The 113,616-nt window shown below is 53.6% G+C and carries 112 protein-coding genes, 3 tRNA genes, 1 pseudogene and 1 riboswitch (1 of these 117 only partly in view); of the genes and pseudogenes, 65 read left to right on the forward strand and 51 right to left on the reverse strand.

Going from position 1 to position 113,616, the window contains the following annotated elements; translation table 11 throughout:
- Positions 1–132 precede the first annotated feature (132 nt).
- From BM258_RS19220 to BM258_RS19270, 11 genes are all read right to left on the reverse strand, one after another.
- Positions 133–687 (reverse strand): RBBP9/YdeN family alpha/beta hydrolase, encoded by a 555-nt coding sequence (locus BM258_RS19220; protein WP_090074866.1) that lies wholly within the window; start codon positions 685–687, stop codon positions 133–135.
- A 38-nt stretch (positions 688–725) separates the two neighbouring features.
- The gene (purB, locus tag BM258_RS19225; protein ID WP_090074867.1) at positions 726–2,048 is read right to left on the reverse strand and encodes an adenylosuccinate lyase; all 1,323 of its coding nucleotides are present in this window, start codon (positions 2,046–2,048) and stop codon (positions 726–728) included.
- A gap of 59 nt (positions 2,049–2,107) precedes the next feature.
- Positions 2,108–2,785, reverse strand: a complete 678-nt coding sequence (gene rpe / locus BM258_RS19230) for a ribulose-phosphate 3-epimerase (RefSeq protein WP_090074868.1) — start codon at positions 2,783–2,785, stop codon at positions 2,108–2,110.
- 212 nt (positions 2,786–2,997) lie between these two features.
- The gene (locus tag BM258_RS19235; RefSeq protein ID WP_090074869.1) at positions 2,998–3,471 is read right to left on the reverse strand and encodes an Lrp/AsnC family transcriptional regulator; all 474 of its coding nucleotides are present in this window, start codon (positions 3,469–3,471) and stop codon (positions 2,998–3,000) included.
- 194 nt (positions 3,472–3,665) lie between these two features.
- The gene (locus tag BM258_RS19240; protein ID WP_090074870.1) at positions 3,666–4,673 is read right to left on the reverse strand and encodes a P1 family peptidase; all 1,008 of its coding nucleotides are present in this window, start codon (positions 4,671–4,673) and stop codon (positions 3,666–3,668) included.
- Positions 4,674–4,879: 206 nt separating this feature from the next.
- Entirely contained in the window at positions 4,880–5,986 is a 1,107-nt protein-coding gene (locus tag BM258_RS19245) for a branched-chain amino acid ABC transporter substrate-binding protein (RefSeq protein WP_090074871.1), read from the reverse strand.
- 242 nt (positions 5,987–6,228) lie between these two features.
- Complete coding sequence (locus BM258_RS19250; protein ID WP_090074872.1) at positions 6,229–6,567, reverse strand: DUF6867 family protein; 339 nt, start codon at positions 6,565–6,567, stop codon at positions 6,229–6,231.
- A gap of 14 nt (positions 6,568–6,581) precedes the next feature.
- Positions 6,582–7,307: an ABC transporter ATP-binding protein gene (locus BM258_RS19255; RefSeq protein WP_090074873.1), complete on the reverse strand. Its 726-nt coding sequence runs from the start codon at positions 7,305–7,307 to the stop codon at positions 6,582–6,584.
- Complete coding sequence (locus BM258_RS19260) at positions 7,304–8,173, reverse strand: ABC transporter ATP-binding protein (protein WP_090074874.1); 870 nt, start codon at positions 8,171–8,173, stop codon at positions 7,304–7,306. Before BM258_RS19260 ends, BM258_RS19255 begins: the two co-directional genes overlap by 4 nt.
- The gene (gene livM, locus BM258_RS19265; RefSeq protein WP_090074875.1) at positions 8,170–9,462 is read right to left on the reverse strand and encodes a high-affinity branched-chain amino acid ABC transporter permease LivM; all 1,293 of its coding nucleotides are present in this window, start codon (positions 9,460–9,462) and stop codon (positions 8,170–8,172) included. Before livM ends, BM258_RS19260 begins: the two co-directional genes overlap by 4 nt.
- A gap of 1 nt (position 9,463) precedes the next feature.
- Positions 9,464–10,378 carry an ABC transporter permease subunit gene (locus BM258_RS19270; RefSeq protein ID WP_090074876.1) on the reverse strand — a complete coding sequence of 305 codons (915 nt, stop codon included), beginning with the start codon at positions 10,376–10,378 and terminating at the stop codon, positions 9,464–9,466.
- A 473-nt stretch (positions 10,379–10,851) separates the two neighbouring features.
- On the opposite strand from BM258_RS19270, the gene cueR reads away from it, so the two are divergent.
- The gene (cueR, locus tag BM258_RS19275) at positions 10,852–11,241 is read left to right on the forward strand and encodes a Cu(I)-responsive transcriptional regulator (protein WP_090074877.1); all 390 of its coding nucleotides are present in this window, start codon (positions 10,852–10,854) and stop codon (positions 11,239–11,241) included.
- A gap of 58 nt (positions 11,242–11,299) precedes the next feature.
- Here cueR and radC read toward each other — a convergent pair whose 3' ends face one another.
- The 3 genes from radC to sfsA all read right to left on the reverse strand — a co-directional run bounded on the left by radC (position 11,300) and on the right by sfsA (position 13,701).
- Positions 11,300–12,001, reverse strand: a complete 702-nt coding sequence (radC, locus tag BM258_RS19280; RefSeq protein WP_090074878.1) for a RadC family protein — start codon at positions 11,999–12,001, stop codon at positions 11,300–11,302.
- Between the two features lie 13 nt (positions 12,002–12,014).
- Entirely contained in the window at positions 12,015–12,845 is an 831-nt protein-coding gene (gene map / locus BM258_RS19285; RefSeq protein WP_090074879.1) for a type I methionyl aminopeptidase, read from the reverse strand.
- A gap of 136 nt (positions 12,846–12,981) precedes the next feature.
- Positions 12,982–13,701 (reverse strand): DNA/RNA nuclease SfsA, encoded by a 720-nt coding sequence (gene sfsA, locus BM258_RS19290; protein WP_090074880.1) that lies wholly within the window; start codon positions 13,699–13,701, stop codon positions 12,982–12,984.
- 205 nt (positions 13,702–13,906) lie between these two features.
- Here sfsA and BM258_RS19295 point away from each other — a divergent pair, with 205 nt between their 5' ends.
- From BM258_RS19295 to BM258_RS19330, 8 genes are all read left to right on the forward strand, one after another.
- Positions 13,907–14,665 carry a competence/damage-inducible protein A gene (locus tag BM258_RS19295; protein ID WP_090074996.1) on the forward strand — a complete coding sequence of 253 codons (759 nt, stop codon included), beginning with the start codon at positions 13,907–13,909 and terminating at the stop codon, positions 14,663–14,665.
- A gap of 60 nt (positions 14,666–14,725) precedes the next feature.
- The gene (gpt, locus tag BM258_RS19300) at positions 14,726–15,220 is read left to right on the forward strand and encodes a xanthine phosphoribosyltransferase (RefSeq protein ID WP_090074881.1); all 495 of its coding nucleotides are present in this window, start codon (positions 14,726–14,728) and stop codon (positions 15,218–15,220) included.
- Positions 15,221–15,432: 212 nt separating this feature from the next.
- Positions 15,433–15,518, forward strand: a tRNA-Leu gene (locus BM258_RS19305).
- A gap of 167 nt (positions 15,519–15,685) precedes the next feature.
- Entirely contained in the window at positions 15,686–17,101 is a 1,416-nt protein-coding gene (locus BM258_RS19310; RefSeq protein ID WP_139229327.1) for a hypothetical protein, read from the forward strand.
- A 215-nt stretch (positions 17,102–17,316) separates the two neighbouring features.
- Positions 17,317–18,441, forward strand: a complete 1,125-nt coding sequence (gene glf, locus BM258_RS19315; RefSeq protein WP_090074883.1) for a UDP-galactopyranose mutase — start codon at positions 17,317–17,319, stop codon at positions 18,439–18,441.
- 88 nt (positions 18,442–18,529) lie between these two features.
- On the forward strand, positions 18,530–20,350 hold the full coding sequence (locus tag BM258_RS19320; protein ID WP_175528167.1) for a glycosyltransferase family 2 protein: 1,821 nt from the start codon (positions 18,530–18,532) through the stop codon (positions 20,348–20,350).
- Positions 20,351–20,472: 122 nt separating this feature from the next.
- A complete protein-coding gene (locus BM258_RS19325) occupies positions 20,473–21,471 on the forward strand; it encodes a hypothetical protein (protein WP_139229328.1) in 999 nt (332 codons plus the stop codon).
- Positions 21,472–21,649: 178 nt separating this feature from the next.
- Positions 21,650–22,807 (forward strand): hypothetical protein, encoded by a 1,158-nt coding sequence (locus tag BM258_RS19330; RefSeq protein WP_090074886.1) that lies wholly within the window; start codon positions 21,650–21,652, stop codon positions 22,805–22,807.
- Positions 22,808–22,826: 19 nt separating this feature from the next.
- On the opposite strand, the gene BM258_RS19335 is transcribed toward BM258_RS19330, so the two are convergent.
- The 4 genes from BM258_RS19335 to BM258_RS19350 form a co-directional block, all read right to left on the reverse strand.
- Positions 22,827–23,102, reverse strand: coding sequence for a hypothetical protein (locus BM258_RS19335; RefSeq protein ID WP_090074887.1), 276 nt, complete (start codon positions 23,100–23,102; stop codon positions 22,827–22,829).
- Positions 23,103–23,368: 266 nt separating this feature from the next.
- Positions 23,369–23,788 carry a BA14K family protein gene (locus BM258_RS19340; protein WP_244544776.1) on the reverse strand — a complete coding sequence of 140 codons (420 nt, stop codon included), beginning with the start codon at positions 23,786–23,788 and terminating at the stop codon, positions 23,369–23,371.
- 249 nt (positions 23,789–24,037) lie between these two features.
- Entirely contained in the window at positions 24,038–24,370 is a 333-nt protein-coding gene (locus BM258_RS19345; protein WP_175528168.1) for a BA14K family protein, read from the reverse strand.
- Positions 24,371–24,701: 331 nt separating this feature from the next.
- Entirely contained in the window at positions 24,702–25,094 is a 393-nt protein-coding gene (locus BM258_RS19350) for a hypothetical protein (RefSeq protein WP_090074888.1), read from the reverse strand.
- Between the two features lie 631 nt (positions 25,095–25,725).
- Between BM258_RS19350 and BM258_RS19360 the strand changes: the two genes are divergently transcribed.
- Both BM258_RS19360 and BM258_RS19365 read left to right on the forward strand, forming a co-directional pair.
- A complete protein-coding gene (locus BM258_RS19360; RefSeq protein ID WP_090074890.1) occupies positions 25,726–26,295 on the forward strand; it encodes a sigma-70 family RNA polymerase sigma factor in 570 nt (189 codons plus the stop codon).
- Between the two features lie 5 nt (positions 26,296–26,300).
- On the forward strand, positions 26,301–27,041 hold the full coding sequence (locus BM258_RS19365; RefSeq protein WP_090074891.1) for a hypothetical protein: 741 nt from the start codon (positions 26,301–26,303) through the stop codon (positions 27,039–27,041).
- A gap of 264 nt (positions 27,042–27,305) precedes the next feature.
- On the opposite strand, the gene BM258_RS24545 is transcribed toward BM258_RS19365, so the two are convergent.
- Positions 27,306–27,455 carry a hypothetical protein gene (locus tag BM258_RS24545; RefSeq protein WP_175528170.1) on the reverse strand — a complete coding sequence of 50 codons (150 nt, stop codon included), beginning with the start codon at positions 27,453–27,455 and terminating at the stop codon, positions 27,306–27,308.
- Here BM258_RS24545 and BM258_RS19370 point away from each other — a divergent pair.
- A complete protein-coding gene (locus tag BM258_RS19370; RefSeq protein ID WP_175528171.1) occupies positions 27,449–28,654 on the forward strand; it encodes a S8 family peptidase in 1,206 nt (401 codons plus the stop codon). The two genes, BM258_RS24545 and BM258_RS19370, sit on opposite strands and share 7 nt — an antisense overlap.
- Before the next feature lie 119 nt (positions 28,655–28,773).
- Here the strand turns inward: BM258_RS19370 and BM258_RS19375 are convergent, their stop codons facing one another.
- Both BM258_RS19375 and BM258_RS19380 read right to left on the reverse strand, forming a co-directional pair.
- Positions 28,774–29,979, reverse strand: a complete 1,206-nt coding sequence (locus BM258_RS19375) for an FAD-dependent monooxygenase (RefSeq protein WP_090074893.1) — start codon at positions 29,977–29,979, stop codon at positions 28,774–28,776.
- A gap of 277 nt (positions 29,980–30,256) precedes the next feature.
- Positions 30,257–30,493, reverse strand: a complete 237-nt coding sequence (locus BM258_RS19380; RefSeq protein ID WP_090074894.1) for a zinc-finger domain-containing protein — start codon at positions 30,491–30,493, stop codon at positions 30,257–30,259.
- Between the two features lie 248 nt (positions 30,494–30,741).
- Here BM258_RS19380 and BM258_RS19385 point away from each other — a divergent pair, with 248 nt between their 5' ends.
- Positions 30,742–31,491 carry an alpha/beta fold hydrolase gene (locus BM258_RS19385; protein WP_090074895.1) on the forward strand — a complete coding sequence of 250 codons (750 nt, stop codon included), beginning with the start codon at positions 30,742–30,744 and terminating at the stop codon, positions 31,489–31,491.
- Between the two features lie 62 nt (positions 31,492–31,553).
- On the opposite strand, the gene BM258_RS19390 is transcribed toward BM258_RS19385, so the two are convergent.
- Positions 31,554–32,369 (reverse strand): enoyl-CoA hydratase, encoded by an 816-nt coding sequence (locus BM258_RS19390; RefSeq protein WP_090074896.1) that lies wholly within the window; start codon positions 32,367–32,369, stop codon positions 31,554–31,556.
- A 240-nt stretch (positions 32,370–32,609) separates the two neighbouring features.
- Here BM258_RS19390 and cysE point away from each other — a divergent pair, with 240 nt between their 5' ends.
- Together cysE and BM258_RS19400 are read left to right on the forward strand one after the other, a co-directional pair.
- Positions 32,610–33,437: a serine O-acetyltransferase gene (cysE, locus tag BM258_RS19395; RefSeq protein WP_090074897.1), complete on the forward strand. Its 828-nt coding sequence runs from the start codon at positions 32,610–32,612 to the stop codon at positions 33,435–33,437.
- A 192-nt stretch (positions 33,438–33,629) separates the two neighbouring features.
- Complete coding sequence (locus tag BM258_RS19400; RefSeq protein WP_090074898.1) at positions 33,630–33,845, forward strand: DUF3126 family protein; 216 nt, start codon at positions 33,630–33,632, stop codon at positions 33,843–33,845.
- Between the two features lie 138 nt (positions 33,846–33,983).
- On the opposite strand, the gene BM258_RS19405 is transcribed toward BM258_RS19400, so the two are convergent.
- Complete coding sequence (locus BM258_RS19405; RefSeq protein WP_090074899.1) at positions 33,984–34,688, reverse strand: hypothetical protein; 705 nt, start codon at positions 34,686–34,688, stop codon at positions 33,984–33,986.
- 304 nt (positions 34,689–34,992) lie between these two features.
- Between BM258_RS19405 and BM258_RS25115 the strand changes: the two genes are divergently transcribed.
- Positions 34,993–35,322 (forward strand): DUF6949 family protein, encoded by a 330-nt coding sequence (locus BM258_RS25115; RefSeq protein ID WP_090074900.1) that lies wholly within the window; start codon positions 34,993–34,995, stop codon positions 35,320–35,322.
- Positions 35,323–35,464: 142 nt separating this feature from the next.
- Positions 35,465–35,992 carry a gamma carbonic anhydrase family protein gene (locus BM258_RS19415; protein WP_090074901.1) on the forward strand — a complete coding sequence of 176 codons (528 nt, stop codon included), beginning with the start codon at positions 35,465–35,467 and terminating at the stop codon, positions 35,990–35,992.
- 169 nt (positions 35,993–36,161) lie between these two features.
- Here the strand turns inward: BM258_RS19415 and BM258_RS19420 are convergent, their stop codons facing one another.
- From BM258_RS19420 to BM258_RS19430, 3 genes are all read right to left on the reverse strand, one after another.
- Positions 36,162–36,743: a transglutaminase-like cysteine peptidase gene (locus BM258_RS19420; RefSeq protein WP_244544777.1), complete on the reverse strand. Its 582-nt coding sequence runs from the start codon at positions 36,741–36,743 to the stop codon at positions 36,162–36,164.
- A 570-nt stretch (positions 36,744–37,313) separates the two neighbouring features.
- Positions 37,314–37,922: a PilZ domain-containing protein gene (locus BM258_RS19425; protein ID WP_090074902.1), complete on the reverse strand. Its 609-nt coding sequence runs from the start codon at positions 37,920–37,922 to the stop codon at positions 37,314–37,316.
- A gap of 157 nt (positions 37,923–38,079) precedes the next feature.
- Positions 38,080–38,739 (reverse strand): PAS domain-containing protein, encoded by a 660-nt coding sequence (locus BM258_RS19430; protein ID WP_090074903.1) that lies wholly within the window; start codon positions 38,737–38,739, stop codon positions 38,080–38,082.
- Between the two features lie 547 nt (positions 38,740–39,286).
- Between BM258_RS19430 and BM258_RS19440 the strand changes: the two genes are divergently transcribed.
- Both BM258_RS19440 and BM258_RS19445 read left to right on the forward strand, forming a co-directional pair.
- Positions 39,287–40,039: a rhomboid family intramembrane serine protease gene (locus BM258_RS19440; RefSeq protein ID WP_210186817.1), complete on the forward strand. Its 753-nt coding sequence runs from the start codon at positions 39,287–39,289 to the stop codon at positions 40,037–40,039.
- Positions 40,040–40,310: 271 nt separating this feature from the next.
- Entirely contained in the window at positions 40,311–40,739 is a 429-nt protein-coding gene (locus BM258_RS19445) for a CBS domain-containing protein (RefSeq protein ID WP_090074906.1), read from the forward strand.
- A gap of 94 nt (positions 40,740–40,833) precedes the next feature.
- Here the strand turns inward: BM258_RS19445 and hisI are convergent, their stop codons facing one another.
- Both hisI and folE read right to left on the reverse strand, forming a co-directional pair.
- The gene (gene hisI / locus BM258_RS19450) at positions 40,834–41,283 is read right to left on the reverse strand and encodes a phosphoribosyl-AMP cyclohydrolase (RefSeq protein WP_090074907.1); all 450 of its coding nucleotides are present in this window, start codon (positions 41,281–41,283) and stop codon (positions 40,834–40,836) included.
- Positions 41,284–41,457: 174 nt separating this feature from the next.
- A complete protein-coding gene (gene folE, locus BM258_RS19460) occupies positions 41,458–42,174 on the reverse strand; it encodes a GTP cyclohydrolase I FolE (RefSeq protein WP_407062737.1) in 717 nt (238 codons plus the stop codon).
- A 269-nt stretch (positions 42,175–42,443) separates the two neighbouring features.
- Between folE and BM258_RS19465 the strand changes: the two genes are divergently transcribed.
- The 3 genes from BM258_RS19465 (at position 42,444) to thrS (ending at position 45,250) form a co-directional block, all read left to right on the forward strand.
- Positions 42,444–42,875 carry an iron-sulfur cluster assembly scaffold protein gene (locus BM258_RS19465; protein ID WP_090074909.1) on the forward strand — a complete coding sequence of 144 codons (432 nt, stop codon included), beginning with the start codon at positions 42,444–42,446 and terminating at the stop codon, positions 42,873–42,875.
- On the forward strand, positions 42,872–43,180 hold the full coding sequence (gene yidD / locus BM258_RS19470) for a membrane protein insertion efficiency factor YidD (RefSeq protein ID WP_090074910.1): 309 nt from the start codon (positions 42,872–42,874) through the stop codon (positions 43,178–43,180). Before BM258_RS19465 ends, yidD begins: the two co-directional genes overlap by 4 nt.
- Positions 43,181–43,294: 114 nt before the next feature.
- Complete coding sequence (gene thrS / locus BM258_RS19475) at positions 43,295–45,250, forward strand: threonine--tRNA ligase (protein ID WP_090074911.1); 1,956 nt, start codon at positions 43,295–43,297, stop codon at positions 45,248–45,250.
- Between the two features lie 159 nt (positions 45,251–45,409).
- Here thrS and BM258_RS19480 read toward each other — a convergent pair whose 3' ends face one another.
- Both BM258_RS19480 and BM258_RS19485 read right to left on the reverse strand, forming a co-directional pair.
- On the reverse strand, positions 45,410–45,868 hold the full coding sequence (locus BM258_RS19480; RefSeq protein ID WP_090074912.1) for a hypothetical protein: 459 nt from the start codon (positions 45,866–45,868) through the stop codon (positions 45,410–45,412).
- A 92-nt stretch (positions 45,869–45,960) separates the two neighbouring features.
- Positions 45,961–47,175, reverse strand: coding sequence for a hypothetical protein (locus BM258_RS19485; RefSeq protein ID WP_139229329.1), 1,215 nt, complete (start codon positions 47,173–47,175; stop codon positions 45,961–45,963).
- Between the two features lie 709 nt (positions 47,176–47,884).
- Here BM258_RS19485 and BM258_RS19490 point away from each other — a divergent pair.
- Together BM258_RS19490 and BM258_RS19495 are read left to right on the forward strand one after the other, a co-directional pair.
- Complete coding sequence (locus BM258_RS19490; protein ID WP_139229330.1) at positions 47,885–49,228, forward strand: hypothetical protein; 1,344 nt, start codon at positions 47,885–47,887, stop codon at positions 49,226–49,228.
- 185 nt (positions 49,229–49,413) lie between these two features.
- Positions 49,414–50,568 carry a DUF2336 domain-containing protein gene (locus BM258_RS19495; protein WP_090074915.1) on the forward strand — a complete coding sequence of 385 codons (1,155 nt, stop codon included), beginning with the start codon at positions 49,414–49,416 and terminating at the stop codon, positions 50,566–50,568.
- Positions 50,569–50,628: 60 nt separating this feature from the next.
- Here the strand turns inward: BM258_RS19495 and BM258_RS19500 are convergent, their stop codons facing one another.
- From BM258_RS19500 to BM258_RS19510, 3 genes are all read right to left on the reverse strand, one after another.
- The gene (locus tag BM258_RS19500) at positions 50,629–51,138 is read right to left on the reverse strand and encodes an Hpt domain-containing protein (RefSeq protein ID WP_090074916.1); all 510 of its coding nucleotides are present in this window, start codon (positions 51,136–51,138) and stop codon (positions 50,629–50,631) included.
- A 60-nt stretch (positions 51,139–51,198) separates the two neighbouring features.
- Positions 51,199–51,717, reverse strand: coding sequence for a response regulator (locus BM258_RS19505; protein WP_090074917.1), 519 nt, complete (start codon positions 51,715–51,717; stop codon positions 51,199–51,201).
- A gap of 188 nt (positions 51,718–51,905) precedes the next feature.
- Entirely contained in the window at positions 51,906–52,679 is a 774-nt protein-coding gene (locus BM258_RS19510) for an NAD kinase (RefSeq protein WP_090074918.1), read from the reverse strand.
- A gap of 205 nt (positions 52,680–52,884) precedes the next feature.
- Here BM258_RS19510 and cutA point away from each other — a divergent pair, with 205 nt between their 5' ends.
- From cutA to BM258_RS19550, 8 genes are all read left to right on the forward strand, one after another.
- A complete protein-coding gene (gene cutA, locus BM258_RS19515) occupies positions 52,885–53,220 on the forward strand; it encodes a divalent-cation tolerance protein CutA (protein ID WP_175528173.1) in 336 nt (111 codons plus the stop codon).
- 109 nt (positions 53,221–53,329) lie between these two features.
- Positions 53,330–53,914, forward strand: a complete 585-nt coding sequence (locus BM258_RS19520; RefSeq protein WP_090074920.1) for an NUDIX domain-containing protein — start codon at positions 53,330–53,332, stop codon at positions 53,912–53,914.
- 335 nt (positions 53,915–54,249) lie between these two features.
- Positions 54,250–55,842: an ABC transporter substrate-binding protein gene (locus tag BM258_RS19525; RefSeq protein ID WP_090074921.1), complete on the forward strand. Its 1,593-nt coding sequence runs from the start codon at positions 54,250–54,252 to the stop codon at positions 55,840–55,842.
- 222 nt (positions 55,843–56,064) lie between these two features.
- Positions 56,065–57,072 carry an ABC transporter permease subunit gene (locus BM258_RS19530; RefSeq protein WP_090074922.1) on the forward strand — a complete coding sequence of 336 codons (1,008 nt, stop codon included), beginning with the start codon at positions 56,065–56,067 and terminating at the stop codon, positions 57,070–57,072.
- 10 nt (positions 57,073–57,082) lie between these two features.
- Positions 57,083–57,991: an ABC transporter permease subunit gene (locus BM258_RS19535; protein ID WP_090074923.1), complete on the forward strand. Its 909-nt coding sequence runs from the start codon at positions 57,083–57,085 to the stop codon at positions 57,989–57,991.
- Positions 57,992–58,004: 13 nt separating this feature from the next.
- Positions 58,005–58,859 carry an ABC transporter ATP-binding protein gene (locus tag BM258_RS19540; RefSeq protein WP_090074924.1) on the forward strand — a complete coding sequence of 285 codons (855 nt, stop codon included), beginning with the start codon at positions 58,005–58,007 and terminating at the stop codon, positions 58,857–58,859.
- A complete protein-coding gene (locus BM258_RS19545; RefSeq protein ID WP_090074925.1) occupies positions 58,856–59,701 on the forward strand; it encodes an ABC transporter ATP-binding protein in 846 nt (281 codons plus the stop codon). The genes BM258_RS19540 and BM258_RS19545 overlap by 4 nt, the downstream gene beginning before the upstream one ends.
- 179 nt (positions 59,702–59,880) lie before the next feature.
- Positions 59,881–60,210 (forward strand): heme-degrading protein HmuQ, encoded by a 330-nt coding sequence (locus tag BM258_RS19550; protein WP_090074926.1) that lies wholly within the window; start codon positions 59,881–59,883, stop codon positions 60,208–60,210.
- 60 nt (positions 60,211–60,270) lie between these two features.
- Here BM258_RS19550 and thiQ read toward each other — a convergent pair whose 3' ends face one another.
- From thiQ to BM258_RS19575, 5 genes are all read right to left on the reverse strand, one after another.
- On the reverse strand, positions 60,271–60,963 hold the full coding sequence (thiQ, locus tag BM258_RS19555) for a thiamine ABC transporter ATP-binding protein (RefSeq protein WP_244544779.1): 693 nt from the start codon (positions 60,961–60,963) through the stop codon (positions 60,271–60,273).
- Positions 60,950–62,572: a thiamine/thiamine pyrophosphate ABC transporter permease ThiP gene (locus BM258_RS19560; protein ID WP_090074927.1), complete on the reverse strand. Its 1,623-nt coding sequence runs from the start codon at positions 62,570–62,572 to the stop codon at positions 60,950–60,952. The genes thiQ and BM258_RS19560 overlap by 14 nt, the downstream gene beginning before the upstream one ends.
- Before the next feature lie 32 nt (positions 62,573–62,604).
- Positions 62,605–63,627 (reverse strand): thiamine ABC transporter substrate binding subunit, encoded by a 1,023-nt coding sequence (gene thiB / locus BM258_RS19565; RefSeq protein WP_090074928.1) that lies wholly within the window; start codon positions 63,625–63,627, stop codon positions 62,605–62,607.
- Positions 63,628–63,772: 145 nt separating this feature from the next.
- Positions 63,773–63,877, reverse strand: a riboswitch (TPP riboswitch).
- An 87-nt stretch (positions 63,878–63,964) separates the two neighbouring features.
- Positions 63,965–65,002, reverse strand: coding sequence for an alpha/beta fold hydrolase (locus tag BM258_RS19570; RefSeq protein ID WP_175528174.1), 1,038 nt, complete (start codon positions 65,000–65,002; stop codon positions 63,965–63,967).
- Positions 65,003–65,117: 115 nt separating this feature from the next.
- The gene (locus tag BM258_RS19575) at positions 65,118–67,265 is read right to left on the reverse strand and encodes a lytic transglycosylase domain-containing protein (RefSeq protein ID WP_175528175.1); all 2,148 of its coding nucleotides are present in this window, start codon (positions 67,263–67,265) and stop codon (positions 65,118–65,120) included.
- Here BM258_RS19575 and BM258_RS24555 point away from each other — a divergent pair.
- The 7 genes from BM258_RS24555 to BM258_RS19605 all read left to right on the forward strand — a co-directional run bounded on the left by BM258_RS24555 (position 67,264) and on the right by BM258_RS19605 (position 70,646).
- Complete coding sequence (locus tag BM258_RS24555; RefSeq protein WP_175528176.1) at positions 67,264–67,482, forward strand: hypothetical protein; 219 nt, start codon at positions 67,264–67,266, stop codon at positions 67,480–67,482. The genes BM258_RS19575 and BM258_RS24555 overlap by 2 nt on opposite strands.
- Before the next feature lie 270 nt (positions 67,483–67,752).
- Positions 67,753–68,628, forward strand: a complete 876-nt coding sequence (dapA, locus tag BM258_RS19580; RefSeq protein ID WP_090074931.1) for a 4-hydroxy-tetrahydrodipicolinate synthase — start codon at positions 67,753–67,755, stop codon at positions 68,626–68,628.
- Positions 68,629–68,646: 18 nt separating this feature from the next.
- Positions 68,647–69,132: an SsrA-binding protein SmpB gene (smpB, locus tag BM258_RS19585; protein WP_090074932.1), complete on the forward strand. Its 486-nt coding sequence runs from the start codon at positions 68,647–68,649 to the stop codon at positions 69,130–69,132.
- A gap of 265 nt (positions 69,133–69,397) precedes the next feature.
- Positions 69,398–69,474, forward strand: a tRNA-Met gene (locus BM258_RS19590).
- 88 nt (positions 69,475–69,562) lie between these two features.
- Positions 69,563–69,639, forward strand: a tRNA-Met gene (locus tag BM258_RS19595).
- 429 nt (positions 69,640–70,068) lie between these two features.
- Entirely contained in the window at positions 70,069–70,419 is a 351-nt protein-coding gene (locus tag BM258_RS25120) for an allophanate hydrolase-related protein (RefSeq protein WP_407062738.1), read from the forward strand.
- The gene (locus tag BM258_RS19605; protein WP_139229331.1) at positions 70,356–70,646 is read left to right on the forward strand and encodes an allophanate hydrolase-related protein; all 291 of its coding nucleotides are present in this window, start codon (positions 70,356–70,358) and stop codon (positions 70,644–70,646) included. The genes BM258_RS25120 and BM258_RS19605 overlap by 64 nt, the downstream gene beginning before the upstream one ends.
- A gap of 109 nt (positions 70,647–70,755) precedes the next feature.
- On the opposite strand, the gene BM258_RS19610 is transcribed toward BM258_RS19605, so the two are convergent.
- From BM258_RS19610 to BM258_RS19630, 5 genes are all read right to left on the reverse strand, one after another.
- Complete coding sequence (locus BM258_RS19610) at positions 70,756–71,526, reverse strand: formate/nitrite transporter family protein (RefSeq protein WP_210186818.1); 771 nt, start codon at positions 71,524–71,526, stop codon at positions 70,756–70,758.
- Between the two features lie 247 nt (positions 71,527–71,773).
- Complete coding sequence (locus tag BM258_RS19615; protein ID WP_090074936.1) at positions 71,774–73,168, reverse strand: FAD/NAD(P)-dependent oxidoreductase; 1,395 nt, start codon at positions 73,166–73,168, stop codon at positions 71,774–71,776.
- Positions 73,161–73,493, reverse strand: coding sequence for a (2Fe-2S)-binding protein (locus BM258_RS19620; protein WP_244544780.1), 333 nt, complete (start codon positions 73,491–73,493; stop codon positions 73,161–73,163). Before BM258_RS19620 ends, BM258_RS19615 begins: the two co-directional genes overlap by 8 nt.
- Positions 73,471–74,568, reverse strand: a complete 1,098-nt coding sequence (locus BM258_RS19625; RefSeq protein ID WP_090074938.1) for an NAD(P)/FAD-dependent oxidoreductase — start codon at positions 74,566–74,568, stop codon at positions 73,471–73,473. Before BM258_RS19625 ends, BM258_RS19620 begins: the two co-directional genes overlap by 23 nt.
- 155 nt (positions 74,569–74,723) lie before the next feature.
- Positions 74,724–75,347, reverse strand: a complete 624-nt coding sequence (locus BM258_RS19630) for a GntR family transcriptional regulator (protein WP_244544781.1) — start codon at positions 75,345–75,347, stop codon at positions 74,724–74,726.
- 218 nt (positions 75,348–75,565) lie between these two features.
- Between BM258_RS19630 and BM258_RS19635 the strand changes: the two genes are divergently transcribed.
- The 5 genes from BM258_RS19635 (at position 75,566) to BM258_RS19655 (ending at position 80,209) form a co-directional block, all read left to right on the forward strand.
- A complete protein-coding gene (locus BM258_RS19635) occupies positions 75,566–76,987 on the forward strand; it encodes a M20 family metallopeptidase (RefSeq protein ID WP_090074939.1) in 1,422 nt (473 codons plus the stop codon).
- A 96-nt stretch (positions 76,988–77,083) separates the two neighbouring features.
- Positions 77,084–77,776: an ABC transporter permease gene (locus BM258_RS19640; protein WP_090074940.1), complete on the forward strand. Its 693-nt coding sequence runs from the start codon at positions 77,084–77,086 to the stop codon at positions 77,774–77,776.
- Positions 77,776–78,513, forward strand: coding sequence for an ABC transporter permease (locus BM258_RS19645; RefSeq protein ID WP_090074941.1), 738 nt, complete (start codon positions 77,776–77,778; stop codon positions 78,511–78,513). The genes BM258_RS19640 and BM258_RS19645 overlap by 1 nt, the downstream gene beginning before the upstream one ends.
- On the forward strand, positions 78,510–79,292 hold the full coding sequence (locus BM258_RS19650) for an ABC transporter ATP-binding protein (protein ID WP_090074942.1): 783 nt from the start codon (positions 78,510–78,512) through the stop codon (positions 79,290–79,292). Before BM258_RS19645 ends, BM258_RS19650 begins: the two co-directional genes overlap by 4 nt.
- Before the next feature lie 68 nt (positions 79,293–79,360).
- Positions 79,361–80,209: a transporter substrate-binding domain-containing protein gene (locus BM258_RS19655; protein ID WP_090074943.1), complete on the forward strand. Its 849-nt coding sequence runs from the start codon at positions 79,361–79,363 to the stop codon at positions 80,207–80,209.
- Positions 80,210–80,300: 91 nt separating this feature from the next.
- Here the strand turns inward: BM258_RS19655 and BM258_RS19660 are convergent, their stop codons facing one another.
- The 4 genes from BM258_RS19660 to BM258_RS19675 form a co-directional block, all read right to left on the reverse strand.
- Positions 80,301–81,011 carry a hypothetical protein gene (locus BM258_RS19660; RefSeq protein WP_090074944.1) on the reverse strand — a complete coding sequence of 237 codons (711 nt, stop codon included), beginning with the start codon at positions 81,009–81,011 and terminating at the stop codon, positions 80,301–80,303.
- An 89-nt stretch (positions 81,012–81,100) separates the two neighbouring features.
- A complete protein-coding gene (locus BM258_RS19665) occupies positions 81,101–81,964 on the reverse strand; it encodes a sulfotransferase family 2 domain-containing protein (RefSeq protein WP_139229333.1) in 864 nt (287 codons plus the stop codon).
- 350 nt (positions 81,965–82,314) lie between these two features.
- The gene (locus BM258_RS19670; RefSeq protein WP_090074946.1) at positions 82,315–82,869 is read right to left on the reverse strand and encodes a BMC domain-containing protein; all 555 of its coding nucleotides are present in this window, start codon (positions 82,867–82,869) and stop codon (positions 82,315–82,317) included.
- A 61-nt stretch (positions 82,870–82,930) separates the two neighbouring features.
- The gene (locus tag BM258_RS19675) at positions 82,931–84,286 is read right to left on the reverse strand and encodes a 4Fe-4S dicluster domain-containing protein (protein ID WP_090074947.1); all 1,356 of its coding nucleotides are present in this window, start codon (positions 84,284–84,286) and stop codon (positions 82,931–82,933) included.
- A gap of 955 nt (positions 84,287–85,241) precedes the next feature.
- Here BM258_RS19675 and BM258_RS19680 point away from each other — a divergent pair.
- The 15 genes and pseudogenes from BM258_RS19680 to paaZ all read left to right on the forward strand — a co-directional run bounded on the left by BM258_RS19680 (position 85,242) and on the right by paaZ (position 103,926).
- Positions 85,242–86,591, forward strand: a complete 1,350-nt coding sequence (locus BM258_RS19680; RefSeq protein WP_090074948.1) for a substrate-binding protein — start codon at positions 85,242–85,244, stop codon at positions 86,589–86,591.
- A 108-nt stretch (positions 86,592–86,699) separates the two neighbouring features.
- Entirely contained in the window at positions 86,700–87,731 is a 1,032-nt protein-coding gene (locus tag BM258_RS19685; protein ID WP_090074949.1) for a branched-chain amino acid ABC transporter permease, read from the forward strand.
- 3 nt (positions 87,732–87,734) lie between these two features.
- Complete coding sequence (locus tag BM258_RS19690) at positions 87,735–88,943, forward strand: branched-chain amino acid ABC transporter permease (protein WP_090074950.1); 1,209 nt, start codon at positions 87,735–87,737, stop codon at positions 88,941–88,943.
- Between the two features lie 116 nt (positions 88,944–89,059).
- Positions 89,060–89,713: pseudogene (locus BM258_RS19695) on the forward strand (ABC transporter ATP-binding protein); the annotation flags it as partial.
- Positions 89,710–90,501, forward strand: coding sequence for an ABC transporter ATP-binding protein (locus tag BM258_RS19700; protein WP_090074952.1), 792 nt, complete (start codon positions 89,710–89,712; stop codon positions 90,499–90,501). The pseudogene BM258_RS19695 and the gene BM258_RS19700, both read left to right, overlap by 4 nt.
- Positions 90,502–90,994: 493 nt before the next feature.
- Positions 90,995–92,824 carry a M14 family metallopeptidase gene (locus BM258_RS19705; RefSeq protein WP_090074953.1) on the forward strand — a complete coding sequence of 610 codons (1,830 nt, stop codon included), beginning with the start codon at positions 90,995–90,997 and terminating at the stop codon, positions 92,822–92,824.
- Between the two features lie 366 nt (positions 92,825–93,190).
- Positions 93,191–95,635, forward strand: a complete 2,445-nt coding sequence (locus BM258_RS19710; protein WP_090074954.1) for a glycoside hydrolase family 94 protein — start codon at positions 93,191–93,193, stop codon at positions 95,633–95,635.
- A gap of 412 nt (positions 95,636–96,047) precedes the next feature.
- Positions 96,048–97,253, forward strand: coding sequence for a 3-oxoadipyl-CoA thiolase (gene pcaF / locus BM258_RS19715; RefSeq protein ID WP_090074955.1), 1,206 nt, complete (start codon positions 96,048–96,050; stop codon positions 97,251–97,253).
- A gap of 14 nt (positions 97,254–97,267) precedes the next feature.
- Positions 97,268–98,266: a 1,2-phenylacetyl-CoA epoxidase subunit PaaA gene (gene paaA, locus BM258_RS19720; RefSeq protein WP_090074956.1), complete on the forward strand. Its 999-nt coding sequence runs from the start codon at positions 97,268–97,270 to the stop codon at positions 98,264–98,266.
- A gap of 29 nt (positions 98,267–98,295) precedes the next feature.
- A complete protein-coding gene (gene paaB, locus BM258_RS19725) occupies positions 98,296–98,583 on the forward strand; it encodes a 1,2-phenylacetyl-CoA epoxidase subunit PaaB (protein WP_090074957.1) in 288 nt (95 codons plus the stop codon).
- On the forward strand, positions 98,583–99,419 hold the full coding sequence (paaC, locus tag BM258_RS19730) for a 1,2-phenylacetyl-CoA epoxidase subunit PaaC (protein ID WP_090074958.1): 837 nt from the start codon (positions 98,583–98,585) through the stop codon (positions 99,417–99,419). The genes paaB and paaC overlap by 1 nt, the downstream gene beginning before the upstream one ends.
- Before the next feature lie 4 nt (positions 99,420–99,423).
- Positions 99,424–99,969: a 1,2-phenylacetyl-CoA epoxidase subunit PaaD gene (gene paaD / locus BM258_RS19735; protein WP_090074959.1), complete on the forward strand. Its 546-nt coding sequence runs from the start codon at positions 99,424–99,426 to the stop codon at positions 99,967–99,969.
- A 21-nt stretch (positions 99,970–99,990) separates the two neighbouring features.
- On the forward strand, positions 99,991–101,067 hold the full coding sequence (gene paaE / locus BM258_RS19740) for a 1,2-phenylacetyl-CoA epoxidase subunit PaaE (protein WP_090074960.1): 1,077 nt from the start codon (positions 99,991–99,993) through the stop codon (positions 101,065–101,067).
- Complete coding sequence (locus BM258_RS19745) at positions 101,057–101,821, forward strand: Phenylacetic acid catabolic protein (protein WP_090074961.1); 765 nt, start codon at positions 101,057–101,059, stop codon at positions 101,819–101,821. The genes paaE and BM258_RS19745 overlap by 11 nt, the downstream gene beginning before the upstream one ends.
- A 26-nt stretch (positions 101,822–101,847) precedes the next feature.
- On the forward strand, positions 101,848–103,926 hold the full coding sequence (gene paaZ / locus BM258_RS19750; protein ID WP_090074962.1) for a phenylacetic acid degradation bifunctional protein PaaZ: 2,079 nt from the start codon (positions 101,848–101,850) through the stop codon (positions 103,924–103,926).
- A 173-nt stretch (positions 103,927–104,099) separates the two neighbouring features.
- Here paaZ and BM258_RS19755 read toward each other — a convergent pair whose 3' ends face one another.
- The 4 genes from BM258_RS19755 to paaG form a co-directional block, all read right to left on the reverse strand.
- A complete protein-coding gene (locus BM258_RS19755; RefSeq protein WP_090074963.1) occupies positions 104,100–104,699 on the reverse strand; it encodes a TetR/AcrR family transcriptional regulator in 600 nt (199 codons plus the stop codon).
- A 90-nt stretch (positions 104,700–104,789) separates the two neighbouring features.
- The gene (gene paaK / locus BM258_RS19760; RefSeq protein WP_090074964.1) at positions 104,790–106,100 is read right to left on the reverse strand and encodes a phenylacetate--CoA ligase PaaK; all 1,311 of its coding nucleotides are present in this window, start codon (positions 106,098–106,100) and stop codon (positions 104,790–104,792) included.
- A 16-nt stretch (positions 106,101–106,116) separates the two neighbouring features.
- Positions 106,117–106,587 (reverse strand): hydroxyphenylacetyl-CoA thioesterase PaaI, encoded by a 471-nt coding sequence (paaI, locus tag BM258_RS19765; protein WP_210186819.1) that lies wholly within the window; start codon positions 106,585–106,587, stop codon positions 106,117–106,119.
- 1 nt (position 106,588) lies between these two features.
- Positions 106,589–107,383: a 2-(1,2-epoxy-1,2-dihydrophenyl)acetyl-CoA isomerase PaaG gene (paaG, locus tag BM258_RS19770; protein ID WP_175528178.1), complete on the reverse strand. Its 795-nt coding sequence runs from the start codon at positions 107,381–107,383 to the stop codon at positions 106,589–106,591.
- A gap of 135 nt (positions 107,384–107,518) precedes the next feature.
- Here paaG and paaN point away from each other — a divergent pair, with 135 nt between their 5' ends.
- From paaN to BM258_RS19800, 6 genes are all read left to right on the forward strand, one after another.
- A complete protein-coding gene (gene paaN / locus BM258_RS19775) occupies positions 107,519–109,171 on the forward strand; it encodes a phenylacetic acid degradation protein PaaN (protein WP_090074965.1) in 1,653 nt (550 codons plus the stop codon).
- 48 nt (positions 109,172–109,219) lie between these two features.
- Positions 109,220–110,368: an ABC transporter substrate-binding protein gene (locus BM258_RS19780; protein ID WP_090074966.1), complete on the forward strand. Its 1,149-nt coding sequence runs from the start codon at positions 109,220–109,222 to the stop codon at positions 110,366–110,368.
- Positions 110,369–110,431: 63 nt separating this feature from the next.
- Entirely contained in the window at positions 110,432–111,304 is an 873-nt protein-coding gene (locus BM258_RS19785; protein WP_090074967.1) for a branched-chain amino acid ABC transporter permease, read from the forward strand.
- 3 nt (positions 111,305–111,307) lie between these two features.
- On the forward strand, positions 111,308–112,264 hold the full coding sequence (locus BM258_RS19790; RefSeq protein WP_090074968.1) for a branched-chain amino acid ABC transporter permease: 957 nt from the start codon (positions 111,308–111,310) through the stop codon (positions 112,262–112,264).
- Positions 112,261–113,070, forward strand: a complete 810-nt coding sequence (locus BM258_RS19795; protein ID WP_090074969.1) for an ABC transporter ATP-binding protein — start codon at positions 112,261–112,263, stop codon at positions 113,068–113,070. The genes BM258_RS19790 and BM258_RS19795 overlap by 4 nt, the downstream gene beginning before the upstream one ends.
- Positions 113,057–113,616, forward strand: the 5' portion of a protein-coding gene (locus BM258_RS19800; RefSeq protein ID WP_090074970.1) for an ABC transporter ATP-binding protein. The gene runs 142 nt beyond the window's last position; 560 of the gene's 702 nt are visible here — the first part of the coding sequence; its start codon is at positions 113,057–113,059; its stop codon lies off the right edge, out of view. The genes BM258_RS19795 and BM258_RS19800 overlap by 14 nt, the downstream gene beginning before the upstream one ends.

Raw genomic sequence — 113,616 nt, forward strand, 5'->3', positions numbered from 1 at the left:
CCTGTTCAAGCCTAATTATTAAAGCGTAACAAAACCACTTCCAGTGGTTCAAGCGTAGCGTTTCAAACCTCCCCCTCTGGGGGAGGTCATGACTTCCATGTAACAGATAGCGGTTGGCTTGGCACGGCCAAGTCAGGCGAGTTGGCTCATGAAATTGGCGAAGGTCATCAGGCCTTCGGGCCACGGACCTTGTCCGCTATGCTCGTTGATATGGCCGGTTTCGCCAGCGTCAACGAATGTCGAGCCCCATTTGCGTCCGAAATGCTCCGCCGTTTCAAACGCGCAGTATGGGTCACTGCGCGAAGCGACAAGAATGGACGGGAAGGGCAGGGGCTCTTCCGGGATGGGCGCAAAGTGGCGAATATGGCCGGGAACATGATCGTCGCTCTCGACATTGGGCATGCCGACCAGAAAGGCACCCTTGACGATACCCGGAGCAATGGCGGCTGCGGCCTTCACGGTTGCCACGACCCCAAGCGAATGGGCCACGAGCACAGCAGGGCGCTTTGCCTGCTCCACATCGGCAATGATCCGGCTGACCCAGCTTTCCATTTGCGGGTTGGCCCAATCTTCCTGCTCAATGCGTCGGGCAGACTTGATCTTGTCTTCCCAGCGGGATTGCCAATGGTCCGGGCCGGAATTGTCCAGCCCGGGAATAATGAAAATGTCTGCTTCAGACGCCTTCATTGGATTGCCTTTCTTTCGCGCTTGCGATCGCGTCCGTCTTAACCGAATACGCGTTTGAAGATCACATCGACATTCTTGGTGTGATATCCCAGATCGAAGCGGTTCTTGATTTCATCTTCAGAGAGATATTGGCGCACATCTGCGTCATTCAAGAGCTCGGTGAGGAAATCGACTTCGGCAGCGCCAGCGTGGTGGTAGCTTTCCCAGACCTTCATGGCGTTGCGCTGAACGAGACGGTAGGCATCTTCGCGCGAAGAGCCTGCCTGCGTCAGGGCAAGCAGAATACGCTGGGAGTGAACGAGGCCACCAAGGCGATCCATGTTGCCAACCATGCGTTCTGGATAGACCAGAAGCTTGTCGATGACATTGGTCAGGCGCACCAGAGCAAAGTCCAGTGTGACTGTGGCATCTGGGCCGATCATGCGTTCAACGGAGGAGTGAGAGATGTCACGCTCATGCCAGAGAGCGACATTTTCCAGTGCAGGCGTTACCGATGAGCGGACAATGCGCGCCAGACCTGTGAGGTTTTCCGTAAGGATCGGGTTGCGCTTGTGCGGCATGGCGGAAGAGCCCTTCTGGCCTTTGGAGAAGAACTCCTCGGCTTCCAGAACTTCCGTGCGCTGCAGGTGGCGGATTTCGGTTGCGACACGCTCAACGGAAGACGCGACGACGCCCAGCGTTGCAAAGAACATGGCGTGACGGTCACGCGGGATGACCTGGGTGGAAACAGGCTCGGCAGACAGGCCCATGGCTTCTGCCACATGTTCTTCCACGCTCGGGTCGATGTTGGCGAAGGTGCCCACAGCGCCGGAAATGGCGCAGGTGGCGATTTCTTCACGTGCAGCGATCAGGCGCTTTTTGCAGCGATCAAATTCGGCATAGGCTTCAGCCATTTTGAGGCCAAAGGTAACCGGCTCAGCGTGGATACCATGAGACCGACCGATGCAGACGGTATCCTTGTGCTCCATTGCGCGGCGTTTGATTGCTTCGAGCAGCTTGTCGATGTCTGCCAACAGCAGATCTGAGGCGCGGGTCAGCTGTACGTTGAAGCAGGTGTCCAGCACGTCCGATGAGGTCATGCCCTGATGCACGAAACGGGAATCCGGTCCGATGAATTCTGCCAGATGCGTGAGGAATGCGATCACATCATGCTTGGTCTCGCGCTCGATCTCGTCGATGCGGTCAATATCGAATTTGGCAGCGCCACCCTTTTCCCAAATGGTCTTTGCTGCGCTTTCCGGGATAACTCCGAGCTTTGCCAGCGCATCGCATGCATGAGCTTCGATTTCGAACCAGATGCGGAATTTGGTTTCCGGAGACCAGATATCGGTCATCTCGGAACGGGAGTAACGTGGGATCATGTCGTTGGCCTGTTCTTGATAGGTGAAGCGCGCTTTCGGGAGCAGCGCGTGATTGAAAACTACTTTTGTGCCTTTTCCGCGGCTTCGCGAATGCGGTCGATATTTTCGCGATAGCCTTCGACGCCTTCGCCCTTGAAGACGGCAGAGCCTGCAACCAGAATGTTGGCGCCTGCCGCTGCGATGAGCGGGGCTGTTTCGGGCGTTACGCCGCCATCGATCTGAATGTCAATATCGCGATCGCCGATCAGCGCGCGGACCTTCTTGATCTTATCGATGGTGGAGGGAATGAAGGACTGGCCGCCAAAGCCCGGGTTGACGCTCATGATGAGCACCATATCCAGCTTGTCGAGAACATATTCGATGGCGCTTTCATGGGTGCCCGGATTGAGCGAGACGCCTGCCTTCTTGCCCATGGCCTTGATGGCCTGCAGCGAGCGGTCCAGATGGGGGCCTGCTTCAGCATGCACGGTTATCATGTCTGATCCTGCGTCGGCAAAATCTTGCAGATAGGGATCGGCTGGCGCGATCATCAGGTGGGTGTCAATGGTCTTGTCGGTATGAGGCCGGATGGCGCGAACGACTTGAGGGCCAAAGGTGATGTTGGGAACGAAATGGCCGTCCATGACGTCGACATGAATCCAGTCACAACCAGCTTCGTCGATTGCCCGAACCTCTTCGCCAAACCGCGCAAAATCGGAGGCGAGAATGGACGGGGCGATTTTGATTGGTCGCACCATGATGTCTGCTGTCCTTGAATAATCTGAATGATGCCCACGCGGTAGCACATTGTGCTCATATGGGCAAGCAGAGAGCCGGAGATGTTGGCTATGCCTACAAGAGATTCCCGGCTTTGCGGGAAAGGAGGGGCATTCAGAAGACGCACAGTCCCTACAATGAGGAACGCAGTCTCAAGACCGATTGTCATCCCCGGAAGGAGGGCCGCAGGTCTTTATTCAGATAAAGGCAGAGAGGCTGTATCCTTGACGGTGGAAACGACAATGCGCGACTGCACATCAGACACCAGCTCGGAATTCAGCAGCTTGTTACGCAGGAAATTGTCGTAGGATTTGATGTCTTCGGTCACAACCTTAACCATGTAATCCACAGCGCCGGTTATGCGCTCGCAAATGACCACTTCCGGCCAGGTTTTGGTGAGACGATCGAACTCTTCCATATTTGTGCGGCTGGGCACTGTCAGCTTGACGAAAGCATAGGACACAAATCCAAGCCCGACGGCTTCTCGGTCGACGATCGCGGTAATCTGCTTGAGTACGCCGCTTTCTTTGAGTTTTTTGATCCTGCGCCAGCAGGGGGTCTGGGACATGCCTGACTGCTTCGCAATTTCGGCAATGGAAAGCGATGCGTCGTCTTGCAGAACTTTCAGAATCCGGATGTCTCCGGAATCGAGTGTCAATTTTTCCATTTTTCGCTCACTTGAGAAGAAATTCTTCCAAAAACTACCCATAAAATAAGGGTTTGTATATATCAATTTTGGTTGAACTGTCAAAAAGGGGAAAAATCTGTTTTGACAGATGTGCGTGAAGCCATGATGGAGGGTGCGCTTTGAGTGGCTTGGAAATGGTATTGAATTTCAATAAGCTAAGAGGCGCGTTCTGCTTACTTTCCGAATTTCTGTTGCCAAGTCGGAAAGATGTCATTGGCTCTGGGCTGCGCTTCATAGATGCCGCGGGCTATGGCGCGGGCCATTGTTGCGGCTGCGTAAGCACCAAGTTCTATGAATGCCCGATCATTGTCGGGCAAATCCTTGGCTCCTGTGGACAGGGCGAAGATCAGGTCGCCATCCATCGGTGTATGTGAGGGCCAGAGCGCTCGGGCAAATCCATCATGGGCCATGATGGCGAGTCGCCTTGCCGCTGCCTTGGTGAGGCAGGCATCTGTGGCGATGATACCAATTGTTGTATTGCTGCTTTGGCCTCGCGCCTCTTGCATGGCGTCCATCTTGGTTTTGGGGAGCGCTATATCGGGTGGCATTGAGGCTGGTAGGCCCAGCCCGCCAAATTCCCTATTCTGCTCGAAGGGAGCTGCCCAGAAATTGGGGCTTTCGCCCATGGTGGCCTGTCCGAGAGCATTGACCGCAACCAATGCGCCAATGGTGATACCGGAGGCGGTGCGCATGGATGCCGAGCCTAAGCCGCCTTTAAGTCCTGCAATCAGGGCGCCAGAGCCAGCGCCATGGCTACCAAGGGCAAAGTCGCTTGCTGCCTGTTTGGCCGCTTGCCAGCCCAAATCCCAGTAGGGGCTTTTCTGTCCCCAGTTCTTGTCGCCACCATTGGCCAGATCGAACAGAATCGCCGCTGGAACGATAGGAACGCTCACAGGGCCAACGGCGAAGCCGCGTCCTTGTTCCTTCAGCCAGCCTTGCACGCCGCCGGCAGCATCCAGCCCGAAGGCTGAACCGCCAGAAAGGGTAAGCGCATCAATGCGCTCCACCGTCTGGTCGGGCGCCAACAGGTCCGTGTCGCGGGTGCCCGGTGCGCCCCCCAGAACCGCATAGGAGGCGACCATCGGCTCTGCGCAGATCAGCGTCGTTGTGCCTGATTTCAGGGTTTCATCAGTGGCGTTGCCAACCAGAATGCCGTCGATGTCTGTGATGAGGTTCTTCATGGAGCCGTCCGGGGTTTTTGTTTGGAGCGGGTAAGGGAAGGGCGTGCAAGCCACTATAGGCGCACGGGCTTGAGCATGGAAAGGGCGCAAAAGGGATGCCCGGAAGAAAGGTCAGGAAAAAGATCAAAAAGAAAGCCCCTCGCTGAGGGGCTTTCTCGTGTGTCTCAAGCGTGCAAGCTCAGACTTCGCTTATGCGAAAGCCGGGCTTATTTGTAGCCATACTTGCCGTCGCTCCACTTGTACCAGACATAGCCTGGCAGGGTGACGTCGCCTTTGTCGTCGAAGGACAGGTTGCCCAGAACGGTCGGGAACTCACCAGCATTCAGTGCTTCGTTGACAGCATCATAGTCGGTGGAACCGGCAGCCTTGACAGCGTCGACATACGCCTGGATTGCAGCATAGGTGTAGAGAACATAGCCTTCAGTGGTCAGGCCCTTTTTCTTGAATTCTTCAACAACCGGAGCAGCTTCTGGGTTGAGAGCCGGGTCCGGAGAGAAGGTCATCAGGGTGCCTTCGCCAGCATCACCGGTGATGGACCAGTATTCGTCGGTCACCAGAGCATCACCAGAGATCAGCACGGTATCCATGCCCTGGTTGCGCATCTGGCGCACGATGAGGCCAGCTTCGGTGTGGTAACCACCAACATACAGAGCGTCGATTTTCGCCTGCTTCAGCTTGGAAACCAGCGCGGTGTAGTCTTTTTCACCTGCGGTGTAGGCTTCATACATGATGACTTTGCCACCAAGAGCTTCGAAAGCAGCTTTGGTCTGGTCAGCCAGGCCTTTACCATAGGCGGTCTTATCCTGAATGATGGCAACATTCTTGTCTTTGAACTCATCCCAAAGTAGTTTGCCGGCTACTTCACCCTGCTGGTCATCACGACCGCAAACACGATAGGTGCCGCCGTCCGGATTTGGACGCTCGTCGGTGAATTTCGGGTTGGTGGATGCCGGAGAAATCTGGACAATGCCTTCCTCAGCATAAACGGATGATGCCGGAATAGAAGAGCCTGAGCAGAAGTGGCCAGCCATGAAGGTTACGCCTTTACCGACCATCTGGTTGGCAACGGCAACAGCCTGTTTCGGGTCACATGCGTCATCGCCGATTTCAAGCTTGAGCATTTCACCATTCACGCCGCCAGCAGCGTTAATGTCTTCAACAGCCTGTTCTGCACCGATCTTCATCTGCTGACCGAAGGAAGCATACTGACCGGTCATCGGACCTGCGGTGGCGATGATGATTTCAGCGAATGCCCCACTGGTCATTGCGATGGAGCCTGCGAGTGCGACGCCTGCCAAAAGTAGTTTTTTCATTAAAACTCTCCCATTGAGATGTTTGCAGTGTTCCGCTGTGCCTTTGTTTTTTGGCGGCACAGCTATTCTGGTGCGATTTTTATTGAACCTTACGGTCATGTGAGTTTGGCTATTTCTCCTGACAATGGAATAAAATGGCCCCCCTCATTTGGCCCGACAGCAATGCAAGACAAATACCCCCACGATTTGCTGCGGTAGGACAGTGGCGCTGACCGCCACCATCAATCTTGATGAAAATTGGCTTAGCCTTTGCGCTCTTTCCATGTGAGCGGGCTGACTTTTTCATAGAGCCAATGATACTGCCTCACCATCTGGTTGGTGCGGGTGAACCGGAAGCCAAGCCAACAAATGATCAAAAGAATGATCAAGTCGACAATATAGTAGTGAAGCGAAAGCAACGTGCCTTCAAATAGGGCAAAATGCAGGAACCTGACGCCGGCGGCCAGCAGGATCATGTAGCTAATGATCTGCGAGGTTGGCTTCCAGGTGTTTGCAATGGCGCGCCCAGCCATCCATGCGGCGCCGCCGCCAAGGCAAATCGTAACCAGCAGAAGGGTTCCAAAAGAAACTTCCCAAAGCATTGAACTTTCCTCTCTTAATGCCGTCCGCCTTCAAGGTAGGCTGCCTGGACTTCTGGATTGGAGAGAAGTTCCTTGCCGCCACCCGACATGGTAATCTGGCCGTTGATCATGACATAGCCACGATGTGCAAGCCGTAGAGCGTGATAGGCGTTCTGTTCGACGAGGAAAACGGTCAAACCCTGTTTCTCGTTCAGTTCCTTGACCACCTCGAAAATCTGCTTGACCACGAGGGGGGCAAGCCCCAGAGACGGCTCATCCAGCATGAGAAGCTTCGGGCGGGCCATGAGCGCGCGACCGATTGCGAGCATCTGCTGTTCGCCACCCGAGAGGGTGCCGCCACGTTGGCTCTGGCGTTTTTCAAGGATGGGAAAGAGGTCATAGACCATGCGCAAATCTTCTTCGAAATGCGCGTAGTCGATCACAGCCGCTCCCATCTGCAGATTTTCCAGCACCGTCATGCGGCCAAAAATGCGGCGTCCTTCTGGGGACTGAGCGATGGCCTTTTTGACGATCTGGTGGGTTGGCAGAGTGGTGATATTCTCACCGTCATAGATGATCTGACCCTCGCGAGCGCGCGTAACGCCACAGATGGTCATCATTGTGGTGGATTTGCCAGCGCCGTTTGCGCCAATGACCGTTACGATTTCACCGCGGTGAACGTCCAGATCAATACCGCGCAGGGCAACAATTTTGCCATAGTAGGTTTTTACGCCCTTTAGGCTGAGGAGGATATCGCTCATGACGTGGCTCCCTCTTTCTGCCCGACTTTGGCTTCGGCTTCAGCAACTTCGACTTCATCGTCATCAACGCCCAGATAGGCGGCGATGACGCGCGGATCATTCTGGACGAAATCTGCGTCGCCGTCGGAAATCTTGACGCCATAGTCAAGAACCACGACGTGATCGGAAATTTCCATCACCATGGACATGTCATGCTCGATGAGCAGAACGGCTGTCTTGTCGATATCCCGAATGGAATGAAGCAGGCCGTTGAGTTCGCTGGTCTCTCGCGGGTTGAGGCCGGCAGCCGGTTCGTCAAGGCACAATAGCTCGGGATTGGTGCACATGGCACGGGCAATCTCGAGGCGACGCTGGTCGCCATAAGGCAGGTCAGCTGCCGGATCATCAGCACGATCAATCAGATTGATACGCTCAAGCCACTCGGTCGCTTTCTTGACCGAGGCATTCTCGGACTTGCGGAAGGACTTGATGCCGAAGATGCCGCCGATCGAAAAGACCGAGTCTTTCATCAGCTTGTTGTGCTGCGCGATCATGAGGTTTTCCAGTACGGTCATACCACCGAACAGTCGAATATTCTGGAAGGTCCGGGCAACGCGAGCGTGATGGGCGATCTCGAAATCAGGGATGCGTTCCAGCAGAAACTCCTGCCCGTTCTCCCGTTTCATCGTGATGCGCCCTTCGGTTGGCTTGTAGAAGCCGGTGACGCAGTTAAAGACGGTTGTCTTGCCAGCGCCATTCGGGCCGATCAGGGCCGTGATGTCACCGCGCCCAACCTCGAAGGAGAGGTCGTCGACCGCGACCAGACCGCCAAAGCGCATGGTGAGATGCTCAACGGTCAGGATTGGATTGTCTTGCCAAGTGGTCATCCTTCACCCTCCGCAACGAGATCACCGGATACGGATTTCTTCTCCTTGAGGAACACTGAAGGTGCCCTGCTGGAGACAATGCCGCGTGGTTTCCAGATCATGATACCGACCATCAGCAGGCCGAAGACGAGCATGCGCAGATCTTCCAGATCACGGAAGACCTCGAAACCGCCAATCATGACGAGCGAGGCGATAACGACACCCAACTGGCTGCCCAGACCGCCCAGAACCACGATGGCCAAAATGATCGCCGATTCCATGAAGGTGAAACTTTCCGGAGAAATGAAGCCCTGTCTGGTAGCGAAGAAGGCTCCGGCGAAACCGCCGAACATGGCGCCCAATGCGAAGGCCGTCAGCTTGGTGTTGGTGGTGTTGATGCCCAGAGACCGGCAGGCAATCTCGTCTTCACGCAAGGCTTCCCAAGCGCGCCCGATTGGCAACTTGCGCAAACGCATGGTCACGAAGTTGGTTATCAGCGCGAGGATCAAAATGAGATAGAAGAGGAAGATGATCCGGTGCATGGAAGAATAGTCGAGCCCGAAGAAATCCGCAAAGCCGTTCTTGCGGGTAAATTCCAACCCGAAGAAGGAGGGGCGTGGAATACGGGAGATGCCATCCGGGCCGCCGGTAAATTCATACCAGTTCAGCAGGACGACACGAATGATTTCCCCGAATGCCAGGGTCACGATTGCCAGATAGTCGCCGCGCAGGCGAAGGACAGGGAAGCCAAGGATCATGCCCCAGAAGGCTGCCAGAATGCCGGCGAGCGGCAGACAGACCCAGAAGGACAGGTCGAAATACTGCGCGAAGAGGGCGTATGAATAGGCGCCCACCGCATAGAAGGCGACATATCCAAGGTCAAGCAGACCAGCCAGACCCACCACGATATTGAGACCCCAGCCGAGCATGATGTAGGTGAGCACCAGAATGCCCATGTCGATGACATAGCGGTTGCCATAAAAGGGCAGGGTGACGGCGAAGAGCAGCAACAGGGGACCGACAAGCTTGCCGATCTTGCTGACCGTATCCTGCTTGGGCAGCATGGCGTTCATGGCATTGGCAACCGGATTGTTACCGCGCCAGATGAGCAGGCTCATGGCAAGGCGACCGACGAAAACGACGCCCACCATCCATGCGACGAGGCCCCATTGGCCCACAATGACAAGGCCGCCTTGTTCGGTCTTGGTGCGCAGGCCAACCATGATGGAGGCGAGCAGAAGGGTAATCACCGCGGCGAGGGCTGCATCTTTCAACGCAGCGCCAACGCGCGTTTGCAAGAAGTCTGACATATTATACCTTCTCCACTTCTGGCTTGCCGAGCAGGCCGGACGGCATAAAGATCAGCACAATGGCAAGGATCGAGAAGGCTGCTACGTCTTTATACTCAACGGAGAAATAGCCGGACCAGAATGTCTCGATCAAGCCGATCAGCAAGCCACCAAGCATGGCGCCTGGCAACGAGCCGATGCCTCCGAGCACCGCAGCAGTGAAGGCCTTCACCCCGGCAAGGAAGCCGATATAGAAGTCTATCACACCGTAATAGAGCAGGAACATGACGCCTGCGACAGAAGCCAGTGCCGCGCCCATGACAAAGGTCAGGGAAATGGTGCGGTCAACATTGACGCCGAGCAGGGAGGCCATCTTCTGGTCCTGTTCGCAAGCGCGCTGGGCGCGCCCAAGCGAGGTCTTGTTGATCAGAAGCGTGAAGCCTGCCATCAGCAAGACGGTCGTGACGATGATCAGGATCTGCATGTATGACAGCTGAACCAGAAAGCCGTCTTTTTCCATAATGGTGATGCCACCGGTGATTTGTGGTGGAAGTGGCTTGACGCGTGCGCCCTGAACGACCTGAACGAAGTTCTGCAACACGATGGACATGCCAATCGCCGTGATCAACGGAGCGAGGCGGAAGGATCCGCGCAAAGGACGATATGCAAGGCGCTCGACGCCCCAGCCCCAAACCGATGTCATGAGCATGGAAATGATAAGGACGATCAGCAATGCTACCGGAAGAAAAGTGATCCCCATAGCAGTAACCGCCAACAGTGTAATCAATGCAATGAATGCACCAACCATGAAGATGTCACCATGGGCAAAGTTGATCATGCCAATAATGCCATATACCATGGTATAGCCGATGGCGATCAGGCCGTAAATCGACCCTAATGTGACGCCATTAATCAGCTGCTGAATAAAATATTCCATTTGACTCGCTGTTCCCAATTTCCCTGCGGCTTTGTTACCGCTTATTAGGTAGGAAGATGTTGTTGTTTGTTCTTATATGAGATTTCCTCTCATTAAATTTCTAGCAAGAACTCGGATTGGATACAATTGCCTCCTTCCAAAAATTGGTCAATATTGAGCGAAGGTCGACGAAATGATGAAATTATGATCAAAAATGCCCTTTTTGATTTAATTTTAAGCGCGAAAACTACGGTCTATGGGGTGAATGGTCGCACAATAATCGTTGGTTGTGGGATAATCTTGTCTTCTTGATTTGTTTTTGGGCAGTTTTCTGTAAAACCATAGGAGTATGTCGTGTTTTTGGTTGAAAAATGAGCATGCACTTTTTTGTTTCTCAGTATGCATTATGTAGATGTGGGGACTAGGGCTCAAATACCTGTCAGTATTGACGAGGGCGCAGAAGACGGGTCGCATGGGCCGGTCAGGAGTTGGTTATGAATATCAGTCAAGCAGCCGGAATCGCAGATCTGCCAGTCAAGACTTTGCGTTATTACGAGGATATCGGGCTGGTGGTTCCCGCGCGTCGGGAAAATGGCTATCGGGACTATGCGAATGAGGATCTTGCCCGCCTGCGCCTGATCGGGCGAGCGCGCAAATTGGGGTTCAGTATAGAGGAATGCCGAAATCTGCTCGCGCTTCAGGCTGACAAGAGCAGAGCGAGCGCTGACGTGAAGCGCATTGCTCAGGCTCACTTAAGAGAAATTGATGAAAAGATCGAGGAATTGCAGGCGCTGCGATCAGATCTTGCGCCGCTGGTTGCTGCTTGCAAGGGCGATGATAGCGCAGAATGCGCAATCCTGAAGGATCTTGAGCAACCACATTGAGTGGTTTTTAAAGGTTCTGTGTTCCAAATGGGAAAGAGGGAAGTGTAGCGCCGCTGACTTAAATCAGTCCCAGGCCCTTGAAGCTTGTATGACCATTGCGTGCAACGATGATGTGGTCATGCAAGGTGATACTGAGACGCTCGCAGGCGTCAGAGACCTGTTGGGTCATGTCGATGTCAGCCCGCGACGGGGTCGGGTCGCCACTGGGATGGTTGTGGACCATGATGATGGCAGTGGCAGACAGCTCCAACGCCCGCTTGACGACTTCTCGCGTATAGACGGGGGTGTGATCAACGGTGCCGGTTTGCTGTACTTCATCGGTGATAAGAGCGTTCTTCTTATCCAGAAACAGAATGCGGAACTGCTCTATATCGTTGAAGGCCATCGAGGTGCGGCAATAGTCGATCACCGAGTTCCAGGATGAGAGGACCGGACGATCCTTGACGCGATCCTCTGCAAATTTGGCGGCCGCAGCATGGATGAGCTTTAACTCGGTCACGACGGCCTGCTTGACGCCGGGGAATTCCATCAAGAGATGATCTGGAGCTGCGATGACCTCGGCAAAAGAGCCAAAACGGGCAAGTAGATCCTTCGCGAGCGGCTTTGTATCCCTGCGGGGAATGGCGCGAAAGAGAATCAATTCAAGCAGCTCGTAATCATGCAGAGCATCAGGGCCGGATTCGCGGAATTTCTGCCGCAACCGTTCCCTGTGTCCCACATAATGGGGCTTGCCTGCCGTTGCTTCTTTCAGCTCACCCATTGATTGCCCCTCGTCAGGCTACGTTATAGGGGGGCTTGTCCAGCCCTTCTGGCGACAGGGTGAAAATCTCACAGCCTGTTTCCGTGATGCCAAGGGAATGTTCGAACTGGGCTGACAGGCTTTTGTCACGCGTGACCGCCGTCCAGCCATCCTTGAGCACCTTGACGTGCGGTTTGCCCAGATTGATCATCGGCTCGATGGTGAAGATCATGCCCGGCTTCAGTTCGATGCCTTCACCCCAGTTGCCATAATGAAGGATATTGGGCGCGTCATGGAAGAGGCGTCCGACCCCATGGCCACAGAAGTCGCGCACAACGCCGCAGCGTTCCCCTTCGGCATATTCCTGAATGGCAGCGCCGATGTCGCCAGTGGTCTTGCCAGGCTTGGCCTGCTCTATGCCGATCATGAGGGCATTATAGGTGACTTCGATCAGACGTTCCGGTGCGCGCTTGATCTCTCCCACCGGATACATGCGCGAGCTGTCGCCATACCAACCATCCAGAATGTAGGTGACGTCGACATTGACGATGTCGCCTTCCTTGAGTGGTTTTTCATTGGGAATGCCATGGCAAACCACATGGTTGATGGATGTGCAGGTGTAGTTTCTATAGCCGCGATAATTCAGCGTGGCGGGAAGGGCGTTGTTTTCTTCCCCGAAGTCCCGGATAAAATCGTCGATCACCTTGGTTGGAACACCCGGCTTGACGAGTTTTGCGACACCATCCAGAGCCCGTGCTGCCAGTTGCCCGGCGCGACGCATACCTTCGAAATCCTCTTGGCTGTAAAGGCGGATATCTCCGGTGTTGCGCAAAGGGGCGCTATTGGCATCAATGTAATTTACCATCTCAGGTCTTTCCGAAATCAGTTGTTTCTCTATGGATATCCCCCCATGAGCAATTGTGCAAACCGGAATCAACAATTTTTGGAGGGATTGGTCACTTGTCGCGTCCTAGCGATGTGGCCAGCGCACGCTGGAGCTCTTAATTCGTTGCCTGCACCTCTTTAGCAAAGGGGATGGAGTGGGTCAGATTGATCTCTTGGTGTGAAATGTCACACTGATAGACGATGGCTTCCACGCCCGCGCCCGTTGCCTCTTGGAAGGCTTCCGCATAGGCCGGATCGATGTCGCTTGCCAGAGCGAAGCGATTAGCGTCCGTTCTCTGGACCAAATAGAGCATCACGGCGCGATGCCCCTGTTCGACCATGTCGGCCAATTCGCTCAGATGCTTGGCACCGCGCTTGGTCACCGAATCGGGAAATTCCGCCAACCCCTGTTCGCGCAACAGATGCACATTCTTGACCTCGACATAGCAATCGGGTTTGCCCTCATCCTGCAACAAAATATCGATGCGGCTGTTCTTGCCATATTTCACCTCGCGCCTCAGGGTTTCGTAGCCAGTAAGCTCTGCGACATGTCTTGCCCGAATTGCCTCTTCGACGATGCGGTTGGGATGGCTGGTATTGATGCCGATCATGGCATCATCCAATTCGCTGAGTTCCCAGCTATAGGCCAGCTTGCGCTTGGGATTGTCGGATTTTGACAGCCAGACGCGGGTGCCGGGGTCTTTGAGGCCCAGCATGGAGCCGGGGTTGGCGCAATGGGCTGTTATGATTGTTCCATCGTCCAGCTCGATATCGGCAAGAAAGCGCTTGTAGCGCTGGATGAGTCGGCCCGGAATGAGTGGCTTTTCAAATTTCATGTTATGGCTTTGCTTTTGGCTTTCGGTCACTATCAGTTCGCACTATAAGCATGCATGGCGTTTTTGCTATCTTGCTGTGTGCAGAGAGAGTGGCAAAATTGCGCCTCTTGAATGGAAAAGCTCCAAAGGGGCCTTCGGGTGGTCCATTTTCTCATTGGGAGTGGTTCGGTTCGAGATTGAACGCAATAATGAAAGAGATAGAGCAATGACTAAAGAGTTGATCACGGCAGCCGTTCTGATAATCGGTGACGAAATCCTTTCCGGCCGCACCAAGGACAAGAATATCGGATTCATTGCGGACTATCTCACCCAGTTGGGCATCGATCTCAAGGAAGTGCGTGTCGTGGCCGACGATCAGGATGCGATCGTCGAAGCGGTCAACGCCTTGCGGGCCCGCTGGACCTATGTGTTCACCAGCGGCGGCATCGGGCCGACCCATGACGATATCACCGCAGATGCCATGGCGGCGGCCTTCGGCGTGGGCATTGATCATGATCCGCGCGCCATGGCTATACTGGAAGCGCATTATGCAAAATCGCCAAATATGGAATTCAACGAAGCGCGCAAGCGGATGGCGCGCATTCCCTTTGGTGCAGATCTGATTGAAAACAGAGTTTCCAGCGCGCCGGGATTTCGGCTGGAAAATGTGCATGTCATGGCCGGGGTACCCTCTGTCATGCAAGCCATGATGGATGCAATCGCCCCAACGCTGAAGACCAATGCGCAAGTGCTGAGCGAGACCATTGATAGCGGCCTGGGAGAAGGCCTTGTTGCCGGTCCTCTGGCGGATCTGGCAAAGGATCACCCCAACGTTGTGATCGGGTCTTACCCCTATATGCGCGAAGATCTGTTCGCAACGAACATCGTTATGCGCTCTCGCTCGCGGGAAGATCTGGACAACGCGGTCAAGGCAGTGCATGACATGCTTCAAACATTAAAAGGGCAGAAACAGACGCAGGTCTAACGTTGCCCGACCTCAATGAGTTGAAACGCACTCGTAAAGGAAAGAAAAAGGAACACCACCATGTCCGAACCATCCTCCAACGCTTTCCCGGTGTATTGGGAACAATTCCATCGGGACTGCCGTGCGCTGGCTTGGCGTCTGAAAGGCGTTTCCGAATGGAAGGCGATTGTTTGCATAACACGTGGCGGTCTTGTGCCTGCGGCCATCATTGCCCGTGAGCTGGAAGTTCGGATGATCGATACCGTCTGCGTCGCCTCCTACCATGATTATGAAAATCAGGGTGAGATGCAGGTTCTCAAGCCGATTGATGCGTCTGTCATCGATGTGGAAGGGGGAGAAGGCGAGGGTGTCCTGATTATCGACGATCTGGTCGACACCGGCAAAACCGCCAAAGTGGTGCGGGCCATGCTGCCGAAGGCCCATTTCGCAACGGTCTATGCCAAGCCGAAGGGGCGTCCGCTGGTGGATACCTTTGTTACCGAGGTTTCGCAGGATACGTGGATTTATTTCCCTTGGGATATGGGCCTGCAATTCCAGGCGCCAATCGCGAAATAGGCTTTGAATGGCTTTTGCTCTGGCCTCGGTGTGGCCTGAGTGTTGTGAACTCCTATGCTTTTAAGCAGCCCCTTATAGGGCTGCTTTTTTGTTGCGGCGATGCCTGCGCTGTGGCGATGTATCTCGCCTTGGATCTATGGCTTGTGGATTGCATAAAAGCCATTGCTTGCAATTGGCGGAGATGCACATTAGCAATGAGCGGACCAACCTTCGCGGGCGTGATGGAATTGGTAGACATACAGGACTTAAAATCCTGAGGCCCTAGGCCGTGCGGGTTCGATTCCCGCCGCCCGTACCAAAATTTCCATTTCCTTCATGCGATGTATGTGTTTTCCTGACGATCAAAAAGGAAGCCATGCCATATTCTGGGTGTATAGAAAGAGGTGGGGCTTCCAAGCTGACTAGAAAGAGAGCTGGTCTTTTGGTGTTGAAGCTTCTTGTTGGCAACGAGAGTTGGATTCGGTCATGGTTTTAAAGTCATATATTTCATCATTTATTGTTTCCTGTCTTTTCTTGATGCTATCAAACACAGGATTTGCAGCGTCTCCCGGTAGCTGCTCTGTTGGCCCCCAAGTCATGCGGGATGGCGAAAGCGCGATTTTCTTCAAGGTGCCTAGCTTGCATGAAGGTGGTTCTTGCTCTCAATATGCGTTGGAACGCACATGCCGAAATGGGCGTATGTCTCCGGGGCGAGAATATCGCTATGGAAGCTGTACTGTTCTTGAGCGTTTCACTGGTGTCAATCTCAATGAATTTCCCAGACAAATGGAAAATCGTGCCACGAAGCGATTTGATGCCCCTCTCTTCCGTCGCGCTGGGGTGGAAACCTATCGAGGGACGATGGAGGTGCTTAGATATCGTAAGCTCTTTCTTTCAGGCGAGATGAAGCCGAGGCAGAGGATAGAGAATAAGTGGGCATCCTTTATTGCGGCATCCAGAGAACATGGGAAAAGAGCCATTCTGAGCCTTGAGTGGAGTTTTAAGCACGCCGATATGGCTCCTCCTTTGCCCGGATCTCAAGAAGAAAGGGATCTGTTTGCGTTTCTTGATACCCATGTTCTTGATATTCTTGCTCCATCAGCGAGCATTATTACAAGTGGCAATGAACCTTTTGTCGATACCAAAAAAGAAGACTGGCGGTTTAATCCACGCTATGGCGGGATACCCATGGTCGAGTTTTACAAAAGGGTCACCCAACATGTTCACGCCTATCTGGTTCGCAAAGGATTGCGAGATCAGGTGGCGCTGTATATGGGATCATTTACGCAGCTTTATTCTCGTAAAATGCAGGATCAGTCTGCCACGCGTGCTTTGTTCGCTTATGCCGATGCCGCCCCTTTTGTGGATGGGGTGGACTTGCATACGCATGTAACGCGGCTTGAGCAAATTGAAAGTGCTTTGGCATATGCGCGCTACCAAACGGCAAAACCCATTATCGTGACCGAATATACCTATGTTTGGAAAAAGAGACGGGCGATTGAAAGCGATGATCGACTGGGTGCGGCTTTTGCTGGGCGTTGGGGCTATGATCCATTTTTGCCGATCCACGACTATCTGGTCTGCTATGTATTTCAGCGCGGGAATGGCTGCCAGTTTGACACCAAGATTTCCAAAGCAGAATGGGATGATTTCTTGGCATCACGCCCCTGGTTCATTGACCATTTCTTGCTTAAGGCTGACGATATTTTCCGAAAGTATGACGTACATGGAGCGACTTATGGTTTTATGCAGAGGCGGCCTAGAACACGTCAATTACAGAGAAATAAAGCTCCCTGGTATCTCGGTTTCCTCTTTTCACCAGCTTCTCTGGGATATGAACGTGATGGTTTTCCGCTACCGAACTATCAGGTGCTGGATGATTTTATAAGTTTGCAGCGTTGACCATAGTTTGGGCACAAATTGGCTTTTACAACTCGTTTGCATGCGTCGGTTGCATTTGTCTTCAAGAAAATGGCGGATCAATCGGTTTTGCAGCTTCAACGATGTACTAATCAAAAACACGGTGATCCAAAGCTTGCATTTCGGGACTAAAATTTGTAGCAGTTTGCGCAATGGTTTTTGATAATTTTGATAAATTTTTTTGAAAGGTAGTTTGGATGGGATCTGACCTTAGAATTTGCATTGTCGGGGCCGGCTTTTCCGGAGCTGTGATTGCGCGCGAGCTGGCAGATAAAGGCTATCGCACCCTTGTGATTGATGAACGCAGCCATTCGGCAGGCAATTGCCATACTGAACGTGATGCAGAAACAGGTGTGATGGTTCATAAATATGGCCCGCATATCTTCCATACTGCAGATGAAAAAGTCTGGGCCTATATCAATCGTTTCGGCGAAATGATGCCATATGTCAATCGGGTGAAGGCCACCGTGAAGGGCAAGGTTTATTCGCTGCCAATCAACCTGCACACCATCAACCAGTTTTTCGGCAAGGCTATGTCGCCGGATGAGGCCAAGGCCTTTATCGTTAGTCAGGCCCGATCAGACATCGAAGAGCCGCAAAGCTTTGAAGAGCAGGGTATGAAATTTGTCGGAGAGGACCTCTATAAGGCCTTTTTCGATGGCTACACCCGCAAACAGTGGGGTGTTGAGCCAAGCACCTTGCCGGCATCGATCCTCAAACGCTTGCCCCTGCGCTTCAACTATGATGACAACTATTTCAACCACCCCTATCAGGGCATGCCCAAGGATGGTTACAGCAAAATCGTAGACGGTATTCTGGCGCACGACAATATCGAGGTTCGGCTTGATTGTTCCTACGAGAGCCTTGAAGAAGACTTTGATCACGTCTTCTACACCGGTCCTCTCGATCGCTACTTCGGCTATGATATCGGACGCCTGAGCTATCGTACTCTGGACTTTGAGCCGATCCGCGCAGAAGGCGATTTTCAAGGCACAGCCGTGATGAACTATCCCGATCCGGAAGTGCCTTTCACGCGTATTTCCGAGCATAAGCACTTTGCGCCATGGGAAGCGGAGACGTTTGAAAAGACGATTGCGTTCAAGGAATTCAGCCGTAACTGCGGTGAAAATGATATCCCATATTATCCAATTCGTCGGCTTGATGACAAACAATTGCTCGAAGCTTACGAGGAACGCGCAGCCAATGAAGACGGTGTGACATTTGTTGGGCGCCTGGGCACCTATCAGTATCTCGATATGGATGTCACTATCGGCCGGGCATTGACTGTTGCCGAGGAATTCCTGGCTTCCCGGAAGGCCTAAAGCTGTTTGTCCAGCTATCGCCTAAATAATATATTGTATGTCGGTCATGACAAGGAGCATGCCGTCATTTCTGGAGCATATTGAATCAATGGATACTTCACCAGAGACTTCCAAGGCACCATCCGGTTCGGAAACTGGCTCAACCGAGTTTGTTGCGCAACAATTGTTGGCACCAGATCCCAAGATCAACTCCGAAGTCGATCTGTTTTATCATATCGATGGTCAGGCCGGATACGATACCGAATTGGGAACTTATTATTGTTTCAAAGAGAGTTCCCTGCTCTTTGACGGTTTCTTCAATGCCTTTCCTCTGCATTGCTATGATTTGGGTCCTGATCACAAACTGAAGATCCGGATCAAGATCAAGGGTGAAGGCATCTTGCGCATGTATATGGCCAAGAATGAAGCCAGCTGGGAACAATTGATCCATACCCTCTTTGACTATGATGAACTCGAAACAGTTGAGTTTGATCTTCCCCTTCTGGATGGCGCAGGCATCCTCTTCTTGCAAGTCTATGCCAAAACCGAAGTTACGGTTGTTTCTGCAGACTATATCATCGAAGGGCCAGTTTTGAATGACGCGACAATTACGGGCGTCATTACCACCTTCAAACGCGACGACGCCGTTCAGAGTACTTCGGACAGGCTGGGTGCCTATTTTCAGGAAAATGAAGATATCGCAGACCTGTTCCAGCTATTGGTGATTGATAACGGCGGCGATACAGACGAAATCAGCTTCTCCCGCGGTCGTGTTATCAAAAACAAGAATTATGGTGGTGCAGGTGGCTTTTCTCGTGGGCTTCTGGAAACGATGGAAGGAGATCTGTCGAGCCATGTCCTGTTCATGGATGATGATGCCACCATTTTCCCTGAAAGCCTGAGGCGGACATTGGCTGCTCTGCGCTATTGTAATGATCCGAAACGCGCGATCAGTGGTTCCATGATCACCGAAAAAAACAAATGGATGATGTGGGAGAACTCCGCTCTCTTTAACAAGCGCTGTATTCCGCTGCATTGTGGCGTTGATCTGAGGAAATTTGAAAAGGTTCTGTTCTGTGCGTTTGACAGCCAGCGCCATCAGAATAATCGCTACGGTGGCTGGTGGTATTTCTGTTTTCCTGTTGCAGAAGTCAAGAACTGGACTTTCCCTTTCTTTGTTCGCGGGGATGACATTTATTTTTCATTGGCGAATGATTTCCATATCACCACAATTCCAGGTGTGGTTTCCATGCAGGAAGATTTCTCTGCCAAGCAATCCCCACAGACGATCTATCTGGATATGAGGAACCATCTCGTTCAGCATCTGACATTCCCTATGCTGCGTCACTCTTTCTGGAGTGATTTTTCGATGCTCTGGCGCTTCTTTGATCGCTACAACGCTTCCTACCATTATGATTCAGCAGAAGCCATCAATGTCGCCATCGAGGATGTGCTAAAGGGGCCAGACTTCTGGACCAATGACATGGACATGTCTGAGAAACGAGCCCAGATCAAGGCATTGACCAAAAACGAAGCTATCTCAAGAGATGTCGATGTTGGCAAAATCCAGTTGATCAAAAATGGTGTTGGCCGTTTCAGGAAAGCGCATATTCTGCGCAAGCTCACTTTGTGTGGTCATATTCTCCCTTCCTTCTTCTTCTTTGAAAATGGACGGAGGATGCCGATTTCGCAGCGTGCGGTGCCTTCAGAAACCTTTTTGCGGTCCGTTGTTGCAACTATGGATAGTTCTGATAAATCAGGGTATGTCTGTAAGATCGACCGGTCCCGCTATTTCAGAAACCTCAAGCGCTTCATCAAGAATGTGCGCGCCTATGCCAAAGCACGCAACAAGCTGATTGCGGACTATGAGCGCATGAAAGACAAGGATCTGAACAAGGGGTTCTGGCAGAAAGTGCTTCTGGAAGACTAGGTTTTTGTGTGATGTATTTCGCTCACGACATTGATGATCTCAAGGTTCAAAAGTGTTTGTGACTATATCGCTCGGTTTTCGCTCTTGGCTATTTGCCGGACTGCTATTGCTGGTGACGCATAATGACAAAAAAAATAATCATTCATATCGGTACATACAAAACCGGTACTTCAAGCATTCAATATGCCATGGCTCAGAGTCGTGATGAGCTTAAACAGCAGAAAATTCACTATTTGGACACGGGACTTCACCCGACGTTGAACAAGCATCTGGGCTTTTACAATCTCAGCTTTTTGTCCCGGCATGGCAAAAGTCTGAGCCCTATGTGGCAAGGGGTCGACATAGAAGGCCTCGCCCGACAAGAAATCGCAGAGTCAAAGTGTTCTACTTTTGTAATATCTGAAGAAGAGCTCAGTGTTCCTGATCCGATCATTCCGCAAAAGCTTTCTTTTCTAAAAGAGTTGGGGCAGGTTCAGGTCGTTTTATGTGTTCGTAGGCAGGATAAATTTCTGGAATCTCTATATTTGCAATTTATGAAAGAGCCAGGTCGTCGATTGAGAAAAACGTTCGGAGATTTTCTGAACGATCCTGAAATTGTAAAGCGTGCCGAGTTTGATAGAATTGCCGATCTATGGTCTGACATCTATGGTCGAGATAATGTAACGGTCCTTGATTTTGAAGTTGTGAAAGCAGAAAACAAACTGGTGAAGAATTTTTCACAATTGTTTGGAGTTGATGCAACATTTGAGTTCCCTGATGTGAGGCGAAACACAACTATTTCTCATGAAATGGCGGAGATTATTCGACGCTTTTCGATTGTTTATCCAAAGATGCGGCGAGCGAATTTAACTCGAGCATTGAATCAATTGGATATCGCTCCTGCTAAAGAAAAATATGTACCCGAGCCGATGGCTGGCATCTTGCCCCGCTATCAAAACTCCAATGCTCGTTTGAAAGAACGGTATGGTGTTGATCTGTTGAAGTATTCTTCTTCCGTAGAGACTATTCCTCATGCGGAAAGGCTTGCACGTAACTTGCGTTTTGAGAAGCGCATGAATCGTATTTTCATGCAGATGGTCAAAAAGGCTCATAAAGAACAGAGTTGGGACTTCATCAAATAAAGCAATCTGAGAGAACCTTCTCTTCAAAAGAAAATCTTAAGTCTTTTCCTAGAGCGGAACCTTAAGCAATTGATCCTTATTATTTGTGCCCTTGTTGTGCATATAGCTGATTATGAGGCTCAGATCTGGAATAGCGACTGAATGATGAACCATTAAACTAGTTCAGTAAGAGAATACAATGGCAGGACGTAAGCTATATCTCCATATCGGTTCACACAAGACCGGAACCACATCTATCCAATTTGCCTTGATGCACAATGCAGAAGCATTGGTAGCCAATGGGCTTCAGTTTTTTTTTCAAAAACAGAATGGATCATGGGATGGATTCCCGGATCTGCACGATTGGATTGAATATGTTGAGGCGGATCGTGTGGTTCCAAAAGGCGCGAGGCTGTCCAATCTGGCAGGGCTGGTTTCAAGTCTCTCTCAATATGAACAGGACATCGTTGTTTCTTCGGAGAATTTCTCTTTTTTCTTTGAAAAGAAACATATTGAGGAACTGCATAAGGCATTGTCGAAGATTTTTGATGAAATCGAAGTGATCTGCTATTTGCGACGACAGGACCAACATATCATTTCTCATGCCCAGGAAGGGTCTAAAACATCACGACACGCGGAATATGACCTGTGGGGTAACGACATAGCTTCGTTGCCTGCCTATGACAAGCGGTTTGATTATTATCTTGATTATAATAAGCGCATTGGCATGTGGATGGATGTTATGGGTGATGATGCGGTCACTGTACGCTGTTTTGATCAATCCCGCCTTTTGAAAGGTGACACAATTGCGGACTTCTTTGCGCTTTTAGGGATTGAAAACTACCAACCCGGGGCATGGCGCAATGTGGGCAAGACCAGCACTCAAGCCAAGCTAGGCCATCTTCTCATTGGATCTGGCGCAGATAACCAGGCCAAACTATTTTCTTTGATAGATTCTCTTGAGTTGCCGAAGCGCAAAATGGAACCGAGCAGAGCAGAGGCTGAAGATTTCTACAATCACTATAGAGAAGGCAATGCCGCTCTAGCCACTCGTCTAAAAGAATGCGAATTCCCTGAGTTCTTTTCGTCTGACTTTTCCGAGTATCCAGAACAGTCGACAGATGTCTGGAATAAAGACGAAATCGGCGAAATTTTCGCGGCCGTTTTCAGAGTGTTAGGAAGCAATTTTTTTGACTTCACTCCTAGGGATCTATTGCAAGCAGCCGCGCATAGTCAAAGAAAAGGCGATATAGATGCTGGTATCCGTTTTCTGAAGATGGCTCAAAAAATCAGACCTGATGGTCCACATATTGCTAAGCGGCTTAAGGAGCTTAGAGATTTGAAGCAGCGTGATTGAGCTATGAGGATGCTTAAATCTACTTCTTCCGTCTGATTTTTTCGCCGAGGGTAAAGGCTAAATGGGCGGTGAGCATCATTGCGGCGACTGTGCAGACGACGATGACCACATACTGACTGACCGGGATCTGCGAAAGCAGCTTGTTGTTCATGAAAATCATGGCGGCGGAGGCGATCAGGGCTGCGGCCGTTGCGTGAAGACGTTTTTTCAGCAATGTTGAAATAACGAAGTTCGCAATTCCCGGCGGGCTGAACATTGCTGTAATAAAAATTCGAAAGATCGTGTCAATGTCCATGGTCGGTCCGTTTTTCTCAAATGGCTATCAATGCTCACGCCTGCAGTTTTTGCCTTTTGATGTCGTGGAAACAAAGCTGCAAGGATATTGGCAATTGTATAAAGCGCAGGCGCCTAAATTGAAAGACAGACCTTTATTCAATCTGTCTCAATTGTCCAGATTTGCTGATTTGTGTGGTGGATTTCGGCTGTGTAGATGAAAAGAGGCCAGAAACCAAAAAGCCCTCATGCCAGAACACGAGGGCCTTATAGAGTCAGCAAGGTGCGTTATCTGCAGAACCGTTTATAGCCGCTATAGGTCGTGTAGTAGCCTGTTCTTGAATCAAAAGAGCGATATTTGGAATGGCAATAGGCATACCAAGCGCTCGTCCAAGGGGCCGGACGGCCATAATATCGCGGCGGTGGCGGCGGACGATAATAGCGTCGCGGTGCCGGACGATAGTAACGGGGTGGTGCAGGCCGATAATAGCGTGGCGGTGGCGGGCCTGGGCGATAATAGCGGCGTGGCGGAGCATTTCTGCTGCTGGATACAATTGCAGCCCCTCCGATAGCGCCGACAGCAAGGCCCGCAGCGAACGCACCGTTACGACCGTCTTTGGCGTGAGCTTTGGGGATGGATAATGTCATTGCCAATGCAGGCATGATCGCCGCAACCAGCAGGTAGATATAGATTTTCCTTTTAATCATCGAATGCTCCTAAAAGGGGTCGATTTCGACCAAGTTTCCACTCATTAGTATGCAGCCAATAATGGCAGAATTATTGTTGCTCTATGACTACTTTTTGAAACAAAAGGTCATTTAGAGTGACTACAGTGTAACAAGAGTTCAATATTGATGCCATACAAGGCTGCGTGATTGAGAGCGTGAAGGTGAAATGCTCTTGTTACGAGAAAAAGGTCGCCGTGGGCGACCTTTGTTTTTCAGGAAAGGCTTCGTTTAGCGGCAGAAGCGATGACGCCCAGAATAGGTGACATAGTAGCCGGTGTGCGGGTCAAACGAACGGTAGCGAGCGCCGCAATATCTGTACCAAGCGCGTGTCCATGGGGCCGGGCGGCCATAATGACGATGTGCTGAACGGCGTGGCGCGTAGTGGCGCCCATGATGGGCACTTGCGGCGATGGCGCCAAAGGTCAGGCCGGTGATAGCGCCAACCGCAAAGGCTGCATTTCTGCCACCGGCAGCTTCTGCCTGATTGCTTGGCAAGGCAAGGGAGGTGGCGGCGGCGATGCTTGCGATCATTGCGAAAGTTGCGATGGATTTCTTGAACATGGTCTCTCTCCGTATATGTGTTGCTGACTTGAGTCTTGCTTCTTATGTGTGTACTGGGGGCGACTGTTTTTGCCGCCTATACATGTCTGTCGCTACGGCGAGAGAGTTGGTTCAAAATTAATCGGATTTTTTTACAGAAATTCTTTCGTTGAGGGAAAGTCTTCGTCTTTTCAGATGTTTATATATGGAAACAAAAAAAGGACCGCCCGTGGCGATCCTTTGTGATTTCATATGGGCCATAAAGGCTCATACGAAAGAAGACGCAATTTTCCCCTGCCAACCAGGGAGGAAGGGCGGCAGGGGGAATGGCTATCTTGAATTGTCTGAAAACTTATGAGTTTTCGTTGCCGAGCACGTAATCAACAATGTTGGTGCTTTCGTCATCGCTGGCTACGCCCAGATTCTTGACAACAGCTTTCTCTGTGGAAACTGGCTGGTTTTTGCCGGCTTTCTGAGAAGCGAGCACGTAGTCAACAATGTTGGTGCTTTCGTCATCGCTAGCTACGCCAAGGTTTTTGACAACAGCTTTCTCGGTGGAAACCGGAGCGTTTTTGCCGTCTTTCTGGGAGGCCAGAACATAGTCGACAATGAAGATGCTGTCGTCAGCCTGACGAACGATCTGGTCGGCTGCGGACTGGTTTGCCTGAGCTGCCAGAGGGGCTGCGAGGGAAACACCAGCTACGAGGGCTGCGAATACTGCTGATTTTGCATATGCGTTTTTCATTTTTCTTGTCCTTAGTTTTGTTCTGCTCTCGTCTGTTTTTAAGAGAGCATTTTTATAGTTGGCTTCTTCTGTTTTGTTCCGTCGTCGTTGCGACTACCCTGATTTGGGGATGGGGATATTTGTTTTCAAGCTTATTAAACATTTGTAATTCGATCACTTTTTGGTTTTTCTGTCTTGAAAACTATTGTCCAAATAATTATCGCCCTACCTAATTGACCTAGGAAATTTCGGTAGAAATTGCGGATAAAATCTCCTTTAAGTTGTGGTTGGGTCGGCCTAAGTTATTGATAATATTGACGGTGAAACAGGTTTTGTAAGGCTGTCAAATCTGCTTAAACTGGCGTTCCGGCAAAAGTCAGAAATTTTTCAAAATCGAGTTGGAGGCATCAAACTTTTTTTTAAAAAAAATTTGTCGGTCCGCTTGTTTGGGTCTTTTTTCTCTCCAATCGCTCTTTTTGGCGCCTCTGATAGGCTCTTTTGGTGCTGAAAAAGAGCCGCCGAGAGAGTGGCATTGGCGTGGAATGGAAGCTGTGTCAGAATGTGTCTGCGCTTTTGCAGTTCTTTTATTCTCTTTTTTGAACCCGAATGCGTTCTGAAGCGACAAAGGAATGACAGTAAGATTGAGGATTGCATGTCAGGAGCAGAGGAAACACGTGATCTTGCCCTTCTTGAGCAGATTGCGCGAAATGATCGCAAGGCCATTGCTCTGCTTTATCAGCGGCATCATCTTCGGCTTTACCGTTTTCTGCTGCGCTTTGTTAAGAATGAGGCGCAGGCAGAGGAGCTTGTAAACGAGACCTTCATTGATGTGTGGCGTGGTGCCGGAAAATTCGAAGGTCGCTCTCAGGTTTCTTCCTGGATTCTATCGATCGGGCGCAACAAGGCTCTTTCCCTGCTGCGCAAACGATCTGACGCCGAGCTGGATGATGAATATGCATCGGGTCTGGAAGATGAGAGCGACACGCCAGAAGTGATGACCCTTAAACAGGATAAGGCGGCTGCGATGCGGCTTTGTATCAATCGGCTCAGCGATGAGCATAGGGAAGTCATCGATCTCGTTTATTATCAGGAGAAAGCGATCAAGGAGATTGCTGTTATTCTGTCGGTTCCGGAAAACACGGTAAAAACGCGGGTGTTTCATGCACGCAAAAATCTGTCTGATCTTTTGGCGAAATCCGGCATTGATCGTGGATGGCCGTAAGGGAAATGAACAGCAGCGTCGAGGACTATGAAATGACCTATGATCCGGAAATTGAAAAACTCCTGCCCTGGTATGCAAAGGGGCTGCTGGAAGCCAAAGACCAGCAAAGCGTGGAATCTTATCTGGCAAACCATCCGGACATGCGTATGCAGCTAGGCCTGATTGAAGAGGAGGCTTTGGCGGTTGAGCAACAGCACGCAGCGCTTGGCGCCCCGGCGCCGGGTGGGCTGGATCGGCTGCTGGCTGATATCGATGGTTTGCAAGCGCAAGAAGAGGGGGCCCGTGGGAACACAATAGGGTTTTTTGAAAGCTTCCGAGAGGGCATCAAGCGTTTTCTGGGCAATTTCTCAAGCCCGGCCATGCAACTGACTGGTGCGGCAGCTGCGGTGGTGATTGTCGCGCAAGCGGTCATCATTGGTGGTCTGATGGATCGCGGAACTGAAAAAGAGGCCGCGCAAGTGTCCGCCTTTACCACGGCCGCCGGTCCGGAAGGCGCTGCCCCCAATGCTCTGGCGGCGCAAGATGTCGCTATCTTTCTTGTGGCATTCAATAAGGATGCGCGCATGGAAGAGATCAACGCGCTACTGAAATCGCTTTCAGCCATTATCGTTGCTGGTCCCAAGGCGGGTGGTTTTTACCAGATACAAATCAAAAAAGACCTTTTGCCGGAGGGTGGGGACGTCGCCGTTCAGGAAAGGCTGAAGGCCAATACGGATCTGGTTCAGTTCGTTTCCATAAGTCAATAACATTGGGCCGCTCATAGGGAGAGAGCATGATGAAACATGTAATCAGACAAAAAACGGGTGTTGCATTTATCTTTGGCGCTCTCATGGCCCTGCCGGTGGCGTTCGCTCCGACCTTTTCTGTTGCTCAGACCTATGATCGGTACGAACAAAAGCCTCCCTATATAAGAAAGCCGACGAGGGACCGGAGACCACAGCGTCCTTCACGCTCCAGAGACAACGCGACTGGGGCAGCCATCGGGTTCGGTATTGGCTTGGGTCTCTCTATTATAGATGGGGCACGCCGGCAGAATGAGATGCAGCAACCGCCCGCAAACTATCGCCCGCCAGCGGCTCCCCCTCCCAGACAGGGCTATCGACCGGCACCTCGTAAACCGCATCAAGGGGCTCGCCAGCCAAGGCCACCGAGAGTGACAAGCCGTATTCAACTGCCCGAAACCTTGCGCGTGGCGCGGGCAAAACCTCGTATCTATTCTATTGGAGACAAGCCATGGGCGAGTGATACCGAGTTTGTGGTTGCGCTCTATCCGGGGCTGCCAGACGGCGCCATTGATGCTTTTATCGCTGATTATGGTCTCGATCTGATCGAGCGTACAAGAATAAAGCTGCTCGATCAGGTGGTGCTCAAGCTGCGCTATCCTGAAGACATGTCGCCGCGGGATGTGCTGGACATGGCGACGGACATACGGGTGTTCCGTGCACAGCCAGACTATTTCTATTATCCATCCAGCGGTGAACAAAGTCGGGCGTCCGTTCCCTATGCTGGCTTGCAATATGCCTTTGACCGTTTGGGGCTAGAACAAAGCGGGGCTCAGGCGAATAGGCTGGAGGCCAGCGGGGAAGGGGTTCGGCTTGCCGTGATTGATAGCGGCATCCGGTCCGATCACCCCGCTTTGACGGGCGCTGTCTCCTCGCGCTTTACGGCCTTTGTGCCGACTGGGGAAGCGCAATTGGTGCCTGAGCATGGCACGGCTGTCGCGTCCATCATTGCAGCCCAGTCTGGAATGCGAGGCATGGCCCGGAATGTCTCTTTATTGTCGGCGCAGGTGTTTCAGGCCAATGCGCAGGGCAATATGGTTGCCGATAGTTTTGATATCGTGAGGGGGATCGACTGGGCCGTTCAGCAAGGCGCGGACATCCTCAACCTTTCCTTTGCCGGTGGGCGTGACGATCTCTTGGAAATGGCGTTACTCAAGGCCAGTGAGAAGGGGGTCGTTTTGGTTGCTGCTGCTGGCAATGAAGGAGCAGACGCGCCCGTTGCATTCCCCGCCGCTTATGCGCCTGTGATTGCGGTTACCGCCACGGATGAAGAGGATGCACTATATGTCTTTGCCAATCAGGGCGACGATGTGGAGCTGGCCGCTCCGGGCGTTGATATTCTGGTGGCAGTCGGAACGAACGGTTTTGCCTTGCAATCGGGCACGTCGATGGCGACGGCCTATATTTCGGGAGCTGTGGCTCTGCTGTTGCAGAAGGAGCCAGAGCTATCTGTTGAAGAAATCAAACAGCGGCTGTCCGGTTCCGCTCTGGATCTGGGGCCGCAGGGCAAAGACCCACTGTTTGGCTATGGCAGGCTTGATGTGTCCAGAGCGCTTGCCGGTGGTGAACCGGACTAGGTGGACCAGATGATATGGAGTGTAAAGTGTCGCGGCGATTGAAGCTGAAGTGGCGCTTTCCTGAGTAAGAGAGCGCCGCATCGGGCTGTCCCCATAAAGCGCTATCAGAATGAAGGCTATCAGAGCGTGAAGGACACCTGCTCGGGGGTCCAGCCGTAGATCCAGTCAAATTGTTTGACGAGCTGATTGGCTGGCATCATTTGCATGGTAACATTGCGCGCCATGGCCAGAGGGCCTCTCATGTGATAGATCCGTCCGTTTTGACGGGCGCGGCCGACAACGCGGACAACTCGTTTCTTGCGCGCTTTCTCATAGGCTTGAAGGCGCGTTTCCATTGGGCCTTCCACCTCGTCGATAGCGCGGGCGAGAATGGCGGCGTCTTCAATCGACATAACCGCCCCTTGCGCCATGAATGGCAACATGGCATGGGCTGAATCTCCCAACAGGGCGACTTTGCCTTTTACCCAAGGCTGGTTCGGGTCTTGCGCGCATAACGCCCATTTGAGCCAGTCTTCCCGTTCTGCCAAAAGATCCCGGATCTCGCGTGGCCAGCGGGAGAAGCGTTTGTTGAGCCATGCTGCATCGCCTACGCTGTTCCAGCCTTCTTCCGACCAGTCCTCATCAACGATCGCAACGATATTCATCATGTGTCCGGAAACAATCGGGTAGTGCACGAGATGGGCCTTGGGCGAAAGCCAGAGGCCGACATTTTCGCTGTCGATGCTGGGGGGGACCATCTGAATGGGCAAGGTCGCGCGCCAGGCGGTTTTGCCGCTATATGCCGCCGGACTGTTGCCGAAATAGTCCGTCCGGATTCGTGACCAGACGCCGTCAGCTGCAATCAGCGCTGCGCCGCGATAAAAGGCATGCTCTCCATTGGCCATCTTGCAGCGCAGTTCAACGCCGTCATCCGTTTCGGTGACTTCGCGCACCTCTCGCTCATCCAACATCTCGATGAGGTCGGATTGGCTGGCGCGGTGATAGAGCGCCTGCTGCAAGTCTGCGCGATGGATGACCATATAGGGGGAGCCGAACCGCTCGGAAATGTCGCTGGTCGATATTTCAGAGAGGCGAGCACCAGTGACGCCCGAGTTGATGCAGATCCTGTCCGGTGTTACCGCGAGCTTGGAAATATAGGGCCACACGCCCCATTGCTTGAGGCTGCTTGTTGCATTGGGGGAAATTTGAATGCCTGCGCCGACTTCTGTGGGGATCGTGTTTCGTTCCAGCAACAAAACTGGAAACCCTTTACAGGCAATCGCCAGGGCTGCGGACAATCCGCCCGGGCCAGCCCCTGCTACAATGATCGGCAATCGTTCGGTCATGACAGGATCTTTCGAACTGGTCGTGTCTTTCCAAATTGCGCTAGGCAATTCAGGGGCTTCTTATGAGGACCGCATGGCAAGGATGGATAAGCCCAATCTAGCGGATCGTAAAGTCGATTCTGAGAAAAAAACTCAAGCCACATTAGTCGCGCCCAGACTGAACGAAATTGATTAAAAGCAAAAGAGCCTTCTACACATGAATGTCATATTTGTTCGTCCCCAGTTCTCGGCCCCTTCCGCAAAACGGGAAACAGACTGAAATAAACGACGTGCGGTATCAATCTTCGTAGAAGCAGCCTGTGGGACGGGTGGTCTGGGGGCCGAGGTCTTCATCAAACTTGTAAAGAGTGGAACAATAAGGGCAGAGGATTTCGTTTTCTTCGCCCATGTCGAGATAGATATGGGGGTGATCCTGCGGCGGGTTTGCCCCTATGCATTGGAATTCCTTTGCGCCGATGTGGATCACCGGGACGCCCTGATCATTCTTGAAATGCGGAATCTTGGAGCCGGCCATTGTAAATTGCCTTCTTTTCAATGAATTTCGTGCGTAAGACACCATAGCGATTTGTTGGTGAGCTGCCTACTATTCGTCTGTTTATACCTTGCCCCTATCCAAAGATCTACGTATATTCCATGCGGTTTTTGCAAAGACAGCTGTGTCCGGCTTCTCTTGCGGTTTGCGCTTTTCGGGCAAACTGATATGAATGCCTGCAGATACGCGTTGCGTCTTGTTCCCCTTTTCAAAGTGAATTCAAAGTCGATATGCCTTATTTCAAATCTGATGATTATACGATCTCCTATCTCGATGAAGGAGAAGGAGAGCCGGTTCTGCTTATTCACGGTTTTGCCTCCAACAAAATGGTCAACTGGGTCAATCCCGGATGGGTGCAGACCCTGACGAAAGCTGGCTATCGCGTGATCGCAGTGGACAATCGCGGCCATGGGGAAAGCGAGAAGCTTTATGATTCCGCGCTCTATTCTTCGCCTATCATGGCTGAAGATGCCCGTGCGCTGCTTGACCATCTCGGGCTCCAGAAAGCCTTCGTGATGGGCTATTCGATGGGCGCGCGCATTTCTGCCTTTCTGGCGCTCAAATATCCCGAACGGGTCAAGAAGGTTGTTTTCGGTGGCCTGGGGGGCGGCATGATCAATGGCACCGGCGATCCGCAGCCCATCATCGACGCGCTCAAAGCGGAAGACGGAGCAAAATCCACCAGTGCCGTGGGGCGGGCCTTTCGCCAATTTGCCGATCAAACCAAGAGCGACCGTCTGGCGCTGGCTGCCTGCATGGGCTCGTCGCGACAGAAAATATCAGTCGAGGAATTGTCCAAGCTGAGTGTGCCTGCGCTTGTTGCTGTTGGCACACGGGACACCATCGCCGGTACGGCGCAAGAGCTGGCCGATGTGCTGCCTGATGCGCAGGTGTGCGACATTCCGGGGCGGGATCATATGGTCGCGGTCGGGGACAAGGTTTTCAAAAAGGCGGTGCTGGAATTCTTTGCAGACGCCTGATTTTTCAAGAATGAGAGAATGAATGAGGGCCACATTCTGTGTGGCCCTTTTTGCGTTCTTTGCTATCTGCCGACAAAGTCCGGCTTTCGCTTTTCGCTGAAAGCCCTGCGGCCCTCTTTGTAATCCTCGCTGTCCAGGCAATCACAGGCCATGCTTTTCAGGTGGTCAAAGGGCAGGCTGTCGCCCTGGCCAATGGCGCTGTTGATGGCGGCTTTGTGATATTTGTGGCTCAAGGGGGCCAGCGTTGCGACAGACTGGCAATAGGCCTCGGCTTCCACGTCAAAGGTCTCGTCGCTGTATATGGCGTGAAGAAAGCCTAGTTTCTGGGCCTCATCCGCTCCATAGACCTTGGCAGTGAGATAGATTTCTCTGGCATTGGCCGAGCCCACGATATTGACGATGTCAGCAATCGCGTCGGTCGGGTAGCTGATGCCCAGCTTCGCTGCGGGAATGCCAAATTTACCGCTCTGGTTCGAGAGCCTCAAATCGCAGGCCGCAGCAAGACCAAAGCCACCACCCATGCAAAAGCCCTTGATGAGGGCAATGGTCGGCTTTTTTGCGTTGCGGACGGCGCGATAACAGTCTGCATTGATGTCGTCATAGTGAGAAGCGGAAGCGGTGTCCTTGCGCACCCCGTCAAATTCGCTGATGTCTGCTCCCGAAACGAAGGCCTTGTTGCCTGCACCGACTATGGCAATGACGTGGATATCGAAATCAGCTTCGAGAGCTGCGATGGCATCTGGAATGGCGCGCCACATTGCCAGCGTCATGGCGTTGCGCTTGGCTTCGTTGTTGATGATGATGCGGCCGATCGGGCCGTCTCGTTCGATGAGAATTGTGTCTTGCAAGGTGGTGTCCGGGTTTTGGTTATCAGTCATTTATGTGCTAACTTTGTAGGATAATTTTTGCCTTGGATGAAAAAGATTGGGTTTTTGTTCTTGCAGCGTAGGGATTGGCAGCCTATTTGTATCGAGATTGTATGCCAGACAAAAGGCATGCGAAGGAACTAGACGGGTCGACAACTTGGCATTCGCTCAAGGCCACGTCGGCGTCAAAGCCTGTTGCGAATGAAATAGCCCAGTTAGTCGTCTCGCGTTTTCGCGGGAGTAGGAGAAAAAATGGTAGAGGCAAGCCTTAGCCGCAGCGTATACGATCAGCCGAATGTGATCGATCCTGTTTGGGAGCGCGTAAGGGCCGAAGCAGAAAGCATCGTGCGGGCAGAGCCTGCATTGAGCAGCTTCATCTATGCGACCATTCTAAGCCACAAGCGGCTGGAAAATGCTGTCATCCATCGTATTGTGGATCGTCTGCACAATCCGGCAATGGATTCTGAGGCCATTCGTCAGGCCTATAGGGATGCTTGTGCGTCAGACCCCTACATTCCGGAGGCCATGCGGGCCGATATCAGGGCTGTGGCTGATCGGGATCCGGCATGCGAGCGCTTTGTCGATCCTATCCTCTATTTCAAGGGATTTCATGCCATCCAGACCCATCGTCTGGCCAACTGGCTATGGAAAAACGGGCGCAAGGATTTTGCGCTTTATCTGCAAAGCGTTAGCTCGCAGGTCTATCAGGTGGATATTCATCCTCGTGTATCCTTCGGCAAGGGCATCTTCTTTGACCATGCGACGGGAATCGTTGTTGGTGAAACAGCTATGCTCGAAGATGATGTATCCATTCTGCAGGGCGTCACGCTGGGCGGCACCGGCAAGGAGGAAGGCGATCGCCATCCCAAGATACGCCATGGGGTACTGATCGGAGCCGGCGCCAAAGTGCTCGGCAATATTGAAATCGGCAATTGCTCGCGCGTTGCTTCCGGATCGGTGGTGCTAAAGGATGTGCCTTGCAAAACCACAGTTGCTGGCGTTCCGGCCAAGGTTGTCGGGCAGGCCGGATGTGCGGAACCTGCTATCAGCATGGATCAGATTCTGAGGGATGCCAATTAGACGGCAATGGCTGTCCTGTGGCTATTTGTCCGTATATCTCTGCAGAAAAACTTGAAATCATGTGGAAAGCGGCTTTACTCTTTATGTGTGCTATGCCACTCAGCCGGTCATACATTCGGGCAGGGTGATGACATCACCCGTCTCGAAAATTGAAAAATCAATTGTGATCAGCAAAACCTGCAGGAGGCAATTTTGGACAAGACCGAACTGGCAAAACTTCAATCATTCATGCGGAAGACACTTCAGTCGCCCAATCTCGAGGTGCGCGCACGTCCGCGCAAGGATGATTCCGCAGAAGTCTATGTTGGAGATGAGTTTGTCGGCGTGCTATTCCGCGATGATGAAGATGAAGATCTGTCCTACAATTTCTCCATGGCAATTCTCGATTATGATCTGGAAGAAGAGTAAGTCAGCGTTCGCGTTCTTCTCTTATTCCTGATGGAATGACCTAGTGGCCATTCTCTTATCAAAGGCTGCTGCCCTTCATGGGCGGTAGCCTTTTTACGTGGCAAGGCGCTTGGCCGAGCATGTGGACGGCGGGCCCTATCAGGGCAGGAGAAATCCGCCCAGCCTCTCAAGGATGCGATTATCCAACTGCTGCCACTGTGCGAGCAGGTGGGGACGAAAGCGGTAGGTGATCTGAATGGACGCGCCCAAGCCGATTTCGCGCATGCAAAAGGGAGGCTCCTTGTTTTCCGGAGTGATGCAGCGGGCGACAAAGGGCTCGGTGGATTCGGGCTTGAAATAGACGGTTTCGCCGCCAAAGCCCGAGCTATCATCCATCGCAAAGCCGATGAGGCTGGCAGGGCCGCGCACCGGATCGCCGGAAAAGAACTGGCTGTAGACGCTATACAGCCGCTCCGAGCTGAGCAAAACCCTGTCTGGCCTGCTGATGGAGACGAAGATCAGGTTCGACTTCCTGCTCGCATCACTGAAGGCAACCTGCTGCTCCCGACTGTATCCAGCCATGCTTGGCCAGAGAAAGACAAGATCAAGTTGGGTGACTGAAGTAGCGTCTCTTTGCTCCTGGTGCCGGATTGTGTTTGGAGGCACCATGAAATCCATGTCTCCAACCAGAATATGCTTGGGGCTTGTCTCGGCGCTGTAGGGATTGTGGAGCAGTGAAGGGCCGGAATACTCAAAGATCCGGCTGATCAGAAACAAAAAGGTAATCGCTATGAGACCGGCGATGAGAAGGAAAAAGATCCATCTCTGGGTCGACCCTTGTTCTTCCGGTGTCTGATGCTTCATGTCTGTGTTTGTCCTTCAGGGCGCGGCAGCTGGCCGTGACTCGTGGCGATGTTAGGAAATCCCTGCGGGTGCTTCAATCACTCAAATAGCCTTCTCACACTCATCCCTTGGTGGCAGCTTGGCTATGGCGGCACAATGCTTGCAAGATTCTTAACAGGCATGTTTGTTCTGTTTCATTTTGAGACGGAAAGCTCAGTGGATTTGTCGCTTAGCGCAGGAATGACCCTTTTTCGAACAGGGTCGAGCCAAAGCGACATGTGTGGCCGGTGATCCATCCGGTTTCGGCTACAGGAAAGGAAGCGTTGTGGGTCCTGAATTGATTGCTCTTTTTTACGTCACAGCTGTCGGCTTCGTCTGTGCTGGTATTTTGGCCAGCCTCTATCAGGTCATGGCGCGAAAACCGGCCGGGTTTCGTGTGTCGATCAACAGTTGGCCGGGGATTTTTGCATCGATTTTTATTTGCACCTTTGCTGGTCCCTTCATCATCATGCGCAATGCGGTGAGGGGGCGCCGCATTGAGCATCGGCCGATTGGTTGGTTGTTTGGCTCTTCGGCCATAGCCAGCGTCTGGAGCGCCTGCTCGGGGGTTTTTTTGCTGAACGTCTTTTCCGTTGCAGCCAATGCCATGAGCTGATGCCTGTTTCTGACTGGGGCCGGGTCAGCCTTGTTACTAACTGGAACTGGAGCGCAAAATTCGCGATATATAGGCTTTCATTCCGTCCTCTGGCTTCATTGCCTTGGAGGCGGCAGGAAGGTTTTGTCAGAAAGGGATATGCGTGACTCTATATCAATTGGGAGATTTCAAACCCACTGTTCCCGAAGAGGGGGGCTATTGGGTGGCTCCGAATGCAAGTCTCATCGGCAAGGTGATTCTGGGGCAGGATGCGAGCGTCTGGTTTGGGGCTGTTCTGCGTGGAGACAATGAGCCTTTGACGATTGGTGAGCGCAGCAATATTCAGGAAGGCAGCACCCTGCACACGGATATGGGCGCGCCGCTGACCATCGGGGCGGATTGTACCGTCGGACACAATGTGATTCTGCATGGTTGCACGATCGGCGAAAACTCCCTGATCGGAATGGGCGCTGTGGTGCTCAACCATGCCAAAATCGGGCGGAACTGCCTGATTGGCGCCAAGGCCCTGATCCCGGAAGGGAAAGTCATTCCGGACAATTCACTTGTGATGGGCATGCCGGGCAAGGTGGTTCGAGAACTGGACGAGGAAGCGATCAACAAACTGCGTCGTTCTGCTGCTAATTATGTTGCAAACTGGAAGCGATTTGCTTCCGAATTAAAGGCCCTCTAGGCCTCTTTTGCTTGCGTGGGTTTTTCTTTCGCAATGGACGGGAAAGAAAAAGGGCCAGCCGTGGGGACGACTGGCCCGTCCTGATCGCAATGGACGGGATGTGGGGACGCGATCAGGGCTTGCAAAGCAAAGTTTGGAGCAAGAAAGAACCTTCGAGAGCTCTTTCTCGTTAGCGAGTGTCAGCAATGGCAGTCCATTGTGATGGATGAAGCGCAGCCTGACGCTTGATATAGTGATAAGGGGTCTTGTCCCAAGGCAGGATTCGCGGATCCTGATTATCGAGAATGAGATCACCCCTATCCGTACGTACGGTCAGAACAGCATGGCCATTGCCGTTCCTTTCCTTCACGACCGTAATCAGAAGTGCCGTAGCTGGCCAACCTTCATTGATCAGCATGCGCCTTTTCAAGAGCGCGAAATCTTCGCAGTCTCCGGCTGATCTTGGATATGTCCATAGCTCTTCGGTGCGATACAGTTCTTCGTCGCTCACCGGCTTGATGGACTGGTTGACATAGCCGTTTACGCTGATGAGCTTTTTCCAGCTTTCTTCAGAGAGTTTCACGGCTTGATCGGAGTTGAATGTAATATTGCACTCCGATGGGTTCTGTCGGCAAAAATTAACATGACCAATCGGAGCAGAGGTTGTCCCCTGTACGGTCATGAATGGTGAGTATCTGGCAGCCGCTGCCTCAAATGGTACTGCAAGGCAAGCAAGGCTGAAAAAAGCAAATCCCCAAATGCGTTTCTTCATTTTTATCTCCCGTCGTTATAGGGAGATTATTAGAAGTGTTCATTTGATATTTTTCGAATATTTGCTGGGAAATTTAAGTAAAAAATCCCGTAAAATCGATTTTACTTTGTTTTATATTTGAATGTATTTTGATTTTAATTTAGATCAAATCAGTATAAATTTTAAATTGAATTGAAATCGAGTTTGAAACGAATGTGAATCAATTTTCAATAAAATTATAATTGATTGAAAGCCCAATTATTTCAATGTTTTGCCGTGGGGCTCTGGCGTTTTGTTTGGCGCTGCAGCGTATGGTCTTGGTGAAAGTAAAAGAGGGAAACACTAAGCTGGAATGACTGGACGCTGCGCGAGGGTGCGTGAAGGGCTTGCCATTGACCTCATTGAGAGCCCGTTTTAGAGTCCAAAAAAGCAGGAAAAAAATCTTATTTTTATTGTTTGTAATTGCTGACTTGCTTCATCGCAGGGGGTGGTAGAGGCGATGTCTTGTAAAAAATCTGGCACAATGAGCCGTTTGCGGCGAGCAGGAGGCGCAGCTGTGCCGTACTGTGGTTAGCAGAACAGGTGAGGAATTTAACGCAGGTTTTTGTCGATTTCGGTGCTATCTTGTACAGCGGAGAATTCCACAGCCAGCCCGTCTTCGAGATGACGAACGATGCGGGCGCGGATCTTGCCGATGCTGACTTCCTTGCCGACTGCCGGGCGGGCACTGGTTTTGAGCGCAGCGCCTGAAAGAGAAAGGTCGAGTACGCGGCAGATATGTTCGGTGCCGTCTGGCAGGATCAGTTTGGTGATTGGCTGCTTTGGTTGCCGACGCTCATGGCGCCGATCTTCAGGCAAGTCGAGCAAATGCCGGTTTGCCACCCATGTCAGCTGTGAGGCGAGTTTATCGCGTTTGCGCTCGGTGGCATCGACCGTTATGGCAAAACCGCCTTCAATCTTTCTGACAATTCTACCCTCGATCCGTCCAATATGATCAATATAGGCGATGACGCGTTCACCTATTTCGCCGCGTATTGGCGTGATCATGGCCATTCCGCCTGGTGACATATTGATCACCTGACACGGATACTCCGTCTTGTTCTCAAGCATAAAGCGACCAAGAAGGTTCACTTTCACGCGTTGATGACGACGGCGCTCGGTAATGCGCGGTAGCTCAGATTTTTTAGCGACTGCCGACATAGAGAATGGCTTTCCTCGCCATGACTGGACAGGATGAACGAATACATCGCCATCCTATTCCCTCTATAGTTAACAAAGCCTTTTGCCAGTTGGCTTCTTGCAGTGCTATGGAAAATATTCTGATACCAAGCGTTGTGCCTCTTTCGTGTGACGCGTTTTAGTCGCGTCTCCCCCCTTCAATGACAGTCAAATGACCGATGCGGCGCTCGGCCGCGATGTGATTTTGTCCGATGGCGGGAGGCAAAATCGTCGTTGTCGGAGTGAGGCCGAATTTATGCTGCTGCGTGGGAGCTTGCTCCTGATTGCGCATGAAGGCGGGGCGCTCATCAGGCCAGATCAGGCGCATGGAACTGATAGACAGTTCCTGAATTGGCCAGATGCCGATCCAATATGGCATATCAGCCGGGCTTGCTGCGCCCAGAAGGCGGCTTTTGGGCTGTCCATAGTGTCTGAGGGGCAGCAGAATCGACTCAAATTCCAGTTCCTGGTTCCGTTCCGTCTTACCCTTGAAGCCAATAACGGCAGCGGCTTCGTCTTCCACCACAGCAGTCAGCAGCAGTTTCATGCTGGAGAGGTCGTCGGAGTCCCAAAGGTCAAAGAAATTGCGCCCCTTCAACTCGCGGCAGAAGGAGCCACAAAGGCGCGTGCCTGCCAACCGGAAGGTCAGACTGGATTCACTGTCATATTCAAGGATGAAAGTGTCTCCGAGAATTTGATGGATTTCTGCCGGGTCGATGTCACTGCGCTCTGGGGCTGTCCGTCCGCCTCTCAGGCCATCCCAATAAGTAAACAGTTCGCGCGTCACCTGGTGTTTCATTTTGCGTCTCTATCTGGGGCAGTTCCGCTTCCAAAGTGTTTCAACTTGAAGCAGAACGGGATCTCTTTTTGTTTTGTACTCATAGTAAAGCAGGGGACATGCCAGTCGCAGGGGTAACGCTTCTTTAATCAAACTTTCACCACGGTTCGCTTCTGTTAAGGTTAACAATAGGTTTTCGTTGAGCTCTGAGAGGGAAAATGTAAAGATGATGTTAACAGATCCACCGCATCAGACCGGACTCCTATAGTCTGGTGCCTCGGCTCTTTGATGACTTCCCGAATCTTCGGGAACCCCGGCCATCCTCGTGATCGCAAGATCGGCGGATGGCTTTTTTTTGTCCAAATGATTGCCACCTTGCGCAGCTATTAAGATTCTTTGGCTAAAAAGGTGGATGCAGATCACTTCCCAAGCGCCCATGCCTTGATGGGGCGTCTATCTGCCTTATTTTTATGGGAACAGTTTTGGAAAGAGAAAAGGAACCCCTATGGCCCTGCAACCGCGCGGCTCATGGCAAATGCCTCCAGGTATGACGCCCCCAAAAGAGCCCATGTTCAATTTGCCCACATCCGTCATGGTGCTGGCCGGTATCATGCTTGCCATTCAGGCGGCGCAGTCCTTCTTTCTTTCTTTTGATCAAAGAGAGTGGCTGATTCTGAGCTTTTCCTTTTTGCCGGTCCGTTATGGTGCTGCGGCTCAGGTCTTTTCTTTTCCCGGCGGGGTTTTGGGGGATATATGGACCTTTGTCACCTATGCCTTCCTGCATGGTGGCTGGATGCATGTCATCCTCAATGTTGTCTGGATGATGATCTTTGCGACGGTAATTGTTCGGCGCATCGGCAATTTTAATTTCGCCATCTTCTTTGTAATCACTGCGGCGGCGGGTGCCCTTGTCCATTTGGTCATTCATTTTGGCAGCCAAGCGCCATTGGTCGGGGTTTCAGCCGTCTTGTCGGGTGCCATGGCTGCTTCAGCGCGCTTTGCGTTTAATGGCGGCATGGGGGGATTTTCCGGTTTGCAAGGCGTCAACCGCTATCCATGCCTGAGCCTTAAGGGGCTGCGGCGTAACCCACAGGCTATGGGGTTTCTTGGCATCTGGCTGGTGCTCAATCTGGTGTTCGGGATGTTTTCGATTCTGGGCGGTGGGGCGACTATCGCGTGGGAAGCGCATCTGGGGGGATTTATCGCCGGGCTGCTGATATTCCCCTATCTCGATCCCTATTCGCGGCCTCCGCGCAAGCCAAAACCGCCGAAAAAGGATCCGCCAAAGAAGCGACCCGATCACCTTAAAGTGATCAAGTGACGCTTTGTGAAAAGGGTAGCATTGAACAAAAGGGCAGGATTCTTCGCAGAATTCTGCCCTTGTTCTTAATAATCGGGTGGTCTGCGCTGCTTGCACCGCCATACCGGGAAGAGTTCGTTATGCTTAAGTCTGGGGGCTTGTGATCTTGCCATGAACGACAACATAACGGAGAATTTAGGGTCCAGAGACATGAACATGCTTGTGGTTTGCATGAAACATCACGGGCAAGTCATGCAATTGAGCAACCTTTTAGAGAAGGGAGACCCGATTTATGACGATTGCCACGATTCTCAACCAAAAGGGACGTGCTGTATTCAAGGCCGAACCGGATACCACTTTGATGAACGCGGTCAAGTTACTGCGCGACAATGGCGTGGGGGCAATCCTGATTGCCAAGGAAGACACGCTGTGCGGCATCCTATCTGAGCGCGATATTGTGCGGGCTCTGAGCCATCATGGCGGATCCGCCCTGTTGCGGCCTGCCAGCGAATTCATGACTTCAGATGTGATAAGTTGTTCGGAAGAGGAAACCATTGCCTCTGTCATGTCGCGCATGACGACTGGACGGTTCCGTCATATGCCGGTTTTGAATGGCGACAAGATTGCCGGACTGGTGTCCATTGGTGACGTGGTCAAATTCCGCATCGAAGAAACCGAACGCGAAGCGGAAGACATGCGCGCCTATATTGCTGCCGGCTAGGGAACAATGGGGATAGGCCGAAGTGTCGGCCTGTCCGGAATGGGCGGTTTCTTGTGCATTATCAATCGGGAAACTGACGTCAAGTGCTGCCCTATTACTTATAGACGTCCTTTGGATCGAAGAGGGGCTTGTCTTCTTTGAAGGTCAGATGTGGAGCGCCATTTTTTAGCTCTGCTGAACGATAGAAGCAGGATTTGTAGCCCTGATGGCAATTGGCCGTTGCTCCGCGCGTACGTACCATGATCCAGATCGCATCCTGATCACAATCTGTTCTCAATTCGATAACGTCCTGAACGTTGCCGCTGGTGGCCCCCTTGTGCCAGAGTTCCTGACGCGACCGGCTCCAGTAATGCGCTTCCTTCGTTTCCAGCGTCAGCTGCAAACTCTCCGCATTCATATAGGCAAACATCACCACGTCACCGCTATCACTATCGGTTACGATGCAGGCGATCAGGCCTTTCTCGTCGAATTTGGGAGCAAAGTCGGTTCCAAGCTCGATCTCGTCGTTGCTTTTTCCCGTGCGCGTGGCAAAAGGAGACGTCATGGTACACCTCTATTCATATCAAATGCGGCAGGGCCTTGCGCTAAATGAAGCGAAAGCCCGAATGAATCAAAAGAATAACTTAAAAGAAAAGGGGCTGAGATGGCCCCTTTCTTGCGAACTGTCTGCATACTGGCTCTTGTTCATTCCCTCCCGTTCAGGAGGTACTACAAGGCTTTAGCCCCGGCATTCTCCGGTAAGGCTCATGAAGCGGTTCTGTTTGTCAACATCTTCAGCGAACACGCCGGTGAAGCGGGTTGTCACGGTGGAAGCGCCCCGTTTGCGTACGCCGCGCATGGTCATGCACATATGTTCTGCTTCGATGAGCAGGGCGATGCCGCGCGGTGCCAGCGTCGTTTCTATGGTTTCGATGATCTGCTCGGTCAGGCTTTCCTGTGTCTGCAAGCGACGTGCGAAAGCGTCGATGAGGCGGGCAAGTTTGGAAAGACCAACAACCCCTTTTGAGGGATAATAGGCGATATGGGCCTTGCCGACGAAGGGCACCATGTGATGCTCACAGGCCGAGAAGAATTCCACATCGCGCAAGAGAACCATGTCTTCGTAGCCGTTCACTTCTTCGAAGGTGCGACCGAGAGGTTCTGCAGGGTCTTCCCTGTAACCACGGTAAAGCTCTTCATAGGCCTTGACGACTCGCTTTGGCGTATCGATCAGGCCTTCGCGTTCGGGGTCGTCTCCGATCCATTTGATCAGGGTGCGCACGGCCTCTTCGGCTTCCTGGCGGGAGGGACGTTCTGTCAATGCCCAGTCGTCCGCTTTTTCTTCCAGGGTGGCCAGTGCTTGTAGCTGTTTTTGCTTGTTGTTTTTCAAGGCGTTATCTTGCCCCTCTTCAGCCTTATCGCCAGCGGGGTTGCTGGTGTCGACAATCATATCCATCACAGATGTGTCCGCCTTTTCTCAATGGAGCACAATCGCCCGCGAACCTATCTCCCGGTTGCGCCATCATGCACTTTTTTTCCAATTTGTCAGTAGGAAATCCTATTCTGGTGGGAATGTTATATTATAACCTAAACTTTCACCAATTCCTACATCTTTCACCAATTCCGATTTGGGGGTCTGCTTTTCTTGTTTTCATACCTATATAGGCGTTATAGGGAGGAATGCGAGTTTTGGATCGCTATTCAGCAGCAGAAGAGAGAATTCCTATGCTTGACGATGTCTATAATCACAAAATTCTCGAATTTGCAGGGAATATTCCTCAGCTTGAGCGACTGCCGTCTCCGATGGCATCCTCCAAGGCGCATAGCAAATTGTGCGGCTCCACGATTGAGGTTGATCTGGTGGTTGAAGACGGCAAAGTGGCTGCATTCGGACAGGCGGTCAATGCATGCGCGTTGGGGCAGGCGGCAGCCTCCGTGGTTGGTCGGCATATTCTTGGCTCTGATCTGGAAGAGTTGCGCCAGTTGCGCGCGCAAATGCAGTCCATGTTGCGGGAGGCTGGTGATCCGCCAGCCGGCAAATGGGATGATCTGAAGTTTCTTCAGCCCGTGCGTGACTATCCGGCGCGGCATGCCTCCACTCTTCTTGTCTTTGATGCGGTGGTGGATGCCTTCGAGCAAATTGAAGGCCGCTCATGAAATATCTCGCCATCGGGCTCATCAAGCTTTACCAGATTTTCCTCTCTCCCTTTGTGGGGCGGGCCTGCCGCTACCAGCCAACCTGTTCGCGTTACACCGAAGAGGCCATAGGGCGGTTCGGCTTCTGGGCTGGCGGCTGGATGGGGTTGGCGCGCATCATGCGATGCCATCCATTGGGGCATAGCGGCTTTGATCCTGTGCCGGAAAGGTTGCCTCAAGGTTCGGTGTGGTATAAACCATGGACATATGGCCTTTGGGGTGGCGATCACATCGATCCGGCGACCAAGTTGGGTCCCCGACGGTGAGATGCGCAACTCCGCTTGAACTGGCCTTTTGATAAATCGCTTATATGAAACATCCGGGTTCTTAAACCCGACAGCTTACCTGCGTTGTAGGCAGGAGTTGAGCAGGAGACGATTATGGTCAATCTGACTTTCCCCGACGGATCTGTTCGTGAATATGACGATGGCGTAAGTGGCGTCGACGTCGCACAGGGCATTTCCAAATCCTTGGCAAAAAAAGCCGTCGCCATGAAGCTGAATGGCGAATTGGCTGATCTGGCCGATCCGATTGCAGCCGATGCAAGAATCGAGATCGTGACGCGCACCGATGATGATGCGCTTGAACTGATCCGCCATGATGCGGCCCATGTGATGGCTGAAGCTGTGCAGGAATTGTTCCCTGGCACGCAGGTCACCATCGGCCCGGTCATCACCGATGGCTTCTACTATGACTTTGCCCGCGACGAGCCTTTCACCACGGAAGAGCTTGAGCTGATCGAAAAGAAAATGGCAGAGATCATCGATCGCAACGCTCCCTTCACCAAGGAAGTCTGGAGCCGCGATGTTGCCAAGAAGTATTTCTCTGACAAGGGGGAGAGCTACAAGGTCGAACTGGTTGACGCCATTCCTGAAGGGGAAGACCTCAAGATCTACCGTCAGGGCGACTGGCTCGATTTGTGCCGTGGACCGCACATGGTTTCCACCGGTCACATTGGCAAGGCCTTCAAACTGATGAAGGTGGCCGGTGCCTATTGGCGTGGCGATTCCAACAATGCCATGTTGAGCCGCATTTACGGGACGGCATGGGCAAGCGAGAAAGATCTCAAGGCCCATCTGACCCGTCTGGAAGAAGCGGAAAAACGCGATCACCGCAAGCTTGGCCGTGAAATGGATCTGTTCCATTTTCAGGAAGAAGCGCCGGGCTCCGTTTTCTGGCATGACAAGGGCTGGACCCTGTTTCAGAGCTTGATCACCTATATGCGTCGCCGTCAGAAGAGCTGGGACTATCATGAAGTCAACAGCCCGGACATGATGGAACGTACGCTTTGGGAACAGTCTGGACACTGGGAAAAATTCGGTGAAAACATGTTCACCACCCAGACCCCTGACGAGCGCATCTTCTGCTGCAAACCGATGAACTGTCCGGGCCATGTGCAGATCTTCAAGAATGGTCTCAAATCCTATCGTGACCTGCCATTGAAAATCGCCGAGTTCGGCAAGGTGCATCGCTATGAACCATCGGGTGCCCTGCATGGCATGATGCGCGTGCGTCACTTCACGCAGGATGATGCCCATGTCTTCTGTGCTGAAGATCAGATCACTCAGGTCTGTGTGGATCTGCATGAGCAGATCATGTCGATCTATCACGACTTCGGCTTTACCGACATTCGGGTGAAATTCTCCGACCGTCCTGAAAAGCGCGTCGGCTCCGATGCTGTTTGGGATGCTGCCGAGAATGCTCTGAAAACGGCAATTGATGCCGCCGGTCAGGAATGGACCCTGAATCCGGGTGAGGGTGCCTTCTATGGGCCAAAGCTGGAATATGTTCTGCGTGATGCTATCGGTCGTGACTGGCAGTGCGGCACGGTTCAGGTTGACCTCAACCTGCCGGGTCGTCTTGGTGCCTTCTATATCGATACCGATGGCAACAAGGTTCATCCTGTGATGATCCATCGCGCCCTGTTTGGGTCGCTGGAGCGCTTCACCGGGATTCTGATCGAGCATTATGCCGGGCACTTCCCGCTCTGGCTGGCTCCGCTTCAGGTGGTGGTGGCAACCATCACCTCCGAAGCCGATGACTATGCCCGTGACGTGGCTAGGAAGCTTACCGCAGCTGGCCTAAACGTAGAAACCGATCTGCGCAACGAGAAGATCAACTACAAGGTTCGTGAGCATTCACTGGCCAAGGTTCCTGCGCTTCTCGTTTGTGGCAAAAAGGAAGCCGACGAGCGGAGTGTATCGATCCGTCGTCTCGGTTCCAAGCATCAGACTTCCATGTCTCTGGATGATGCCATTGCGTCGCTCGTTGATGAAGCTATCGCTCCTGATCTGCGTCGTGCCATGGAAGCTGCAAAAGCGGAAGCGGCTGAATAGTCTGCTTCCTCATACTGACAAACAAATAGGGGCGGTGCCGGTTTGGCGCCGCCTTTTTCTTTGTTCTGTTGAGATGGTGATTCAAGAAATGCCCGACTTTAACTGTGGTCTTTTATCGAGTCTCCTCAGGTTGTTGGTGCTGTTCGCTAAAGACCTGATTCAGTTTGGCTGCTCGGTTGGGTAGGGAGTGCAGGCATGTATGGGGGCGCCTTTCTCTAAGGAAATCTCGACGCAATCTCTCTCTTTTGAAAGCCATTTTGCACGCGGGCTGAGACCCGCGAGGGGCAATGCGATGCGCTGTGTTCTGGCGTTCTGGGCAAGATGGGCCAAGGCATAGCGCAGGCTGTAGGCGCGCGTTTGGAAGGCGTAAAGATGATAGCCTTCCTTGGTGTCAATCAGGATGTCGAGGCAGCAAGCAGGATCGAAATGGTAGGAGATGTGGCAGGTCACCGTGAGGCCACCAAACTCTGCATCAAAGGCGAGGTTGGTGGTAAAGGTTGGTTCGCCCCATGCATCCCCACGGATCGGGCCGGGAGGGGTGTGCGGGTTGAAGCGCAGCCACGGGCAGGCGATCTGTGTCAGGCGATGCCAGAGGTCCTCCTTCTCCGGTAGCGCCACAATCCTTGGTCTCGTGCTCAGAGTGCTGGTTGGGCTTTCTAGCGGGCGGTCAGTCAAATGTGCGATGGCTGAAGCGTCCTTCTGCTAAGTCCCTACTGTGCGGTAGACAGAACCTCAATGTCACGATTAAGGCCAGAGGTGACAGAGAAATCCCGGTTATAGACTTCATTGCCCTGTTTGGCGATGGCGGTGTAGTCACCTGCCGCAAGAGCTAGTGTCGGGAAGGCGCCTATAGCCCGTTTGACCACGTCCCCGCCTGGTGTGAAGACCGTCCAGATGGTGTTGGCCAATGCTTCGCCGCCGGGCTCTGAAACAAGCCTCAGGGTAACCTTTGCCGCATTGTGGATCATGGTCACGTTGATCAGCTTGCCTTCGGTGATTTCGACGTCGCCGCGCACCTTGGCGTTGGCTGTGCCATAGTTGGATACGACGTGATAAATACCCTGGCTGAGCTTGACGACATGGTTTGGCTTTACATTCTTGACCAGCAGTGTGTGCGAGTTCGTATCTGAATCTTCGCTGGTATAGATGTCGAATTTCAAAATGGCGTTGTCGAGTGTGATGTCGCCTGCTGCCACAGCATTGAGCCGCATGGCACCGGCATGCAGGTTGAAACTCTCGTTATAGTCGCCAGCCTTGGGCAAGATGACCCGTTTGGTAAGATTGGCATAGCCGTATCCTGCATAGACAATGTAGCTGCCCGGCTCCAGATCCACATCCAGCGGGCCACCATCTACATTGTGCAGCATCGGCAGTTGGCCTTCTTCATCTTTTTCTGCACCGAAAACACGCCAGTTGACACCTCTTTGTAGCACTTGACCGTCATCGGAAAGGAGGGCGGTCAGTTGAAGACGTGCGATGCCGCCCGGCTCGATCTCGAGCGTGTCATCTGCTTCCGGCAGGGCTTCGGCTATTGATGCTGGTGCTGTCTCGGAGCTCTGGGGTGCGTCTGTTGGCGTGGTGCCGTCTTGTGTTTCTGCTGCTCCTGCGCCGACCTGATTGCCAGTCTGATCATCGAGTTGATCCGCTGCTGTCTCTTGCTGGTCGGCTGCCTCCGGTGTGGCGTCCTGATTGCCATTCTTGCGTGGATTGGCAGCTGGAATAGGGACAGTCTCAGGGAGCTTGAGATAGACAGGAGCCTGTCTGGGGGTGCCCTTCTGAATGACGGTTCCCAGATCGAGTGGGGCCTGTGCGGTTTGGGCGTGGGCCTCAAAGGAGGGGAGGGCAATGGTCGCAATGAAGAGCGCTGCGCAAAGGCTCAAAAATAAACTGAGAAGCCGTTGTCCGGTTGCTTTTGTGCTTATCACTGATTTTTCCTTGCTTTGCTCTTAATCGGAATCGCCCTGACGGGTGAGTCTCAAGCTCCGTTCATGCCGATATTTAGCATTTGCCTGCGGCTTAGGAAATCCAAAACCGTGGTAATTTGAGGGCGGGGCTGGATAAAGTATCAGCTTGCGGCGACCATCGCTATGATGGTTTGGTGCTTTTGAGCTGGAAGGTGGTCTCGCATTTTGCAATGGATCTGTGGTTTGTGACCTATGGGTGGCTTTGATGTCTGTTGTTGAAGGCTGACGCTGATGTGGGCGTGTTTTTGCTTTCCGACACCTGCCTGTTTGATGAAATGGGTGCTTGAGACTTTGATTCATCTTGTTGGCAGATTGATTCAACGTCTTGCCAAAATGATTCAGGGAATTGTGTTAAGTGTCTGAAATAAAAGGATGAAAGGAAGCTTTTAAAACTGTGTTCATGTGCGAACCAGAGGGGCTAAATCTGAAGGTGGTCGAACGTGGTAGCCTTTGTTATCAAAAGCTCCTTCTAATGCTTGCGGCTTGATTGCTCCATTTCCCAGTGCTTACATTTGCGTCTCGATTTATAAATTAAGCTTCTGTTAACCATTTGGTAAAAGAATGGTTAATCAGGACTAACAAGTCCGAATCTATCTCGGGTTTCGAGTGAGCACTGACTGGGGTGCGGATTGTCGCAGACCCTTTTGAGTTCATCGCTTTGGAGAGCGCTTTGGCCAATTCTGTTTCGTTCAACAATTCGATCAGATTTCAGGCCGCCTTTGAAGAGGCGAGCCGGACCACTGGCACGGACTTTGAATTCCTGCTGAACACGGCGAAGCGTGAAAGCAATTTCAATGCATCCGCCAAAGCGCCAACGTCCTCTGCGTCTGGGCTTTTCCAGTTTGTCGAACAGACATGGTTGGAGACGATGAAGGAAGCCGGGCCCCAGCTTGGCTTTAGCAAGGTGGCGTCTCAGATCTCTCAAGTCGGTGACAAATATTATGTTCGTGATCCAGAGGTGCGGCAGCAAATTCTGAATATGCGGAATGATCCGCAAGTGTCGGCGATGATGGCTGGCGCCTACGCCCAGAGCAATCGCGAACAACTGGCCGAGCAACTGAACAGAACGCCTTCGCAGGGTGAGTTGTATGCTGCGCATTTCCTCGGGGCTCAGGGAAGCAGCAAGCTGATCACCATGGCTGAGGAAACGCCGAACAAATCGGCGGCTGCTTATTTTCCTGCGCAGGCGGAAGCCAACAAGAACATCTTCTTTGATCGACAGGGCAACGCTAAAAGCGTGTCTGAGGTTTATAGCGATCTGGTCTCGACAGCATCTGGCGAGCCCGCTTCTGCTCCCAAGGAGAAGAAGGGCCTGTTGGATATGCTGGGTCTTGGCAATCTGTTTACGGCCAAAGAATCCACCAAGCAGGCACAATTGACACGCAGCCCCGAAACGCCTGCCATTCAAACACAGCATGTGGTGGATCTGCAGCAGGCCAGCAATGACCGCTCGATCGTCAGTGATAGCCGGGATTCGCTAGAGGCCTTTTTCTCGCAGCCTTTGCAGCGCGCGTTGCCGTCTCGCTATGGCCTTAGCTATTTGCCTGACAACTCGGTGTCTTCGCAGGTGCGGGCTTCCCGCTTTGTTGCCGGAGATGATGGCCAGCAAGCGGTTGAGGCTGCTTCTGCCAGCAATGGTGTGATTGCCAGTCGTATCTATGCGCAGGCTTCGGAGCCTGTTGCTGCACCTGCAGCCAGTGAGACTGAGGGCATGGCTTTGCCCAAGCGCAAACCTGCGGCGGCCGAAGTTACAGCTGATGTTTATGTGGATAGCTTAGCTGGCGCTTTGCCAAGGGCAAAACCTCAGTCAATGCCGACGACTGCGTCGGTCTCAACATCTTCCGCGCCTTCTTCGTCTAACGTTTCTGCTGTTCAGTCTTCTGTCGTTCATAGCGCTCCGTTGGATCTTACACGACAGGAAGTCCGCCCAGCTCGCGAGCAGGCGCGGCTCGGTGCCCTTGATTTGAGTGCTTTCCTACGCGGGGATGTTTTTTCCTCTAGCGATAAAGGCTGAGTGCGAGGTTTCTAGGCGCATTGGCCTTTCCACTTTTCCATTTATGGTGAACTGATCGTTAAGAGTTACTGGTTCAGAATGACTGCGAACATAGGGGCGTTTGTCCCATTGGTGTAAGTAGCGTTTGGGCTCTGAAATGACTGCTCTTTTGGGAGTGGTCTTAAGGGCAGGGACTAGTAATCAGAATGATTGTTGAGAAGTTTCTCTCATGGATAGAGACCGCGCCTGTTGACCGTCGTGCAGAAGCGACGAGTGCCTTGGCACGGGCCTACCTCTATTCGCCGCTCGATGAAGCAGAAAAAGCAGCGGCCGAGACAGCTCTGACCATTCTTCTGGATGATCCCGCCCCTATTGTGCGTGAAGCTCTGGCACAGGCGCTCAAGCAATCCCCTTATGCGCCGCGTCCTGTCATTCTGTCTTTGGCGCAGGATATCGATGCTGTGGCGGTACCTGTCATTGTCAGCTCTCCTGTTTTGCTGGATTCGGAGCTGGTGGATATGGTGGCAGACAGAGGCTTGCTTATTCAGTGCGCGGTGGCGTCCCGCCCGTCTGTCAGTCCTGCGCTTTGCGCGGCCATGGCGGAGGTTGCTGATTCTCAAGCTTGCTGCATCATGCTGGAAAATCCGGGCGCGCAGATTGCTGTTTTCAGTCTGCGTCGCTTAGCAGAGCGGTTCGGGCAGATGCCGTCTGTGCGCAATATGCTCTTGTCACTGGACGGTCTGCCGATTGATATCCGGCAGATGTTGATCGTCCAGCTTGGTGATGCGTTACAGCAACTCTCGCTCGTCCAGTCTTTCGTGAGTTCGGAGCGGCGTACGTCTCTGGTCAAGGATGCTTGTGACAAGGCAACCGTTGATCTGGCTTCCTGTTGTGCTCATGGCGACGAACTGGAGGCTCTGGTTGAGCATCTGCGATTGTCGGGCCAACTGACGGCAGACCTTCTTATTCGAAGCCTGTGCATGGGGAATGTCTCGATGTTCGTCAAGGCGCTGGTAAGCCTGACGGATCTTAGCGAGAAACGAGTGCAGGCTTGTGTGGCTGATCCTTCCGAGGCGCTCGTGCAGACCCTGTGCAAGAAGGCTGGAATCTCAGAGCGTGTGGCTCCTGTCATCCTCTCGGCGCTGGTGGTTTATCGGGAGCTGGTCAGCACGATTGAAGGGGATATGCCGCGCTCGCGTTTCGGGCGTATGATGGTTGAGCGTATCTTGAGTGACTATAATGATTTTGCTGAAGATGAGCTGGATGATCTGCTGGCCCTCTTGCGCCGATTCGCAACCCAGATTGCACGTGACGATGCGCGTTCGCTCAGCATGCGGATGAAGCAGGTCACTGCGGCCTGAGCCGCTTGTTCTGATCAGGCTACGCATGGGGAGGGGGAGCGGAAAGCGACCCGTTGATACTTAGCTTTCGTTTTCCGATGGATCTGCTGGCGCGTGTTTCTCGATATAGTCTTCGGTGATGGTGCTCAGCTGTTCGGCGAGTTGTTTGCCGACGACATTGTCTTCTTCGCGCGCATTCTCATTGACAACCGCAGCGATCGCCTGAACATGTTTTCTCAACAGGCTTTCGGGTAATTTCTCGGGATCCGGAATCCTTTCGATCAGCTCGCACATGGAGCCGGCTATCAGTCCTGCAAGCGGAAATCCCATGGTGTGGGCTTGTCCCTTGATATCGTGGCAGGAGCGGAAAAGCTTGTCGACACTCTCCTCGGTCAGGCCGGTCTTTTCCGCCTTCTCCCAGGAAATCTGCAACTTCATGACTTCGTCGCGCATCCAGTTGCCGAAATTCAAAGACAGGCGTTCCATGGCTTCTTCAGCCTTGGCTACCGGATCAAATCCACTGCTATTGGGCAGTATCTTGATCTTTTTTCTCAAGTCGACTTTGGGCTTGATGATCTCATAGTCGGCCATTGGAACTGTCCTCTAAGGGTTCGTGTCTTTGCGATTTGTCATACGCATCAGTAAATATCATCAACTAGCCTTTTTTTGGGCAGGCTCTGCATCGTTTGCGCGGCGCTCAGACCCTTTGTAAAGGGGATTGGCGAAGCGGCGTCGATCCGGCCCATAAAAACCGTTGGCCTTGATGAAGTTGCGAGGATTGACAACGCAATTTGCAACACGGGCATACAAGGCATTTGCCGAAATCGGCTTGCAAAGAAATTCTGTCACGCCAACATCTCTGGCTTCCATGACTTTCCGTTTTTCCGAGTGTCCTGTCAACATGATGATCGGCACGGTCGGATTGGCAGAAGACTCCGGCTGCCGCATCATGCGCGTCAACTCGATACCGCCGAATATGGGCATATACCAATCGGTAATCACGATATCGGGCGAAGTTGTCTGGAAAAGCTCCAAGCCCGCTGCGCCATCCTCCGCTTCGGTAACCTCGCGCGCTCCGAAACTGTGAATGAGCGTGCGTATCACACGGCGCATATGGGCGTTGTCTTCCACAACCAGAAACCGCAATTGTGAGAGGTCAACCTTGATCATACCTTCTTGCCCCTGTTCGGTTTTTTCTGCTATCCGCTTTGTTTCTAAAACAGGAAAATCGGATTAACTATATCCAGAGACCGTTAAGGAAGCATTTCTTTGAACTATTCTTGTTTCAAAGGTGCTGGCCCGGTTTTGCGCAAGACACCGGGTATAGGTATATTACCGCTCTTCTTTGAAGGGCTTGATCAGTAACGGAACTGTTCACTCAATATACGCTCTGCCCATCCGTGCTCTGGGTCAAACATGATCTTGCAGGATTTTTCGCAGCTCTCTGAAATCTCGACTTCAAGCACAGAGCGGATTTCCGCATGGTCGGCGACGGCACTTAAGGGTCGCTTTCTGGGCTCTTTGACGATGAGCTTGACGTGCGCGCTATTGGGCAGCAGTGCGCCGCGCCAATGGCGTGGGCGGAAAGGGCTGATAGGGGTCAAAGCGAGCAGGGGCGAATCGATGGGCAAAATGGGGCCATGCACCGACAGATTATAGGCTGTACTGCCCACGGGGGTTGCGACCAGAGCACCATCACAGATCAGCTCTTCCATACGGACCTTGCCGTCAATGCGGATTTCCATCTTTGCGGCCTGAGCTGTTTGCCTGAAGACAGAGATTTCATTGATTGCCGTGGCCTCGTGCAGCGTGCCGTCCGTGGTGAGAGCACGCATCTCGAGAGGGCGGATTTCAGAGATTTCAGCATTCTCCAAACGATCCATCAGGCTGTCTTCGGAATATTCATTCATAAGAAAGCCTATCGAGCCGCAATTCATGCCGTAGATCGGAATTTCGCTGTTCATGTTGCTGTGCAGGGTTTGCAGCATCAGGCCATCGCCACCCAGGGCAACGATGACATCGGCTCCGGCTGGATCGGCTGACCCATAAAGATGCGTCAGCCTCTCTTTTGCCTCCAGCGACTCTTCGGTTCCACTGGAAATGAAGGCGATTTTCTGAAAAGGCCGTGACATCTGCTCTGTCCGTCTTGTTGTCCGAAAGCTCGGATTCCCGCAAACCGGGATGGAATTGCTTCCCTGTTTCCTTGAATTCTTTGGACAAACCAAAGAAACAGATGTGTTGATTGCTATGGTTTTACGTCCACTTATCGTGGTATTGGCTGCACTATGCTTTAGTGGAGTAGCATGGATATCATTGATTTCCAATGAGGAGAAGGGGATGTCAAACGCAAAAAGCGATGAGGTGTTGCTGTTGTACGGCACCTGTCCCGATGTCGAGACTGCCCGCATGATTGCCCGGGCAATGCTCCAAGAGGACTCGGTTGCTTGCGTCAATATTCTATCCGGTATGGTTTCACTCTACCAATGGCAAGGGCAAATGGAGGAGGCAAACGAAGTGGCTTTCATCGCGAAAAGTACACGGGGCGCATGGGAAAATGCGGCGAGGATCTTCCAGTCCCTGCACCCTTATGAGGAGCCTGCGCTTGTGGCCTTGCCCGTGAGTGAAGGGTTGCCGGGCTTTATGGATTGGGTGCGGAGCGAAACCATTTCCTGAACACTGAACTTCCTATCAAACCTGCCATTTCCAGACCTTGAAACGCGCATCTTCTGGGGCATTCCATGGCCTTGTATTTTATCAATCGCTATTAAAACGGAGATCTATTATGTCCGATAGGCACAAATTGTTGTCGCGCGAAACGCTTTGCATCCTCGATAAGGGGACGATTGATCTCACCACGGTGCAGACCGTTCATGATGACGGGCGCGAGCATGTGATTTCCGAACCCATCTGGGCGGATCGGGATTCCATTGCGGTGTTGCCTTATGATGCTGAAAAGAAAACCGTTCTCCTTGTGCGGCAGATGCGGACCGCCGTATATTTGAGGGATCAGGCGCTGATCCTGGAAGCCTGCGCCGGAGGTATCGAGGCGACTGATGCATCTGTCGAGGAAGCGTGTAGAAGAGAGGCTGAGGAAGAGCTTGGCGTCTCTCTCGATGCATTGGAAAAGGTGGGGCAGGTTTTTATCAATCCGGCCCGCATGGTTGAAAAAGCCAATCTGTTTCTTGCTCCCTACCAGTCTGGCCAGCAGCATCCCGAAGACCGCCATCAGGATGAAGATGAAGATATTGAAGTGGTTGAAGTCTCAACAAAAACGATCAAGAAATGGCTTGATGAAGGAAATATTCGTTGTCCGCGTCTGCTTATTCTCGCTCAGGCTTTGATGTCCAGACATGCAAATGTGTTTTGAGATCGGTACCAATGTTTGAGCTCTTGTTAAAAGTAACAAGAAGCATCGATTGTTTTTACAAGTCTGCTATATAGAAGCGGTTTGGTAGAAAATTAATTTCTGTAATTTTGATGAATTTGACTATTTTGTTCTAAATAAAGTGAATAATCCTCAATAAGAGATTGCTTTTCTGTTCAGATTGTATTCGACTTTTTCCGTGCTGTTTGAGGCAACCGCAAGGGGGTCCTGGCTGGTTGGTCAAACTTAGGCTTGTTGAGATGTGTCCGTCATCTGACGAGACGCATTGCTGTTTGCCTGCATATCTAAACGATAAAATTTTGAGAGGGATTCAAACAATGAAGCTGCTTACTAAAGCTTTGGCTGCTACCGCTCTGGCTGCCGTCCTGTCGACGACTGCCCAAGCGAAGACATTGGTATATTGCTCCGAGGGTAGCCCAGAGGGTTTCACTCCGGCTCTTTATACTGCTGGCACGACCTTCGATGCGTCTTCGCATACCATCTACAACAAGCTCGTCGAGTTTGAACGTGGTAGCACCAATGTTGTCCCTGGACTGGCTGAAAGCTGGGATGTTTCCGAAGACGGCCTGGAATATACTTTCCATCTGCGCAAGGGTGTGAAATTCCACACCACCAAAGACTTTACCCCTAGCCGCGATTTCAATGCGGATGATGTGATCTTCTCCTTCATGCGTCAGAAAGATCCGAACCATCCGTACAATAAGGTTTCCGGTGGCACCTACGAATATTTCGGCGGCATGTCCATGGATTCCCTGATCAAGGACATCGTCAAGGTTGACGATAATACCGTGAAGTTCGTGCTGAACCAGGTTGAAGCGCCTTTCATCGCCAACATGGCCATGGATTTTGCTTCCATCGCATCGGCTGAATATGCAGCCCAGATCGAGAAAACTGGTAACCTGGATATGTTCGATCAAAATCCGGTCGGCACAGGTCCTTTCCAGTTGGTCGCCTATCAGAAAGACGCCGTCATCCGTTATAAGGCGTTTGCTGACTACTGGGGTGGCAAGGCTGCTATTGATGATCTGATCTTCGCGATCACGCCTGATGCTTCTGTACGTTATCAGAAGATGAAAGCTGGCGAATGCGATGTGATGCCTTATCCGAATCCGGCTGACATCAAGGCCATGGATGAAGATCCAAACATCAACCTGATGCAGCAGGAAGGCCTGAACGTTGGCTATCTGGCTTACAACAACCAGAAAGACAAGTTCAAGGATGTTCGTGTTCGTAAGGCGCTGAACATGGCCATCAACAAACAGGCTATTCTGGACGCAGTGTTCCAGGGTGCGGGTAAAGCTGCTAAAAACCCGATCCCGCCAACCATGTGGTCTTACAACGACAAGGTTCAGGACGATCCGTATGATCCGGAAGCTGCCAAGAAGCTTCTCGAGGAAGCCGGTGTCTCTGACATGAAGACCAACATCTGGGCTATGCCTGTTCAGCGTCCGTACAACCCGAATGCCCGTCGTATGGCTGAGCTGATCCAGGCTGACTGGAAAGCAATCGGTGTTGACGCTGAAATCGTTTCCTACGAATGGGGCGAATATCTGAAGCGGTCTTCCGCTGGTGAACATGACACCGTTCTGCTCGGTTGGACCGGTGATAACGGCGACCCTGACAACTTCATGTATGTTCTGCTTGGTTGCGATGCTGTTGAGTCCGGTGCAAACCGCGCGAAATGGTGCAACGAAGAGTTCAACGATCTGCTGGTCAAAGCAAAACAGACCACAGACATCGCAGAACGCACGAAACTCTATGAAGAAGCACAGGTTGTCTTCAAACGTGAAGCTCCTTGGGCAACCATTGCTCACTCTGTTGTCTTCATGCCGGTAAGCACCAAAGTGAAGAACTACAAGATTGATCCGTTTGGCGGTCACATCTTCTATGGTGTGGATATCGACAAATAAGTCGGAATTTGGTGGAGGCGGGATTTCCTGCCTCCACCCTTTTTGTATCAAGTCTATGGAAACTTCCGATATGTTCCGCTAGAAGACGACTTGAAAAACTTGCCTCTCGATAGAAAATGCCTCGGTTATTCCGGGCGAATACAGAATAAGAGATGTGCAAGAGGGCTGCTACACTAACAGGGAAGGACGCTAGACCTTCTCTCAACCGGGCTGGCAATATCAATGTTTGGTTTTATCCTACGCCGGGTTGGAATGCTTATTCCAACCTTTATCGGCGTGACGCTTGTTGCGTTTTTCTTCATCCGGCTATTGCCGGGTGATCCCATCTTGCTGCTTGCGGGCGAGCGCGGCATTTCTGCCGAGCGCTATGCCGAGCTACAGCATGCTTTCGGTTTCGATCAACCGGTACTCATCCAGTATTTCCATTATCTGACAGGCCTGTTTCATGGCGATTTTGGAATGTCCATGGTGACGCGCCGTCCGGTTTGGGATGAGTTTTTCGCGCTGTTTCCGGCGACTCTCGAGTTGTCTTTCGTGGCGATTGTCATCGCGGTTGTCATTGGCATTCCCGCTGGCGTGATTGCAGCGGTCAAGCGCGGCTCTATCTTTGACTATTCGGTCATGACGAGCGCGCTTGTCGGTTATTCCATGCCGATTTTCTGGTGGGCCCTGCTGGCTATCATCGTGTTTTCCGGCTGGCTGGAATGGACCCCTGTCTCTGGCCGTATTTCCGTTATGTATTTCTTCGAGCCTGTTACCGGCTTCATGCTGATCGACTCGCTGTTGTCCGATCAGGCGGGGGCCTTTGAATCGGCCTTTTCTCACCTTGTACTGCCTTCTATCGTTCTTGCGACCATTCCAATGGCCGTGATCGCGCGTCAGACGCGCTCGGCGATGCTTGAGGTTCTGGGCGAAGATTATGTGCGCACGGCGCGTGCAAAGGGGTTGAGACGCGTTCGGGTAGTTGGCATGCATGCTCTGCGCAACGCTTTGATTCCAGTGGTTACGACCATCGGTCTACAGGTCGGTGTGTTGATGGCAGGTGCGATCTTGACCGAGACGATTTTCTCCTGGCCCGGCATCGGCAAGTGGATGGTCGACAGTATCTCCCGGCGCGACTATCAGGTGGTCCAGGGCGGCCTTCTGATGATTGCGATGATGGTCATGCTGGTCAATCTCGTTGTTGATCTGCTCTACGGCCTTATCAACCCACGCATTCGGCACCGCTAGGAGAGAAGCCATGTCTGATACTACTCAACTTATTGAGAATGTCTCTCGCCAGTCTACCAAAGCTGTGCTTAAGGAATTCTGGTTCTATTTCAGCGAAAACCGTGGTGCGGTGCTTGGATTGTTCGTCTTTCTGACGCTGGTGCTGCTGGCTTTGTTCGCTCCCTACATCACACCGCATGATGCAACAATGCAGTATCGCGATGCTTTGCTGGTGCCGCCAGCCTGGGCCGAAGGGGGCAACAGCTCCTATTTGCTGGGTACGGATGCTGTAGGTCGCGATATTCTGTCCCGCCTCGTTATCGGATCGCGTTTCTCGCTGTTTGTCGGCATTGTTGTTGTTGTCATCGCGCTGGTAGGCGGGATCATTCTTGGTCTGGTTGCCGGCTATTATGGTGGCACTGTGGATACAATCGTGATGCGCATCATGGACATCATTCTGGCCTTCCCGAGCTTGCTGCTGGCGTTGGTGATGGTGGCCCTGCTTGGACCGGGATTGCTCAACGCGATGATCGCGATTGCGATTGTCTATCAACCCCATTTCGTACGCCTGACGCGTGCGGCGGTGATGGCCGAGCGAGATCGGGAATATGTCGTGGCGGCGCGTGTGTCCGGTGCCAGTTCGTTGCGCCTGATGTTCCTGACCATTCTGCCAAACTGTACTGCGCCGCTCATCGTTCAGGCGACGCTTTCTTTCTCCAGCGCCATCCTTGATATCGCGGCTCTTGGCTTCCTTGGCATGGGGGCTCAGCCACCAACCCCTGAATGGGGCACCATGCTGGCGGAGGCTCGCGAATTCATTCTGCGTGCCTGGTGGGTCGTGACCTTCCCGGGTGTCTCCATTCTGGTCACCGTGCTTGCAATCAACCTGATTGGCGACGGACTGCGCGATGCGCTCGATCCGAAATTGAAACGGTCATAGGGAGATTGACACTATGAGTTTGTTGGAAATCAGAAATCTGACCGTTGAATTTGACACTGCCATGGGCCCGTTTCGTGCGCTCAAGGGGGTGGATTATACGGTCGACAAGGGCGAAGTGCTGGCCATTGTCGGGGAGTCCGGTTCGGGCAAATCCGTGGCCATGCTGGCAACGATGGGCTTGCTGCCTGATAGTGCAACGGTAAAGGCCGACGTCATGTCGTTTGATGGTCGTGACCTCAAGACTGTCAGCCCCAAGGAACGGCGCTCCATCATCGGCAAAGATATTTCGATGATCTTTCAGGAGCCTATCGCCAGCCTCAACCCGTGCTTTACGGTTGGCTTCCAGATCGGGGAGGTTCTGAAAACCCATCTCGATCTACGCGGCAAAGCCATTCGCTCCCGCACGATCGAATTGCTCGAAGCTGTGGGCATTCCCACGCCAGAAAAACGCCTGTCGAGTTTTCCGCACCAGATGTCTGGGGGGCAGTGCCAGCGTGTCATGATTGCCATGGCGATTGCCTGTCAGCCCAAGTTGCTCATCGCGGATGAGCCGACGACAGCGCTGGATGTGACCATTCAGAAGCAGATTCTTGATCTGCTGATGCGCATTCAGGCCGAGCGCCATATGGGCCTCATAATGATCACCCATGACATGGGCGTGGTGGCCGAAACGGCGGATCGGGTTGTGGTTCAGTATAACGGTGAGCAGATGGAAGAATCCGGTGTGCTGGAGCTTTTCGAAGCCCCCAAGCATCCCTACACCAAGGCTCTGCTTTCTGCCCTGCCTGAACGGGCAGAAGGGGATCGCTTGCCTACGGTCAGCGATTTTGCAGCATCCTACAGCAAAGAGGATAGTCCAGCGGTATGAGTGACAATCAGGAAATAATTCTCAGCGCCCGCGGGATTACACGGGACTATGTGTCTGCTGGTGGTCTCTTTGGCAAAACTGAAACCGTGCATGCGCTCAAGGGCATCGACTTCGATCTCTATCGCGGGGAAACGCTGGCTCTGGTTGGTGAATCCGGCTGTGGTAAATCCACTCTGGCCCGCATTCTGACCCTTATTGATGCACAGACTGATGGGGAATTGCTCATCAGGGGCAATCCGGTGAACATCGCCAAGAAGAAGGTGTCGGCTGAGATGCGCCGCCGGATTCAGATCGTGTTTCAGAACCCCTATGGGTCTCTAAATCCACGCCAGAAGGTCGGAGCCGTGCTTGAAGAGCCGCTCAAGATCAACAATCCCGAGATGCCTGCCGAAGAACGGCGCCAGAAGGCGATGGATATGTTGCTCAAGGTGGGCCTACAAAAAGAGCATTTCGGGCGTTATCCTCATATGTTCTCTGGTGGTCAGCGTCAGCGTATCGCCATCGGGCGGGCCTTGATGCTTAATCCACGCATGCTGGTTCTGGATGAGCCGGTATCGGCGCTTGACCTATCCATTCAGGCGCAGATTCTCAACCTTCTCAAGGATTTGCAGGAAGAGTTCAATCTCTCCTACCTGTTTATCTCTCATGACCTCAGTGTGGTGAAATATTTCGCTGACCGTGTGATGGTGATGTATTTTGGCGAGATCGTTGAGAGCGCCACGCGAGACGAGATCTTTGCCAATCCGCAGCATGACTATACCAAGACACTGCTGGCCGCGACGCCAAAGACGAGCATCGAATCCATTCGTGCGCGTGTGAATGCGCATAAAGAAACTGCCTGATCGTTCCTGTGCGATTTTTGATGTTTGGCCCGTCGGGAGATTTTCCGGCGGGCTTTTTCTTGTCCTGAGGGCTTTCACGCGGGCCTTAAATGGGGCCTAGATGAACGCAGTTTAACTTGCCGCTGGCTCTCTCTGTCCATATGGTTTTCTTCGTATAAATTAGAACGAGGAGAGGCAATATGTATCTGGTGATGAACCGGTTTCGGGTGAAAGTCGGCTTTGAAGAGGCTTTTGAAGAGGTTTGGCGGTCGCGCGAGAGCAAGTTGCTGGAGCGTGAGGGTTTTGTGCGCTTTGATTTGCTCAAGGGCGAGGAAAGCGATGGCTATGTGCTGTTTGCTTCCCACGCGCTGTGGCAGGACAAGGAGGCCTTCATCGGCTGGACGAAATCGGCTCAGTTCCGCTCTTCCCACGGCAAACCGAAAAATGAAAACCCGGTTGAATATGCCGGTCCGCCGGTGCTGGAATGCTTCGAAGTGCTCGATGACCTGACGATCGTGGCGGCAGACTAGTCCATCATTGTGTCGCCCGGGCTCTTGCTTGGGGCTTAGCCCTGCGGATTGTCTCGTTGATCAGCCCATATAGGCCTTGAGGGCCTCTGTTGGGTTTGCAAAAAAAGTTTCGCTCGGGCCAACCTGAGCGATGGCGCCATCCTGAACCAGCGCTGTCTGGTCTGCAGCGAGACGAGCGTCTTCGGGGTGGTGGGTCACCATGATGATGGTCTGTCCGTTCTTTTCGGCCAATGTGCTGACCAGCTTGAGCATATCCTTGCGCAAGGCCGGACCAAGGGCAGCGAAGGGTTCATCCAATAGCAGAACGGGGCGTTCTCTGAGAATGGCCCGAGCAAGGCTGGCGCGTTGACGCTGACCACCCGAAAGCGCTCGGGGCAGGCGCTCTGCCATTCCGCTGAGCTCCACCTGATCCAATGCATCATGGACCTTTTGCCATTGCTGTTTATTCAGCTTGAGTGTCGGGTTGATACCAAGCGCGACATTCTGGGCGACCGTCATGTGGTTAAACAGATTATGGTCCTGAAACAGCATCGAAACGGGCCTGTCTGCCGGTGCGAGAGGGGCCATGTCCTGCCCATCGATGAAGATTTGGCCTGACCCATGCGGCAGAAAGCCGGCAATGGCGTTAAGGATGGTGCTCTTGCCCGCACCGGATGGTCCGATGAGTGCGCAGAAACTGCCGGCCTTGACCGTGAGGCTCACGGTCATTTGCCAATCATCAAGAGCGATGAAGAGGTGATCAATTCTTATCACGGCCAGCCAGTCCTTTGTCGAAAATCAAGAAAAATGCAAAGGCCACCAATGTCAGGATGAGGCCGGAGCCATAGGCCTGATCCATGTGGTATGCGCCCATTTGCTGATAGAGATAGAGCGGCAATGTCGGCGCGGTTGGCGAGCCGAACAGGGCAATGACTCCGAGGTCTCCGATGGAGAGCGCAGCTGTAATGCCGAGGCTGAGGCCGATGGGCTTGCGCATCAATGGCCAATGGACAAGGCGGATTGCCGTTTTGCTGTTCATGCCCAATTGCTGAATCTGCTTGCCATAGTCGCGCTTGATTTGCCCCATTGCGGGGGTGAGCAGTATGAGCGCAAAGGGTACAGCCTGAAGCCCGTTGAGCAGGGACGTGAGCGGCAGGGCCAGTCGGTCAATCGGGATATGTTGATGCAGCAGAATGAACAATCCCGCCCCCAGCGCGATGGGCGGGGCGACCATAATGGCAAAACCGGGTAGTTCCACCAGGCGTCTGGTCTTGCCTTTGAGATGAATGGATAGCTGGGCCAATGGCAGACTGATGAGCCCCATGACGAGGCACGCCCCCATGGCCACCGCGATTGACCGCAAGGCCGCGGGCAATAGGGCCGCCGCATCAAACGGGTTCATGATCAATCCATTTACCCCTCTCAGGAACGCGGCCATCAAGGGCATGGCAAGGAATGCAAGGGCTAGAATAATGACGCTCCAATCCACCCAGCGGGACGCTCTTGATGTGCGGTCACTGCGATGGATCGCGCCTCCAAGGCTTTCGCCGGTATCATGGTCTTGCGTGATGAGGCGGGAGATGACGGCGAGACCTGCACACAGGATGATCTGGAGACAGGCCAGCAGGGCGGCGCGCTCAAGGTCAAAGTCGTAGCGAATGGCCTGATAGATGGCGAGCTCAATGGTGGTTGCCTTTGGGCCTCCACCCAGAGCGAGAACCACGGTAAAGCTGGTTGCGCAGAGCAAAAAGATAATGGCGAGCACGCCGGGCAGACGCTCCTTGAGCATCGGCCATTCGATATGGCGGGCAATGGCTTTAGAACTCATGCCAAGCTGAGCGGCGAGGCGCCATTGCTCAGCGGGGATCGCCAGCCAGCCTTGCAGCAGAATACGCGTTGCAAGGGGCAGATTGAAAAAGACATGGGCCAGCAGAATGCCGGGCAGGCCATAGATGGAAAAACCGGAGATGCCGATGCCTGTGGCGAGGGTATGCATGGGACCATTCTTGCCCCAGATGGCGAGCAGGCCGAGAATGGCAACGATGACCGGCAGGATGAAGGGCGCGCCAAACAGCGACAAGATGGCCGCCTTGCCGGGGAAGTTGCGCGTTGCCAGTGCTCTGGCCAGAGGAATGGCCAGCAACGCGGACAGAATGGCAGAGAGCGCCGCCTGCATCAGGGTAAAGCGAACGGCGCGCATGACATAGACGTCAGAAAACAGGCTGCTCAAGGCGCTGCCAACCGAGCTGGTCTCGCCTAGCGTGGGGGCCGCCATGGACCAAAGAGCACCGATGCTGGCGACAACGAGGGTAAGCGGTGCCAAAAAGGCGAAAAGTGCCGGAATGCCATTGGCAAAGGCTTTATGATTTGCCTGTCTGATCACGCATTATCCCTCGTTTTCACATGTTGGGCTGCTTATTGACTAAGAGCGCCGAGCCACTCGTCCAGAGCTTTCTTGCGGATGGCGGGCACCTCTTCTGTGTCAAACAGCAGGGCCTTGTCTGGCTTTGCCAGATCCTTGAAGGAGGCTGGCCATTCACCCTCCGGCATGGCAACAGGATACATCCAGTTGGTTGTCGGAATGACGGTCTGCGCTTCCGGCCCGATGAGGTAGCTCAGGAAGGCGTTGGCCAGATCTTTGTTCTGGCTGGATTTGGTGACGGCAGCCAGCTCGACTTGCATATAGTGGCCATCCTTGAAGGCTGCGGCCTTGTAGTTGGTCTTGTTCTCGGCTGCGATATGATAGGCTGGCGACGTGGTGTAGCTCAGCACCATATCGGCCTGTCCTTCCAGAAACATGCCATAGGCCTCGGACCAGCCTTTCGTGACCGTGAGGATATGGGGGCTCAGTTGCTTCCACGCATCGGCGGCCTTTTCGCCATAGACATCTTTGACCCAGAGCAGAAGGCCCAGCCCGGGCGTGGAAGACCGCGGATCTTCGATAACGATCTTTAGATCGTCAGGCGCATTGATCAGTTCTTCAAAGCTGGAGGGGACGGAGGAGAGTTTGTTGCTATCATAGACAAAGGCGAAATAGCCCCAGTCGAAGGGAACGAATGTGCTGGCATCCCACTCAATGGGCAAGTGCAAGCCCTCAATCGCGACGCTGTTAGGCTCGAACAGACCGCTTTTCTGAGCATCCGCTACAAGGTTTGAATCAAGGCCGACGAGCACATCCGCTTTTGACGAGCCGCCTTCAAGGCGCAAGCGGTTGAAGGTTTCTGTCGCGTCGCCCGGAGAGACATATTCAACCGTGCAGCCGCAGGTTTTCTCAAAACCTTCCTTGATTGCTGGCCCGGGGCCCCATTCGGTATTGAAAGAATCGTAGGTATAGACGGTAAGGGTTGGTTTGTCGGCTGCATTGGCCGACGGGACTGCAACCAGAGACGTTGTCAGGCCGAGACTAGCTGCGAGAAGAGAAAGGGTCAAAGCTTTCATATCATTCCTCAAAAAAGAGGCCACGCAGAGGCTCAGGCCGCGCGTGACGCTGGTATGTCGTGTGCATCTTGCTGCGGGGGAAGTCCTCTCGCATTAGATGCTCTAGCTATTGACCGGATTGGGTAGAGTGGAAGAAGGTTGGGTTTGTTCCAAGCTTCGTCTCTTCCTCCGCCGGTGTGATCCGGATCAGGTTCGACGGGTTCGCACCTTGTGCATCTCAGCCTGGTTACAGGCACCCCGGGACGGTCGACATACTAGAGATATTGTTTCTGGAATTCAATCGGCTTGCGGCTTTATACGGAGAACAAATCAATCACGATTGGCTGGCGTATCAACGCTAGATCGGCAACCCAGCCATCGGGTCGTCCATCAGATCCTGTTCGCTTTCCGAGGAAGGGGCTGATGAGGCTTCCGATGGGTGATTTGGATCAGCGATATAAGTGATTTCGTCTTCTGATAGCCACGCCGGATCTGTTTGTGGCAATCGTGCCTGTCGTTTGCTGTCCACTTCCTGAAGAAAAGCATCGATCCTGTCATTGATGGAATCAACGAAAAGCAGGGGAGCATGGCCATGTCCCTTGGCTTCAAACAGTTGGCAGTCGGGGTGGCGATTTACCATCTCCTTGGCTGTGGTGGCTGCTAGGATGTCGGATGTTTCCCCGCGTAGAACCAATGTTGGGCAGTGGGAAAGCGCCATGAATTGCGGCCAGAGATCGATTTTGGTTTCGCTGAGATCAATACTTTCAAGTGCCTTGGCGATATAGGGGTCGAAATCACTTTTCGGAACGCCCCCTTCATCGCGGAAGGTCATGCGGGCCATGCGCTCCCAGTCTTCTTCCGCAAGCCCGAAGAAATGCTTGTGGTTGGCTGTTTTGACATAGGCGACGGCGTCTTCCCATGTCTTGACCGGTTCGGAGCGCGTCAGGTAGGTCTTGATGCGCGCAATGCCGGTTGCATCCAATATGGGGCCGATATCGTTGAAGATGGCGCCGGCGATCAGATTGGGCTGAATGGCCGCGATGGCCAACATCAGCAAGCCGCCGCGCGAGGTGCCCAGAATGATAACCTCATGCAGACCAGCAGCCGTGATGGCGTCAATGGCGTCTCTTGCTTCGGTGATGACATTGTAGTTTTCGGGATTTTTGTCATAGTCCGATGAGCCACGGCCGCGGCTGTTGAGAGTCAGGACGAAGCGTGGATGGTCCGGATCGGTGGCGAGGCGCTCGGCCAGCGGATGAAAATCGCGGCTGGTTCGGGTAAGACCCGGCAGGCAGAGCAGGGGTGTCGCCTTGTTGGCACTGTCACCAAAGGCTTCTCCGCGCAGCACCAGACCATCTCTTGCTGTGATTTCAAAATGTTTGACAGTCGGCTGCATGGTGGCCACTCCGGAGCAAGGCGCTTGAATAGCAGGTGTCACTTCAAGACGAGTGGCACCCTGATATTCATTGCAGGATATTTTGTGCTGCGCAAGATGGCGCGGTGGGCGCGGCCTAAGGGTGGCCGCGCTTGAGATCCTTGCTGATGTCCAGTGTTTCATTGTGAATGCGGGCTTCATAAACCTGCAAATTCTCGATCAGCTTCATGACATAGTTACGCGTTTCCGAGAAGGGAATACGCTCGATCCAGTCAATCGCGCTCACCTCGTTGGTGCGTGGGTCTCCGAAACGTTCAATCCACTCGGGTGGGCGTCCGGGGCCTGCGTTATAGGCGGCAAAGGTCAGGATATAGGAACCGCCAAAGCGCTCCAGATTCTCCTTCAGGAAGGCACTGCCCAGAAGCACAGCATAATTGGGGTCACTCGTGATCCGGGACAGGGAATAGGAGACGCCGAGTTTGCGGGCTGTTCTCTTGGCCGTTGCCGGAAGCATTTGCATCAGACCGCGTGCATTGGCGTGACTGCGGGCCTTCAGGTCGAACACACTCTCCTGCTTGGTCAGGGCATAGACCAGAGCAATGTCAACACCATTGGTTTTGACGCCCATCGGCAGAGCATGAAGCGGGAAGGCCAGCTTGTCGACCGGCATGTCTCGGTTGAGCGCCAACTGTCCAATCTGGACCGCGTTCTGGTGTAGGCCATAGCTTTGGGCGAGCTTATGGGCCAGTTCGATTTCAGATGGATCAGCCAGCGTGCGCGCCAGATGGCGGAAGAGCGGACCGGCGCGGTCTTCTTGCCCAACGGCTTTGAGACGCTTGATGGCTCGCACCAGATCGCGACGCTCAAAGCGTGCTTTTTGCGTGGCGTTGGCCGGGGGAGGGGTTCTCAGGTTGAGATGCTTCGTGCCCAGTTCTTCCAGAGACAACTGACCGTAATAGTTGGTGGCATTGGCGGCTGCTTGATAGAACTTGACCGCAACGGCTCTGTCGCCCGCCGCTTCCCACGCACGCCCCTGCCAATAGAGGCCACGGGATTTGTCTTGGGTACGGGTGGCCTTCTTCCAGCTATTTTCGAAATGCACAGCGGCGGTCTTTTCGTCATGCAGATAGCGCAGGGCGAAGAAACCTGCGTGGAACTCCGCTTCGGAGAAGTCCTTGCCGGATTCTGCCGAATGTCTTGCCGCAATCTTGTAGGCGCGGCGGGCGTCCTCCTTGTTCATCATCATGCGGGCCAGCAGGCGACGCTCATCCCACCATGCATCATGGTTGATCAGGTGATCCTCATCCAGCGGTGCTTTGAGAATGAGATCTGCTGCCTCAGTTTCCTTGCCCTGTCGGCGCGTATACTGAATTTCGGAAAAGATATAGCCGGGATCCTTTCGCAAGGAACTGGGAACGCTCCGGAGCAGAGACCCGGCATTGCGAGCACGACGGATGACTGCCACACGCGCATTGACCAGTTTCATCTGGGCATCCGTCAGATAGCGCTTGAGGCGCAAGGCCCCGTTGGCTCGATCCCGATAGAGCAAATAGCTGGCGCGGTGGAAATGATCCTCATTGGTCAACACCGAGCGCATATTTGAAAGAATGCGGCTTTCGGTTTTGGAATCCAGAGCACTTTCGCGCCAGATCGGGCGGATGATCTTGGCCGCTTGTGCCTTGTTGCCGACTTTGGCCTGGGAGATGGCGAGTTCAATGGCCGCCGTGGTGGACTCGGGAATGGCGTTGCCAAAGGCGCGAACCATCTCGGCTCCGGTCTCTGTTTCGCGCGCCACGGCCTCTTCTATGCGGCGCTGGGTGAGGCTGCGGCTGGGCCATTGCGGATTGTGATCATAGAAAGCCTTGATCTCGCTGGCCGGAAAATTGTGATAGCCACCAATGATGAGGATATAGGTGAGCAATGTCCGGTCCAAAGAGGGTTTCATGCCTTTCTGGATCGCGAGGGCTTTCTTCTGATCGTTCTTTTCAAGAGCGTTGAGGGCATCCTTAAGGGTGCCGCGTTCAGCTGAAATGCCATTGTCATGCTTGCGTACGGTTGGCAGTGAAGCCTCCGGCTGAGCCGTCAGCTGTGCTGCGACTGGGAGTTGAAGCGCCGCGCCGCTGCCCACCGTTGGAGCCGGCTGTGCCGGTGACACTGTCGGGTCGGTACGGTTTTTGGGCAAAATGACAAGATTGGCGGGCAGGTCGGCCGTGCTTTGCGGAGCGGATGGTGCTGTTTGCTCAAGGCCGGGGGCAGGTTCGGGCGTTGCCTCTGGAAGTGCCATGGGCGCTGTGAGTGCTATAGCCGGGCGGGATCTGGGCACTGGCACGCTTTCAGGCAGTGTTAGCGCACTGGCAATGGGCGTTATGGCTACAAGGCAAAAGCCTGTGGTCGCTGCTTTGATGATGGATCTAATCATATCGTCTGAAAATGTGCGTAACTACGGGCTTTTTGAGAACAAGACATTATTGTTGCAAAATTATGGTGAAGAAATTCCTTAGACCCGGATAGATTTTTAATTTTTCGGATGTCTCACAGCAATGTGATGGGGAGGCTTTTCTTTCCATGCCTGCTTACGGACATCTGGAAGGAGACAGGTCGATGGGGATGAAATGACTGAAATATTGCATCTTGTAGCGAAACATGGTGTTATGGGTCTCAACTTCCGGCAAAATGCTGGAAAAATTATAAAAACCGTCAAAATGACGGGTTTTTATTTAAAAATAACGGAAATTCCATGCGTGGAGCGTGGCTAAGACGAGGAAACGAACATGTTCAAAGGATCTTGCACAGCACTCATCACTCCTTTCAAAGAGGGTGGCGTGGATTATAAGGCCTTTGAGTCTTTTGTAGACTGGCAGATTACCGAAGGCACCCACGGGCTTGTGCCGGTTGGAACGACTGGAGAGTCTCCAACCCTGAGCCATGATGAACACAAGAAAGTGGTAGAAGCCTGCGTCAAGGTTGCTGACAAACGTGTTCCTGTTCTGGCTGGTGCCGGGTCCAATTCGACATTGGAAGCCATCGATCTGGCCCAGTTTGCCGAAGGCGCTGGCGCGGATGGCGTGTTGGTTGTTACGCCATATTATAACAAGCCTTGTCAGGCTGGGCTATATGAGCATTTCAAGGCTGTTGCGTCTGCGGTGTCTATTCCGATTGTCATCTACAATATTCCGCCAAGATCCGTCATTGATATGAGCGTAGAAACCATGGCGCGCCTTTATGAAGACTGCCCCAACATTGTCGGCGTCAAGGATGCGACCGGAGATCTGGTGCGTGTGACCCGTCAGCGTCTGGCAATGGGCAAGGATTTCATCCAGCTTTCTGGCGAAGATGCAACCGCACTCGGCTTCAATGCACAAGGGGGCCATGGCTGTATTTCCGTTACCGCCAACGTCGCGCCAAAGCTGTGCAGCCAGTTCCAGACCGCTTGCTTGAACGGGGAGTGGGACAAGGCGCTGGAACTGCATGATCTGCTGTCCCCGCTGCACCGCGCCATGTTCTTGCAGCCCAATCCGGCTGGTGCCAAATATGGCCTGTCGGTGCTCGGCAGGATCGAGAACGATGTCCGCTTGCCCCTGATGGCTGCAACAGATGCTGTAAAAGCCGAGATTGATGCTGCAATGAAGGTTGCAGGTCTGATCTAAAGGGCTTATCTGTGTTGCATGGCTCAGAAGAAGAAAAAGAAAAGCGATCCGAATAACCGCGTTGTGGCGGAGAATCGGAAGGCGCGACATGATTACGAATTTGGTGAAGTGACCGAAGCTGGCTTGCAGCTCACTGGTACGGAGGTTAAGTCTCTTCGTACCGGCAAGGCCAATATCGCCGAATCCTATGCGTCTTATGAGAATGGCGAGATTGTTCTGATCAATGCTCATATTCCCGAGTATGATCAGGGCAACCGGTTCAATCATGAGCCTCGCCGACCGCGCAAATTGCTTCTCCATAAGCGCGAGATCGCCAAAATGTCTCAAGCCGTGCAGCGCGATGGCATGACCATTGTGCCCCTCAAGCTCTATTTCAACGACAAGGGAATCGCCAAACTGGCGGTTGCAGTTGCGCGTGGTAAGAAAAATTACGACAAGCGGCAGGATGCTAAAAAGCGTGATTGGCAGCGCGACAAGGCTCGTTTGATGCGTGACAGAGGATAGATTGCTTTTGTGGGTCGCCTGATTGTCCCGAGCCATTCCATCTGGCTCCGGATTTTTTATTATCACAAGAGCGGGGCTTTTTTGATAAATCGCCATAAGAAAGCGCAGACTTCTGTGCTTTCGTCAAAAAACGGGGACGAAATTTTCCAACCTTTTTAGGCCTCATGCAAGCGTTTCTGGTCGGATCACTTTTTAAAAGAGGGGAAAACCCGAATTTGGGGTTTAAAAATCTGGCAAGGCTTCTATAAAGATGACACTTCAATGACGCGGGGTGGAGCAGCCCGGTAGCTCGTCAGGCTCATAACCTGAAGGTCGCAGGTTCAAATCCTGCCCCCGCAACCAATCTTAATCTTGTTTCAAGTTCAATGTCTTGAAATGTTCTCGTAAGAGACCATATAGATTAATGTTGCTTGCATTGAAGCAAAGTTGACGCGGGGTGGAGCAGCCCGGTAGCTCGTCAGGCTCATAACCTGAAGGTCGTAGGTTCAAATCCTACCCCCGCAACCAACGCTCCCCAACATTCTTTGGAATGGAGGGTTGAGTTTCCAAGTAGTGCAGGCAGCAATCCATTATCTTCAATCTTCACCCGCTGCCTTTTTCCCACTGGTATGATGACCACCATCTCTATTAGGTTTCTTATCTTGCTGAAGATGTGATCATGAGATTGGCCTTCCGGCATATCATTGAATGTGTTTTGTGACTTGCGCCCCAAAACTCCTCCAGAATTTGGTAGAGCCCGTCCCACTTTGCTGTGAGCCCCAAGTTCGGACCGCCGGGAATTAGAATTTTCTGGCTTTCATCACAGTGACGGGCTGGTTACGCCACCGGGATTATACAGAGCAATCGGGACGTTCTATCCGATTGCCGAATGAGGGCGACCCGGTTACGCCAAACTCCAACCTTGGTACATACAGCAACTTCGTCAATCTGTTGGACATGTGCGGGCTGGCAGTGCCAATCTCCGCGCGGTCGGATGGGCGCCCCGGTAGCATCACCCTGTTGGCCAGCTCTGGCAAGGACGCCCTGTTCGCTTCGCTGTCAGCCTGTCTGAAAGCTGCCGGCGAGCGGACGCTTGGAGCAACCTCATGGCAGCTTCCTCAAAGAAAGCCCGTCACCGACCTTCTTGATGGATATGCCAAACTTGCGGTCTGTGGAGCTCACCTCAAGGGTTTGCCTCTCAACTGGCAACTGACTGACAGGAGCGCTAATCTGATAGAGGGACGATGTCGGCGCCTTACTATCGCTTCTATGCGCTGGCCGGGGAAGGCGTCAAACGCCCGGGAATGATCCGGACAACGGAAAAGCAGGTAAACGGTATCGCTGTCGAGGTCTGGGCCATGCCGTTAGCCGAGCTGGGGTCCTTTCTCGCGGGTATTCCGGCGCCATTGAGCCTCGGCAAGGTGGAACTGGAAAGCGGGGAGGAGGTTTGTGGCTTCATCTGCGAGGCTACTGGCGCGGAGGATGCTGAAAATATAACTTCAATTGGCAGTTGGCGCAGCTTCCTAAAGGAGTGATTAGCTGGTATTTCCGTGTTTAAAAATGTAAATTAAGAATATATTGGCGCGCCCAAAAGGGCCCGCCACTCATGACTCTCGCGATTTTCTTTATCGGAGGTCCGTTGCATTATTCCAATTCGCGTGCGACCTGGCCGTAGGCCAGCAGGGCAAACAATCCGGTACCTCCGGCGATGTTACCCAAAAGCGTGCATACCAGAAGGGCTGCTGCTTGCGAGAGGCCGACTTCGCCGCGCATCGCCAAAAGGAAAAGCTCGGTAGAGCCTGCAATAACGTGCGTGAAATTGCCGATTGCAATGAGATAGGTGAACATGATGATCACCAGAAATGCGGCTCCGCGTGCGGAAGGGATCATCCATACAATTGCCGCGACAAGAAAGCCCGACGTGATGCCCAGGGAAAAGGCTTGTGATAATTCCAGATTGGCATAATGGTGCGAGACAGCGGCCATTCCATCCACGTATTCAGGTGGAATGGTTCCGACGAAATGCCCCAATGACGCAGCAAGGAAAGTCCCGCACAGGTTAGCGATAAATACGATTGCCCAAATGCGCAAAGTGCTCCAGAGCATATTGAGGGATCTGTGCGTAAGAAGAGGCAAAATTGCCGTGATGGTGTTTTCAGTAAATAGCTGCAACCGTCCGAGAATGACCAGCACAAACCCGACCGTATAGCCAAGATTTTCTATAGCAAATTGATGGGGTGAGCCTTCGAACAGTTTGTGCAGTATCCCTTCAGCCATGACTGACGTTGAGATGCCTATGCCTGCGGCAACGCCTGACCACCACAAAGATGTTGCTGGCCGGTTGAGCTCTTCCGTGCCTTCACGATGGACCACAGCATAAACAGAGACCGAACTCAGGCTGTGATGATCGCGCACATCTTTTCTTTCCTGTGCGGTTAACGGGGAATTGTTGCCTGATTTGTCTTTTTTTTCTCTCGGTGCCGACATGAATATACCTTTGATCTTGGGAGGTAAGTAGATGCATTATCTGGTCGTTTACCGGGAGAGAAACAACCCTCTCAGGATGTTTTCGCTCATGTTTTCTTCGCGATACGGCGCGGGCGTGAAGGTGCGGGGGCAATATGGGGATTGCTGCATGGGTGGAGGGGCTCAGGGAGGGCGCCTAGAAGAGCCGTTCGACATCTTTCTGTTTGAGGGAAGCCAGCTCGCCCAGAGTGATCGGTTTGAGTGGCGACCTGATGGTGAAATAGTCGATTTCCTGCATCGACTTGCCGGTTTGCTCGGCAAAGAGCGTTGAGATGGTCAGTCCACATCCTCGTCCCTGACAAGGGCCCATACCAGCTCGCAAAAAGGCCTTGAGCTGATTGGGGCCCTGACAGCCAAGGGCAATTGTTTTGCGGATCTCCCCTGCGGTAACCTCCTCACAACGGCAGACGATTGTCTTGTCCTGTGGCGATTGTGCGTCTTTAAAGGGTGGATAGGCGCGGTCAAGGAAGGGGCGAGCGGCATTCTCTTTCAAAAGAGCGCTCTTGAGGGGGGCAGCCCTTTGCTGGAGGTTCTCTTCGTCCAGTTTTCCCAACTCGGAGGCCAACTTGAGCGCGGCAATCCGGCCGCAAAGGTCGGCTGCCTTGGCTCCACCTATGCCAGCTCCGTCGCCCGCGATAAAGATGGTTGCTTCAGAGCTTTTGCCCCATTCATCCAGAGAAGGGCTGAAGCAGGCTTGCTGTGCATCCCAATGATGGTCCAGCTGCAGGGCGCGGCTAATCTGGACATTCGGTACAACGCCGTGATGCAGCAGGGCCGTGTCGCAAGGGATCGTATGGGAGCGGGCACCACACTGGAAGCTGACGCTTGCAACCGCCCCTTCGCCTTCCAGACGAATGTTGCTGGCACCGGTGTAGCGCTTAACGCCGCCCATTTTGAGAGCGGACAGCAGCTTCGTGCCCTTGAGGAGATAGCGCCAGCCACGCAAAGCGCCGCCGATATGCTTCATGGCCTTTGTCAAATCGCCCATGGTCTGGGTTTCGATGATGGCTAGCGGTGGCGTTTTGGCCTTGAGCATCTGGCTTGCCAGAACATAGAGCAAGGGGCCGGAGCCGATAAGGACAGCCTTGTTGGGAATAAGGCCGGATTGTTTGAGCAGTATCTGGCCTGCGCCCACGGTCATCACGCCGGGCATGGTCCAGCCCGGCAACGGCATGGGACGTTCAATTGCGCCGGTTGCTATGAGGATACGCTGCGCCTTGATCTGGCGGGCTTGATCTTTGACGGAGCAGGTGATCGTTCCATCCTTTTCGACCTGCCAGACAACGGCACCCGCTAGATGGGTGATAAGGGGACTATGCGTGCCTTCAGCCAGAGGCAGGCCATCGAGAAAGTCTTGCCCAAGCATCGCGCCACGCAGAGGGGCGACGCGCTCGACATCACGGTAGATTTGGCCGCCAACGCTTTGTTGTTCATCAATGAGCACAGAGGCGATGCCGCAATTGGCTGCCTCGATGGCTGCTGCCATACCGGCAGGACCGGCGCCGATGATGGCAAGTTCGGTATCAAGCATGGTCATCTTCCGTATTCAGATCGGCCGGCGTTGCCGGTTTGCAGACATTCATGTTGGCTTCAACGCTGGTCTGGCAGGCCTGTTGCGTGATGCCATCTATATTGACAAGGCAGTCATAGCAGACGCCCATCATGCAAAAAGGGCCGCGCGGTGCTCCTGTGGCTGGTGCGTTGCGGAAGACGGAAACCCCGGCAGTCAAAAGGCTGGCTGCAAGATTGGCCCCTTCGGGCAGCATATAGTCCTGACCATCAAAACGAACGGGCACAAGGGATTGGCTGGCCCCGGAAGCATCCTCAAGGGAGTTAAAGCCTGAAGCGGTCTTCACTGAATTTCTCCAAATTTGGCGCGTCATTTTTCTGGTCGAACCAGCTCGGCAGCAGCTTTCCATGAACGGCGGAGAGTGTTATGCCGCTATGGCAGGTTACAAGATAGGCACCGGGCATGGACTGGCTTTGCTGATAAATGGGCAGGCCATCCTTCGACATCACCCGAAGAGCGCCCCAGCTTCTGACCAATTTTGTCTTAGCAAGGAAAGGGTGGGTTCTGATGGCTTCTGCTGCGAGGAAGGCTATGCCGTCTATCGTGGTGCCATCATCATAGCCGACCCGCTCGTTTGTTGCGCCGATCTGTATGCCGCCTTCATCCACCTGACGTGCGGTAACGGATGGCCGATTGATCATGCGGGGCAGCTTTTCGGTGATGAGCACCTGGCCTCTTTCTGGCTCCAGAGGTGCAACAAAGCCCATCTTGGGGCCAAGATCCCTTGAGCCCAGCCCCGCAGCGAGGATGACCCGCTCCGAGTGGAACGTCTCATTGTCGGCGCATGTCAGGGTGAAATGATCGGTTTTGGAAACATCCACAACATGTCGGTTGGTCAAGTAGGTGCCACCCATTTGCTGCACATCTTGTTGCAGGGCGCGTAACAGTTTGAGCGGGTTTAAATGGCCATCGTCATGGTGCAGGATTCCGGCCACAATATCCGGGCCGAGTGTTGGCTCTTCTTTGCGTAAATCTTCGCCGCACAAAATCTCGAAAGGGTAGTCGCCGTCAAATTCCTGTTTCAGCCTTTCATAGGACTGCACGGTCTTTTGCAGGCTTTCTTCGCTGAAATGATAGTCAAAACCGCCATTCTGCTCAAGGCCAAGAGGAATGCCCGTGGCTTCTGTCAGTTCATCGGCAAAGTCGGCATAAAGGGAAGCGGACAGTCTGGACCATTTGGCATAATGGGGGGCCTTGGCGCCCTTGCCTTGAATCCATATCAGCCCAAAATTGCCCCGGCTTGCCCGGAAGGAGCCATCACTCCCATCGAGTATGGCAACCGTGTGGCCATGCTTGAGCAGCCCCCAAGCGAGCGACATGCCAACCACGCCGCCACCGATGATCGTGAAATTTGTGTTCATTGTAATTTGGTTCGAAAGAAAAACAGGGGGGTGGTCTTGAAAAGATAACCTTATCTTACATCAAACGGGATGGGTAGCGGTATCTTATACTTTCATCCTAGATAGCGTAAAATGACTCACTACCAGACGCGGGTTTTAATAGATCCAATCTCGTTTTAGTTCTCTGTGCTGGCCTGATCAATATGGGCTCGAATAATCGCCTTGAGACGATCGGCATCTTTTTCCGCCAGAGCATCGACCATAGCGAAATGCTCCTTGCCCGATTGTTCTATGCGGGCATAGCTGGACCATTGCGAAGCCGGAGCAGGGGGAATGCGCAAGCGCAAGTCGGAGACCAGTTCCATGAGGCTGGCATTCCCACAGGTGGCCAGCAATGCAGTATGAAAGGCAATGTTGGTTTCGTAGATTTCCGTGATCTTGTGTTCGCGAATCTGATCCATGAAGCGCTGGGCCAACTGGTACAAGTCTTCGATCTGCTCATCGGTAACCTGCTTTACCATGAATTCTGCAGCCGATGTTTCGAGCATAATACGGATGTCCCGCACCTCATCCGTCGAGACATCATCGGCATGATGCACATAGTAGCCCCGGTTTGGCTCATAACGAACGATGCGCTTATTGCAGAGCGTCTCCAGCGCCTTTCTTGTTTCCGAGCGACTGGCTTCATAGCGACGCTGAAGATCAATCTGCTTCAACCAGCTGCCCGGCGAGAACACACCCGCGCTAATATCTGCGGTCAGAAGGTCTATCAGGTCTTTGCTGGACTTCTTCTTTCTCAAATCTATCCACCACTCTTCTGGTCATAAATGATTAAATTCGCATCAGAATCCCGTTTGCCTCATTTTTCACCATGCACAGAGATTGCGCAACCCTAAAAATTGTGTTCAATATTGGTGCCAATTTCGCAATAATGTTTAATCTCATGGGTTTATTAGATTTGGTTTTGCGAATTTATAAGAATGCGTTTTTTAAGTAAGGTTCGAAGGAAGTATCCCCAATGCAGAATAGCGACGAAATCTGGTCTCGTGTCGACGAGTTGTCCGAAGACTTTTGCGGCTTGTCGGATCGGGTGTGGGAGACGCCCGAGCTTTGTTTCAAAGAGGACAGATCCGCTGCCGAGCATATGGCTATGCTGGAAAAGCATGGGTTCAAGGCTGAGGCTGGCGTTGCGGGAATGCCAACAGCCATCATGGCTGAAGCTGGCAGTGAAGGACCGGTGATTGCCATTCTGGGCGAATATGATGCGCTGCCCGGCCTTAGTCAGGAACATGGTGTTGCAGAACGCCGGGAAATCGAAGAAGGCGGAAATGGTCATGGGTGCGGGCACAATCTGCTCGGCGCAGGCTCCATGCTTGCTGCGGCGGCTGTCAAGGATTGGCTGAAGGAAAAGGGCATAAAGGGGCGTGTGCGCTATTATGGTTGTCCGGCAGAAGAGGGCGGCTCGGCCAAGGGCTTCATGGTGCGCGAAGGGCTGTTTGAGGATGTTGATGTCGCCATCTGCTGGCATCCGGCCCCCTTTGCTGGCGTCAACAAACCTATCTCGCTGGCTTGTAATGAACTGATCTTTACTTTCACAGGGCGCGCCTCTCATGCTGCGGCCTCTCCCGAGCTGGGACGCAGCGCGCTTGACGCCGTTGAACTCATGAGCGTTGGTGTGAACTATATGCGTGAACATATGGCCTCTACTGCCCGCATTCATTATGCGGTGATCGATAGTGGCGGTGTTGCGCCAAACGTCGTGCAGCCACGCGCCGTCGTGCGCTATCTGGTGCGCGATCGTGAATTGCCGGACATGCAGGCCTTGGTCGAACGCGTCAAAAAGGTCGCCGATGGGGCAGCGTTGATGACGGAAACCTCTGTGGAAAGCGTGATCGTTTCCGGTGATGGCAACCTGATTGGCAATGATCCGCTTGAAGAGCTGATGCACCAGATGCTGGAACGCCTTGGTCCTCCGCAATATTCCGAAGAAGACAAGGACTTTGCCCGCGAAATTCAGGCAACCCTGTCAAAGGAAGATATCGAAGCTGCATATAAACGCTTTGGGCTCAAACCACGATTTGATGAACCTCTGTGCGAGAGCATTACGCCGCTTAACTCCGGCGACGGACGTCATGTCGGCTCGACTGATGTGGGCACCGTAAGCTGGGTGGTTCCGACCGTTCAGATGCGCGGGGCAACTTATGCCGTGGGCACTCCGGGCCATTCCTGGCAGTTGGTGGCACAGGGCAAGACGCCCGCCGCACACAAGGGTATGGAGCATACGGCCAAGATCATGGCTGCAACGGCTTGTGAACTGTTCCTTGATCCGGCCAAGATCGAGGCTGCCAAGGTAGATTTCGCTGACAAGCTCAACGGCCGACCCTTCATCAACCCGATCCCGGATGATTGCGATCCGGAGCTGCCTGAAACCAAGGAATAGGCAGGTCACTGTCTCAATCCTTTTTTCCCGATCCCGTTATCAATCTGCGACGGGGTCCCGACAAGGAGACTAAAACCAGTGAGCTTTTTTCAACTGATGGGCTTTGGTGAAGGTGGTTGGGGTGCCTTCATGCTCATGGGGGCGCTGGTCACCATGGCACTGGCGCTCTGTGGCTTTTCCATTGGCGCCTGCTTTGGCGCCTTTGCCGCATGGGCCAAGATATCGGGCAACCGGTTTACGCGCACCATTGCAGATATTTACACCACCGTGTTGCGTGGTATCCCCGATCTGCTGGTCATCTATCTGTTCTATTTCGGTGGCAGCGCCTTTCTCACATGGTTGGGCCGCCTGTTCGGCTCGGACGGCTTTATCGGGCTGCCAGGCTTTCTGGCTGGCGCGATGGCTATCGGCATCACATCAGGCGCACAGCATACGGAAGTGTTCCGCGGGGCCTATCGCGCTGTTGCGAAAGGCGAGATTGAAGCCGCCGTCGCTTGTGGCATGCCGCGCGCCATGCGCTTTCGCCGTATTGTCGCTCCGTTGGTTTTGCGTCATGCGTTGCCCGGTCTTGGTAATGTCTGGCAGATCGTGCTGAAAGAATCCGCGCTGGTCTCTGTTACCGGCGTTGTGGAGCTACTGCGCCAAAGTCAAGTGGGGGCAGGCTCGACGCGGCAGCCGTTCGATTTCTATTTTGCAGCCGCCATTCTCTATCTCTGCATCACCACCATCTCGAGCATCAGCTTTCACACGGCCGAGAAACGGTTCAATAAAGGGGTGAGAAGAAGCTGATGGATATGCAATTTTTCTGGGAGTCGTTGGTCACCCTGATCCCCGGCATTCCGCTTACTCTGCAATTGGCGTTTCTTTCCACCTTCCTTGGAGCTTTTATCGCTCTAGGGCTGGCGATGATGCGACTCTCGGGCATTCGCCCGCTAGACTGGTTTGCGCGGGGCTATCTGTTTGTATTCCGAGGCTCGCCGCTGCTGGTGCAGCTGTTCCTCATCTATTACGGGCTCAGCCAGTTTCCCGCCGTACGCCATTCCTTCGCCTGGACTTTCCTGCGTGATCCCTATTGGTGCGCCATCATCGCGTTGACGCTCAACACGGCGGCCTATGCCAGTGAGGTCATTCGTGGCGGGCTTTTGTCTGTCCCTCATGGGCAGGTGGAAGCGGCGCGCGCTTGTGGCATGTCGGGCTTCAAGCTGTTCCGCCGCATTGTCTTGCCGCTGGCCATCCGTCAGGCTCTGCCGGCCTATGGCACCGAGCTGATCCTGATGGTCAAGGCGACCTCGCTGGCGTCCATTATCACCATCATGGAAATCACAGGTCTTGCCGCCAAGCTGGTTTCCGAGACCTATCGGGTGATTGAGGTCTTTGTGGTCGCCGGTGCTATCTATCTGGCAATCAACTTTATCCTCACCCGCATCATCATGGCATTTGAATATAAGCTGACGCCGCATTTGCGCGAGCCTCGCATTACCAAAGTGCTTGCCCTTGAAAATGAATCTGCTGGAGAAATCTCGTGACCAGTTCTGCCTCTCAAAACAGCCCTGTGGCTGTCAGCCTGACCGATCTGCACAAGTATTTCGGTGATCTCGAAGTGCTCAAGGGCGTTACCATGAAGGCCCACGAGGGCGAGGTCGTGTCTATTCTCGGCTCGTCCGGTTCGGGCAAATCCACCATGTTGCGCTGTATCAACATGCTTGAAACCCCGACGTCAGGCACCGTGACTGTTGGCGAGGAAACCATCAAGCTGGTGACCGACCGCAAGGGCGTCGTTAAACCGGCTGATCGCAAGCAGGTGGACCGGTTGCGGACCCGTGTTGGTATGGTGTTCCAGTCCTTCAATCTTTGGTCTCACAAGACCATTCTGGAGAATGTGATCGAAGCGCCGATCCATGTGCAGGGACGCGACAGAAAAGACTGCATCGAGGAAGCACAGGATATTCTCGCCAAGGTCGGTATCGCCGACAAACGGGATTTCTACCCCTCCCATCTTTCCGGTGGGCAGCAGCAACGTGCCGCCATTGCGCGTGCTTTGGCCCAGCATCCAGATGTGTTGCTGTTTGATGAACCGACCTCGGCGCTTGATCCCGAGTTGGTCGGTGAGGTGCTGCGCGTGATGAGGGGGCTAGCTGAAGAGGGCCGTACCATGCTGGTCGTGACCCATGAAATGAGCTTTGCCCGGGATGTGTCGAACCGCGTCGTCTTCCTGCATCAGGGGCAGATCGATGCCGAGGGGAGCCCTGATGCTCTCTTTAACGATATGAGCAATGAGCGTTTTCAGAAATTTATTGCCGGCTAACGGCGGCAGTCAAAAGCTCCGACTCTCCGCTAGAGATGGTCGGGAATCACAACAGAAGGGAAACTGAAATGAAAGTCTGGACTCGACTTCTCGGGGTGGCTATGACCGCAGCAATGCTGGTGGCTGGCCCTGCGATGGCAAAAGAATGGAAAACTGTCAAATTGGGCACCGAAGGCGCCTTTCCTCCGTGGAACTCCACCAAGGCTGACGGCACGCTGGAAGGCTTTGAAATTGATCTGGCCAACATTCTGTGCGAGCGCATGGACGTGAAATGTGAATGGGTTGTCCAGTCCTGGAAGGGCATTATCCCTGCGCTGAATGCTGGCAAGTTCGACGTTATCATGTCCGGTATGTCTGCAACGGCTAAGCGCGCTGAAGTGATCGATTTCTCGATTCCTTACGGTTCTACCGGTCAGACCTTCGGCGTTCTGTCAGATTCCGAGCTTGTGGATCTGCCGCTCAAAGGCACTGTCTTCCCGCTCGCTTCCAAACCGGAAGAAGCCAAAAAAGCCATCGAAGAAATCAAGCCGATGTTCGAAGGCAAAATCATTGGCGTTCAGTCTTCCGCTATCGCAGAGCGCTTTTTGCAGGAAAATCTGGCTGACGTGGCTGAAATCCGCGAATATGGCAAAACGCAGGAACATGATCTCGATCTGATGTCCGGCCGTGTTGATGCCATCATGGCGTCTACTGCCTATATCTCCACGGCGATGAAAGACCCGGCTAACGAAGGCATGGTTCTGGCTGGCCCACGTTTCCAGGGTGGTATTCTGGGCAAAGGCAGCTCCATCGGTATGCGCAAGGGTTCCGACGACCTCAAGGCCATGTTCGACAAGGCCATTGCTTCTGCTCGCGATGACGGCACCATCAAGGATCTGTCCATCAAATGGTTCGGCTTTGACGTAACCGTCTACTAAGACAGAACCAGCCTTGCCGCGCTTGTGGCAGGGTTGCTATTTGAAAAATGATCGCCCCTTTGTGTTTCTGGCAAAGGGGCGTTTTCTGTTTCTACCGGGATTGGATATCCGTCGGCGCGTCCAGGTTTTTTCGCTTGTTGAGCCGCTCTACGTCTCTTAGCTCCTGCATTGTAAAACCGAGAAAATTCACCAGCGGTTCGCAGATATCGTCGTGATCTTCATATTGAAATTTGTGGACTTTTCCCAAATCCTGCCAAAAATTCAAAATGCTTTCGGTGTCATAATACCAGTCAGCGTTGATACGCTCCTCTTCTGGAAAGCTGTTTAACAGAGGGGCAACTTTGGGATCTTTCTGCAACTGGTTTTCCCAGCTTTGCTTCCAGCTGGTCAAATCTCGCAAAACAAGCAGAATCTCGACTTTTCTGTCCAACTTGGCAAAGAAGGCTGACAGCTTTTCCTTTTCCGTTTCCTCGCGCATAAAGCAAAAGACTTCTGCCGAAGCAATGAGGGTATCTTCCGGATGGGTATTCACGGCCTTTGCGAAGCTATCTTCAAAGGTGGCTTTTTCGTGCTCTTGTAATTCTGAAATCTGGCCCCTCAGACGTGCGCCTGTTTTGAGGCACGCGCGTAAATGTAGATGGGAGAGATCAAACAAGTTGAAGCGGCGAGCCCTATTGCGGTCCAGTTCGAAGATCGGTCGGACATTGTTTTCTATCATATGCTTCTGGTTTGCCCGCAGCAGACGCTGAAAGGAGGTCGTCCCGGTCTTGTGAACACCGATATGTATGATTAGCTTCTTCAAGATGTCTTCTTTCGCTTCAAGTGTCTGGCCTTTTGCATGCGGGACGTCTTGGATATCTCACGACAAGGCTAAGGGGCGGATCTGACCATTCAATAGCCGAAATGCTCATAATCCTGCTTGTAGATCTGGCTGCAAAGATCGCGGGCTTCCGGGCTGTCATAGAGTGCAAAAAGGTCGGCTTTTTGGGCTGGCGTTGTCTGGGCGTTTTTCTGTTTCGGGCTCAGTGGGCTTGGAAATCCGATTTTCTCTGAAGCTTCGGCATAGAAGCTATCCATATCTTCCATCCGTCCGATGATCGTTGGTTCAAAGAGATCGGGCTTGATGAAGGTATATTGCGGTTGCCAATGACCATTCACGGCGTCGGCACCTTCAAGCTCGATTTGCCACTGGATGTAATTGAGAAAAAGCAGAAAGCCTTTGGGCGTATTCATGTCTTTTTCCCAATCGAAACGGAAGAAGGCATTGAGCTTGAAGCGATCTGGCGCGAACCAGCGGCTCTCCTGCTTTTGCGATTTGCAAAGATAGAGAAAGGCCGATATTGCACGCTCGAAGGGATTGCGCACGACGCAAAGGCGCTCCATGGAACGCTCAGGTGCTTTGAAATGCTCCATATTATAGCCCTGCAACAGAGCGCGGGAGAATATGCCATAGATTGGCAGAGTGTGGATTTCCGAGGCCGGATTGATGTCTATGGGATGCTCTGCCTTGACCGTGAGCGGCACGCCGAATTCTTGCTCAAATAGCCAGTTCAGAACCGAGGTTGAGGCATTCTTGCCTGTCGAAATAAATGCCCAGCGCATGGAAGGTGGGAAAATGATCTGAAGAAAGAAATCCCGTGCCGCTTCCTTGTTGGGGAAGTGCTCGGGATGGGTCTCGATCGCTTCTTGAAGGAATTTTGCATTTTGGTTCGGCGTCAGTTTGTCAAGAAAGGGCTTGTGGGGGCTATGGTCCATGATGATCAATACTACTTGGAAAAAAGAGTAATAAGATTTGCTATTGCGCCTGAGTATAGGGCGCTGAACGCTCTTATAAGATCTGGCTTATAGGCAAATCAGCCAGCGGGCAGGCGCTCATGGATAAGTGTAGGCAGATCGGGGACGTGATGACAATTGTCATCTGGAGCTTTTATCATCAAACCGATGACTACGGCGATGCCAGATGATTTTTATCCTCTTGGAGGCAACGCAGAAAGAGAAGGCACGTCCGCACAGCCTTCCATCCAGATCATCCTTTCTGGATGGAATGAGAGACATGCTCGTTCTAGTTCACCGATGGTTGATGTAAGACACTTGGCAGGTTGCGGCTAGACATATTCTTTGAACAGCTCTTCGGCTGCGTTGGAAATGACCACATGATTGACAAGGATGCCGGCATCCTTGATTTCTTCTATGCCTGCTGCAACGGCGGCTTTGACGGCGCCAACATCGCCGCAGAGCTGGAGGAAGCCTTTGCCGCCGACTGCCATGGCAATATGAACTCTGAGAAGCGTGACATTGGCTGCTTTGGCCGCAGCGTCGGCTGCCCATACAATGCTTGACGAGGAAAAGGTCTCGATGATGCCGAGGGCTTTGCCTTTGGTTTGCGGCAGTTCGACTGATCCAGTCAGGGACGGGAATAGTTGCGGATCGACGTTAGGCAGGAATATCTTGTCCACCTGAAAGCCTGCAGCAAGGCGTTCGCCCGTATCGAGCGCGGTCTGGACTGCAGAGACATTGCCTCCAACCACGATCATATATTTGCCCGGGCAGATGGTCCGGGCGACCAGCAGTTTCACATCCGCTGCCTTGAGCATGCCGTCCTGTACCAGATATCCGGCTGCAATGCTGGAGAGTTCCAAAATTCCGATGGCGAGTGGCATGAAGGCATTCCTTGTTTTCTACTGTTCTGTTTGTTGTTTCCTGCAACCGAGCGATCAGGGATCAGGCAAAGGGGGCTATAACAATTTCCCTATCGTTGACCGCAGTTATCTGTCCATCAACGGGGGAGTGGATTTCAGCACCCAGCTTGTCTCCGACCGAGGCAATCTTCTGGTATCGGGTGACCTTGTCGCCTGTTGTCACCATGGGCGTGGCCGGGGCGCCGATATGCTGACTGGTGCGGATGGTCAATTGTTTGGGATGAAGGGCGAAGGCTGATAGGGCGCCTTTGTTCTGGAAGCGATCGAGCGCCAGCCGGGTCATGATTTTCTTCACCGGCGTGCGGCGATAGTCGATCAGCGGATGGGCGTTGTCCTCGTTGGCCGCGTCAAGAGTGGCCTTGGCGGCCATAGACTGTTTCTTGCTCGCGATGGTAACCTGTGCCGGATAAAGCCCTTCAGGGCAGGAGACGAGGGTGCAGAGGTTGCATTCTGCGCAGGCCAGCGTGTTCGGCAGAATGGCAAGCGTCTGATCTGTCCCCTCGGCGAAGGACGAAAACATCAAGTTGCGCATGGCCTTGTGGGGCTCGACCGGATGACCCAGCAAATGGCGCGGACAGAGCTCGCTGCAGATGGAGCATTGATCACAGGCGGATTTGCCGATCCGTTTGACCCGCTTTTCCTGCGCTGCCGTTTCGAAACGCTGGATGAGAGGATGGTCTTTGGCAAAAACCAACAAGCCGCCAGTGGTCTTGGTAACCGGCTCATCAAGGCTGGTCGCCAGTTTGCCCATCATGGGGCCTCCAACGATAACGGCGAAATCCTCTTCCATATGGGCGAGATCTGCGCCCTTCAGATTGGGGTGGGCCAGAGCAATCACTTCGCGGAAGGGCATGCCGATGGGTACTTCCACCGAGACGGGCTGTTGAACATCGCCGCCAACGGTGATGAATTTGGTCACCAGAGGCGTGCCAAGGCCGATATTGTAGATCGTCTCCACATTGTTGACGATAACCCCTTGGCTGCTAGGAAGGGCTCTGGGGGCAACGATGCGACCGGTTGTTTCATATATGAGGGTGATTTCATCTCCTACGGGGTAGAAGTCACGCAGGCCCATGATTTCGATGCGGTCGGGTGCTGGATTGGTTTCTTTCAGATGGGTAATCAGGTCGGTATATTTCGCCTTGACCCCGATGATGCACCGCTGGGCGGCGGTTAGATCCAGACAGGTTACAAGCCCCTTGTAGAAAATCTCGCTTTTTAGACGCAGCAGCTCTTTGTCCTTGTGCAACAGCGGTTCGCATTCGGCTGCGTTGACAATGAATATTTCCGTTTCGCTGCCCAGTTTCACATAAGTGGGAAAGCCTGCTCCGCCAGCCCCAACGATGCCAAACTCCTTGATCTGTTCTGTTGTTGCCATGGGGCCCTCATTTCAATTTTTACGATCGACGAAGCGGATAGGCGACAGCCTTTTTGCGCGCAAGGACGCCGAATCTTGACTGGCATGCGCGGCGGATTAGGTCTCTCGGTTTTGGCTATCGCTTGGGTGCCACCAACTTGTGCCTCGGGGCACGGACCAAGGAGCCGGGTTGTGTCTGGTATTCTCGCTTAGCACGCGGGATAACCGGCTCCGAAACAGGGTCTGTGCAGCCTTGTCAAAGAGGAGCCTGTGGCTCAACTCTCCCGTGGCTTCTTCTGGATAACCAAGGCCTGATGAAAGACCTTTGAATAAGTATAACTTATTGATTTGACGCATAATGTGTCAACGAGACTCATTTGCCATTCGAGGGTAAAAAATTGCTATCGCCGCACCTGATAAGCGCTGTGTGCATCTAGGTGATAGGGGCTGTTCGCTTGAGTCGCTCTTGGGGGATCGACCGCACACTCTGTGTGTTCCTCAATGCGTTTGGCGGGCCTTGGGGCGGTGTGCTGTTTGAAGATCGGTCAAGGCGATTCATGAAAGTAGTTATTGTAGCATTACTTCGAAATAATAAATGGAGATTTGGGAGACGGATAAGAAGCCTTCTTGTTGTTTTTATGTGTGATTTTTCTGGTTATGTTTGAGTAAAAGTGTTTCCTAATCTGTTTAGATTTTTATGTCTGTATGATTGATAAGAATATATGATCAATTCGATGTATAAACGAGTGTTGTGCTAGCGGTTAAATTTGGTTAAATGACTGATTTGTTTCCAATAATAGAATATAAATACTATTAAGTCATTTGGCTGATGAACAAAAGTACTATGGTATCTCTAATCAAACTCTCAGTACGTTTACTTAGTCTAAGTTAGACGCCGTGGCCGCTTTGAGGAGAGTGGCTACGGGACGGCCGCTTTGAGGAGAGTTGGCCACCTATTTTTCTTTGGGAGGAATTTATGACCAAACTTACGATTTCACGTCGTGGTTTGATCAAGACCGGTGCATTCGTCGGTGCCGGCTTGGCCATGCCAACCATTTTTACTAGCAGAGCAAACGCGTTTACCAATGCGCCGATGGGCTCCACCGTGACACTTGGTTTTAACGTACCGCAAACCGGCCCTTATGCCGATGAAGGTGCCGATGAGCTTCTGGCGCAGAAGCTTGCCGTGGAGCATCTCAATGGCGAAGGCGACGGCGGTTGCCTCAATACCTTCACCTCCAAGGCATTGAAGGGCAATGGCATCTTGGGCAAGAAGGTTGAATTCGTCACCGGTGACACGCAGACAAAATCGGATGCGGCTCGCGCTTCTGCCCGTTCCATGATCGAAAAAGACGGTGCGATCATGATCAACGGCGGATCATCTTCGGGCGTGGCAGTTGCTGTTCAGGGGCTTTGTCAGGAAGCTGGCGTCATCTTTATGGCTGGCCTGACGCACTCCAACGATACCACCGGCAAAGACCGCAAAGCCAATGGCTTCCGCCACTTCTTCAACGCCTATATGTCGGCGGCGGCGCTGGCTCCGATTCTGGCCAAGGAACTTGGCACGGATCGCAATGCCTATCATCTGACTGCTGATTATACCTGGGGCTGGACCCAGCAGGAATCCATGCAGGCTGCCACCGAGGCCATGGGCTGGAAAACCGTCAATAACGTGTTGACGCCGCTGGCCACGACAGATTTCTCGTCCTACATCGCTCCGGTGATCAATGCTGGCGCAGATGTTCTGGTTCTCAACCACTATGGCGGCAACATGGTCAACTCTCTGACCAATGCGGTGCAGTTCGGCCTGCTCGACAAGATGGTCAATGGCAAGGACTTCAAGATCATCGTTCCGCTCTATTCTGAATTGATGGCCGCGGGTGCTGGCGACAACATCAAGGGCGTGCTCGGGTCGATGAACTATAACTGGCAGCTGCAGAATGAAGGCTCCAAGGCCTTTGTGAAATCCTTCGGCGAGAAATATGGCCGTCCGCCGTCCAACTCCGCTCAGACCTGCTACGCACAGGTTCTGCTTTATGCAGATGCTTGCGAACGTGCCGGTACCTTTAATCCGTGCGGTGTTGCTGAAGCGCTGGAAGGCTTCGAGTTTGACGGGCTGGGCAACGGCAAGACCATGTATCGCAAGGAAGACCACCAGTGCTTCAAGGATGTGCTGGTCGTGCGTGGTGCGCAGAACCCGACAACCGCTTATGACACGCTGGAAATTGTTGAAGTCACTCCGGTTGATCATGTCACATATCCGCCGAACCATCCGATGTTCGGGGGCGATGACGCATCGCTTGGCACCTGCAACGCCGGCGCATAATCAGAACGACCATTCTGGCCGTGCCACAAAATCGTGGTGCGGCCATCTTTTTGATTTGGACAGAACCGACGCAATTCATACGCACGGTTTATCGATGCAGGCTTCTCAATGGACGCAATTATTCTTCAGATTCTCAACGGTTTGGATAAAGGCAGTGCCTATGCTCTGATCGCTCTGGGACTGACACTCATCTTCGGCACGCTGGGCGTGGTTAACTTCGCTCATGGTGCCCTGTTTATGCTCGGCTCCTTTTGCGCCGTTACGCTGCAAAGACTGTTGTCGCTGTCTTTCACGGTCGTGGATCCGACAAAAAAAGACTTTCTGGGCAATCCGCTGAAGGTCGATACGCCTTATGTGGTGGACTGGTTTGGCGATGCGGCGGGCAATGCCATTATCAACTGGTCGGTGCCGCTGGCGATCCTGTTTGCGATACCCGTGATGCTATTTATCGGCTATGCGATGGAGCGCGGGCTGATCAAACATTTCTACAAGCGCCCGCACGCTGACCAGATTCTGGTGACCTTTGGCCTCGCCATCGTAATTCAAGAGATTGTCAAATATTTCTACGGGGCCAATCCGATTCCGACGCCTGCGCCTGCGGCGTTCAAGGGGTCGCTTGATTTTGGCGTCATGATCGGCTTTGCCGAGAATACGATTATTTATCCCTACTGGCGCCTGATCTACTTTGTGTTTTCCGCCGTGATCGTTAGCGCCGTGTTTGCCTTCTTGCGCTTTACGACATTCGGCATGGTTGTTCGTGCGGGTATGGCTGATCGCGAGACCGTTGGTCTGCTGGGCATCAATATCGACAAGCGCTTCACCATCATGTTTGGCATGGCGGCGGCTGTTGCCGGTCTTGCCGGTGTCATGTATGCGCCGATCAACTCGCCCAACTATCATATGGGCATGGACTTCCTGGTGCTGTCTTTTGTCGTGGTCGTTGTCGGCGGCATGGGCTCGCTGCCCGGTGCGGTGCTGGCCGGCTTCCTGCTCGGCATTCTGGAGAGCTTCGCTTCCATGAACGAAGTCAAGTCGCTGATACCCGGGATCGACCAGATCATCATTTATCTAGTTGCAATTATCATCCTTTTGACCCGCCCGCGCGGTCTTATGGGACGAAAAGGCGTGATGGAGGAATAAGCCATGCTGGGTTTGAGCAAGAAAGACACAACCTTTCTCCTCATCGTCATGTTTCTGACTTTGGCGACACCGATATTGCTGCAGCCATTTCCCGAAGGCTCGGGGCTGGCGCAGTTCAATGCCGGATATCCTGATCTCATGCAGAGATTTGCCATCTACGGCATCTTTGCAATCGGGTTCAATATTCTTTTTGGCCTGACGGGTTATCTGTCCTTCGGTCATGCGGCCTTTCTTGGTGTCGGATCTTATTCCGTCGTCTGGATGTATAAGCTTTTGAGCTACAATGTGCTGCCGGGACTGATCCTTGCGGTGATCATGTCAGCGCTGTTTGCCTTGTTGATCGGATATGTTTCCCTGCGCAGGTCGGGCATCTATTTCTCGATCCTGACATTGGCCATGGCTCAGATGTCTTTCAATCTGGCCTATTCGGTTCTTACGCCGCTCACCAACGGGGAAACCGGTCTTCAGGTCTATGGCGATGATCCTCAAGTCTTGATGGGGGAAGGTGGCCCGACGTCGCCGCACTTCTTTGGTATCGTCATGAACGAAGCCACAAAAGTGGACTTTGCAGGGTGGCAGTTTACCTTCAGCAATGGCTACTATTTCTGCGCCATCATTGCGATCATCGTCTTCTATATTTCCCTCAGAATCTTTCGGTCGCCCTTTGGTCTGATGCTGCGGGCGATCAAGACCAATCAGACGCGTATGAGCTATACCGGCCTTAATACGCGGCCCTATACGCTTGCTGCCTTCGTCATATCGGGCATGTATGCCGGTCTGGCCGGTGGTTTGCTGGCGGCGATGGATCCTCTGGCTGGTGCCGAGCGCATGCAATGGACCGCGTCTGGGGAAGTAGTGCTGATGACCATTCTGGGAGGGGCTGGAACCCTGATGGGACCAGTCCTTGGCGCGGGCTTCATCAAATATTTCGAGAATATTTTCTCAAAGATCAACGACAACGTTTTGCATGGCTGGTTCGCGGTTCTTCCTGATGGCCTTGAAGACACCATTGTCTTTTTGATGCACCCCTTCATCGGCAAGGGCTGGCATCTGACATTGGGCTTGTTGTTCATGCTGGTGGTTATTTTCCTTCCCGGTGGATTGATCGAAGGTGGGCAGAGACTGCGCAACTGGATCAAGCGCGATAAGGAGCCGAAAGGTCCGTCCAAAGACACCGAGCATCACCCCAAACCGAAGCCTCACGTGGCCTGATGGAGACAACAAACATGGGCATTCTTGAAGTCAAAGATGTCAATAAACGCTTTGGTGGCTTACAGGCGCTTGGCAATGTCAACCTGTCGGTGGCCGAAAACTCGGTTCACGCGATTATCGGTCCAAACGGAGCGGGCAAATCGACCTTGCTCAACTGTCTGATCGGCAAGTTGGAACCGGACACTGGGTCTGTCACCTTTCAGGGGCAGTCTGTGCTCGGGCGGACGCCGTATGAAATCAACCAGATGGGCATCAGTCGCGTTTTCCAGACACCGGAGATCTTTACCGATTTGACGGTGATGGAAAATATGCTGATACCCTGCTTTGCCAAGCGGGACGGCGCATTTCGCATGCATGCCTTTGAGACTATTTCAAACGAGAAAGAGGTCATTGAGCGAGCTGAGCATATGCTGGAAGAAGTCAATATGACGGAGAAACTGCATATGGTTGCCGGGTCTATGTCGCGTGGTGACAAACGCAGGCTGGAAATGGCCATGTGTCTGGTGCAGGCTCCCAAGCTTCTTCTGCTGGATGAACCGACCGCAGGCATGGCGCGAGCTGACACCAACAACACCATCGATCTGCTCAAGGAAATCCACGAAAAGCACGACATCACCATTGCGATCATCGAGCATGACATGCATGTGGTCTTTTCTCTTGCCGAGCGCATCACTGTGTTGGCTCAGGGCACGCCTCTGGTTGAAGACACACCGGAAAATATCAAGGGCCATCCGAAGGTGAAAGAAGCCTATCTTGGAGAAGCAGCATGAGCGATCTCGCTATTGAAGCAACCAAACGCCCCGCAGAAGACCGACCAGATTTCAGTAAACATGCCAATGTGGCCGCCACAGCTCCGGCCTTTTTGTCGGTGCATGATATTCACGCCTACTACGGTGAAAGCTATATCGTGCAGGGGGTCTCCTTCAATGTGCATGAAGGGGAAATTCTGGCGCTGTTGGGCCGGAACGGGGCGGGTAAGACATCGACCCTGCGCACCATCGCGCGACTCGATAATCCATCTCTCACCTATGGGGAAATCTGGCTGGATCATCAGCATTTGCACACCATGGCGAGCCATGAGGCAGCGAGGGCGGGCATGGTGCTGGTGCCGGAAGATCGGCGCATCATTCCCGGTCTGACGGTCGAGGAGAATATCCAGCTGGCACAGATCGTCGAGCCGGTCGGCTGGAGCATTGATCGTCTTTATGATCTGTTCCCGAGGCTTGGGGAGCGGCGCAATCAGGAAGGGGTGACGCTCTCGGGCGGTGAGCAGCAGATGCTGGCGATTGCCCGAGCCTTGGCACGGGACATCAAGGTGTTGCTGCTTGATGAACCCTATGAGGGGCTGGCACCTGTTATCGTGGACGAAATCGAGAAGACCCTCGAAATCATCAAGATGCAGGGCATTACCACGATTCTGGTGGAACAGAATGCGATTCGGGCACTGGAGCTGGCTGACCGGTCTGTCATTCTTGATACCGGGAGTGTCGTATTTGATGGCACTGCCAAGGAAGTGCTTGATAATAAAGAACTACGCGAGAATTATCTCGCTATCTGATGGCTGCACTCAGTGGTTTTATGCTGCCGCTTTTATGCTGCCGCTTTTATGCTCCCGGATATGCTTCAGGAGCAAAGCGGCAGCTGAAGACCTGTATCGGGCTGCCCTTTCTCTCCCAGTCACTTCCCACAGGCGAATATCTTTTTTGCAAGCATTCCATACGGCCCAATAGGCGCACATTACGTTCTTTAGCGCAGGAATGCAGGCGGGTCTCAAGCATGCTATTTGCGGTAAAAAGGGCGCGAAAGCGCCTTTTTCTGCAGCACAGGCTTGTGCTCCCAGATCAGATTTGATAGGCACCTCATCGAAACATGACTGGGTGCGTTTCTGGCGTTCCTCGGGCTTATTTTCCTTGAAAAATGTAGTAGGTCGGTTCTCGCGTGCAAAGGTCGCAGCCTTGTCTTGCGGTCATCCTCATCGGGATGCCATGATGTGACCTCTTTTCGGATGTCTGGTCCCCTTTTTCTTCTCGAATCTGTTCAATAGTAGTCCCATGATGAATTCGCAATCCAAGTCCGTGATCTGTCGCACAGAGTTGCCGACATCCCTGTCTGTGCTGGTTGAGCGCTTCAAGCAGGCGCCCTACAAGGGGGCGGCGATTGACATCTGGGTTTTCGACGGTCCTGAGCGGCGCAAGGCTGCCGAACGCGAGATTGCGCGGAGCGGGGCGGATGTGCATATCTATTCTGCCTTCAAACCGTTGCTCCATGCGCTGTTGGAAGAGATCAATCTGACCCATGTCGAGGATATGGTGATCCATTATCCGGTTATTGAAGGCGTATCTGATATCCGCTTTATGCTTGAGGCTTATCCGGTGCTGGATCTGTTTGATGACGGACAATGCCGCTTCGAGCCCATGCCGCAGCAGGATGAGAAACCCTATTACCAGCTTGATATGACCATGTCTTCGAGCCGCAAGGACAGTGTGCGCCTTTTCGCGCCAAACCGGAGCCGGACGGATCATGCTGGCATGGAGATTCTGGCCAATTGCGGCTGGGTACGGGTCGTTGGAGCTGAAGACGAAGGGCTTGATTGTGACGCACCGTTCGAAACAGATCTGGAACAGGCCTTTGAATGGGTGCTCAATAGCCTCAAGGCGCAAGAGTGGGGCAACAATAGTCCCTTGTTCGATCGGCTGGAAATGCGTCTGGAAGCGCCATTCTACGAGACCGAATTACCGCACTCCAAAGAGGTAATCAGTTCGGCAGAGCTGATGCATGAAGAACTCTATTTTGCAGCCCTTGAGACCCTCAAGGTGCAAAATGGGTACAAGGAAGACGACCGCACCTTCGCGCCGGGTCAGTTGGTCCCTTATCTGGTGCCGCGTGCCGACGAGACTGTTCTGGTTGAACTGGCGCTTGCGTCAGATCCCTATCTGGCGATTGATTGCGCTAGCGAAACCATGCCGATCCTTCACAGCCGCGTTGAAGGCTGGCGTGTACCAAAAGACGAAGATCCGCTTAAGAGTCTTGAGCATGTAGACCACTGGCTTTCGCCCGATACGGTCCGCGCCGGTCTTGAGGCTCTGGGCGGGGAGAAGCTGATCTCCTGCTCCCGTCGAGGCCGACCTGTATGGGGACGCTATCTGAAGGGAGAAGGACCAGGTCTGGTGATCAGTTCCGGGCAACATGCCAATGAGACGAGTGGACCAGTCGGCGCCTTGCGTGCGGCTGCGCGCTTGCGCGATGATGCCCATAACAATTTCGCCATTGCGCCTCTGATCAATCCGGACGGCTTTGCCCTCATGCGGGAATTCTGCAAGGATTTTCCCAATCATATGAATCATGCGGCGCGTTTTACTGCTGGCGGGAATGATCTTGAATATGTCGAGCGTGGCTATGAGAATGATATTCTGCACGAAGTCAAAGCGTTGACGGATGCCAAGCTGCATTTGAATTTGCATGGCTATCCTTCACACGAATTCGCGCGGCCTCTTTCTGGCTATGTGCCACGTGGGCAGGAAATCTGGACATTGCCCAAGGGCTTTATGCTGATCTTGCGCTATTTGCCCGGCTGGCAGGGGATTGGGGAAGCCATCTTGCAGACCATGATCAGTGTTTTGCAAGAATATGAGCCGATCATCGCCCTCAATCGCGCTCATCTCGCGCGGTTCAGCCAATATAGTTCTGATGATATGGGCTTTAGCATCACCAAGGATATCGCGCATTTTACGCAGGAATTTCCCGGTTCCCTGTTTCCGGTGACCATCATCACCGAAGCGCCGGATGAGACCGTCTATGGCGAGGATTTCCATATATTGCATGAAGCACAAATGCGCTGTGTCATTGCGGGGGCGCGTGTCTTGCGGGATCTGATCCGTTAGTGTGCCCGGTCCGGCATAAAAATTACAAAATGGCTGAATAATCTATCCCCTCTTGCGAGCACGCTAGCCGTGTCGCAAGGGAACGGGCTGTGCATCCCTGGAGACGCTCATTGCCGTGGGGCGTCTATGTCTTATCCCACAGCCTTTAAAAGCAAAATCGATCTTGAAGTGAAAAATAATTTCTAAAATTACAAATTTAAGAAATAAATATAAAATCTGAAACGTTTCACTTCCAACTTTCTATCTCATGTGTTAGGCAATGGCCAACCGGAGGTTAGGAGCCTTCTGTCTCTTTTGCGGCTTGAAATGCATGGTTGGCGGATACGCGGCTCTTTGTCCCTTACTGACATTTGATAGGTGCTCACTATGAAATATGGATATTTTGACGATCAGGCGCGTGAATATGTGATTACACGTCCTGATACGCCTGCGCCCTGGATCAACTATATTGGCTGTCAGAGCTATTTCGGTATTCTCTCCGCCACCGCTGGAGGCTATTCCTATTATCGCGATGCTCGTTTGCGCCGCCTGACGCGTGGGCGCTACAACAATGTGCCGACTGATTTCGGTGGCCGATATGTCTATGTACGCGACAACGAAACCGGCGACTGCTGGACGCCTTCCTGGATGCCGATGCAAACGGAGCTGGAGGACTATTCCTGCCGTCATGGCATGGGCTATTCTGTTATCTCTTCCAAAAAGGATGGCATTCGCACCGCAACCCGCTATTTCGTGCCGTTGGATGAAACGCTGGAAATCTGGCAAGTGACGGTCAGCAACGAGCGCCTTGTGCCTGCGGATGTCTCGCTCTTTTCCTCGGTGGAATTCTGTCTCTGGGATGCACTGGATGATCAGAGCAATTTCCAGCGCAACCTCTCCACCGGTCAGGTGGAAGTGGAAGAGGGGGTGATCTATCACAAGACGGAATATCGCGAGCGCCGCAACCATTTCGCCTTCTTTGCTTGCTCTGAGGAGATTGCCGGTTTCGATACCCAGCGCGAAGACTTTCTTGGTCCATGGCGCGGCTGGGACAAGCCGGTTGCCGTGATGGAAGGCAAATCACGGGATTCCATTGCCCATGGCTGGTCCCCGATGGGATCGCATCACGTGAAGCTGCGCCTTGAGCCAGGTGAGACCCGTCAGGTCGTGTTTGTGCTCGGCTATCATGAGAATGACAAGGATGACAAGTTCGATCCACCAAGCTCGCAGATCCTGAACAAGAAGACGGTTAAACCGATCATCGACAAATATTGCGATCTTGAGACTGTCGATGGGGCTTTTGATGCGCTAACCAAGCATTGGGATGCGCTGTTGGGTGTCTATCAGGTGTCTTCGCCTGATCAGCACACCAACCGTATGGTCAATATCTGGAACGCCTATCAATGTATGGCGACCTTCAACATGTCTCGCTCGGCTTCCTCGTTTGAGTCTGGCATCGGGCGCGGGCTTGGCTTCCGCGATTCCAATCAGGACTTGCTGGGCTTCGTACATATGGTGCCATCGCGAGCCCGGGAACGGATACTGGATATTGCTGCAACGCAGCTTTCCTCGGGCGGAGCCTATCACCAATATCAGCCGCTGACGAAGAAGGGCAACAATGATATCGGGGGCGACTTCAATGACGATCCGCATTGGCTGATCATCGGGGTGGCGGCCTATCTCAAGGAAACCGGCGACTTTTCCATTCTGGATGAACCGGTGATGTTTGATTGCCAGCCGGGCACGGAAGAGCCGCTCTATGAGCATCTCAAACGCTCGATCCAATATGCCGAGGATCGGATGGGCCCGCATGGCTTGCCTCTGATCGGGCGCGCCGACTGGAACGATTGCCTCAATCTCAACTGTTTCTCTGATACGCCGGGAGAAAGCTTCCAGACCACGACCAGCAAGGAAGGCACGGTGGCTGAATCCGTGTTTATCGCCGGATTGATGGTGCTGTCTGCCAAGGAACTGTCCGATATCGCCAAGGTCATCGGCAAGGATGGAGACGCGGCCTATTATGCTCGGATTTCTGCGGATATGGGCGCCACGATCAGCGAACATGGCTGGGATGGCGAATGGTTCCTCAGGGCCTATGATGATTTTGGCAACAAGCTGGGCACGCATGAACAGGCCGAAGGTAAGATCTTCATCGAGCCGCAGGGCTTCTGTGTTCTGGCTGGTGTCGGTGTGGAAGATGGCAAGGCTCGGCAGGCGTTGGATTCGGTTGCGAAACATCTGGCAACCCCGCATGGCGTCGTGCTGCAGCAGCCTGCCTATTCGCGCTACTATATCGAATATGGTGAAATCTCCACCTATCCGCCGGGCTACAAGGAAAATGCCGGCATCTTCTGCCACAACAACCCGTGGGTGGCCATTGCCGAAGCTGTGCTGGGCAATGGGGATGCGGCCTTTGACTATTATAGCCGGATCAGTCCATCTGTGCGGGAAGGTATTTCCGATGTGCATCGGTTGGAGCCCTACGTCTATGCGCAGATGATCGCTGGTCGTGATGCGCCGAGCCACGGGGAGGCCAAGAACTCTTGGCTGACTGGTACTGCTGCCTGGAACTATTACACCATTACGCAATGGATTTTGGGTATCCGTCCCGATTATGACGGCCTCAAGATCGCTCCGGTCATCCCTGAGCGCTGGGATGATTTCCGCGTGCAGCGCATGTTCCGTGGTGTCTCCTATGATATTTCCGTGGTGCGCAAAGGGTCGGGCAACGTTGTCTCTCTGAGCGTGGACGGTAAGCCGATTGCCGGTGATATCGTGCCCCCACCAGCAGATGGTGTGGCCAAAGTGACCGTTGAGGCGATCATCGGATAAAAGGTCTTTCTCGGGAACTGTTTTGCTCCGGTGCTAAAGAGAAAAAGCGCAGTCTGTTGTTGCAGGCTGCGCTTTCTTTTTATGCTTTGGGACTGATGGTCCGCGGTGTCTGATAAAGCTCTGGCGGGCTTAGAAGTCGTGGCAGAGTGAAGCTCGATCGCGTGGAATTGGGTGTCTTTTCATTCCGGGCGGCTTTTGATGAGAGAGTTTCCTGTTCCGGCTTCCGTTTGAATGATCAAGAATTTCAATCTGTTATCAGGCGTATAGACCAATGTTGTGTGGCCAATTTGGCTGTCTCATCCCAATGGCTGGTACAAAGCTGTTGCACTCTGGAGTATCTTCGTAATAATGTGAACGAACGGTCGGTTAATTAATGAAGGCCGGTAAGTAGTCTCATTGGGGGGAGTTTTGAATGTCGGAGGCATTCGTTTGCGATGCTGTGCGCACGCCTATCGGGCGCTATGGGGGCGCCTTGTCTTCCGTGCGGGCCGATGATCTGGCCGCCGTGCCGCTTCGGGCACTGCTGGAACGCAATCCGCAACTTGATTGGGAGCAGGTGGATGACGTGATCCTTGGCTGTGCCAATCAGGCTGGCGAGGATAATCGCAATGTTGCCCGCATGGCGGTTTTATTGTCCGGACTGCCGGTTGGAGTGCCGGGAACAACGGTCAATCGGCTCTGTGGGTCGGGTATGGATGCCATCGGGCTGGCTGCTCGCACCATACGCGCCGGAGATGGCGACATGTTGGTTGCTGGCGGCGTGGAAAGCATGAGCCGGGCGCCTTTTGTGGTGGCCAAGGCTGGCAATGCCTTTTCTCGCAATGCTGAAATGTATGACACGACGATTGGCTGGCGTTTCAAGAATGCAGTGCTTGATAAGGTGCACGGCACGCACAGCATGCCGGAAACGGCCGATAATGTGGCCGAGGACTATGATATTACGCGCGAAGATCAGGACCGCTTTGCCGCTGAAAGTCAGCGTCGCTGGGAAGAAGCCCAGAAGGCGGGGCGCTTTGCCGAGGAAATTGTTCCCGTCACCATTCCCCAACGCAAGGGAGACCCGCTTGTCGTTGATATTGATGAGCATCCGCGTCCGGGAACAAGCGTTGAAACGCTTGCCAAGCTGCGTGGGGTGAATGGACCTGATCTGACGGTGACAGCGGGCAACGCCTCGGGGGTCAATGATGGCGCTGCAGGGCTGATTGTTGCCTCTGAAGCTGCTGCCAAGACCAATGGCTTGACTCCGAAGGCTCGCATCGTAGCCATGGCAGCTGCCGGAGTGCCACCGCGTGTGATGGGCATCGGACCAGTTCCGGCAACCCGTCGGGTGCTGGAGAGGGCCGGTCTGACATTGGGCCAGATGGATGTTATCGAGCTCAATGAAGCCTTTGCAGCGCAGTCGCTTGCCGTTCTGCGAGACCTCGGGCTACCCGAGGATGCCTCATATATCAACGCCAATGGCGGCGCGATCGCCATGGGCCATCCGCTGGGGATGTCCGGGGCGCGGCTTGTGCTGCACGCCACCTACCAGCTTCAACGCACCGGTGGGCGCTATGCGCTCTGCACCATGTGCGTCGGGGTCGGGCAGGGCATCGCTCTCATTCTGGAACGCGTCTGAAGAGGAGGTCGGACATGTATGCACAGATGGTGAAGTCGGAAGGAATGAAGTCTCGGGACGAAATGACGCCTGAAGAACAGGCGTTTCAGGATCGGGTCGATCGGGGGGAAAAGATCGAGCCTAAGGAATGGATGCCCGAAGGGTATCGCAAAACACTGATCCGGCAGATCGGACAGCATGCCCATTCGGAGATTGTCGGACAGTTGCCCGAAGGCAACTGGATTACACGAGCGCCAACTCTTGAGCGTAAGGCCATTTTGTTGGCCAAGGTGCAGGATGAAGCCGGACACGGGCTGTATCTTTATTCAGCAGCGGAAACGCTGGGGGTCAGCCGCGATGAGCTTACAGAGAAGCTCCACTCTGGCGCCATGAAATATAGCTCGATTTTCAATTACCCCACCCTGACATGGGCGGATATGGGAGCTGTGGGCTGGCTGGTAGATGGCGCTGCCATCATGAATCAGGTGCCTCTGCAGCGCACATCCTATGGCCCTTACAGCCGGGCGATGATCCGGATCTGCAAGGAGGAGAGTTTCCACCAGCGACAAGGCTACGCCATCATGATGAAGATGGCAGAAGGCACTCCGGCGCAGAAGGAAATGGCGCAGGATGCGCTCAATCGCTTCTGGTATCCGTCGTTGATGATGTTTGGTCCGTCCGATGCCGAGTCGGTTCATTCTGCCCAATCCATTGCCTGGAAAATCAAGATCAATACTAACGACGAGCTGCGCCAGAAATTTGTCGATCAGACGGTGCCTCAGGCTGAATATCTGGGCCTTTCCATTCCCGATGACAATCTCAGATGGAACGAGGAGAAGGGCGGCTACGACTTCAGCGAGCCGAACTGGTCTGAGTTTTTCGAGGTCATCAAGGGCAACGGGCCGTGCAATCGCGAGAGGATGAATGCGCGGGTCAAGGCCTGGGATGATGGCGCATGGTTCCGCGAAGGACTGTACGCCCATGCAGAAAAGGCCGCGCATCGTCGGGCTGCGGCAACCACTGCCGCTGAGTGATAGCGGAAATTTTTGGGGGAGGAATTATAATGTCTAGAAAAGAATGGCCGCTTTGGGAAGTGTTTATCAGAGGGCAGCACGGGCTCAACCATCGCCATGTCGGCAGCCTGCACGCATCTGACGCCGAGATGGCAATCCATCATGCGCGTGATGTTTATACGCGCCGCAAGGAGGGCGTATCGATCTGGGTGGTGAAATCCAACGACATCACCGCATCTAGCCCGTCGGAGAAAGGGCCGCTGTTCGATCCGGCCGAGAGCAAGGCTTATCGCCATCCGACCTTCTTTGATATCCCTGATGAAGTGGGGCATATGTGATGAGTGTGGGAGCTATGGAAAAGGCTGCGACCGGGGCTATACTGAACCCGGTCGAGGACCGGTTTGTCAGCGATGATGCGCTGGCACCCGCCTTCTTTGAGTGGCTGTGTCGCATGGGGGATAGCGCTCTAGTGCTGGGGCACAGGGTGTCTGAATGGTGCGGGCATGCCCCCGCACTTGAAGAAGACATCGCTATGGCCAATACGGCGCTGGACCTGATTGGCCACACCCAGATGTGGCTGGGGCTTGCCGGCGAGGTTGAAGACAAGGGACGGGATGCGGATGCGCTGGCCTATCTGCGCGATGCGCTGCAATTCCGCAATCTATTGCTCTGTGAGCTGCCCAATGGCGACATGGGCGTGACGATCATGCGCCAGTTCCTGTTTGATGCTCGCCACTATGCCCTGTTGATGCGCCTTACCGGTTCGGTCAGTCCACGGGTTGCCGAGATTGCAGCCAAGGCTGTCAAGGAAGCCAGTTATCATCTGGAGCGCTCCTCGGATCTGGTTGTCCGGCTGGGGGATGGCACGGATGAGAGCCAACGCCGTATGCAGGCTGCCCTTGGTCAGCTCTGGCCTTATGTGGACGAGATGTTCGTTGCCGATGCGGTGGACGAAGCCGTGGCCAAGGCGGGCATAGCCCCAGACCCTTCGGATTTGAAAGCCGAATGGGAGGAAACTGTGCGCTCGGTGTTGGCTGAGGCCATGCTCGATATGCCGGGGCCAGCAGGCTTTGCCCAAACCGGTGGCGTCATTGGGCGTCATACGGAGCATCTGGGCTATATTCTGGCTGAAATGCAGTTTTTGCAGCGGGCCTATCCGGGCGCACGTTGGTAGAACCATGGTCACTCAGCAGAACCTATCCGCTTCCATAGTGCAGCCTTCTGTCGATATCGTCTGGGGCTGGCTGGCTGATGTGCCAGATCCGGAAATTCCGGTCGTTTCAGTCATCGAGTTAGGGATTGTGCGAGAGGTCCGCTATGAGGGCGAAACGCTTGTTGTTGCCGTCACACCGACCTATTCGGGCTGTCCGGCAACGGCTGTGATAGATCTCGCCATCGAAGAAAAGCTGCGTGAAAAGGGCATTGATCAACTGCGTCTTGAACGGCGTCTGTCACCCCCATGGACCAGCGACTGGATTGCTCGGGATGCGCGCGAGAAGCTGCGCGCCTTCGGGATTGCGCCGCCGATTGATGGCACTGCAGCCAGTGGTGTCATGGCCGCACGGGCGCGCCGCATGAGCGGCAAGAGCAATCTGGTGGTGGAATGCCCGCGCTGTGCTTCGACCAACACGGAACGTGTCAGCCAGTTCGGCTCCACCCCTTGCAAAGCCTCGTGGCGCTGTAAGGACTGTCTGGAACCCTTTGACTATTTCAAATGCATCTAAGCCTTGGAGGAGAGGCTTGCCATGTCACGATTTTCATCACTTGAAGTGACCGATGTGCGTCGCGAAACCCGCGATGCCGTGGTCCTGACGTTAAAACCCGACCCTGCAGATGCGGAGGCTTTCGCCTTTACGCAAGGGCAATATCTCACCTTTCGCCGGATGTTTGATCAGGAAGAGCTGAGGCGTTCCTATTCCATCTGCGCGGGCCTTGACGAGGGGTGCCTGAAGGTCGGGATCAAATGCGTTGAGGGGGGAGCCTTTTCCACCTGGGCCAATGAAGAGCTGAAGGTGGGCGACCATATAGACGCCATGCCACCGGCGGGTCGCTTCTTCACGCAGATTGATCCGGCAGCTGAGAAAACTTATCTCGCCTTTGCTGGAGGGTCGGGTATTACACCGGTGCTCTCGATCATCAAGACGGTCCTGGCTCGCGAACCGAAATCCAACGTCACGCTGGTGTATGCCAATCGGCAGGTGAGTTCGATCATGTTCCGCGAGGAACTGGAAGACCTCAAGAATATGTATCTGGGCCGGTTGTCCGTGATCCATATTCTCAAGAGTGAGGGGCAGGAAATCGATCTCTTCACCGGCCGCATTGATGACGAGAAACTGGACGCCCTGTTCAATCTCTGGATTGAGGCCGACAGTGTTGATACCGCCTTCATCTGCGGACCAGAGCCCATGATGCTGACCATTGCGGACAATCTGCGCAAGCATGGTATTTCTGATGAGCAGATCAAGTTCGAGCTTTTTGCCACGTCTCAGCCGGGCCGGGCTCGCAAGCAGGTCGTTTCCAAAGAAGCGTCGGTCACGCGCAATAGCTGCGCGGTCTCGGTGACCCTGGATGGCGCAACGCGCAGCTTCACGATGCCCAAGGATGGCAATTCGATTCTCGAAGCAGCGATTGCCAATAACATGGATGCTCCGTTTTCCTGCAAAGCCGGGGTTTGCTCCACCTGTCGGGCCCGTGTGCTGGAGGGCGAGGTCGAGATGGCTGTGAATCATGCTCTTGAGGACTATGAGGTGAAGGCTGGCTATGTGCTGTCGTGCCAATGTGCGCCGGTCTCGGACAAGGTGGTGTTGAGCTATGACGAGTGATGCAGGACTGATGCCGATTGATGAGTATCTCGCGCAAGGGGGAAAGCTCACCTCGCCGGAGAATGTATCCCCACGCTATCGTGCCGAGCTTTTGAAGCTGATGTCGTCCTTTGTTGACAGCGAATTGGCAGGCTCTGCCGGTTTTGCCAATGCCATCAATTGGGCTCCGGGTATAGCGCAACGGATAGCAGCCTGCCGGATCACTCTTGAGAAGGCGGCCAGCGCGGAAAAGGTGCTCGATCTCATGGAAGATTTCGGCACTGACAAGGCTCTTTATAATCGGGCCCATGATTGGGCGGCTCGCATGCCGCGTGACGCTGCCATTGACCCTTGCCGCCAAGGGGGCGACATGCGCCTTTCGGTTTTTCATGCGCCGCTTGTCAGTTGGACGGATGCCTGCGTCATGAACCTGCTGATGGGGCTGGCAACGGGCATCCAGCTTGGAGAGCTGGCTCAGGTTTCCTATAGCCCGCTCGCTGAAGCGATCCGGGAGATTGCCCCTGTTGAAGTGCGCCACAAGGAGATGGGGCGAGTCGCGCTGGAGGATATTTGCTCCAGGGCCGAAGGGCGGTCTGAAGCCGCAGCCTCAATTGATTATTGGTATCCACGCGTGGCGGCGACCTTCGGTGTGATTGGCTCGGAACGGTTCGAGCGGTTGCATCGGAAAGGGCTGCGACACAGCACTAACGAGGTGCTTCTCGACGCATGGCAGAAAGCTTCCAGGGGCGAGATTGCAGCGCTCGGGCTGAGCTAGGCTAATCCAAGTAGAAAGGAACAATCATGAAGGACGAGACCCTGTCTCCGCGCCGTCTGGAAAGTTATGTTGTCGGCGCCTGGCGCACGGGTGAAGGCGAGGGCGCGCCTGTTGCCAATGCCGCCACAGGCGTGGTGCATGCCTTGATAGGAACCAAGGGGCTTGATTTTCGTGCAGCTCTTGAATGGGGGCGTGCGGTGGGCGGGCCCGCTTTGCGGGCCATGACGATCCATCAACGCGCCCTGATGCTCAAGGCACTTGGCCTGAAGCTGATGGAGCTGAAGGAAGACTTCTATCAGGAGAGCTTTGCCACTGGGGCCACGCGCAGCGATGCCTGGCCCGATATCGAGGGCGGCATTGGAACCATGCTGACCTTTGCATCCAAGGCGCGGCGGGAATTTCCCAATGCACGGGTGCTGACGGAAGGGCCTGTCGAGACTTTAGCGCGGGATGCCTCCTTCATGGGGCAACATATTCTGACGCCGATGGAAGGTGTGGCCATTCACATCAACGCCTACAATTTTCCGGTTTGGGGCATGTTGGAGAAAATCGCTCCTTCGCTGATTGCGGGCATGCCTTGCCTCGTCAAACCAGCTAGCCAGACCGCCTATCTTACAGAATTGGTGGTGCGGCGCATGCTGGAAACCGGTCTGCTGCCCGACGGTGCCTTGCAGATTGTAACCGGTGATCCGGGTGATCTGCTGGATCATGTGACCGAGCAGGATGTGGTGACCTTCACCGGTTCGGCCACAACTGGTCAGATGCTTAGGAGCAAACCGGCCATCATTGCCAATTCCGTTCGTTTCACGATGGAGGCCGATAGTCTGAATGCATCTGTGCTTGGTGCGGATGCGGGCCCCGGGACGCCGGAATTTGATCTGTTCGTGCGTGAGGTGGCGCGTGAGATGACCGCCAAGGCGGGGCAGAAATGTACCGCCATTCGCCGCATCATGGTGCCTCGATCCCATGAAACCGCCTTCGTGGAGGCGCTCACGGCCAGGCTTGAGCAGGTGCCGATCGGGCTGCCGACAGACGCTTCCGTGCGTATGGGCGCGCTCGTTTCCCTCAAGGATCGAGAAACAGTTCGTGCGCGCACTTCCGAATTGATGACCGAAGCAGAGCTCGTGGTTGGTGATCCTGAAAGCTGCCTTTTGGTCTCGGGCGATGGGGAACAAGGCGCCTTCATGGCTCCGGTGCTGTTGCGCTCTGCCAATCCGCAGGAAGGGGAGGCGGTGCATGGCATCGAGGCCTTTGGGCCTGTGGCAACGCTGATGCCTTATGATGATCCGGAAGAGGCCATTGCTCTTTGTCGTAAGGGGCGAGGGTCGCTTGTCTCCTCTGTCTTCACGGATGATGGAGCACTGGCTGCCAAAATGGTGGCGGGGCTTGCGTCATTCCATGGACGCGTGATGATCGGCAATCGGGCTTCGGCCAAAAGCTCGACGGGCCATGGCTCTCCGCTTGCACCCTTGGTGCATGGTGGACCGGGCCGTGCCGGTGGCGGCGAGGAAATGGGGGGGATGCGTGGTGTGAAGCATTTCATGCAGCGCACCGCCATTCAGGGCGCTCCAGCGATGCTATCGGCCGTCACGGGACAGTGGGTTGATGGCGCACCGGTGCAACATGATGTGCATCCGTTTCGCAAGTCCCTTGCCGACCTTGAGATCGGGGATCAAATCGTCACGGACGCCCGCCCGGTTACGCAGGCTGATGTGGAGCATTTCGCCGAATTTACCGGTGACACCTTTTATGCGCACATGGATAGCGCTGCGGCCAAGGCAAATCCGTTCTTTGAGGATCGCGTCGCCCATGGATATCTCATCGCCTCTTTTGCGGCAGGTCTGTTCGTTGATCCCGAACCGGGGCCGGTGCTGGCCAACTATGGTGTCGATGCTATGCGCTTCATGATGCCGGTCTATTTTGGCGATAGCTTGCGGGTGCGCCTTACCTGCAAGGAGATCAATCCTCGCGAAAATGCCGAGCATGGTGAGGTGCGTTGGGACTGTCAGGTGGTCAATCAGAAGGGCGAGATCGTGGCGCACTATGACGTGTTGACCATGGTGGCCAAAAGCTGGCCCCTGTCCTTGTCTGATGCTGCGGAATAGTTGGCGGAAAGGGGCCTGAACCGGCATCGATGCCGGTTCAGGCCCCTAGATTGGCTTTTGCTGTTTTGAGCGCATTGAGGGGCTGAGCAACATCCAGTCTGCTTGCTGACGCTCTGGGCCGACTCTCGGGGCTATCTCTGGCTATATCAATGCTGTCTTGGGGAAGGCGGCGCCTAGCGGACGGCTTTCACCCCTTCCAGAATGAGCACAGTTGCCAAACGGGCATAGTCCTCGCGGGAAATGGGGCCATCTTCCTTGAACCACATATAGACCCAATTCATCATGCCGAACAAAGACATGGTGACAGGCATCAGCAGTGGGCGGTCGGGATCATCCAGAATCGGGTGGATCTCGCGTAGCGTGCTGGAGAAGCGTTTGACGACGCGGCGCTCCACCTTGACGATTTCGGCGCGCTGCTCGGCTGAGAGCGCCTGACTGGCGTTGAGCTGCACTTTGTGTTGATCGTCTGCGCCGCGATAGGCCTCTATGACCGTCCGGACCAGCTTTTCTAGTCGTTCTTCTGCAGGCAGGGATGGATCATCCGCGTCCGTCAGAGCTTGATCCAGCTCTTCGAGATGAGAATGCACGATCTCGAAAATCAGCGCATCCTTGGATGGATAATAGTGATAGAGCAGGGACTTGGACACGCCGGCGGCGGATGCGATCTGCGACATGGAGGCTTTTTCCATGCCTTGCGTTGCGAAGACTCGTGCCGCATCCAGCAGCAAACTATGTTGTTTTTCTTCGAAATCGTTTGCGCGTGTTCTGGCCATGGACAGAGTTCTCCAAAATGCTGAAGACGAAAGTAGGGGGCTATTATGCCCCCTATACACCAAATTTGCTATAGTTGACCATACGGTCGGTTAAATTTTTGGCCGATTGTCGACAACGCGCTTGGCCTTGCCTTCGGATCTGGCCAGTTCTTGTGGATCGCGTACATCGATCCTGACTGTTACACCAACTACGGATTTGATGTGGTGGGAAAGCTCCACTGCGGAGGCCTTGCGGGCGTCTTCGGAGACATGATCGGTAGAGGCTTCCACGTGAACAACCATGGTGTCCTTGTGATCCTTGCGCGACAATTCGATTTGGAAGTGCGGTGTGAGGCCATCGCATTTGAGGATCTGCTCTTCGATCTGGGTTGGAAACACATTGACCCCGCGCAGGATGATCATGTCATCAGAGCGACCGGTGATTTTTTCAATCCGGCGCATGGATCGTGCCGTTCCGGGCAACAGGCGGGTGAGGTCTCTGGTGCGATAGCGTACCATCGGCAATCCCTCTTTGGTCAGAGTGGTAAAGACCAACTCGCCCATTTCCCCGTCTGGCAGTACTTCACCGGTGGCTGGATCAATGATCTCGGGATAGAAGTGGTCTTCCCAGATATGCAAGCCGTCTTTCGTCTCCACGCATTCATTGGCAACACCGGGCCCCATCACTTCGGAGAGACCATAGATATCGACGGCATGCATGTTGAAGGCCTGTTCGATCTCTTCGCGCATGCTGTTGGTCCATGGCTCGGCACCAAAAATGCCGACCTTGAGCGAACTTTCTCGCGGGTCCAGTCCCTGACGGCGGAACTCATCGAGAATCGAGAGCATGTAGGATGGCGTGACCATGATGATTGATGGTTTGAAATCCTGAATGAGTGTCACTTGCCGCTCAGTCATGCCGCCGGAGATTGGCACAACGGTGCAGCCCAGTCGCTCTGCGCCATAGTGGGCGCCCAGACCGCCGGTAAAGAGTCCATAGCCATAGGCCACATGTACGATATCGCCGGGGCGCCCGCCGGAGGCGCGAATCGAACGGGCGACCAGATCGGCCCAAACGTCGATATCCTTGCGTGTATAGCCGACGACTGTGGGTTTGCCCGTGGTGCCGGATGAGCCATGAATTCGCACCAGCTTTTCGCGCGGAACAGCAAACATACCGAAGGGATAGGTGTCTCTTAGGTCCGTCTTCTGAGTGAACGGGAACTTGGACAGGTCCGCAAGGGTTTTGAGGTCAGAAGGATGAACCCCATGCTCATCAAAACGTTTGCGATAGAAGGGGGAATTCTCATAAGCGTGGGCCAGAGACCGACGCATACGGTGATATTGAAGAGCCGAAATCTCGTCGCGCGAGGCGACTTCGATCGGATCAAGAAGGTTTTTGGTTGGTGTCAGATCGTTCATTGTTTCCTCCCCAGGATCAGACGTCATCGCTCTTGGCGACGGTTTGGGACGACAGCAGTGTCCCTTTTACGGTGCGGGCATGGCCGCGAAATTCAGCAATGATGGTTCCGTCTTCACGCACCACCTGCACGTCATAAAGACCGGAACGGCCCGAGCGGGACCGCTCGCGGGCGGAGGCCGTCAGGCGGTCGCCACGGGTGCCCGGTGCAAGAAAAGTGATAGCGCAATTCTGCGCGACGGTGATTTGGTTGTATGTGTTGCAGGCAAAGGCAAAGGCGCTGTCTGCCAGGGTAAAGAGATAGCCGCCGTGCGCATTGCCGTGACCATTGGTCATGGCTTCGGTGAGCATCATAGACAGAACGGCCTCACCGGGCGCTACATGCTCCAGTTTCATGCCGAGCTTTTGGGAGGTGGAATCCCCGTCCCACATAGCCTGAGCGCAGGCTTCGGCCAGCTCTTGCGGGGGCATGGTTGTCATCTGGTCCATATCAGCACCCCCTGAAGTTGGCTGGGCGTTTTTCCAGAAAGGCTGCGACACCTTCAGAATAGTCGTCGGTCTGACCAGCAGTGCGCTGGCAGTCACGTTCCATATCTAGATGCGTGTCCAAGGGCTGATCGGAAGCGGCCTGGATGAGGCGTTTGCTCAGTCCCAGACCAACGGTAGGGCCAGCGGCAAGCTGCTCGGCCATGGCACTTGCTTCTTCCATCAGCGCTTCATCATCCACAGCCTTCCAGATCAGGCCCCAGTCGGCGGCTTGTTCCGCAGGAAGAGGAGTTGCCAGCATCGCCAGCGCCTTGGCTCTCGGTTCGCCCAGAATGCGGGTGAGAGACCAGCTTCCTCCGGCATCGGGAATAAGGCCAATCTTGGAAAAGGCCTGAATGAATTTTGCCGATTTCGCAGCCAGAACGATGTCACAGGCCAGAGCGATATTGGCTCCTGCACCTGCGGCAACGCCATTGACTGCGCAGAGCACGGGCTTTTCCAGCAAGCGGATCAGGCGCAGCGTTGGATTGTAAAATGTTTCAAGCGTTTGTCCGAGATCCGGTTTGGCTCCTCCCTTGCGAGGATCGCGGTCTCCCAGATCCTGCCCGGCGCAAAAGCCGCGTCCTGCTCCTGTTAGCAGAACGGCGCGGATATCCGCATCCGCAAGAGCGCGTTCCATTTGTGCCCGCAAGGCAAGATGCATCTCATCGTTGAATGAGTTCAGTTTGTCCGGTCTGTTGAGCGTGAGCCTGAGCACGCCATTCTTCAGATCCGACAGCACGGTCTCGGATATGTTCATTTGTTCTCCCCCAAGGTCCACTTTTGTAGAGCCAACGAAAGACTTGTTGCATAAACCGTCCGGACGGTCAATTATACGCTTGAATAAATCGTCCGGACGGTCAATTATATGCCGGATACTGAATGTGGGGGACCAATGACTAATTTTTATATTCGCCATCATGCGCTGCTGACTGATGCTGTCTCTGCGCTGAAATCGCGGGAATTCTGGACGCCGTTTCCGGAAATCCCCAGCGGCCGTTTCTATGGCGAGAGCGCTCGCGAAGATGGTCAGGCGGCCTTTGATAGACTAATTGGTCATCGGTTTGCGCTACCCGATCATCCGGAAACCGACAGGGTGGGCATGGAAGAATCTCCTTGGGGGCTGCCGCTCAAGATTAATTATCCCACAGCTGATGCATCGCAGCTGATTGAAGCTTCTGAGGCCGTTGCTGGTGAATGGGCCGAAGCCAGCCCGGAGGTGCGCGTCGGGGTTCTGCTAGAGGCTCTGGTGCGGCTTAATGCCATGAGTTTCCTGATGGGGCACGCGGTGATGCATACCACCGGGCAGGCATTTCCCATGGCCTTTCAGGCTGGTGGGCCGCATTCGCAGGATCGTGGACTGGAGGCGGTTGCCGCTGCGTGGGTTGAGATGAACGCGACCGTGCGCGAGGCGACATGGGAGAAGCCGCAAGGCAAGCTGGCCTCCATCATTCTGGAAAAACGCTGGAAACTGGTGCCGCGCGGACTGGCGTTAGCCATTGGCTGCAACACCTTCCCCACCTGGAATGGCTATCCGGGGATTTTTGCCAGTCTGGCTACGGGTAATACGGTCATTGTCAAGCCACATCCGGCGGCCATTCTGCCCCTTGCCCTTACCGTCAGAGTTTTACGCGAAGTGCTGGTGGAAGCCGAGCTACCGGCCGATGTGGTTCTGCTTGCTGCCGATGAGCCTGGACAGGAGATGACGCAAGAGCTCGTGGATAGCGGCGCCTTTTCCCTGATCGATTATACTGGTTCTTCGGTTTTTGGCGCTTGGCTACGCAAGCATGCAGGCAAGGCACAGGTCTATACCGAAGAGACCGGCGTTAACTCCATTACGATAACCGGATGCCGAGATTTCAAGGGCATGTGCAACAATATTGCCTTTTCGCTGTCGCTCTATTCGGGGCAGATGTGCACTTCGCCGCAGAATATCTATATCCCGTCCACTGGCATAGACAGTGATGAGGGGCCCAAGAGCTTTGATGACGTGGCCAAGGGTATCGCCTTCGCCGTCGATAGATTGCTGTCTGATGGGGAACGAGCTTCCGGGATATGCGGCACCATTGCCAACCCGGCGACCCTTGCGCGGGTGGCCGTGTCGCGTGGTATCGGACGTATTGTCCGCGATAGCGGCGAGACGGGGATTGGCCGCAGTGCAACGCCGCTGTTGTTGGCGCTTGACGGGGAAGAAGAGGGGGCGGAGCAGGAGGAGTGCTTCGGGCCGGTGTCATTCTTCATTCCATGTGAAAGCGCATCCGATGCTATCGCGCGTGCATCAAGCATTGCCCGACAGAAAGGGGCGATTACCGCTGCTCTGTATGCCACGGATCAGGATCTGATCACGGAGGCCGAGGATGCCTTCGCGCATGCTGGAGTCAATCTGTCGGTCAATCTGACGGGCAATATTTTTGTCAATCAATCGGCGGCTTTTTCCGACTTTCACGTTACTGGCGCCAATCCTTCGGGCAATGCCTGCCTGACGGATACTGCCTTTGTCGCGTCGCGTTTCCGGCGCGTCATGATCCGTTGGCCCAAGGTCGCTTAAGCGGCATTGAGCCAATTTCATCAACTGGATATCTAGGGAGGACTATCCATGAAACCTGTAATTACTACTGCCATGACTACACTTGTTGCGCTTGGCGTTATCAGCCTTGCCGCTCCGGCTTCTGCTGAAATTCGTCTGGGGGCGAGTGTCTCTGCAACGGGGCCTGCGGCCTTTTTGGGGGACCCGGAGGCCAAAACCATCGAAATGCTCGTGGAGCAGGTCAATGAGGCCGGTGGCATCAATGGTGAAAAGATCGAGCTATTCCTTTATGACGATGGTGGCGACCCCAACAAGGCTCGCACCTTTGCTACTCGTCTGGTGGAAGATGACGAAGTGGTTGCCATCATTGGTGGCTCAACGACGGGGACCACCATGTCGATTATTTCGGTGGCGGAAGACGAGGAAATTCCGTTCATCTCGTTGGCTGGTGCCATCCAGATCATTGATCCGGTGCGCGACTATGTGTTCAAAACGCCGCATACGGACAGAATGGCATGCGCCAAGATCTTTACGGATATGGCGGCGCGTGAGCTCACCAAAATCGGCATGATTTCCGGTACGGACGGGTTTGGCGCATCGATGCAGGCGCAGTGCCATGATATCGCTGCGGAGCACGGTATAGAGGTGATCGCGGATGAGACTTATGGGCCGCAGGATGCGGACATGACACCGCAGCTCACCAAGATTTCCAAGACCGAAGGCGTGCAGGCGATCCTCAACCCCGGCTTTGGTCAGGGGCCGGCGATCGTGACGCGCAACAAGGCGCAGCTTGGCATCAACTTGCCGCTTTATCAAAGCCATGGTGTGGCCTCTGACGGCTTTATCAAGCTGGCCGGTGCCGAGGCATCCGAGGGCGTCAGACTGCCGGGAACGGCCCTGTTGATCGCAGATATTCTGCCCGATGGAGACCCACAGAAGGATGTTGTTACGTCTTACAAGTCCGCTTTCGAGGGCAAGTATGAGCAGAAGGTGTCCACCTTTGGCGGCTACGCCAATGATGCCTTTTTGCTGATGACAAGTGCCATGGCCAAAGCAGGCTCTGATGCTGAAGCAATCCGCAATGCGCTTGAGGACACATCCGGTCTGGTGGGGACAACCGGCACCTACAGCTTCTCTGCCAATGACCATCTCGGTCTGGATCTCAGCGCCTTTCGCATGCTCGAAATCCGCGATGGTGGCTGGGCTCTTGCAGAATAAATGCGCATCGGGCGGGGCTGTTGCCCCGCCTCAATCGACTCGATCTTAAAGGGAGAGCCGCTCATGGATGCCTTGATGCAGTTTCTTTTGTCTGGAATGACCGTCGGCGCAGTTTATGCGCTCGTTGCTCTGGGCTTTACAATTATCTATAACGCTTCCGATGTGGTGAATTTCGCACAGGGCGAATTCGTCATGCTGGGCGGTATGACAACCGTTTTTGCCCATGCCGCAGGGTTGCCTCTGCCTCTGGCTGCGGTCATTGCCATTGCGCTCACCGCCCTTGTTGGCGTGGCGCTCAACAAGCTGGCGATTGAACCGGCCCGTGGTGCGCCGGTGGTCTCATTGATCATTATCACCATCGGGGCGTCGATTTTCATCCGGGGTGCCGCGCAGCTGGTTTTTGACAAACAGTTGCACCGCTTTCCCTCTTTCTCGGGCGATGAACCTATACGTTTGCTCGGGGCTGCGATTCTTCCGCAGAGCCTGTGGGTTGTCGGTGGGGCCTTTGCCGTCTTTTTCGGCCTCTGGGCCTTCTTTACCAAAACCCTGACAGGCAAGGCCGTGTTGGCAACAGCCAATAATAGACTGGCCGCACAGCTGGTCGGCATCAATACCGGTTGGGTGATGACGCTTTCCTTCTCTCTGTCCGCAGCCATTGGGGCGCTCGCTGGCGTTCTGGTCACTCCTATCACGCTGGTTGCCTATGACGTTGGGGTCGGGTTGGCGCTCAAGGGTTTTGCGGCTGCCATGCTGGGCGGCATGGGCAACCCGAAAGGGGCGCTTGTTGGCGGCATCCTTCTTGGTCTTCTGGAAGCGATGACAGCTGGCTATCTCAGTTCACAATATAAGGATGCGGTAGCCTTCATCGTCATTCTGGCTGTGTTGTTTGCCATGCCGCAGGGTTTGTTCGGCGCCAAGCACACCGAGAGGGTCTGATCCATGAAATCAAATCTGAAATGGATACAACTGGCGATCGTGTTTGTGCTGATCATCGCGTTGCCGGCATTTTTTCCCTCTGGATACTATTATCGGGTCGGAGCGCTGATCTTTGTCAACGCCCTCAGCGTCGTCGGCCTGGTGATCCTGATCGGTTATGCGGGCCAGATCAGCCTTGGCCATGCCGGATTTGCTGGCATAGGGGCCTATGCCTGCGCTCTGGGACCTGATTATGTCGGGTTACATCCAGCTTTCTCAGTCATTCTGGGTGCTGTTGTTTCTGCTGGTATGGCAGCGCTTATCGGCAAGCCGATCTTGCGTCTCAAAGGGTATTATCTCGCGGTTGCCACTTTGGGGTTCGGCATTCTGGTCTCCATGGTTTTGACCAATGAGCGCGCACTGACAGGCGGTCCGGATGGAACGGCTGTGGCGAAACTGGGGTTGAGAAGCTGGCTCAAGGATGCCGGTATCAAGCTTTCCAGCGGAGAATTCTGGTATCTGGTCTGTGGGGCCGTCTTGCTGATTGGGGTCTGGATTGCGCTCAATCTGTTCCATAGCGCGACAGGACGGGCCATGCGGGCGCTGCACGGCTCGGAAGTCGCCGCGCGTACTGTCGGTATCGATGTTGCGCAGGTAAAGCTGCAAGCCTTCGTGATTTCTGCTGTCTATGCGTCGGTGGCCGGGTCTCTTCTGGCCTTACAGAATAAGTTCATCACACCTGATGTTGCCGGCTTCATGCATTCCATCGAGATGGTGACCATGGCTGTTCTGGGAGGCGTCAACTCTGTTCTGGGGGCCACATTAGGGGCGGCGATACTTACATTGCTGCCACAGGTTCTCACGATATTCGCCGAATATGAGCAGTTGGTCATGGGGCTTGTGATGATCCTAGTGATGATCTTTCTGCCCAAAGGGCTGTTGCCTTCCATCGCTGCCCGGTTGAGAGGGAGGGGAGAATGACGCTTTTACAAATTGAAGGACTGGGGATCAGCTTCGGTGGCCTAAGGGCGGTCAATGATGTGGGCTTTTCTGCCAAGCCGGGCGAAGTTGTCTCGGTTATCGGGCCAAATGGCGCAGGCAAGACGACCCTCTTCAACATGATTTCCGGCGTCTATCTGCCCAACACGGGGCGGGTACTGCTCGATGGGCAGGATGTCACACGGTTTGAATCACACCGTCTGGCGCGCAAGGGACTGACGCGCACATTCCAGAATCTGCAGATTTTTCAGGATATGACTGTGCTCGAAAATGTCATTGTCGGCTTTCATCTGGCCGAGCGAGGTCATTTGTTGGCCGACATTCTCTCTTTGCCGAGCACAAAACGACGGGCACGGGAGGTGCGGACGAAAGCCATGGATCTGCTGAAGCGGGTACGTTTGGACAAGGCCGCCGACCAAGTGGCGGGCAATCTGTCCTACGGATCGCTCAAGCGGCTGGAAATCGTGCGCGCACTGGCTATGGAGCCACGGGTTTTGCTGCTTGATGAACCGGCGGCTGGCTGCAATGCGGTCGAGACCGAAGAGATCGATTCATTTATCGCGGAGCTTGCTGCCTCTGGCATCGCTATTCTGCTGGTCGAGCATGACATGAAGATGGTGATGCGGATTTCCAATCATATTGTCGTTCTGGATCACGGTGAGAAAATCGCCGAAGGCAGCCCGGAAGAGGTTTCGAAAAATCCCGAGGTGATTTCGGCCTATCTGGGCGCGGAGGCGGGGCAGGATACCCCGAGCGTGGAAAGGGAGGTTGCCAATGCTGACGGTTGAGAAACTGCATTCGGCCTATGGGCGCATCGAGGTGCTGCACGGGATCGATCTGCAGGTCAAGTCAGGTGAGATTGTGACCGTGGTGGGGGCCAATGGGGCAGGCAAGACAACGCTTCTCAAGTGCCTTTCCGGTACGCAACCTGTCACTTCGGGGCAGATCGATTTTCGTGGTGAGGTGATCACAGCAGTGCCTGCCTTCAAGCGACTGGAACGTGGACTAGCGCAGTCGCCGGAGGGGCGGCAAATATTCACCAATCTGTCGGTGGAGGAAAATCTGCGCCTTGGTGCCTTTCTTTTCAGCGATGATCGGGTGGATGCGGATATGCAGGATGCTTTCACCATGTTTCCGATCCTCAAGGAAAAGCGCAACCTGATGGCGGGCGGGCTTTCTGGAGGGCAGCAGCAGATGCTGGCCATTGCGCGGGCCCTGATGGGGCGTCCGCATTGCCTTTTGCTGGATGAACCGTCGATGGGGCTGGCGCCTTTGCTGGTCGCGCAAATATTTGAGGTGGTTGAAAGCCTGAAGGCGCGCGATGTGACGGTTTT

It is taken from the genome of Cohaesibacter marisflavi (assembly GCF_900115225.1).
GTDB classification, from domain to species: domain Bacteria; phylum Pseudomonadota; class Alphaproteobacteria; order Rhizobiales; family Cohaesibacteraceae; genus Cohaesibacter; species Cohaesibacter marisflavi.

What these genes read in the sequence shown, in the direction of transcription:
- BM258_RS19635 (WP_090074939.1), top strand. Translation starts at nt 75,566, where the DNA reads ATGCAGAATAGCGACGAAATCTGGTCTCGTGTCGACGAGTTGTCCGAA.
- BM258_RS19295 (WP_090074996.1), top strand. Translation starts at nt 13,907, where the DNA reads ATGACTAAAGAGTTGATCACGGCAGCCGTTCTGATAATCGGTGACGAA.
- BM258_RS19745 (WP_090074961.1), top strand. Translation starts at nt 101,057, where the DNA reads ATGACGAGTGATGCAGGACTGATGCCGATTGATGAGTATCTCGCGCAA.
- cysE (WP_090074897.1), top strand. Translation starts at nt 32,610, where the DNA reads ATGGTAGAGGCAAGCCTTAGCCGCAGCGTATACGATCAGCCGAATGTG.
- BM258_RS19235 (WP_090074869.1), bottom strand. Translation starts at nt 3,471, where the DNA reads ATGGAAAAATTGACACTCGATTCCGGAGACATCCGGATTCTGAAAGTT.
- paaC (WP_090074958.1), top strand. Translation starts at nt 98,583, where the DNA reads ATGAGTGTGGGAGCTATGGAAAAGGCTGCGACCGGGGCTATACTGAAC.
- BM258_RS19390 (WP_090074896.1), bottom strand. Translation starts at nt 32,369, where the DNA reads ATGACTGATAACCAAAACCCGGACACCACCTTGCAAGACACAATTCTC.
- pcaF (WP_090074955.1), top strand. Translation starts at nt 96,048, where the DNA reads ATGTCGGAGGCATTCGTTTGCGATGCTGTGCGCACGCCTATCGGGCGC.
- paaN (WP_090074965.1), top strand. Translation starts at nt 107,519, where the DNA reads ATGACTAATTTTTATATTCGCCATCATGCGCTGCTGACTGATGCTGTC.
- BM258_RS19350 (WP_090074888.1), bottom strand. Translation starts at nt 25,094, where the DNA reads ATGAAAAACGCATATGCAAAATCAGCAGTATTCGCAGCCCTCGTAGCT.
- sfsA (WP_090074880.1), bottom strand. Translation starts at nt 13,701, where the DNA reads ATGAAATTTGAAAAGCCACTCATTCCGGGCCGACTCATCCAGCGCTAC.
- BM258_RS19425 (WP_090074902.1), bottom strand. Translation starts at nt 37,922, where the DNA reads ATGTCGGCAGTCGCTAAAAAATCTGAGCTACCGCGCATTACCGAGCGC.
- folE (WP_407062737.1), bottom strand. Translation starts at nt 42,174, where the DNA reads ATGGATATGATTGTCGACACCAGCAACCCCGCTGGCGATAAGGCTGAA.
- BM258_RS19710 (WP_090074954.1), top strand. Translation starts at nt 93,191, where the DNA reads ATGAAATATGGATATTTTGACGATCAGGCGCGTGAATATGTGATTACA.
- BM258_RS19540 (WP_090074924.1), top strand. Translation starts at nt 58,005, where the DNA reads ATGAGTTTGTTGGAAATCAGAAATCTGACCGTTGAATTTGACACTGCC.
- BM258_RS19525 (WP_090074921.1), top strand. Translation starts at nt 54,250, where the DNA reads ATGAAGCTGCTTACTAAAGCTTTGGCTGCTACCGCTCTGGCTGCCGTC.
- BM258_RS19360 (WP_090074890.1), top strand. Translation starts at nt 25,726, where the DNA reads ATGTCAGGAGCAGAGGAAACACGTGATCTTGCCCTTCTTGAGCAGATT.
- BM258_RS19250 (WP_090074872.1), bottom strand. Translation starts at nt 6,567, where the DNA reads ATGCTTTGGGAAGTTTCTTTTGGAACCCTTCTGCTGGTTACGATTTGC.
- BM258_RS19790 (WP_090074968.1), top strand. Translation starts at nt 111,308, where the DNA reads ATGAAATCAAATCTGAAATGGATACAACTGGCGATCGTGTTTGTGCTG.
- BM258_RS19495 (WP_090074915.1), top strand. Translation starts at nt 49,414, where the DNA reads ATGATTGTTGAGAAGTTTCTCTCATGGATAGAGACCGCGCCTGTTGAC.
- dapA (WP_090074931.1), top strand. Translation starts at nt 67,753, where the DNA reads ATGTTCAAAGGATCTTGCACAGCACTCATCACTCCTTTCAAAGAGGGT.
- BM258_RS19700 (WP_090074952.1), top strand. Translation starts at nt 89,710, where the DNA reads ATGAGCGATCTCGCTATTGAAGCAACCAAACGCCCCGCAGAAGACCGA.
- smpB (WP_090074932.1), top strand. Translation starts at nt 68,647, where the DNA reads ATGGCTCAGAAGAAGAAAAAGAAAAGCGATCCGAATAACCGCGTTGTG.
- paaI (WP_210186819.1), bottom strand. Translation starts at nt 106,587, where the DNA reads ATGGACCAGATGACAACCATGCCCCCGCAAGAGCTGGCCGAAGCCTGC.
- paaE (WP_090074960.1), top strand. Translation starts at nt 99,991, where the DNA reads ATGTCACGATTTTCATCACTTGAAGTGACCGATGTGCGTCGCGAAACC.
- BM258_RS19570 (WP_175528174.1), bottom strand. Translation starts at nt 65,002, where the DNA reads ATGCAGCCGACTGTCAAACATTTTGAAATCACAGCAAGAGATGGTCTG.
- BM258_RS19520 (WP_090074920.1), top strand. Translation starts at nt 53,330, where the DNA reads ATGTCCGATAGGCACAAATTGTTGTCGCGCGAAACGCTTTGCATCCTC.
- BM258_RS19405 (WP_090074899.1), bottom strand. Translation starts at nt 34,688, where the DNA reads ATGAAGCATCAGACACCGGAAGAACAAGGGTCGACCCAGAGATGGATC.
- BM258_RS19375 (WP_090074893.1), bottom strand. Translation starts at nt 29,979, where the DNA reads ATGACCGAACGATTGCCGATCATTGTAGCAGGGGCTGGCCCGGGCGGA.
- BM258_RS19605 (WP_139229331.1), top strand. Translation starts at nt 70,356, where the DNA reads ATGTCGGCGCCTTACTATCGCTTCTATGCGCTGGCCGGGGAAGGCGTC.
- paaZ (WP_090074962.1), top strand. Translation starts at nt 101,848, where the DNA reads ATGAAGGACGAGACCCTGTCTCCGCGCCGTCTGGAAAGTTATGTTGTC.
- BM258_RS19465 (WP_090074909.1), top strand. Translation starts at nt 42,444, where the DNA reads ATGCTTGACGATGTCTATAATCACAAAATTCTCGAATTTGCAGGGAAT.
- BM258_RS19420 (WP_244544777.1), bottom strand. Translation starts at nt 36,743, where the DNA reads ATGAAGAAACGCATTTGGGGATTTGCTTTTTTCAGCCTTGCTTGCCTT.
- thiB (WP_090074928.1), bottom strand. Translation starts at nt 63,627, where the DNA reads ATGAAAGCTTTGACCCTTTCTCTTCTCGCAGCTAGTCTCGGCCTGACA.
- BM258_RS19365 (WP_090074891.1), top strand. Translation starts at nt 26,301, where the DNA reads ATGAACAGCAGCGTCGAGGACTATGAAATGACCTATGATCCGGAAATT.
- BM258_RS19380 (WP_090074894.1), bottom strand. Translation starts at nt 30,493, where the DNA reads ATGGCCGGCTCCAAGATTCCGCATTTCAAGAATGATCAGGGCGTCCCG.
- paaK (WP_090074964.1), bottom strand. Translation starts at nt 106,100, where the DNA reads ATGAACGATCTGACACCAACCAAAAACCTTCTTGATCCGATCGAAGTC.
- BM258_RS19645 (WP_090074941.1), top strand. Translation starts at nt 77,776, where the DNA reads ATGGATATGCAATTTTTCTGGGAGTCGTTGGTCACCCTGATCCCCGGC.
- BM258_RS19575 (WP_175528175.1), bottom strand. Translation starts at nt 67,265, where the DNA reads ATGGCACTTCCAGAGGCAACGCCCGAACCTGCCCCCGGCCTTGAGCAA.
- BM258_RS19345 (WP_175528168.1), bottom strand. Translation starts at nt 24,370, where the DNA reads ATGTTCAAGAAATCCATCGCAACTTTCGCAATGATCGCAAGCATCGCC.
- livM (WP_090074875.1), bottom strand. Translation starts at nt 9,462, where the DNA reads ATGTCAGACTTCTTGCAAACGCGCGTTGGCGCTGCGTTGAAAGATGCA.
- BM258_RS19670 (WP_090074946.1), bottom strand. Translation starts at nt 82,869, where the DNA reads ATGCCACTCGCCATCGGAATTTTGGAACTCTCCAGCATTGCAGCCGGA.
- BM258_RS24555 (WP_175528176.1), top strand. Translation starts at nt 67,264, where the DNA reads ATGGGCGCTGTGAGTGCTATAGCCGGGCGGGATCTGGGCACTGGCACG.
- BM258_RS19310 (WP_139229327.1), top strand. Translation starts at nt 15,686, where the DNA reads ATGGTTTTAAAGTCATATATTTCATCATTTATTGTTTCCTGTCTTTTC.
- BM258_RS19245 (WP_090074871.1), bottom strand. Translation starts at nt 5,986, where the DNA reads ATGAAAAAACTACTTTTGGCAGGCGTCGCACTCGCAGGCTCCATCGCA.
- BM258_RS19220 (WP_090074866.1), bottom strand. Translation starts at nt 687, where the DNA reads ATGAAGGCGTCTGAAGCAGACATTTTCATTATTCCCGGGCTGGACAAT.
- thrS (WP_090074911.1), top strand. Translation starts at nt 43,295, where the DNA reads ATGGTCAATCTGACTTTCCCCGACGGATCTGTTCGTGAATATGACGAT.
- BM258_RS25120 (WP_407062738.1), top strand. Translation starts at nt 70,069, where the DNA reads ATGTGCGGGCTGGCAGTGCCAATCTCCGCGCGGTCGGATGGGCGCCCC.
- paaB (WP_090074957.1), top strand. Translation starts at nt 98,296, where the DNA reads ATGTCTAGAAAAGAATGGCCGCTTTGGGAAGTGTTTATCAGAGGGCAG.
- map (WP_090074879.1), bottom strand. Translation starts at nt 12,845, where the DNA reads ATGGTAAATTACATTGATGCCAATAGCGCCCCTTTGCGCAACACCGGA.
- BM258_RS19430 (WP_090074903.1), bottom strand. Translation starts at nt 38,739, where the DNA reads ATGAAACACCAGGTGACGCGCGAACTGTTTACTTATTGGGATGGCCTG.
- BM258_RS19255 (WP_090074873.1), bottom strand. Translation starts at nt 7,307, where the DNA reads ATGAGCGATATCCTCCTCAGCCTAAAGGGCGTAAAAACCTACTATGGC.
- paaA (WP_090074956.1), top strand. Translation starts at nt 97,268, where the DNA reads ATGTATGCACAGATGGTGAAGTCGGAAGGAATGAAGTCTCGGGACGAA.
- BM258_RS19705 (WP_090074953.1), top strand. Translation starts at nt 90,995, where the DNA reads ATGATGAATTCGCAATCCAAGTCCGTGATCTGTCGCACAGAGTTGCCG.
- BM258_RS19640 (WP_090074940.1), top strand. Translation starts at nt 77,084, where the DNA reads ATGGGCTTTGGTGAAGGTGGTTGGGGTGCCTTCATGCTCATGGGGGCG.
- BM258_RS19550 (WP_090074926.1), top strand. Translation starts at nt 59,881, where the DNA reads ATGTATCTGGTGATGAACCGGTTTCGGGTGAAAGTCGGCTTTGAAGAG.
- cueR (WP_090074877.1), top strand. Translation starts at nt 10,852, where the DNA reads ATGAATATCAGTCAAGCAGCCGGAATCGCAGATCTGCCAGTCAAGACT.
- BM258_RS19320 (WP_175528167.1), top strand. Translation starts at nt 18,530, where the DNA reads ATGGATACTTCACCAGAGACTTCCAAGGCACCATCCGGTTCGGAAACT.
- BM258_RS19690 (WP_090074950.1), top strand. Translation starts at nt 87,735, where the DNA reads ATGCTGGGTTTGAGCAAGAAAGACACAACCTTTCTCCTCATCGTCATG.
- BM258_RS19340 (WP_244544776.1), bottom strand. Translation starts at nt 23,788, where the DNA reads ATGATTAAAAGGAAAATCTATATCTACCTGCTGGTTGCGGCGATCATG.
- BM258_RS19780 (WP_090074966.1), top strand. Translation starts at nt 109,220, where the DNA reads ATGAAACCTGTAATTACTACTGCCATGACTACACTTGTTGCGCTTGGC.
- BM258_RS19530 (WP_090074922.1), top strand. Translation starts at nt 56,065, where the DNA reads ATGTTTGGTTTTATCCTACGCCGGGTTGGAATGCTTATTCCAACCTTT.
- BM258_RS19505 (WP_090074917.1), bottom strand. Translation starts at nt 51,717, where the DNA reads ATGATCAAGGTTGACCTCTCACAATTGCGGTTTCTGGTTGTGGAAGAC.
- BM258_RS19675 (WP_090074947.1), bottom strand. Translation starts at nt 84,286, where the DNA reads ATGGCAACAACAGAACAGATCAAGGAGTTTGGCATCGTTGGGGCTGGC.
- hisI (WP_090074907.1), bottom strand. Translation starts at nt 41,283, where the DNA reads ATGACGTCTCCTTTTGCCACGCGCACGGGAAAAAGCAACGACGAGATC.
- glf (WP_090074883.1), top strand. Translation starts at nt 17,317, where the DNA reads ATGGGATCTGACCTTAGAATTTGCATTGTCGGGGCCGGCTTTTCCGGA.
- paaD (WP_090074959.1), top strand. Translation starts at nt 99,424, where the DNA reads ATGGTCACTCAGCAGAACCTATCCGCTTCCATAGTGCAGCCTTCTGTC.
- cutA (WP_175528173.1), top strand. Translation starts at nt 52,885, where the DNA reads ATGTCAAACGCAAAAAGCGATGAGGTGTTGCTGTTGTACGGCACCTGT.
- paaG (WP_175528178.1), bottom strand. Translation starts at nt 107,383, where the DNA reads ATGAACATATCCGAGACCGTGCTGTCGGATCTGAAGAATGGCGTGCTC.
- rpe (WP_090074868.1), bottom strand. Translation starts at nt 2,785, where the DNA reads ATGGTGCGACCAATCAAAATCGCCCCGTCCATTCTCGCCTCCGATTTT.
- BM258_RS19445 (WP_090074906.1), top strand. Translation starts at nt 40,311, where the DNA reads ATGACGATTGCCACGATTCTCAACCAAAAGGGACGTGCTGTATTCAAG.
- purB (WP_090074867.1), bottom strand. Translation starts at nt 2,048, where the DNA reads ATGATCCCACGTTACTCCCGTTCCGAGATGACCGATATCTGGTCTCCG.
- BM258_RS19335 (WP_090074887.1), bottom strand. Translation starts at nt 23,102, where the DNA reads ATGGACATTGACACGATCTTTCGAATTTTTATTACAGCAATGTTCAGC.
- BM258_RS19795 (WP_090074969.1), top strand. Translation starts at nt 112,261, where the DNA reads ATGACGCTTTTACAAATTGAAGGACTGGGGATCAGCTTCGGTGGCCTA.
- BM258_RS19785 (WP_090074967.1), top strand. Translation starts at nt 110,432, where the DNA reads ATGGATGCCTTGATGCAGTTTCTTTTGTCTGGAATGACCGTCGGCGCA.
- BM258_RS19680 (WP_090074948.1), top strand. Translation starts at nt 85,242, where the DNA reads ATGACCAAACTTACGATTTCACGTCGTGGTTTGATCAAGACCGGTGCA.
- BM258_RS19240 (WP_090074870.1), bottom strand. Translation starts at nt 4,673, where the DNA reads ATGAAGAACCTCATCACAGACATCGACGGCATTCTGGTTGGCAACGCC.
- radC (WP_090074878.1), bottom strand. Translation starts at nt 12,001, where the DNA reads ATGGGTGAGCTGAAAGAAGCAACGGCAGGCAAGCCCCATTATGTGGGA.
- BM258_RS19440 (WP_210186817.1), top strand. Translation starts at nt 39,287, where the DNA reads ATGTTCAATTTGCCCACATCCGTCATGGTGCTGGCCGGTATCATGCTT.
- BM258_RS19500 (WP_090074916.1), bottom strand. Translation starts at nt 51,138, where the DNA reads ATGGCCGACTATGAGATCATCAAGCCCAAAGTCGACTTGAGAAAAAAG.
- yidD (WP_090074910.1), top strand. Translation starts at nt 42,872, where the DNA reads ATGAAATATCTCGCCATCGGGCTCATCAAGCTTTACCAGATTTTCCTC.
- BM258_RS19260 (WP_090074874.1), bottom strand. Translation starts at nt 8,173, where the DNA reads ATGACCACTTGGCAAGACAATCCAATCCTGACCGTTGAGCATCTCACC.
- BM258_RS19665 (WP_139229333.1), bottom strand. Translation starts at nt 81,964, where the DNA reads ATGGACCATAGCCCCCACAAGCCCTTTCTTGACAAACTGACGCCGAAC.
- BM258_RS19330 (WP_090074886.1), top strand. Translation starts at nt 21,650, where the DNA reads ATGGCAGGACGTAAGCTATATCTCCATATCGGTTCACACAAGACCGGA.
- BM258_RS19685 (WP_090074949.1), top strand. Translation starts at nt 86,700, where the DNA reads ATGGACGCAATTATTCTTCAGATTCTCAACGGTTTGGATAAAGGCAGT.
- BM258_RS19545 (WP_090074925.1), top strand. Translation starts at nt 58,856, where the DNA reads ATGAGTGACAATCAGGAAATAATTCTCAGCGCCCGCGGGATTACACGG.
- BM258_RS19325 (WP_139229328.1), top strand. Translation starts at nt 20,473, where the DNA reads ATGACAAAAAAAATAATCATTCATATCGGTACATACAAAACCGGTACT.
- BM258_RS19510 (WP_090074918.1), bottom strand. Translation starts at nt 52,679, where the DNA reads ATGTCACGGCCTTTTCAGAAAATCGCCTTCATTTCCAGTGGAACCGAA.
- gpt (WP_090074881.1), top strand. Translation starts at nt 14,726, where the DNA reads ATGTCCGAACCATCCTCCAACGCTTTCCCGGTGTATTGGGAACAATTC.
- BM258_RS19755 (WP_090074963.1), bottom strand. Translation starts at nt 104,699, where the DNA reads ATGGCCAGAACACGCGCAAACGATTTCGAAGAAAAACAACATAGTTTG.
- BM258_RS19270 (WP_090074876.1), bottom strand. Translation starts at nt 10,378, where the DNA reads ATGGAATATTTTATTCAGCAGCTGATTAATGGCGTCACATTAGGGTCG.
- BM258_RS19615 (WP_090074936.1), bottom strand. Translation starts at nt 73,168, where the DNA reads ATGCTTGATACCGAACTTGCCATCATCGGCGCCGGTCCTGCCGGTATG.
- BM258_RS19535 (WP_090074923.1), top strand. Translation starts at nt 57,083, where the DNA reads ATGTCTGATACTACTCAACTTATTGAGAATGTCTCTCGCCAGTCTACC.
- BM258_RS19655 (WP_090074943.1), top strand. Translation starts at nt 79,361, where the DNA reads ATGAAAGTCTGGACTCGACTTCTCGGGGTGGCTATGACCGCAGCAATG.
- BM258_RS19625 (WP_090074938.1), bottom strand. Translation starts at nt 74,568, where the DNA reads ATGAACACAAATTTCACGATCATCGGTGGCGGCGTGGTTGGCATGTCG.
- BM258_RS19385 (WP_090074895.1), top strand. Translation starts at nt 30,742, where the DNA reads ATGCCTTATTTCAAATCTGATGATTATACGATCTCCTATCTCGATGAA.